Source organism: Paenibacillus sp. A3M_27_13, assembly GCF_024213315.1.
GTDB lineage: Bacteria > Bacillota > Bacilli > Paenibacillales > Paenibacillaceae > Paenibacillus > Paenibacillus polymyxa_B.
This window is the reverse complement of record NZ_JANAVE010000002.1, coordinates 461,374-576,716: the sequence shown is the minus strand read 5'-3', so window position 1 is coordinate 576,716 and position 115,343 is coordinate 461,374. Positions and strand designations below refer to the sequence as shown.

The 115,343-nt window shown below is 44.7% G+C and carries 104 protein-coding genes and 1 tRNA gene (2 of these 105 only partly in view); 27 read left to right on the top strand and 78 right to left on the bottom strand.

What is annotated here, in order from left to right; all coding sequences use genetic code 11:
* The 3 genes in view from NLX82_RS09100 to NLX82_RS09090 are tightly spaced (at most 58 nt apart) and all read right to left on the bottom strand, a layout consistent with a single transcriptional unit that may run on beyond the window.
* Window positions 1-615 carry the 5' portion of a hypothetical protein gene (locus NLX82_RS09100; RefSeq protein WP_069080471.1) on the bottom strand. It extends 93 nt beyond the left edge of the window, so 615 of the gene's 708 nt are visible here — the first part of the coding sequence; its start codon is at window positions 613-615; the stop codon falls past the left edge of the window.
* A gap of 54 nt (window positions 616-669) precedes the next feature.
* Window positions 670-1,083 (bottom strand): DUF350 domain-containing protein, encoded by a 414-nt coding sequence (locus tag NLX82_RS09095; protein WP_013309402.1) that lies wholly within the window; start codon window positions 1,081-1,083, stop codon window positions 670-672.
* Window positions 1,084-1,141: 58 nt separating this feature from the next.
* Window positions 1,142-3,511, bottom strand: a complete 2,370-nt coding sequence (locus tag NLX82_RS09090) for an endonuclease MutS2 (protein WP_254347857.1) — start codon at window positions 3,509-3,511, stop codon at window positions 1,142-1,144.
* A gap of 152 nt (window positions 3,512-3,663) precedes the next feature.
* Between NLX82_RS09090 and NLX82_RS09085 the strand changes: the two genes are divergently transcribed.
* Window positions 3,664-4,023: a phage holin family protein gene (locus NLX82_RS09085; RefSeq protein WP_023987773.1), complete on the top strand. Its 360-nt coding sequence runs from the start codon at window positions 3,664-3,666 to the stop codon at window positions 4,021-4,023.
* A gap of 152 nt (window positions 4,024-4,175) precedes the next feature.
* Here the strand turns inward: NLX82_RS09085 and zapA are convergent, their stop codons facing one another.
* The 15 genes from zapA to ilvB form a co-directional block, all read right to left on the bottom strand.
* A complete protein-coding gene (zapA, locus tag NLX82_RS09080) occupies window positions 4,176-6,200 on the bottom strand; it encodes a cell division protein ZapA (protein WP_028542962.1) in 2,025 nt (674 codons plus the stop codon).
* Between the two features lie 209 nt (window positions 6,201-6,409).
* Window positions 6,410-8,857 carry a phenylalanine--tRNA ligase subunit beta gene (pheT, locus tag NLX82_RS09075; protein WP_069080473.1) on the bottom strand — a complete coding sequence of 816 codons (2,448 nt, stop codon included), beginning with the start codon at window positions 8,855-8,857 and terminating at the stop codon, window positions 6,410-6,412.
* A 28-nt stretch (window positions 8,858-8,885) separates the two neighbouring features.
* Window positions 8,886-9,917: a phenylalanine--tRNA ligase subunit alpha gene (gene pheS, locus NLX82_RS09070; protein ID WP_269321413.1), complete on the bottom strand. Its 1,032-nt coding sequence runs from the start codon at window positions 9,915-9,917 to the stop codon at window positions 8,886-8,888.
* Between the two features lie 449 nt (window positions 9,918-10,366).
* Window positions 10,367-12,217 carry a ribosomal protection-like ABC-F family protein gene (abc-f, locus tag NLX82_RS09065; RefSeq protein ID WP_068940322.1) on the bottom strand — a complete coding sequence of 617 codons (1,851 nt, stop codon included), beginning with the start codon at window positions 12,215-12,217 and terminating at the stop codon, window positions 10,367-10,369.
* 368 nt (window positions 12,218-12,585) lie between these two features.
* On the bottom strand, window positions 12,586-13,587 hold the full coding sequence (locus NLX82_RS09060; protein ID WP_370671138.1) for a polysaccharide lyase family 1 protein: 1,002 nt from the start codon (window positions 13,585-13,587) through the stop codon (window positions 12,586-12,588).
* A 303-nt stretch (window positions 13,588-13,890) separates the two neighbouring features.
* Window positions 13,891-13,961 (bottom strand) — tRNA-Gly (locus tag NLX82_RS09055).
* A gap of 107 nt (window positions 13,962-14,068) precedes the next feature.
* The gene (locus NLX82_RS09050) at window positions 14,069-16,210 is read right to left on the bottom strand and encodes a bifunctional diguanylate cyclase/phosphodiesterase (RefSeq protein ID WP_069080475.1); all 2,142 of its coding nucleotides are present in this window, start codon (window positions 16,208-16,210) and stop codon (window positions 14,069-14,071) included.
* A gap of 341 nt (window positions 16,211-16,551) precedes the next feature.
* Window positions 16,552-17,655: an ATP-binding protein gene (locus NLX82_RS09045; protein ID WP_023987764.1), complete on the bottom strand. Its 1,104-nt coding sequence runs from the start codon at window positions 17,653-17,655 to the stop codon at window positions 16,552-16,554.
* Window positions 17,656-17,992: 337 nt separating this feature from the next.
* Window positions 17,993-18,409, bottom strand: a complete 417-nt coding sequence (locus NLX82_RS09040) for a hypothetical protein (RefSeq protein WP_013309391.1) — start codon at window positions 18,407-18,409, stop codon at window positions 17,993-17,995.
* A 260-nt stretch (window positions 18,410-18,669) separates the two neighbouring features.
* Window positions 18,670-19,209 (bottom strand): peroxiredoxin, encoded by a 540-nt coding sequence (locus tag NLX82_RS09035; protein WP_023987763.1) that lies wholly within the window; start codon window positions 19,207-19,209, stop codon window positions 18,670-18,672.
* 322 nt (window positions 19,210-19,531) lie between these two features.
* A complete protein-coding gene (gene leuB, locus NLX82_RS09030; RefSeq protein WP_028542967.1) occupies window positions 19,532-20,608 on the bottom strand; it encodes a 3-isopropylmalate dehydrogenase in 1,077 nt (358 codons plus the stop codon).
* A gap of 204 nt (window positions 20,609-20,812) precedes the next feature.
* Window positions 20,813-22,354, bottom strand: coding sequence for a 2-isopropylmalate synthase (locus NLX82_RS09025; protein WP_025724101.1), 1,542 nt, complete (start codon window positions 22,352-22,354; stop codon window positions 20,813-20,815).
* A gap of 123 nt (window positions 22,355-22,477) precedes the next feature.
* The gene (gene ilvC / locus NLX82_RS09020) at window positions 22,478-23,470 is read right to left on the bottom strand and encodes a ketol-acid reductoisomerase (protein ID WP_013309387.1); all 993 of its coding nucleotides are present in this window, start codon (window positions 23,468-23,470) and stop codon (window positions 22,478-22,480) included.
* 162 nt (window positions 23,471-23,632) lie between these two features.
* Window positions 23,633-24,118 (bottom strand): acetolactate synthase small subunit, encoded by a 486-nt coding sequence (ilvN, locus tag NLX82_RS09015; RefSeq protein WP_023987760.1) that lies wholly within the window; start codon window positions 24,116-24,118, stop codon window positions 23,633-23,635.
* Between the two features lies 1 nt (window position 24,119).
* On the bottom strand, window positions 24,120-25,865 hold the full coding sequence (gene ilvB, locus NLX82_RS09010) for a biosynthetic-type acetolactate synthase large subunit (protein WP_023987759.1): 1,746 nt from the start codon (window positions 25,863-25,865) through the stop codon (window positions 24,120-24,122).
* Between the two features lie 613 nt (window positions 25,866-26,478).
* On the opposite strand from ilvB, the gene NLX82_RS09005 reads away from it, so the two are divergent.
* On the top strand, window positions 26,479-26,919 hold the full coding sequence (locus tag NLX82_RS09005; protein WP_023987758.1) for a GNAT family N-acetyltransferase: 441 nt from the start codon (window positions 26,479-26,481) through the stop codon (window positions 26,917-26,919).
* 34 nt (window positions 26,920-26,953) lie between these two features.
* On the opposite strand, the gene NLX82_RS09000 is transcribed toward NLX82_RS09005, so the two are convergent.
* From NLX82_RS09000 to NLX82_RS08960, 9 genes are all read right to left on the bottom strand, one after another.
* Window positions 26,954-27,301 (bottom strand): hypothetical protein, encoded by a 348-nt coding sequence (locus NLX82_RS09000; protein ID WP_023987757.1) that lies wholly within the window; start codon window positions 27,299-27,301, stop codon window positions 26,954-26,956.
* Between the two features lie 382 nt (window positions 27,302-27,683).
* Complete coding sequence (locus tag NLX82_RS08995; protein WP_010349245.1) at window positions 27,684-28,643, bottom strand: ABC transporter permease; 960 nt, start codon at window positions 28,641-28,643, stop codon at window positions 27,684-27,686.
* A gap of 1 nt (window position 28,644) precedes the next feature.
* A complete protein-coding gene (locus NLX82_RS08990; protein WP_013309382.1) occupies window positions 28,645-29,724 on the bottom strand; it encodes an ABC transporter permease in 1,080 nt (359 codons plus the stop codon).
* Window positions 29,717-31,255, bottom strand: a complete 1,539-nt coding sequence (locus NLX82_RS08985) for an ABC transporter ATP-binding protein (RefSeq protein WP_023987756.1) — start codon at window positions 31,253-31,255, stop codon at window positions 29,717-29,719. Before NLX82_RS08985 ends, NLX82_RS08990 begins: the two co-directional genes overlap by 8 nt.
* 140 nt (window positions 31,256-31,395) lie before the next feature.
* Complete coding sequence (locus tag NLX82_RS08980; RefSeq protein WP_023987755.1) at window positions 31,396-32,433, bottom strand: BMP family lipoprotein; 1,038 nt, start codon at window positions 32,431-32,433, stop codon at window positions 31,396-31,398.
* Window positions 32,434-32,810: 377 nt separating this feature from the next.
* Window positions 32,811-33,170 carry a 50S ribosomal protein L20 gene (rplT, locus tag NLX82_RS08975; RefSeq protein ID WP_007429517.1) on the bottom strand — a complete coding sequence of 120 codons (360 nt, stop codon included), beginning with the start codon at window positions 33,168-33,170 and terminating at the stop codon, window positions 32,811-32,813.
* 52 nt (window positions 33,171-33,222) lie between these two features.
* Entirely contained in the window at window positions 33,223-33,423 is a 201-nt protein-coding gene (gene rpmI / locus NLX82_RS08970) for a 50S ribosomal protein L35 (RefSeq protein WP_013309379.1), read from the bottom strand.
* Window positions 33,424-33,443: 20 nt separating this feature from the next.
* Window positions 33,444-33,941 carry a translation initiation factor IF-3 gene (gene infC / locus NLX82_RS08965; RefSeq protein WP_013309378.1) on the bottom strand — a complete coding sequence of 166 codons (498 nt, stop codon included), beginning with the start codon at window positions 33,939-33,941 and terminating at the stop codon, window positions 33,444-33,446.
* 309 nt (window positions 33,942-34,250) lie between these two features.
* Window positions 34,251-35,489: a glycosyltransferase family 2 protein gene (locus NLX82_RS08960; RefSeq protein ID WP_023987754.1), complete on the bottom strand. Its 1,239-nt coding sequence runs from the start codon at window positions 35,487-35,489 to the stop codon at window positions 34,251-34,253.
* A gap of 610 nt (window positions 35,490-36,099) precedes the next feature.
* Here NLX82_RS08960 and NLX82_RS08955 point away from each other — a divergent pair.
* Window positions 36,100-36,627: a phosphatase PAP2 family protein gene (locus tag NLX82_RS08955; protein WP_013309376.1), complete on the top strand. Its 528-nt coding sequence runs from the start codon at window positions 36,100-36,102 to the stop codon at window positions 36,625-36,627.
* A gap of 51 nt (window positions 36,628-36,678) precedes the next feature.
* A complete protein-coding gene (locus tag NLX82_RS08950; protein WP_023987753.1) occupies window positions 36,679-37,812 on the top strand; it encodes an MGDG synthase family glycosyltransferase in 1,134 nt (377 codons plus the stop codon).
* 40 nt (window positions 37,813-37,852) lie between these two features.
* On the opposite strand, the gene trmB is transcribed toward NLX82_RS08950, so the two are convergent.
* A complete protein-coding gene (gene trmB, locus NLX82_RS08945) occupies window positions 37,853-38,566 on the bottom strand; it encodes a tRNA (guanosine(46)-N7)-methyltransferase TrmB (RefSeq protein ID WP_023987752.1) in 714 nt (237 codons plus the stop codon).
* A gap of 104 nt (window positions 38,567-38,670) precedes the next feature.
* Window positions 38,671-38,868, bottom strand: a complete 198-nt coding sequence (locus NLX82_RS08940) for a hypothetical protein (RefSeq protein ID WP_013309373.1) — start codon at window positions 38,866-38,868, stop codon at window positions 38,671-38,673.
* A 306-nt stretch (window positions 38,869-39,174) separates the two neighbouring features.
* Here NLX82_RS08940 and mnmL point away from each other — a divergent pair, with 306 nt between their 5' ends.
* From mnmL to NLX82_RS08920, 4 genes are all read left to right on the top strand, one after another.
* Window positions 39,175-40,128: a tRNA modification radical SAM protein MnmL/YtqA gene (gene mnmL / locus NLX82_RS08935; protein ID WP_028542970.1), complete on the top strand. Its 954-nt coding sequence runs from the start codon at window positions 39,175-39,177 to the stop codon at window positions 40,126-40,128.
* Window positions 40,129-40,710 carry a tRNA 5-(aminomethyl)-2-thiouridylate-methyltransferase MnmM gene (gene mnmM, locus NLX82_RS08930; RefSeq protein WP_023987750.1) on the top strand — a complete coding sequence of 194 codons (582 nt, stop codon included), beginning with the start codon at window positions 40,129-40,131 and terminating at the stop codon, window positions 40,708-40,710. It begins immediately after the preceding gene.
* A gap of 169 nt (window positions 40,711-40,879) precedes the next feature.
* Complete coding sequence (locus NLX82_RS08925; RefSeq protein ID WP_023987749.1) at window positions 40,880-41,854, top strand: type I phosphomannose isomerase catalytic subunit; 975 nt, start codon at window positions 40,880-40,882, stop codon at window positions 41,852-41,854.
* Between the two features lie 25 nt (window positions 41,855-41,879).
* A complete protein-coding gene (locus tag NLX82_RS08920; RefSeq protein ID WP_254347850.1) occupies window positions 41,880-42,887 on the top strand; it encodes an alpha/beta fold hydrolase in 1,008 nt (335 codons plus the stop codon).
* Window positions 42,888-42,983: 96 nt separating this feature from the next.
* Here the strand turns inward: NLX82_RS08920 and NLX82_RS08915 are convergent, their stop codons facing one another.
* The 3 genes from NLX82_RS08915 to NLX82_RS08905 all read right to left on the bottom strand — a co-directional run bounded on the left by NLX82_RS08915 (window position 42,984) and on the right by NLX82_RS08905 (window position 47,846).
* The gene (locus NLX82_RS08915; protein WP_053324956.1) at window positions 42,984-43,514 is read right to left on the bottom strand and encodes a YfiT family bacillithiol transferase; all 531 of its coding nucleotides are present in this window, start codon (window positions 43,512-43,514) and stop codon (window positions 42,984-42,986) included.
* A 136-nt stretch (window positions 43,515-43,650) separates the two neighbouring features.
* A complete protein-coding gene (gene odhB / locus NLX82_RS08910; RefSeq protein WP_254347849.1) occupies window positions 43,651-44,949 on the bottom strand; it encodes a 2-oxoglutarate dehydrogenase complex dihydrolipoyllysine-residue succinyltransferase in 1,299 nt (432 codons plus the stop codon).
* A 5-nt stretch (window positions 44,950-44,954) separates the two neighbouring features.
* On the bottom strand, window positions 44,955-47,846 hold the full coding sequence (locus NLX82_RS08905; protein WP_254347847.1) for a 2-oxoglutarate dehydrogenase E1 component: 2,892 nt from the start codon (window positions 47,844-47,846) through the stop codon (window positions 44,955-44,957).
* 704 nt (window positions 47,847-48,550) lie between these two features.
* Here NLX82_RS08905 and NLX82_RS08900 point away from each other — a divergent pair.
* Window positions 48,551-49,822: an MFS transporter gene (locus NLX82_RS08900; RefSeq protein ID WP_254347845.1), complete on the top strand. Its 1,272-nt coding sequence runs from the start codon at window positions 48,551-48,553 to the stop codon at window positions 49,820-49,822.
* A 182-nt stretch (window positions 49,823-50,004) separates the two neighbouring features.
* A complete protein-coding gene (locus NLX82_RS08895) occupies window positions 50,005-50,310 on the top strand; it encodes a hypothetical protein (RefSeq protein WP_076158061.1) in 306 nt (101 codons plus the stop codon).
* 41 nt (window positions 50,311-50,351) lie between these two features.
* On the opposite strand, the gene NLX82_RS08890 is transcribed toward NLX82_RS08895, so the two are convergent.
* Complete coding sequence (locus NLX82_RS08890; protein ID WP_076158064.1) at window positions 50,352-50,756, bottom strand: hypothetical protein; 405 nt, start codon at window positions 50,754-50,756, stop codon at window positions 50,352-50,354.
* Window positions 50,757-51,040: 284 nt separating this feature from the next.
* Between NLX82_RS08890 and NLX82_RS08885 the strand changes: the two genes are divergently transcribed.
* Window positions 51,041-51,253, top strand: coding sequence for a helix-turn-helix domain-containing protein (locus NLX82_RS08885; protein WP_023987741.1), 213 nt, complete (start codon window positions 51,041-51,043; stop codon window positions 51,251-51,253).
* A 210-nt stretch (window positions 51,254-51,463) separates the two neighbouring features.
* A complete protein-coding gene (locus tag NLX82_RS08880; protein WP_069080680.1) occupies window positions 51,464-51,685 on the top strand; it encodes a helix-turn-helix domain-containing protein in 222 nt (73 codons plus the stop codon).
* Between the two features lie 202 nt (window positions 51,686-51,887).
* Here NLX82_RS08880 and NLX82_RS08875 read toward each other — a convergent pair whose 3' ends face one another.
* The 5 genes from NLX82_RS08875 to NLX82_RS08855 all read right to left on the bottom strand — a co-directional run bounded on the left by NLX82_RS08875 (window position 51,888) and on the right by NLX82_RS08855 (window position 61,628).
* Window positions 51,888-52,067 carry a hypothetical protein gene (locus NLX82_RS08875; RefSeq protein WP_254347844.1) on the bottom strand — a complete coding sequence of 60 codons (180 nt, stop codon included), beginning with the start codon at window positions 52,065-52,067 and terminating at the stop codon, window positions 51,888-51,890.
* Between the two features lie 202 nt (window positions 52,068-52,269).
* Complete coding sequence (locus NLX82_RS08870; protein WP_069080682.1) at window positions 52,270-52,992, bottom strand: hypothetical protein; 723 nt, start codon at window positions 52,990-52,992, stop codon at window positions 52,270-52,272.
* A gap of 137 nt (window positions 52,993-53,129) precedes the next feature.
* Complete coding sequence (locus NLX82_RS08865; protein ID WP_069080683.1) at window positions 53,130-53,687, bottom strand: hypothetical protein; 558 nt, start codon at window positions 53,685-53,687, stop codon at window positions 53,130-53,132.
* A gap of 13 nt (window positions 53,688-53,700) precedes the next feature.
* Window positions 53,701-59,601 carry an RHS repeat-associated core domain-containing protein gene (locus NLX82_RS08860; protein WP_254347831.1) on the bottom strand — a complete coding sequence of 1,967 codons (5,901 nt, stop codon included), beginning with the start codon at window positions 59,599-59,601 and terminating at the stop codon, window positions 53,701-53,703.
* Window positions 59,602-60,152: 551 nt separating this feature from the next.
* Entirely contained in the window at window positions 60,153-61,628 is a 1,476-nt protein-coding gene (locus NLX82_RS08855) for a fibronectin type III domain-containing protein (RefSeq protein WP_075153952.1), read from the bottom strand.
* A 743-nt stretch (window positions 61,629-62,371) separates the two neighbouring features.
* Here NLX82_RS08855 and NLX82_RS08850 point away from each other — a divergent pair.
* Together NLX82_RS08850 and NLX82_RS08845 are read left to right on the top strand one after the other, a co-directional pair.
* Window positions 62,372-63,130 carry a DUF2087 domain-containing protein gene (locus NLX82_RS08850; protein WP_023987737.1) on the top strand — a complete coding sequence of 253 codons (759 nt, stop codon included), beginning with the start codon at window positions 62,372-62,374 and terminating at the stop codon, window positions 63,128-63,130.
* Window positions 63,131-63,285: 155 nt separating this feature from the next.
* Entirely contained in the window at window positions 63,286-63,627 is a 342-nt protein-coding gene (locus NLX82_RS08845; protein ID WP_023987736.1) for a GIY-YIG nuclease family protein, read from the top strand.
* Window positions 63,628-63,629: 2 nt separating this feature from the next.
* On the opposite strand, the gene NLX82_RS08840 is transcribed toward NLX82_RS08845, so the two are convergent.
* The 12 genes from NLX82_RS08840 to NLX82_RS08785 form a co-directional block, all read right to left on the bottom strand.
* Window positions 63,630-64,190: a GNAT family N-acetyltransferase gene (locus tag NLX82_RS08840; RefSeq protein ID WP_254347824.1), complete on the bottom strand. Its 561-nt coding sequence runs from the start codon at window positions 64,188-64,190 to the stop codon at window positions 63,630-63,632.
* A 29-nt stretch (window positions 64,191-64,219) separates the two neighbouring features.
* Window positions 64,220-64,777 (bottom strand): hypothetical protein, encoded by a 558-nt coding sequence (locus NLX82_RS08835; protein WP_023987734.1) that lies wholly within the window; start codon window positions 64,775-64,777, stop codon window positions 64,220-64,222.
* A gap of 308 nt (window positions 64,778-65,085) precedes the next feature.
* The gene (locus tag NLX82_RS08830; protein WP_254347822.1) at window positions 65,086-66,030 is read right to left on the bottom strand and encodes a class I SAM-dependent methyltransferase; all 945 of its coding nucleotides are present in this window, start codon (window positions 66,028-66,030) and stop codon (window positions 65,086-65,088) included.
* A 115-nt stretch (window positions 66,031-66,145) separates the two neighbouring features.
* Entirely contained in the window at window positions 66,146-67,357 is a 1,212-nt protein-coding gene (locus NLX82_RS08825; protein ID WP_254348193.1) for a rhamnogalacturonan acetylesterase, read from the bottom strand.
* 60 nt (window positions 67,358-67,417) lie between these two features.
* A complete protein-coding gene (locus NLX82_RS08820) occupies window positions 67,418-67,900 on the bottom strand; it encodes a ribosomal maturation YjgA family protein (RefSeq protein ID WP_254347820.1) in 483 nt (160 codons plus the stop codon).
* A gap of 223 nt (window positions 67,901-68,123) precedes the next feature.
* Window positions 68,124-68,711 carry a GNAT family N-acetyltransferase gene (locus tag NLX82_RS08815; RefSeq protein ID WP_160789227.1) on the bottom strand — a complete coding sequence of 196 codons (588 nt, stop codon included), beginning with the start codon at window positions 68,709-68,711 and terminating at the stop codon, window positions 68,124-68,126.
* Window positions 68,708-69,421, bottom strand: coding sequence for an HAD family hydrolase (locus NLX82_RS08810; RefSeq protein WP_254347819.1), 714 nt, complete (start codon window positions 69,419-69,421; stop codon window positions 68,708-68,710). The genes NLX82_RS08815 and NLX82_RS08810 overlap by 4 nt, the downstream gene beginning before the upstream one ends.
* A gap of 33 nt (window positions 69,422-69,454) precedes the next feature.
* A complete protein-coding gene (locus NLX82_RS08805; protein WP_197032099.1) occupies window positions 69,455-69,625 on the bottom strand; it encodes a hypothetical protein in 171 nt (56 codons plus the stop codon).
* A 46-nt stretch (window positions 69,626-69,671) separates the two neighbouring features.
* Window positions 69,672-70,229 carry an SMI1/KNR4 family protein gene (locus NLX82_RS08800; RefSeq protein WP_053324940.1) on the bottom strand — a complete coding sequence of 186 codons (558 nt, stop codon included), beginning with the start codon at window positions 70,227-70,229 and terminating at the stop codon, window positions 69,672-69,674.
* A 25-nt stretch (window positions 70,230-70,254) separates the two neighbouring features.
* Complete coding sequence (locus NLX82_RS08795; protein WP_071558994.1) at window positions 70,255-70,650, bottom strand: hypothetical protein; 396 nt, start codon at window positions 70,648-70,650, stop codon at window positions 70,255-70,257.
* A gap of 145 nt (window positions 70,651-70,795) precedes the next feature.
* Window positions 70,796-71,881 (bottom strand): saccharopine dehydrogenase family protein, encoded by a 1,086-nt coding sequence (locus NLX82_RS08790; protein ID WP_254347817.1) that lies wholly within the window; start codon window positions 71,879-71,881, stop codon window positions 70,796-70,798.
* Window positions 71,868-72,683: a class I SAM-dependent methyltransferase gene (locus tag NLX82_RS08785; RefSeq protein WP_034095001.1), complete on the bottom strand. Its 816-nt coding sequence runs from the start codon at window positions 72,681-72,683 to the stop codon at window positions 71,868-71,870. The genes NLX82_RS08790 and NLX82_RS08785 overlap by 14 nt, the downstream gene beginning before the upstream one ends.
* A 172-nt stretch (window positions 72,684-72,855) precedes the next feature.
* On the opposite strand from NLX82_RS08785, the gene NLX82_RS08780 reads away from it, so the two are divergent.
* Complete coding sequence (locus NLX82_RS08780; protein ID WP_069080694.1) at window positions 72,856-73,947, top strand: LuxR C-terminal-related transcriptional regulator; 1,092 nt, start codon at window positions 72,856-72,858, stop codon at window positions 73,945-73,947.
* Between the two features lie 76 nt (window positions 73,948-74,023).
* Here the strand turns inward: NLX82_RS08780 and NLX82_RS08775 are convergent, their stop codons facing one another.
* The 15 genes from NLX82_RS08775 to NLX82_RS08705 all read right to left on the bottom strand — a co-directional run bounded on the left by NLX82_RS08775 (window position 74,024) and on the right by NLX82_RS08705 (window position 85,050).
* Window positions 74,024-74,203 carry a hypothetical protein gene (locus NLX82_RS08775; protein WP_023987721.1) on the bottom strand — a complete coding sequence of 60 codons (180 nt, stop codon included), beginning with the start codon at window positions 74,201-74,203 and terminating at the stop codon, window positions 74,024-74,026.
* 77 nt (window positions 74,204-74,280) lie between these two features.
* The gene (locus NLX82_RS08770) at window positions 74,281-75,282 is read right to left on the bottom strand and encodes an NAD(+)/NADH kinase (protein WP_069080695.1); all 1,002 of its coding nucleotides are present in this window, start codon (window positions 75,280-75,282) and stop codon (window positions 74,281-74,283) included.
* A complete protein-coding gene (locus NLX82_RS08765) occupies window positions 75,279-76,340 on the bottom strand; it encodes an SPFH domain-containing protein (RefSeq protein ID WP_013309343.1) in 1,062 nt (353 codons plus the stop codon). Before NLX82_RS08765 ends, NLX82_RS08770 begins: the two co-directional genes overlap by 4 nt.
* 170 nt (window positions 76,341-76,510) lie before the next feature.
* Entirely contained in the window at window positions 76,511-77,176 is a 666-nt protein-coding gene (locus NLX82_RS08760; RefSeq protein WP_053324935.1) for an HD domain-containing protein, read from the bottom strand.
* Between the two features lie 52 nt (window positions 77,177-77,228).
* Window positions 77,229-77,948 (bottom strand): HEAT repeat domain-containing protein, encoded by a 720-nt coding sequence (locus tag NLX82_RS08755; RefSeq protein ID WP_068939959.1) that lies wholly within the window; start codon window positions 77,946-77,948, stop codon window positions 77,229-77,231.
* A gap of 224 nt (window positions 77,949-78,172) precedes the next feature.
* Window positions 78,173-79,207, bottom strand: a complete 1,035-nt coding sequence (locus tag NLX82_RS08750; protein WP_068939957.1) for an NAD(P)/FAD-dependent oxidoreductase — start codon at window positions 79,205-79,207, stop codon at window positions 78,173-78,175.
* Between the two features lie 153 nt (window positions 79,208-79,360).
* The gene (locus NLX82_RS08745) at window positions 79,361-79,864 is read right to left on the bottom strand and encodes a DinB family protein (RefSeq protein WP_254347815.1); all 504 of its coding nucleotides are present in this window, start codon (window positions 79,862-79,864) and stop codon (window positions 79,361-79,363) included.
* Between the two features lie 24 nt (window positions 79,865-79,888).
* Window positions 79,889-80,338, bottom strand: coding sequence for a hypothetical protein (locus tag NLX82_RS08740; protein WP_023987715.1), 450 nt, complete (start codon window positions 80,336-80,338; stop codon window positions 79,889-79,891).
* Window positions 80,339-80,366: 28 nt separating this feature from the next.
* Window positions 80,367-80,888, bottom strand: coding sequence for a GNAT family N-acetyltransferase (locus tag NLX82_RS08735; protein WP_254347813.1), 522 nt, complete (start codon window positions 80,886-80,888; stop codon window positions 80,367-80,369).
* A gap of 45 nt (window positions 80,889-80,933) precedes the next feature.
* Entirely contained in the window at window positions 80,934-81,932 is a 999-nt protein-coding gene (locus NLX82_RS08730) for a phosphotransferase family protein (protein WP_076294968.1), read from the bottom strand.
* 2 nt (window positions 81,933-81,934) lie between these two features.
* A complete protein-coding gene (locus tag NLX82_RS08725; protein WP_023987712.1) occupies window positions 81,935-82,426 on the bottom strand; it encodes an 8-oxo-dGTP diphosphatase in 492 nt (163 codons plus the stop codon).
* Window positions 82,427-82,580: 154 nt separating this feature from the next.
* Entirely contained in the window at window positions 82,581-83,042 is a 462-nt protein-coding gene (locus NLX82_RS08720) for a hypothetical protein (RefSeq protein ID WP_023987711.1), read from the bottom strand.
* 11 nt (window positions 83,043-83,053) lie between these two features.
* Window positions 83,054-83,482 carry a GNAT family N-acetyltransferase gene (locus NLX82_RS08715; RefSeq protein ID WP_069080699.1) on the bottom strand — a complete coding sequence of 143 codons (429 nt, stop codon included), beginning with the start codon at window positions 83,480-83,482 and terminating at the stop codon, window positions 83,054-83,056.
* 297 nt (window positions 83,483-83,779) lie between these two features.
* The gene (locus NLX82_RS08710; protein ID WP_069080700.1) at window positions 83,780-84,133 is read right to left on the bottom strand and encodes a FlxA-like family protein; all 354 of its coding nucleotides are present in this window, start codon (window positions 84,131-84,133) and stop codon (window positions 83,780-83,782) included.
* An 80-nt stretch (window positions 84,134-84,213) separates the two neighbouring features.
* The gene (locus tag NLX82_RS08705) at window positions 84,214-85,050 is read right to left on the bottom strand and encodes a hypothetical protein (RefSeq protein ID WP_069080701.1); all 837 of its coding nucleotides are present in this window, start codon (window positions 85,048-85,050) and stop codon (window positions 84,214-84,216) included.
* 288 nt (window positions 85,051-85,338) lie between these two features.
* Here NLX82_RS08705 and NLX82_RS08700 point away from each other — a divergent pair, with 288 nt between their 5' ends.
* The 3 genes from NLX82_RS08700 (at window position 85,339) to NLX82_RS27710 (ending at window position 86,778) form a co-directional block, all read left to right on the top strand.
* Window positions 85,339-85,914 (top strand): class I SAM-dependent methyltransferase, encoded by a 576-nt coding sequence (locus NLX82_RS08700; RefSeq protein ID WP_250272556.1) that lies wholly within the window; start codon window positions 85,339-85,341, stop codon window positions 85,912-85,914.
* Window positions 85,915-85,929: 15 nt separating this feature from the next.
* Window positions 85,930-86,535: a DedA family protein gene (locus NLX82_RS08695; protein ID WP_023987704.1), complete on the top strand. Its 606-nt coding sequence runs from the start codon at window positions 85,930-85,932 to the stop codon at window positions 86,533-86,535.
* Between the two features lie 153 nt (window positions 86,536-86,688).
* Complete coding sequence (locus NLX82_RS27710) at window positions 86,689-86,778, top strand: putative holin-like toxin (protein WP_007429455.1); 90 nt, start codon at window positions 86,689-86,691, stop codon at window positions 86,776-86,778.
* Between the two features lie 204 nt (window positions 86,779-86,982).
* Here the strand turns inward: NLX82_RS27710 and NLX82_RS08690 are convergent, their stop codons facing one another.
* The 3 genes from NLX82_RS08690 to recQ form a co-directional block, all read right to left on the bottom strand.
* A complete protein-coding gene (locus tag NLX82_RS08690; protein WP_023987703.1) occupies window positions 86,983-88,296 on the bottom strand; it encodes an alkaline phosphatase in 1,314 nt (437 codons plus the stop codon).
* Window positions 88,297-88,480: 184 nt separating this feature from the next.
* Window positions 88,481-90,349, bottom strand: a complete 1,869-nt coding sequence (locus NLX82_RS08685) for a B12-binding domain-containing radical SAM protein (protein ID WP_028543002.1) — start codon at window positions 90,347-90,349, stop codon at window positions 88,481-88,483.
* A gap of 54 nt (window positions 90,350-90,403) precedes the next feature.
* Complete coding sequence (recQ, locus tag NLX82_RS08680; RefSeq protein ID WP_025724305.1) at window positions 90,404-92,302, bottom strand: DNA helicase RecQ; 1,899 nt, start codon at window positions 92,300-92,302, stop codon at window positions 90,404-90,406.
* Between the two features lie 223 nt (window positions 92,303-92,525).
* On the opposite strand from recQ, the gene NLX82_RS08675 reads away from it, so the two are divergent.
* Entirely contained in the window at window positions 92,526-93,539 is a 1,014-nt protein-coding gene (locus tag NLX82_RS08675; protein ID WP_023987700.1) for an RluA family pseudouridine synthase, read from the top strand.
* Window positions 93,540-93,623: 84 nt separating this feature from the next.
* On the opposite strand, the gene NLX82_RS08670 is transcribed toward NLX82_RS08675, so the two are convergent.
* The gene (locus tag NLX82_RS08670; protein ID WP_075153940.1) at window positions 93,624-94,472 is read right to left on the bottom strand and encodes a hypothetical protein; all 849 of its coding nucleotides are present in this window, start codon (window positions 94,470-94,472) and stop codon (window positions 93,624-93,626) included.
* A 698-nt stretch (window positions 94,473-95,170) separates the two neighbouring features.
* Here NLX82_RS08670 and speD point away from each other — a divergent pair.
* Window positions 95,171-95,977 (top strand): adenosylmethionine decarboxylase, encoded by an 807-nt coding sequence (gene speD / locus NLX82_RS08665; RefSeq protein ID WP_013309324.1) that lies wholly within the window; start codon window positions 95,171-95,173, stop codon window positions 95,975-95,977.
* A 271-nt stretch (window positions 95,978-96,248) separates the two neighbouring features.
* Window positions 96,249-97,667, top strand: coding sequence for an NAD-dependent malic enzyme (locus tag NLX82_RS08660; protein ID WP_023987698.1), 1,419 nt, complete (start codon window positions 96,249-96,251; stop codon window positions 97,665-97,667).
* An 85-nt stretch (window positions 97,668-97,752) separates the two neighbouring features.
* Here the strand turns inward: NLX82_RS08660 and NLX82_RS08655 are convergent, their stop codons facing one another.
* Both NLX82_RS08655 and NLX82_RS08650 read right to left on the bottom strand, forming a co-directional pair.
* Window positions 97,753-98,433, bottom strand: a complete 681-nt coding sequence (locus tag NLX82_RS08655; protein ID WP_023987697.1) for a serine/threonine-protein kinase — start codon at window positions 98,431-98,433, stop codon at window positions 97,753-97,755.
* 136 nt (window positions 98,434-98,569) lie between these two features.
* Complete coding sequence (locus tag NLX82_RS08650) at window positions 98,570-99,301, bottom strand: HAD family hydrolase (protein WP_254347811.1); 732 nt, start codon at window positions 99,299-99,301, stop codon at window positions 98,570-98,572.
* Between the two features lie 358 nt (window positions 99,302-99,659).
* Between NLX82_RS08650 and NLX82_RS08645 the strand changes: the two genes are divergently transcribed.
* From NLX82_RS08645 to NLX82_RS08635, 3 genes are all read left to right on the top strand, one after another.
* The gene (locus NLX82_RS08645) at window positions 99,660-100,514 is read left to right on the top strand and encodes a hypothetical protein (RefSeq protein WP_028543004.1); all 855 of its coding nucleotides are present in this window, start codon (window positions 99,660-99,662) and stop codon (window positions 100,512-100,514) included.
* Between the two features lie 113 nt (window positions 100,515-100,627).
* A complete protein-coding gene (locus NLX82_RS08640) occupies window positions 100,628-101,383 on the top strand; it encodes a threonine/serine exporter family protein (protein ID WP_013309319.1) in 756 nt (251 codons plus the stop codon).
* A 20-nt stretch (window positions 101,384-101,403) separates the two neighbouring features.
* Window positions 101,404-101,838, top strand: coding sequence for a threonine/serine exporter family protein (locus tag NLX82_RS08635; RefSeq protein WP_013309318.1), 435 nt, complete (start codon window positions 101,404-101,406; stop codon window positions 101,836-101,838).
* A 121-nt stretch (window positions 101,839-101,959) separates the two neighbouring features.
* On the opposite strand, the gene NLX82_RS08630 is transcribed toward NLX82_RS08635, so the two are convergent.
* Window positions 101,960-102,472: a GNAT family N-acetyltransferase gene (locus tag NLX82_RS08630; RefSeq protein WP_023987694.1), complete on the bottom strand. Its 513-nt coding sequence runs from the start codon at window positions 102,470-102,472 to the stop codon at window positions 101,960-101,962.
* A 242-nt stretch (window positions 102,473-102,714) separates the two neighbouring features.
* On the opposite strand from NLX82_RS08630, the gene NLX82_RS08625 reads away from it, so the two are divergent.
* Complete coding sequence (locus tag NLX82_RS08625) at window positions 102,715-103,404, top strand: MBL fold metallo-hydrolase (protein ID WP_483312056.1); 690 nt, start codon at window positions 102,715-102,717, stop codon at window positions 103,402-103,404.
* A gap of 72 nt (window positions 103,405-103,476) precedes the next feature.
* Window positions 103,477-104,565, top strand: coding sequence for a M24 family metallopeptidase (locus NLX82_RS08620; RefSeq protein ID WP_069081076.1), 1,089 nt, complete (start codon window positions 103,477-103,479; stop codon window positions 104,563-104,565).
* 65 nt (window positions 104,566-104,630) lie between these two features.
* Here the strand turns inward: NLX82_RS08620 and NLX82_RS08615 are convergent, their stop codons facing one another.
* The 5 genes from NLX82_RS08615 to NLX82_RS08595 all read right to left on the bottom strand — a co-directional run bounded on the left by NLX82_RS08615 (window position 104,631) and on the right by NLX82_RS08595 (window position 111,605).
* A complete protein-coding gene (locus NLX82_RS08615) occupies window positions 104,631-105,329 on the bottom strand; it encodes a queuosine precursor transporter (protein WP_023987659.1) in 699 nt (232 codons plus the stop codon).
* Between the two features lie 250 nt (window positions 105,330-105,579).
* Window positions 105,580-106,977 carry an L-cystine transporter gene (locus NLX82_RS08610; RefSeq protein WP_025724316.1) on the bottom strand — a complete coding sequence of 466 codons (1,398 nt, stop codon included), beginning with the start codon at window positions 106,975-106,977 and terminating at the stop codon, window positions 105,580-105,582.
* Between the two features lie 242 nt (window positions 106,978-107,219).
* On the bottom strand, window positions 107,220-109,124 hold the full coding sequence (locus NLX82_RS08605; RefSeq protein ID WP_053324917.1) for a beta-glucoside-specific PTS transporter subunit IIABC: 1,905 nt from the start codon (window positions 109,122-109,124) through the stop codon (window positions 107,220-107,222).
* Window positions 109,125-109,294: 170 nt separating this feature from the next.
* Window positions 109,295-110,128, bottom strand: coding sequence for a BglG family transcription antiterminator LicT (gene licT, locus NLX82_RS08600; protein WP_068939930.1), 834 nt, complete (start codon window positions 110,126-110,128; stop codon window positions 109,295-109,297).
* Window positions 110,129-110,333: 205 nt separating this feature from the next.
* Window positions 110,334-111,605, bottom strand: coding sequence for a PTS transporter subunit EIIC (locus NLX82_RS08595; protein WP_254347809.1), 1,272 nt, complete (start codon window positions 111,603-111,605; stop codon window positions 110,334-110,336).
* A 502-nt stretch (window positions 111,606-112,107) separates the two neighbouring features.
* On the opposite strand from NLX82_RS08595, the gene NLX82_RS08590 reads away from it, so the two are divergent.
* The gene (locus NLX82_RS08590; RefSeq protein ID WP_023987654.1) at window positions 112,108-113,808 is read left to right on the top strand and encodes a methyl-accepting chemotaxis protein; all 1,701 of its coding nucleotides are present in this window, start codon (window positions 112,108-112,110) and stop codon (window positions 113,806-113,808) included.
* A 219-nt stretch (window positions 113,809-114,027) separates the two neighbouring features.
* Here NLX82_RS08590 and NLX82_RS08585 read toward each other — a convergent pair whose 3' ends face one another.
* On the bottom strand, window positions 114,028-115,343 hold the 3' portion of the coding sequence (locus NLX82_RS08585; RefSeq protein WP_254347808.1) for a cobyric acid synthase. 298 nt of this gene lie beyond the right edge of the window; only the last 1,316 of its 1,614 coding nucleotides appear in the window; its start codon lies beyond the right edge, outside the window — the gene reads right to left on this strand; its stop codon occupies window positions 114,028-114,030.

The following is a 115,343-nucleotide window of genomic DNA, read 5'->3' as shown; positions in this document are numbered from 1 at the left end:
ATAAACATTCAAGACGAACGGCAAATCCAGAACGGGCTTGCCAAGCGCTGGAGACATCGACGGTTCAAAACCTTCTCTGGTTACGGTTTGCGAACCTGCATGCAGCATGTACTCCCCACATTGAGAACATTCAAGAACCTCATCTTGTCTGTCGAGTATTTGTTCAGCGCCTTGTTCATAAGCCATCAGATCCGCACCGCTTTCTTCAAATTTTTGCAAAGTATGCAGCACAGGCAACTTATGAAGCTCATTATCCTGCAACAACGGTGCATCAACCGGTTTTTCAACTACGATTTCATCCTCTGCCTCATATAAAATATCCTGCTCCTCATCATCACCGAGCTGAATACTCAGTGTCCGATAACCCTTCAGGTCTTCTTTTTCATGAGAGTGGGGCGCCAGGGTTACAGAAGCCACATGATCATGTTTCGTCTCTTCATGTCCATGCTCACCGGCATGTCTATGAACAGGTGGAGAAACAGACTCATCTTCATCATCGGTGATGTCAGAGTACCCTTTTAGATCATTATGGCAATAAGGACACTCTTCCTCAGGTCCTAATTCTTCATCCCAAATAATTTCCATGTTACACCATGGACAAATAGTCATTTCCAAGCTTTATCATCCTTCCGTTCCAAGCGTATACCAAGCTCTAGTATACAAGATGTGTCAAGTTACACTGGCACCGATCACATAAGATAAAGATATGGAAATAATCATGGAGAACAAGCCGACAGCACGATTATCCTCTTTAATCTGTTGATCGATAGAAAATACTGGTGTCAGAAACTCAAAAAGAAAGTACGCCGCAAGAAGCAGTAAAAAGCCAACGAACGACCAAATCATCGTATCATACACACTGGATTTGGCTTCCATTGCAAAGCGGAGTACGTTGCAAATACCGAACATTTTCCCTCCCGTAGCCATGGCTACCGAAACATTACCGCGCTTGATCTCTTCCCAGCATTTATAGCGGGTTACCAGCTCAAAACACGACAAAAATACAATTAGCTCCAGCACCGCCACCGAGAAATAACCCAGCATCATCCCCAACGGATGTGACAGCAATTCATCAATCGCCATCTTAACTTCGTCCCTCCCGTTCTACCAAGCGTTCCCGGGCAAAGCCGGCAACCCCTAGCTATTCCAATTCAGCAACTGTTACGCCTGTGCCGCCTTCATTGTAATTACCGATACGGTAGCTTTTCACATGCTTATGCTTGCGGAGGTACTCCTGAATACCGGTTCTCAGGACACCCGTACCTTTACCATGAATAATGTGTACCTGACCCAGATTGGCCAGAAACGCTTCATCCATGAAGCGGTCCACTTCCATCAAGGCTTCCTCCACGTTCGCCCCCCGAAGATCAAGTTCACTTCGTACGTTATCATCCCGTGTCCGCTTAACGCCAGTCACTGGTTTTTGAACTCTTGGAGTCGTTGTTTGTGCAGGTTGCAGTAGTTCCAGATCATCCAGACTGACCTTCATCTTCATGATTCCCAGTTGAATCACAGCTTCCTTGGTACCGGACAGTTCAACCACGTGTCCTTTTTTATTCAGACTGTGGACGGATACTTCATCGCCAGCCATGATAGAACGAGTACGCGTAGCAGCCGGGCGTTTGACGGTACTTTTTTTGCGTTGTTTCGGTTCAGCCTCATCCAGTTCTCTGCGAGCTGCAATCAGCTTATGCTCCTTAACCGAGGCCCCTTCTTCCTGAGCCAATTTACGCAAATCAGTAATGATTTTCTCTGCTTCACTACGAGCCTTATCCACGAGAACCCTTGCTTCGTCCTCAGCTTTTTCCAGCATACGGTCCCGTTGGGACTCCAGCTTATCCAGCTCCATCTGATGACGGCTACGCAATGCTTCCATTTCCTTACGTAGCTGCTCCGCTTTTTCCCGTTCTTGCTCAGCTGTCAAACGGTTCTGCTCCAGTGACGCGATCATGTGCTCAACGCGCTGGTCTTCTTCCGTTACCTCACCACGGGCATAGTCTAAAATACGCCCTGGCAATCCCAATCGCTCGGCAATGGCAAATGCATTACTTCGTCCGGGTACACCGACCAGAAGGCGGTAAGTCGGGCTTAATGTAGCGACATCAAACTCCATGCTTGCATTAATAATTCCTTTGCGCTCATAGGCATACGCCTTCAATTCACTATAGTGAGTCGTCGCAACCATGCGGCAACCCATTGCATGTATATGCTCCAAAATGGATACAGCCAGAGCCGAACCTTCCGCGGGGTCCGTTCCTGCCCCCACTTCGTCAAGCAATACAAGACTTTTTGGCGTCATATTTTTCAGGATGCTAATGATATTGGTCATGTGACTGGAAAATGTACTCAAGTTTTGCTCAATGCTCTGCTCGTCACCAATATCGGCATAGATTGCATCAAATACACACAGCTGACTTTCATCCTCAACAGGTACAAACAGTCCAGACATCGCCATCAAGCTAAGTAGGCCAATGGTTTTCAGGGTAACGGTTTTCCCCCCTGTGTTCGGTCCGGTAACGATAATAGAGGTGTATGAATTGCCTAACTCCACATCAATGGGAACAACCTGCTCCAACGGAATTAGAGGATGTCTGCCCTTTTTCAGCTTCAAATATCCGCGGTCATTCATTAAAGGTAAGGTTGCCTTCATTTCACGGGCGAGACGCGCTTTTGCAAAAATAAAATCAAGATTGCCCAAAATGTCCACATCATACAGCAACATATCTGCTTGTTCTGCGACGAGTGCGGTCAGCTTTTGTAAAATGACTTCAATTTCACGCTCTTCTCTCAGCCTTGTTTCCCTCAGCTTATTGTTCATGGCTACGATGGATTCAGGCTCGATAAACAATGTTGCACCAGACCCGGATTGATCATGAACAATTCCGCCAAAATAAGAACGGTATTCGGCCTTAACCGGGATCACAAACCGATCTCCGCGAATCGTAATCAACTGATCTTGAAGCATTTTGGAGACAGTTGAGGAACGAATCATGGAATCCAGCTTTTCACGAATACGCACTTCTCCCGAGCGCAGCTCCCGACGGATTTGAGTAAGCTCTGTGCTGGCAGAATCCAGCACCTCTGCATTCTCGTCAATACAGCCTTTAATGGAGTTTTCCAAACCTCTCTGCTCCGAAAGCTGCTCACTCCAATACAGCAATGTTTCGACAGGATTTTCCTCATGCAAACTTGTCACGTATACCTGTATACGGCGTGCGGCCTGAACTGTTGTCCGAATGCCAAGCAACTCCTGCGGGCTTAACGTTCCACCAATACGGGCACGCTTCACCGCCGGAGTGATATCTACTACTCCGTTAAATGAAGGCACTCCTTTGAGGCGATCAGCATCATAAGCCTCATCCGTGCCTTTCAGCATTTTCTTGATATGCTCCAAATCATCGCTGGGCTGTAGTCGAAGGGCTGTCTGTTGTCCCGTTGCCGTTTGGGCATAGTGACTTAGTTTATTTAGAATTTTTTGATATTCAAGGGTTTTGAAAATTTTAGAGTCCAACTTCACTACTCCTTTCACTTATATCTATATTATACCGAAAGCAGCAAACTTACGCTATTTGCCAACTCTGTTTTACACATAAGAAAGCTCTTCATGCCACACACTAACCTTTGTCTAACCCTGTAAATTCAAAAAACAAAGGAGGTTATTCCGTGAGCATTCTCGGGCACATTGTACGTTTCATCGTTGCCGCTCTGGTGCTGATGGTCGTAAGCTGGATCGTTCCCGGATTTAGTGTAGGCGGCTTTTGGAGCGCGCTGATTCTTGCCATTGTCATTGCCTTGGTTGGTTACATCATCGAGGCAGTGTTCGGCCGACGCGTTTCTCCATTTGGACGCGGTATCGTAGGTTTTCTAGTGAGCGCTCTGGTTATCTGGATCGCTCAGTATGTGGTGACCAATGTCAGTGTTTCCGTTCTGGGCGCATTGCTCGCTGCATTGGTTATCGGGATTATCGACCTGTTCATTCCGGTATCGACACCGTTTGAAGCCGGTCGCAAAGACGGGAAATAATTTCAGTAGACCCTCCCGGCAAAGCTGTCCCGAAGCAGAATTTCGTCTGCCAAAGGACAGCTTTTTGTCATCAACACTTCTGAGTGGATACAATAAGCAAACAATCCCCGGCGATGAGCAGCCGGGGATTGCCATACATTTATAATCCGTATCTACTGATCCTGTTCGATAAGTTCAATCCATTCATTGTACTCCGTTTGAAGCTTAGTGTATTCTTCCTGTAATTGACGTAATTCTGTAGAAATCTTCTCCGTATTTTCCCGATCTACGTCCTGTTGTACTTGTAACAAACGAAGCTGATGCGCCGCCATTTCATATTTTTGACCCACTTCGTCCAATTCAGACTGCAAGGCCATTCGTTCCTGCTCTATGGACTGCTGTTCAGCTTTCGCCGTTTTGGCAGCTTCAACCGCCAAACGAGTCTCCTCCTGAAGCTGTTCCTTTTGTTCAACTGTTACCGCTATTTCACGTTCCCAAGATGCAAATTCTTCCTTACGGGCAGCATCTTCAGCTTCCAGACGTTCCGCTTCTGCCTTCAACTGATCGTATTTAAGTTGCCACTCCAGAGATTCTTCCTCAGCACGTTCCAGTTTACTCCGCCGTTCGTGATCTTCCTGTTGAAGCTGCTTGATGTTTTGCTCCAGCTGTCCAGCTCGGCTCTTCATGCTTCCATATTGCTCCTGAAGCGATTGATACGCCTTCGCTCCCTCTTGCTCTCGGACTTTGGCTTTCTCAAGCTCATCCTGAACACGAATCAGCTCAGGTGAAAGCTCCTTGATTCTCGCTTCGAGTTGAACTAGCCGTTGCTGTTGTGAAGCAAATTTATCATTAATAGCTTCGAGCTCAGCCGCTGCGTGCTGTAATTGCTCCTGTATCGCTTCCTTCTGTTCACGTGCTTCCAGCAGGGAGAGCTCCAGCTCATCAACTGCCAACTGGCGTTCTTCTGCAAGTTTCTTCCATGACTTCTCGCTTTCAGCTAGCGTAGCCAGCTCACTTTGCAGCTTGCGAGAAGATACGTGAGCTTGCTCCAGCAGCTTCTGCATCCGCCGCTGTTCTTCCTCCAGCTTAGCCGTCTGCTGCTGCGTAGCCTTGGCTTCAGCTTCTAATTGATCATATCGGCTTTGCAGTTCTTCACGCGCAAGCGTATCTGCCTGCTCTCGCTCTATCGCAACCTGTCGCTGTGTTTCCAGCACAGACTCCAGCTCGGACTGTTGTTGCTTCAGTACTCTTGCTTGCTCTTGAGCCTCTCCCAGACGAGAAGAAAGCTCTCTACTGCCTGCCTGTACTTGTTCTAATTGTTCCTGAAGCTCCTCGACCCGAATCTCCTGCTCCAGTGCAGCTTCATCAGCTCGTTTCTGCGCTTCCTGATGCTGGAGCTTTTCTTCATTCAACGCCAATTCAGCCTGTTTACGTTCCTGCTCCAGCTGCTCATTCAGCCCGGAGCACTTGGTCTGCCATTCGCTTACCTTCTTACTATGCTCTTGCTGCAAAGCAGATCGCAGCTTGTCCAGTTCTGTACGCTTTTGCTCCTGATGAGTCTTCTCTGCAGCTGACAGCTTGGCTTCAGCCTGTTTAGCTGCTTCAGCCACTTCCTTCTTCATCTGCTCTTCTATCTGCCGGATACGAGCATTGGCCGCCTCCTGCTGCTCTTTCAGCTTGCGAGAAGCTTCTTGACGAGACTCCTCCAATTCACGTTTAGCTTGTTTTTGTCCATTTTCAAGTTCAGCTGCTTTTTTCTCCTGCTGTTCCAGCTTTGCCTTCAATTGGGCAATCTCCTTGGCTGATACAGATTCGGTTTCCATCAGCTTCTTCTGCGTTGCTTCCTTTTCTTCCTTTAGTTGAATAAGAGATTGATGCATATCTGTATTTTTTTGCTGCTGTTCCCCTAGAGCCGTCTGGAGTTGCGCCAGATCTCCCCGGAGCTCTGCTCGTTCCGCTGCTAAGCGGTTCATATGACTCTGAATTTCCTGGATTTGTACAGCTTCTTCTGCCATATGAACCGCAGCCAGCACGGCAATTCGGGGCATATCCAGACGCGAATGAGCTTGAGAAATGCTGTGCATACGCTCATCCACGTAATTGGCAACCTGCTTCATATAATCGGTATTGCTGCCGACGAGTTTATAAGAAGTACCGTAGATCTCTACAGTGACGCGAGTACGATCTGGTGTAGTCACAATTATGCCCTCCTTCAATACTACTGTATGTTGATTCTAAGGTGTGTCCGGTACTATGGTAACCCGCCTTCCGTGAAGCGTTCAACCTTATTAGTCCGGCTTCCCCGCAGCGGGTAAATATCAGAGTAAGAGAGCTCCTATGATGATAGGCCAAAAAGCCGTATCGAACCTCTGTCACTAAGATTCGATACAGCTTCCCGCATTTCCTGCTACTTTCTCAATTCCGCTCCAAAAGTTTGTTCCAGAGACGTAACGACAGGAGTATGCGCCGCATTGATCTCTTCATCCGTCAACGTATGCTCCCAATGACGATAGGTCAGAGAGATAGCTACGCTCTTCTTATCTTCACCAAGCTTACTGCCTGTAAATACATCAAACACTCGCGCATCCTGCAATAGCTCTCCGCCTGCAGCGTGAATAACACGAAGCAGTTCACCTGCCTCAACGTCTTTATTTACCACGAGGGCAATGTCACGTTCCACGGATGGGAAGCGAGCCAGCTCTCTGAACTGAATATGAGAGTTTGCGTGTTCAACGACCTGTTGCAACGCAATTTCCGCTACATACGTATCATTCAGCCCATAAGATTGTTGAAGCTCCGGATGAATCTGCCCAATGGTACCGATCCGTTGAGAGTTCCCATTCACATCCAGCCATACCGAAGCGGAACGGCCCGGATGGTAGCTTTGCGGTTGGTCAGCCACATAACGAATGCTGGCACTCAACCCGAAATAGTCAAACACCGTTTCAAGCGCGCCTTTAATATCAAAGAAATCAACCTTTTCAGCACCAATATTCCATTGTTTTTCACGGCGTACCCCAGTCAGCAGTAGACTAAGCACTTGAATTTCCTGCGGCTGACGGGTTAATGTTTGTTCCTCTGTATAAAATACTGTTCCCATCTCAAAAATCGCCAGATTGTCTTGCTTGCGATTCATGTTGTACACCGCTGTATCCAGCATCTGTGGGATGATACTCGTACGCAAAACACTACGGTCTTCGCTCATAGGCATAGCCAAACGTACCGGATGGCTACCTTCTGTCAGGGCATTAAATAACCTCGTACTCTGCGGATGTACAAAAGAGTAGCTGATCGTCTCCTGCCAACCACCATGAGCCAGCAATCTGCGCAGGGAGCGGCGCAATGATTGCGATGCTGTCAAAGCTCCCGGAGTTGTCGGACCTTCAATCGGCGTGGTCGGGATATTGTCGTAACCATACAGACGAGCTACCTCTTCGATTAAGTCCACGTCAATGGTAATATCTCCACGGCGTGTAGGTACTTCAACTTCCAGTACCCCTTGCTCTGCGTCGCCACATCCGAAATGAAGTCTACCGAAAATCGTTTTCACCTCAAGCAGCGACAGTTCGGTTCCCAAATATCGGTTTATTTTATCTAGCGACAGCTTGATAATGCGGTTTTCAGCTTTTGCAGACGCAGATTCTACGATGCCCTGGTGTACAGTGCCTCCCGCATAACGCTGAATCAGCGCAGCTGCACGATTCACAGCAGGCACAACAGCGCCCGGATCAACCTCTTTTTCAAAACGCAGACTTGCTTCTGAACGCAGTCCAAGTTGACGAGACGTTTTGCGAACTGTACCGCCGTCAAACTTCGCAGATTCCAGCGCAATGCTGACCGTCGCATCCGTAACCTCGGAGTTGGCTCCACCCATCACGCCTGCCAATGCAATTGGTTTCACACCGTCTGTAATCAGCAGCATATGCGGCTCCAACTTACGCTCCTGATCGTCAAGTGTAATCAATGTTTCGCCGGCACGAGCGAGTCGAACTTCAATATTTCCATTTTCCAGCTTATCCGCATCAAAAGCATGCAGCGGCTGACCGTATTCCAGCATGACGTAGTTCGTAATATCTACGATGTTGTTGATCGGACGAACACCTGCCGCCATCAGACGGTTTTGAATCCATAATGGGGAAGCCGCCACTTTTACACCTGTGATATAACGGGCCGCATAGTGCGTACACAGTTCAGGAGTATCTACCTTCACGGACAGATGATCTGCTGCTGCATCGCTAATTTCCACCAGATCCTTAGCCGGATCAGCTAGCGAAATGTCACGTCCCAGAATCGCACTCACTTCATATGCTGCTCCGTGCATGCTCAGGCAATCCGAACGGTTGGGTGTCAGATCAAAATCCAGTACCTGATCATCCAGCGCCAGCAGCTTCGTAATTGGCATACCAATTTCAGCATCCTCAGGCAGCACCAAAATTCCTTCTTGCAATTCCTTTGGAAGCAGCTTGTCATTCATGCCCAGTTCTTTGGCCGAGCAGATCATGCCCATAGATACAACACCGCGTAGCTTGGCTTTTTTAATGTGGAAATCTCCCGGCAACTTTGCCCCTACAACTGCAACAGGAACCTTTTGACCTGCATCCACGTTTTTGGCACCACACACGATTTGCAGATCTTCCTCTTGACCTGCATCGACAATACATACATTCAGCTTATCAGCATCTGGATGCTTTTCCTTGCTTTTAACATAGCCGACAACGACGCCAGTAATCCCTTGATTGCGCTGCTCGACCTCATCAATTTCTATACCCGAACGGGTGATTTTCTCTGCTAGATCCTCCGCGCTTACCTGGTCCAGCGATACATACTCGGACAACCACTCGAATGATACTTTCATATGGGTTCACTTCCCTTGATATAGTTGTTTATTGACGCGCAAACTGTTTCAGGAACGACAGGTCACTGTTATAAAAATGACGAATATCGTCGATACCGTATTTCAATATAGCAATCCGCTCTACACCCATACCGAATGCAAAGCCGCTGTACACCTCGGGATCAAAACCGCCCATCTCCAGCACTTTCGGATGGACCATGCCACAGCCCAAAATTTCGATCCATACACGTTCGCCATTTTTCTTCACAAAAGTCACGTCTACTTCAGCACTCGGCTCTGTGAACGGAAAGAAGCTTGGTCGCAAACGGATTTCGGTCGATTCTCCGAACATTTCGCGTGCAAATTGAAGTAAGGTTCCTTTCAAATCACTCATACGAATGTCTTTTCCAATGACAAGCCCTTCAATTTGGTGGAATTGAAAAGAATGCGTTGCATCGTCATCATCACGTCGGAAAACTGTACCCGGACAGATAACCTTAATAGGCGTTTCGCCCTTCATCGCTTCCATCGCACGAATCTGAACCGGTGACGTATGGGTACGCATCAACAGATCCTCGGTCAGGTAAAATGAATCCTGCATATCCCGTGCTGGGTGATTTTTAGGCAGGTTCAATGCTTCGAAGTTATAATAATCCGTCTCTGCCTGTGGGCCTTCAGCCACTCGATAGCCCATACCTGTAAAAATATCCTCGATTTGCTCAATCACTTTGTTGAGCGGGTGCAGTCCACCTTGCGGCAACGCGCGTCCAGGCAGCGTAACGTCGATCTTTTCCGCTTGCAGACGCTCATTCGTTTCTGCTTTCGTGAACTCGTCCTGCTTACGGTTAACGACTTCTTCAATCGCCTCGCGCACCTCATTGGCTACCTGTCCAACAACCGGACGCTCTTCCGCGCTCAGCTTGCCCATACCGCGCAAGATTTCAGTCAGTGCGCCCTTTTTCCCCGAATATTTGACCCGTAAATCAGCCAGCTCCTTGGGTGTTGCCACCTTCTCCAATACTTCCAGTGCTTCTTCCTTCAAGGCCAGCAAATGTTCCTTCATTTGGATGGTTTCGCTCATCGCCTGTTCAGTCCCCTTTCTTCATATCCAGCTTTTCAGACAACAAAAAAAGGTCTTTTCTCCCGGTAAGGGACGAAAAGACCGTGGTACCACCCTCGTTAGACAATAAGCTCAGCTCACCCGGCGTTCTGCCTTACGGCAACTAGTTACAGGTGATTGTTCATGCTATGCATCATCGTCTCGCTCTGCACGTTGTAACGGTCGTGAACCGGTATCCCCTACTTGCACATTCGCCATTCACATGGCGCCTGAGGTTCAAGGAACTGCTCCGGAGCGAACTTCAACAGCCCAGTATTTGCAGAAACGCTCTCAATCCTACGGCGCTTCCTCCCTGTTCAATCGGACACTGTCTACTCTTCTCCATCAAGACATTTTCAAAAATTCGAACTATCGTTCATTATTATATGCAAACTACCGCGCTTTGGCAAGCAGGGCATACGTTCATTTCTTTAGATATCGAGATCATCCAACCGCTCCAGATTTGCACGAATGCGCCTGATTTCGCTCAACAACTTCTCATTTTCGTCATTCGTGCCCGTCATTCCCATCAACTCTGTAAGACGCAATTGTAATCGAAGACGTTCCTCACGCCGCTCCTGGTCTTCTGGCTCCCGTTGACGGCTTAGCTCATCTTCTTGCTTTTCGTCGGCTGTCCCCTCATAGATTTCATATCCGCCCCCTGGCTTCATATCGAGTAACCGAGTTGCCGTGCACCTCACCAGCTCCCGATCATGTGAGACGAGCACCAGTGCTCCATCATAGTTACGCAAAGAATCCTCTACAATTTCACGGGTTTCAATGTCAAAATAATTCGTCGGTTCATCCAGCACCAGCAAATTGGCTCCACTAAAGTACAGACGAAGAAAAGCTACCCTGCATTTTTCTCCCATACTAAGTGTCCCGATCCTTTTAAACACGTCCTCTTTCGCAAAAAGAAAGCAGCCTAACACCGTTCTCGCTTCTGTTTGGGTCATCGTCGGGAGCGCAAGCAGACTGTCCAGCAACGTTTGATCCTCCGGAAGCTGCTCCAACTCCTGTGAAAAATATCCGATGTTCAACTGTGGGTTGGCTGTGATTTTTCCTGTCTGCAGCTCCAGTTGACCTGTTAATAACCGAAGCAGCGTGGTTTTACCAATTCCATTGGGCCCCCGAACAGCCAGACGGTCTCCACGTGCAACGATCAGATTTAGATTTTTCACAATGATACGGTCGTCGTAGCTAAAGTCAACCTGCTCAGCACGCAGCAAATATTTTGCCTGAAACCCGCTGTCACTTAATTTCATGTGCAAAGACGCAGCCTCACGCGGTTGCTCTACTCTATTGGCCTCCAGTCGCTCCAGTTCCTTCTCCTTCGCATGATAACGGGAAATATTTTTTTTAGCCTTGGCCTTATAAAAGCTCTGCGTAACGGCCATCTCAACCTTGGATGCGCCACGATGCGCCTGATGAAACCATTCCCTGTAATTTCGAATCGTTTCCTCCAGCGCCTGTTTCGCCAACTCCTGCTTTCGATAGCTAGCTTCCTGCTCTCGCAGTTCCCGCTCCTTTTGCGCTTTATATTCCTTATAGCCGCCTTTATAGCGCCCAATACCTGTCGATGTGAGCTCAACTATACTCGTAGCCACCCGATCCAAAAAGGCTCTGTCATGCGATACAAACAGCAGCGTTCCCGGATACGTAGACAGCCACTGCTCCAGCCAAAGCAAGCTTTCGGCATCCAAATGGTTGGTCGGCTCATCCAACACCAGCAGCTTCGGCTGCCTGACCATGAGTCCGGCCAATCGCACTCTCGTCTTCTGGCCGCCACTCAGGTCACCATAAGCAATGGACCACGTCTGGACAGGCATTCCCATTCGAGTGAGCGCCTTTTCCACCTCAGACTCCCAGGCAAAGCCTTGCAGGCGTTCGTATTCATCCATTAGCTCGCCGTAACGCTCTAAATGATGCTCCATATCCTTCCCAGCATCGGCTAGGTCAGCTTCCAGCTGCCCCAACGCTTGCTTGAGACGCCAATGCCGAGGGCTGGCCTGCTGTGCGGCCTCCAGTGCGGTTCGAGACCAAGCCACCGTATCCTGCTGCTTCAGCCAGCCCCGCTCTTCCAGTGGCAAATCATGCTCTACTTGACCAGAGGTTGGCGCTTCATCTCCCAGCAATATTCGCAATAGCGTCGTTTTACCTGCTCCATTTCTTCCAAACAGTGCGAGCCGTTCTCCTTCCATCACATCCAGCGACACATTCTCAAATAAAGATGTCCCGTTCCAATCCTTTACTACATTGCGAATACGCAAAATTGTTCTCATACCACGATCATCCTTTCCCAGTCCGGTTTTTTGATCCCGGAAGCAATAAAAAAAAGCCGCAGAAGGCTGCGGCTTGCATACAAGGAATATAGAATGACTGTTATGAATCGTTTCAGAACATACGCTTATGAAAAATAACACCGCAAACGAATAAGCCAAATCCCGTTCCGGAATAAACGCATACGTCCCTACATTCATTTTCAGACACACTTCTCCCGTTGCAGCTTACAGCCGCCTGCCAGTAACTGTGCAGTTAAGTGGGAAAATCAGTGTGCTTACTTCATCGGACGTATGGTTACCTTCCTTTTCATGGGATACTTACTTGCAGTCAGTATAGCAGATCACAACACATTTGCAAATAACCCGCGTTATTTTCCGAATACCAAAGTTGTATTGGACGAACCTGCATATTTCGTTACAAACTCTTTAGTATATTCAGGAGTCTGTACCTGATAGCTATAGTTTTTGCTTGGGTTCCAGTTGGTTACACGCGATTTTTGGTTGTTGATGGCGGGTAAACTCCCCACATCTTTAAACTCGCCATTGGCTTTATCATCAAGAATACCGCCCTTTTCACTACCTTTTCCAAAGTAGTTGTACTCCGAATAGATTCTTGCATTCATAGCAATGGTGTAAGCAAGCTGGAAATTATTGATATAATTATTTTTAACATGGAAATATCCATATCTCATAAGTCCTGGGCCACGTACAAGCAAGTTTTCAAAGTAATTATTGGCGATCGTGATATGGGGCATGCCATCATAATTTTTATTGCCATCATCAGGGTATCCCAAAATGAGACCATATTTGTGATTGGCAAATTTGGAGTTACTAATGGTTACATAATCAGCCGATTGACCTATGTACAAAAGTTTGTCCAAATCCGAGCCATTCGCATTATAATTGTGACCTGCAAATGTAACATGATCAATCCAATAATTTGTACCTGCCGTGAGATAAAGTTGGATGTCATCGTTACCGTTAATGTTGGCACTGTGCTCAAAAGTTAAATTTTGAAAGATCACATTTCCCGAATTATTTGTTGTTTTCAAATGAATGTTAACCAGCTTGTTTTGCGCGTAAGAACCAATGAGTGATTTGTTGGAACCAATGTTGACCACGGTTTTAGAGGAGGCAGAAATATTTTTTTCGATTACCAGAATTTTAGGGGTTGAATCCCCTAACTGGTTTTTCAAATCGTTTAGATTATTGATATAGATGACCTGACCACCTTTTCCCCCCGTTGTGGCAGACTTCGTAGCTCCATTTTCACTTTTAGCCTGTCCGGCAAAACCAGTCATTCCATTCGTCGACGTATTTGGAAAATCAGCAGCGGCGAACGTAGAACTAGCTGGAAAAGTAAACAGCATCAAAGTTAATGCTAAAAACAGAAAAGAAAATTTCCTCATTGCAGCTACACCATCCTTTTTTTAGTTAAATCCCAACAATGCGACTATACTTATTTTTTAGTAATTGGTAAATAGTTCTTTTTATCTGTTTATTTATAGCATATAAGATAAATATTTTATTTTGTGCAGCAATGTAAAAATAGTTCGTAAGAACGCAAAAAAGCCGTGATACCCCGTTGGCATCCCGGCTATAATGTATTTATCTAGCTCCAAATAAAACAAAAACCCTTGCGTCACAAGGGTTCCGAACTTCTTAAAACAGTAAGCGGGTGATGGGAATCGAACCCACGCTATCAGCTTGGAAGGCTGAAGTTCTACCATTGAACTACACCCGCATTTTATAACATCGCGATTCTTATGTATGACACGCTTAACCTATCGTCAACCAGCTGAATCAGGATGTTATTTAGTATAACTTACCTTTCAGCAAAATGCAAGCATACTACATACTATCCTGAGCCAGCCAATTCATAGGTTTACGTAAAAACAATTTTTCAAAGACTTCTGCCGGAATGGGGCGACTAAAGTAATATCCCTGACCCTCATGACAATCCTGTGCCTGCAAAAAATGAAGTTGCTCCTCATTTTCCACCCCTTCAGCCGTAACCTTCAGCTTCAAATGGTGAGCCATGGAGGCAATAGTAGATACAATTGCCGCATTTTTGCTGTCGACCAGTACCTCATTTACAAAGGAACGGTCAATTTTTAGACGATCAATCGGGAGATTTTTCAAATAATGCAATGAGCTATAGCCAGTTCCAAAATCATCAATACTGATTGCAACACCAATAGCCTTTATTTTTTTCAACTGTTCAAAGGCCCGATCCTTATCAAAGGTCATACTTTCGGTAATCTCCAGCTCTAGATAGCGTGCTTCAAGTTCCGTATAGGTCAAAATGCCCCGAATTACATCCACCAGCTTTTTTTGCTGAAATTGGCGCATGGATAAATTGACCGAAATCGGGATTGGTGGGTACCCGAGCTCCTGCCACTGCTTATTTTGCAGACAAGCCTCCCGTAACACCCATTCCCCCAAGGGCACAATTAAACCACTTTCTTCAGCCACCGGAATAAAATCGCCCGGCATCACCATCCCACGATGAGGATGATTCCAGCGCACCAGCGCCTCCAAACTCGTGAGCTCGCCACTTTGCAGGTGGACACGTGGTTGATACACCAATGAAAATTCCTCATTTTCAAGCGCTCGCCGCAGATCATTTTCCAGCTGGAGTCTTTCATGCGCTCGCATCTGCATCGCGCTGGCATACCGCTGAAAATTCACTCCCTGCTCTTTGGCACTATGGACAGCCGTATCCGCCTGCTGAATAAGCTGTTCACTCTGATTCGCATCCAACGGGTATAAAGCTATACCAACGCTCACCGTCACATGATAAGACTCACCATCAATATCGAAAGGCTGATCGAACAGCTTCACCATTTCATCAATACGATTTCTCATAGCATCTGTATCGTCGTATCCCGTTAGAAGAAAGGCAAATTCATCTCCGCCCATGCTAAAGACAGCTTCCCCTTCATGGCTAAAATGCCCCAAGCGTTCGCCTACTGCATACAGCAAATAATTCCCTGCCATATGTCCAAGCGAATCATTAATCGCCTTGAAACGATCAATATTTAGCACTAAAAGCGCTACTGTCTCATCCGATTTTAATGATTTGCGCAATATTTTATCTAAGCGTTGGGAAAGGCGACGACGATTGGGGAGTCCTGTTATATCATCATTATAAGCAATGTGATTAAACTCAGATTCTGCTGCCTGCTTTTCACGATAAGGAACCAGAACCATTAACCGAACCAGCCCGCTCAACATATTATAAAATGCTATCGCGTTGGTCAAAAGTCCCAGAAGGTGATTAATATCGCTCATTTGCTCAGCAAATAAATAGAACAACTGACTCACAACACACAGCCCAATCCCACGAATAATAAGCAACATGCCCAACTCTGCCGGGCGGGCTTTCCGATATTTTCTCACCCCGAAAATAAAAGTGAGTACAAGCAGTAACATCACAGCCAGATTTAACGTCCAGCCCAGGTTGCCTATTTCGTATCGTATACGTAGATCCGGTAAGCCTGCACCAAATGTCTTAATAACTCCTAGAATCAGCAAAGTGCAGCCTATCCCCGCCCACAAAGCCACTGTTTTGTATTCAGACTTCGTCTTGCTAAACGGGAGGAAACAAATACATAAGAGCAAGACAGCGGTAAAGGCACGATTTACAAATAGCAGCCATAACGAAATGCCCGGAGACAAAGCTAAGTCCGTCAGGCATACGAAACTAAACGAAACAACATGAACAAGGTAAAGCAGACCAGCCACCAAAAACGTCGGAGCAATAAAAAGCCTCTGCAAAGATAACTGTTCCAGTAAAACGGACCAGGATTGATAAAAAATAGAAAAACAAATCGCAGCACAGGCAAATCCTACAATCGGATATAACAAGAAAAAAACATTATGGGAGTATATCTTATTCAAAGTTACGTGAAATAACTGAACCAAGACAAACAAAACTATCGAAGCAATGCCGATACCTATCGTTTTTTTTATTTCCAGCCGTATACTCATTCAGCCTCTTCAGCCCCCTGCATATCGGAGATTCCGATCATCTAAGACGTTTGACAGCTTTGGAAGCCGTTGTTTAAGTCTATAGTATCAAAAATAATGTTGTATTCTGGTATATAATAGCATTTAATCTGTGAAAGGTGAATCATTTTTTTGTCTTAAATTCGTGAATTCATTTTCGCATTTACGCAAATAACCGAGCTTACAGCACCAAAAAAGCGCATCATCTTGTCAGATTATGCGCTTCAGACAACCTTTTCCAAAAAGGTGATACCTATACCCCAACGCTGCACAACATAAAAGAAATAGTATGTACAGGACCCCTCTGCGAAAACCTCCCCATATTAAACTACAGGAAGCGTGATTTTAAATTGTGTGCCACTTCCATGTTTACTGTCTACATGTATGAAGCCTCCGTGATTTTTGATAATGCGATAGCTCACAGCCAGTCCCAATCCGGTTCCACTTTCTTTTGTTGTAAAAAAAGGATCAAATAAACGCGCCAATGTATTATGATCCATACCTAATCCGTTATCTTCAATACAAATGTGAACATAATTGCCCTCAAGCACTGTATGGATATCGATGCAGCCCTCTCGTTCCCCACCGATGCTTTCGATGGCATCCATCGCATTTTTAATCATATTGAGGATAACCTGCTTAATCTGCTTGACGTCAATGGAAACCTTCATGAGCTCATCATTTTCGTCCAATGCAATCTGGCAACCCTTCATCAATGCTTCGCTTTCTGTCAGCATCACTACCTCTTTCAGCAGCCCCATCACAGATACAGCCGTTTTTTGCGGAGCCGAAGGCTTGGACGAATTTAAGAACTCATAAATAATGTCGTTCGCACGATCAATTTCTGTTAATATAATCCGAGCATACTCATCCCTGCCCAGCTCCACCAAATGCGGCCGAAGCAATTGAATAAAGCCCCGGATTGCGGTAAGCGGGTTACGGATTTCATGGGCGATAGAGGCAGAGATCCGTCCCAGCATCGCCAGCTTATCGTTTTGATACGCCGTCTGCTCAATCTGCTTATAATCCGACACATCCTTGACGCTAAACAAAAAATCGCCATCCATCTGATCACCGTAGGTCACTGTTATCAACCAATGCCGACCATACTCATCAATCAACTCATGATAGCGCTTTCTATGAAAGATAGTTTCTTTATAAATCCGCATGATTTTCTTCTTCTTAAACCGACTTAACTCAGGATGATGCAAAATTTGCATCAAATTGCGACCTGCTAGCGAACTCCGTGGTAGCTCCAGCAATTTCGCCATTTGCACGTTAATAAAGGTCAGTACCCCGTCACTGTCAAACAGCATGATACCACTATCCAGGTTCTCCAGCACATTTTCATACTTGTTATTGGCGATCTGTGTGGAAGGACAAGCTCCCACGGTATCAAGCAAGGCTTCTTGGAATTCACTGATCATGCCAGGCTTCCCCCTTGTTTCGGAATGACAAACTGGCCGTATCGGACGCGTAATAATCTTGAAGAAGAGAAAGGCATCTATCGACTACCCTTCAATGGTGTAGAAAACAGTTTCACAGAAATCCGACCATCTCTTTCCAATTCGAGTCTTATTTTATGATAGACAAGATTAAGGATCGCAGTCAATCGGAAAAAGTGTCGAATCCACATTTTTATCCTGTTTTCTTTCGTCATAATATCTGCGCAACATTACCAAAATGAAAGATTACGTTAGGAACAAGCGCCCTACACACCAAAGAAGCTCTCCAGAATTGAGAGCTTCTTTGGTGTGTAGGATGTCAACTGCCGCTCTTATTATGTTGAAGCCGGGATCGTCTTTGGCTCATAACGGCCAGTCTTCTCTTAAGCTCTCCCTGCCATTTTTCATCATTCATCTGTTTGGCTACCATCAATAAATCCAGGGATATGTCAATTTGACGCTTCACAATTTCAAACGCATCTTCACTTTCACGATTCACACAATTTTCAAATATCGTATCATCGTCTTCCATGACATAATCCTGAAAATCAATCTCGGTTGCCCCATCTCCATGTGCATATTCAGCCAGAATTTCATACTCATTTTCGACTTTATAATGAACTTCAATGCGACGACATACCGGGCAAAACAGCAAAGGAACATTATGAACTTGGGTGCGGTAATGCTTCAGCGTTCCCTTGGTTCCTACCATGCTTGCTCCACAGCAATAACTCATCCGGGCTCAGCCTCCTCTGAACAAAACCTGTTCTGCCTTGTTTATCTTCTACAATACCTTATTCGCTTTCATCAGGCAAAATTCCTCCAGAACACAACAACATTTCCATAATTATTTGTTACTTCACTCTGTATTGTCTCATTCAAACAGGCTATCCTCACATCTTCCGCTGCACAGAGCAGGCAAGCAAGCCCCCAATAACGGAAGAGTAACCGCTAGTTGGGGGCTTGCTTGTTTAATTTCAACTTGTGAAGCTTATATTACAGATTTTGATCGCCTGGTTTCCAGTTCATTGGGCACAAGCCACCGGATTGCAAAGCTTGCAGTACACGCAAAGTTTCTTCCACACTGCGGCCTACGTCGTTGTGGTTAACCACTTGATATTTCAATTCGCCTTCTGGATCAATGATGAACAAACCGCGCAATGCAACGCCTTCTTCTTCGATCAGAACACCATAATCGCTTGCTGTTTTTTTCGTGATGTCAGAAGCCAATGGGAAGTTCAGTTTGCCCAGACCGTTGTTTTCTTTAGCTGTGTTAATCCATGCTTTGTGGCTGTGCACGGAGTCTACACTGATACCCAGAATTTCAGTATCCAGCTCTTTGAATTGGTCAGCAGCATCGCTCAATGCTGTAATTTCCGTAGGGCACACAAAAGTGAAATCCAGTGGATAGAAGAAAAATACGAGCCACTTGCCACGGTAATCGGAAAGCTTCACCGAACCAAATTCTTGACCGTCTCCAGTTACTGTTTCCAATGCAAAATCAGGGGCGGGTCTTCCTACCAATCTTTCTGCCATAATATGAAATCCTCCTTTAAAATATGTAAGAAAAACACCGAATGTGCTTTCCTCAATCATCTGTATTGTAATGAACAACTTACTTGATAAATGTTATCATTCGCTGAAATCAAAGTCAATATTGTAACCATTACTTTTTTGTAATTATTTTAAACTAGCTTAAAAATTCACAACTTATTCACATTTTGAACTTTTTGAATATACAAGTAGCTCCTGATTGCTCAGGAGCTACTGTGCCAAACATCTGCCGAAAAGGCTGTACTGTATAACCTTACTATATAATAGGAAGCTTTTTTTCAGAACGGGTACATTAACAAAGCTTTTAGCGAATAGCTGCTGCGATCAGATCGCCCATTTGAGTTGTCGAGATCGCTTGAGATTTATCCACCGCAATATCTGCCGTACGGTGCCCTGCATCCAGTACCTCAGCTACCGCTTTCTCAATGGCATCAGCTGCCTTCTCGTACCCGAAGGTGAGACGGAACATCAAAGCAACGGACAAAATCGTTGCAATGGGATTCGCCAGTCCTTGACCTGCAATGTCAGGCGCCGAGCCATGTACCGGCTCGTATAGGCCGAAGCTGCCTTGTCCAAGTGATGCGGAGGAGAGCATGCCGATGGATCCGGTCAGCATAGCCGCTTCATCACTGAGAATGTCACCAAACATATTTTCCGTCACGATGACGTCAAAGCTAGATGGACGACGCAGCAATTGCATGGCACAGTTATCGACCAATACATGCTCCAGCTCGACATCCGGGTAGTCTACAGCAACCCGGTTAACTACTTCACGCCATAAACGGGAGGTTTCCAGTACATTAGCCTTATCCACCGATGCAAGTTTTTTGCGACGTTTTTGTGCAATTTCGAAAGATTGGCGCACAATACGCTCTACTTCCGTTACATTATATGCACAAGTATCAACTGCTTCCTCACCTTGAGGACTTTCTCGTCTGAACTTCTCGCCGAAATAAATGCCGCCCGTCAGTTCGCGCACCACGATCAGGTCCGTTCCTTCCAACACTTCCGGTTTCAATGTAGATGCGTCCTTGAGGCAGTCGAAGACGACAGCAGGACGAAGATTCGAAAACAGACCGAGCTCTTTACGAATGCCCAGCAGTCCAGTTTCAGGACGAAGTTCCTTTGGATTGTTGTCCCATTGTGGTCCTCCTACCGCTCCCAGCAGAACAGCATCTGCAGATTGACATACTGCCAGTGTTTCTTCTGGCAATGGTGTGCCCTTCTTATCAATCGCAATCCCGCCGAACAGCGCATGCTCCGTTTCAAATGAAAGGCCGAACACTTCTTCCGTACGTTTCAAAATTTTTTCTGCCTCTGCGACCACTTCCGGTCCAATTCCATCTCCCGCTATTACCGCAATCTTTTTAACGTCTGCCATCACGTACACTCCTCTTGTTATACAGCTATACAACTGTATTTTTCATACCTTCTTTGTAACATACATGGCAGGGCTTTGACCAAGATATAGAATCTATCAATTCAATAGGCACAGCCTATAAGCTTGTTTTTTCATCAGAGAAAAAGAAAACAGGACCGGAAACACCCGATCCTGTATATATCCAACTCTTAAGTCTACATAAAATTAAGATTTATAATCTACGCGGTTACTGTAGTTTTTACGCTTGTCGATCAAACCATTCAGCGCATCCACGTAAGCCCGAGCACTTGCTTCCAGAATATCGGTGCTTACCCCGCGTCCCTGTACAGACAGTCCGTTTTGCGTCAGTACTACATGGACTTCACCCAGAGCGTCCTTACCATGGGTAACAGACTTGATGGAGTAATCTGAAAGTACAACGCTCTCGCTGCTGGCTTGGTCAATCGCATTATAGATCGCATCGACTGAACCATTTCCTTCAGCTTCTGTCTCGATAACCTGACCTTCATCGTTAACCAGACGCACTTGTGCGGAAGGCGTAGCCTTGTTCCCATAGGTAACAAAGATGGTTTCCAGCTTGAAAACTTCAGGTGCATCGGCCAATTTTTCTTCCAGCAATGCCAAAATATCATCGTCCGAAACTTCCTTCTTCTTATCAGCCAAATCCTTGAACTGCCCAAAAGCGCGATTCAGATCTTCTTCGTTCAATTCGTAGCCCAACTCGATCAAACGCTCACGGAAAGCATGACGACCTGAGTGCTTACCGAGTACCAGTTTGCTTTCTTTCAGACCGATACTTTCTGGTGTCATGATTTCATAGGTCGTTTTCTCTTTCAGCATACCGTCTTGATGAATACCTGATTCGTGCGCAAAAGCATTGGCTCCAACAATCGCCTTGTTGCCCGGCACTACCATCCCCGTCAAACGGCTAACCAAACGGCTCGTGCGCGCAATTTCAGACAATTGCAGAGACGTTTTGGCCTGAAAAAATTCCTGTCTCGTCTCCAGTGCCATAGCGATTTCCTCAATAGCCGTGTTCCCAGCGCGTTCACCAATACCGTTAATGGTTCCCTCAATCTGATCCGCACCGTTCAGAATGGCAGCAAGTGTATTAGCGGTAGCCATTCCCAGGTCATTGTGGCAATGTGCACTCAATTGAATCTTCTCCACATCGACCACATTTTCCTTAATGTGTTTGAATATATTTCCATACTCGTAGGGTGTCAAGTAACCTACCGTATCTGGAATATTGACGACAGAAGCCCCTTCTTGTACAGCCATAGTGACCATTTCAACCACAAAATCAAGCTCTGTACGACCTGCATCCTCCAAAGAAAACTCCACTTTAGGCAAATATTTCAACCCATAGCGTATGGCAGCACGAGCGGTTTCCAATACCTGTGCCTTCTCCATCCGCAGCTTGTGCTGACGGTGAATAGGAGAAGTTGCCAAAAAGATATGGATACACGGGTCCTGAGCTCCCTTGAGTGCCTCGCGAACCGCATCAATATCCTGTTCCCTTGCACGTGAAAGGCCAATAACCGTCGAATTTTTTACAGCTTTTGCTACTGCATTAACAGCCGCCAGATCACCCGGAGAAGCAGCCGGGAATCCAGCCTCCATACGATCGATTCCCAGCTTCTCCAACTGATGAGCGATCTCCACTTTCTCACGAGTATTCAAGTTCACGCCAGGTGACTGTTCTCCGTCTCTCAACGTTGTGTCAAATATATATATTTTGCGCAACCTAACGCACCTCCTCAGGATAGGACCCTTAAATTACAATGCGGCTCACGCAATAAGCAGGGCCGCATTGTAATTAATATTTATAAATAATTCATGTTGTCGAGTTCATAGTACAAAAGATTATTACTTTTTGATCCAATGCATCATTTCACGCAATTGTCCGCCCACCACTTCAATCGGATGGTTAGCTTCATTACGACGAGTAGCCGTCAGGAATGCACGTCCAGATTGATTTTCAAGGATGAAGTCACGAGCAAATTTACCTTGTTGAATGTCAGTCAATACATCCTTCATGGCTTTCTTCGTATCTTCCGTTACCACGCGTGGTCCAGTTACATAATCGCCATATTCCGCTGTATTACTGATGGAATCACGCATCGTTGCCAATCCACCTTCATACATCAGGTCAACGATCAGCTTAAGCTCATGCAAGCATTCAAAGTATGCCATCTCAGGAGCATACCCCGCTTCAGTCAATGTTTCAAAGCCCGCTTTTACAAGTGCGCTCACGCCGCCACACAATACCGCCTGCTCACCGAACAGATCCGTCTCCGTTTCTTCACGGAAGGAGGTTTCAATTACGCCCGCACGTGTACAGCCAATGCCTTTTGCGTAAGCAAGACCGATTTCTTTGGCTTGACCCGTTGCGTCCTGCTCAATTGCGATCAACCCCGGTACCCCAAACCCTTCTACATAGGTACGACGTACCATATGTCCTGGGGATTTTGGAGCAACCAGCAATACATCGCTATCTTTAGGAGCTACGATTTGTCCAAAATGAACGTTGAAACCATGGGAGAACAAAAGAGCTGCGCCTTTTTTCAGGTTAGGTTCAATTTCATTTTTGTACACAGAAGCTTGAGTTTCATCAGGTAACAAAATTTGAACCACATCTGCACGGCTTGTTGCATCAGCTACGTTCAGAACTTCGAAACCGTCGTTTCTTGCGACATCAGCTGATTTGCCTTCACGCAAACCAATAACAACATTCACACCACTGTCACGCAAGTTTTGTGCCTGAGCATGTCCTTGGCTACCGTAACCGATAACGGCCACTGTCTTTCCTTTCAATACGCTGAGTTCTGCATCTTTTTCGTAGTACGTTGTAACTGCCATGGTTAATTTCCTCCTTTTAATTGGACCCTTCATAATGAGCGGGTACTCCAAGAGACTTCCCTCGTGATTAGTATCTAAAAATCTCTTCGAGCCCCCGCTCTTATGCGGGCGGTTCTTTATTGATGTAATGCGCTATAAGCGGTAATTCGTTAAAGCTCCATATTAAGCATTGCCACGTATCATAGCTGTAACCCCGGTTCGAGTCAACTCCCGAATACCGTAAGGCTTCAACAACTCGATCATGGCATCAATTTTTTCTGTATCGCCAATGACCTGTACGATCAAGCTCGTCGTTCCAACATCAATTACAGCTGCTCTGAATGTTTCTACCACGCCCATGATCTCTGGCCGCTGAGGCGGTTCTGCCTTTACCTTTATCATCGCCAATTCCCGAGCTACCATCGGCTTGGAACTGAGATCAATGACCTTGATCACATCAACCAGCTTGTAAAGCTGCTTTTCAATCTGCTCCAGGTTGTTCTCATCCCCTACAGTCACAATGACCATACGGGATAATCCAACTTCTTCCGATTGTCCCACAGTTATGCTCTCAATGTTAAAGCCTCGGCGACCGAACAGGCCGGACACACGTTGCAAAACGCCGGGTTGATCATTTACCAGTACAGCAATGGTATTTTTTGTTGTCATTTTACTCGTCCCCCATCAGCATTTGATCAATTGTCGAACCTTGCGTCACCATCGGATATACATTCTCTTCCTTGCTGACTACAAACTCGACAACGACCGGTCCGGGTGTATCAAGCGCCTCCTGCCAAGCCCGACGTGCCTCTTCCTTATTCGTAGCACGCAGCCCTTTGACACCGTATGCTTCGGCAAGTTTCACAAAATCCGGACTTCCAGCCAGGTCAATGTGACTGTACCGATTGTCATAGATCAATTCCTGCCATTGGCGAACCATTCCAAGCACCTGGTTGTTGATAATAACGATTTTAACCGGAATGTTATTGATTGCACAGATGGCTAATTCCTGCGAACACATCTGCATACCGCCGTCCCCGTTAATCGATATTACTAATCTGTCGGGATTGGCCATCTGAGCACCGATTGCAGAAGGGAAACCAAATCCCATCGTACCGAGTCCACCAGAGGTGACCCATGAGCGTGGCTGATTGAATTTGTAATACTGCGCTGCCCACATTTGATGCTGTCCCACGTCCGTCGTTACGATTGCGCCGCCCTTGGTCGTTTCATCCAACAACTCAACAACCCATTGTGGTTTAAGCACCGTTTCAGAATCCTTATAAGAATAAGGTTTCTCATTCTTCCAATGCTGAATTTGTGCTCTCCATGCATCAGCTCGATCCGCGCGTTTCACATCCTGATTCAGCAATTCCAGCACTGCCTTCACGTCACCCACGATAGGAATATCTGCTGCAACATTTTTTCCAATTTCAGCAGGATCGATATCAATGTGGACGATTTTAGCTTGAGGAGCAAACCCATCCAACTTGCCTGTTACCCGATCATCGAAGCGGGCTCCGATACAGATCAACAGATCTGACTGTTGAATCGCCTGATTGGAGGTGTATGTTCCATGCATCCCCGGCATCCCCGTCCACAGTTCATGTCCACTTGGGAAACCACCCAATCCGAGCAATGTTGTCGTAATAGGAATTTCCGTTTTACGAACAAACTCGTAAAGTGCTTCATGTCCACCGGAGTATACAACTCCTCCACCTGCCAGAATGAATGGACGTTCTGCTTCGGAAATAGCTTGAGTTAGCTTGTCTAGTTGAATTTTGTTGGGCAGCACTTTCGGGTTATAACCCCGCATGGTCACTGGTCCCGTTTGTGGAACGAACAACGTCTGGGCTGCGGAAATATCCTTCGGAATATCAATCAGCACCGGTCCCTTCCGCCCTGTGTTGGCAATATGAAATGCCTCATGGATGATTCGCGGCAGATCCTCTACATCTCTTACCAGATAGCTGTGCTTCGTAATCGGCATTGTAATTCCCGTGATATCGGCTTCCTGGAAAGCATCCGTACCGATCAGGGAAGATATAACGTTACCCGTGATGACCACCAACGGCACCGAATCCATAAAAGCCGTCGCAATACCAGTTACCAGGTTTGTCGCTCCAGGTCCGGAAGTCGCGATACATACGCCCACTTTACCGCTCGCCCGTGCATAACCATCTGCCGCATGAATAGCTCCTTGCTCGTGACGAGTGAGGACATGCTTGAAATCCTTAAAGCCATACATGGCATCATAGATATAAAGCACTGCACCACCTGGATATCCGAAGACACAATCTACTCCCTCCAGCAACAGGCTACGGAGTAAAATTTCCGAACCTGTAATCACTTCAGGCTTCATCCACTTTTCACGTAATTCATTGGTTGACCTAACTTCAGGAATTTGTGCACTCATTGGTCATCCTCCTTTACAAAATTTACATACATCTGACATTTGTAAAAACAAAAAAACCTTTCATCCCTAGAACAGACTTGCTGTTACTGAGGGACGAAAGGCTGTAGCTTCCGTGGTACCACCCGTGTTTGCCCGATATTTCGCAATATCGAACCTTGGCAGGTACAGAAATCGCAAAGGATCTCCATATCTGGCGTCTGTAACGTAGACCGTACGATTTTCCCTAATAGGTGATTCAGCGCACCGTTAATATCATCGGGCCCAAATACTTTTCAGGAAAACAGCTCCAAGGTGAGCTCGTTAAAAAGGGATTTTGGTGAAGCTTGCAGCTAATGCCTCACTCTCTGAACAAAAGAGCCCTAATCACTTCGTCCTCTTCATTGCCGTTGAGTTCATGTCATTCTTTCAAATGTTTAGACACATTATATGTCTCTCATCTGGGATAGTCAATACCCATATTTCATAAAAATTTATGTTTCTTTTCTGAAGCACCTCAGAGTCGCACGCTTGTAAGAGGTACCCGCATATTATAAAAAAGACCACACGGTGAGACAGTGCACTCCTCCAAAGCCACGTCTTATCTTGTTAAAAGGGTAGAAAAGGAGGCCCGTTTATGATTCGAAAACGCAGCTCTCAAGATGACACCATCATCTTTCGTCTAATCGAGCAAGAGCTTGTCCCCCTATCGCATTTAAGTGCCCAAGAAATGAAACAAATACGCAAAGAATTACCCCGGCGCTTAAACCGGGGCATCACTTTTGTAGCTTGCAGACCGGATAATGCACAGGTTGTTGGCTTCATTCATGTTATGCTGCATGGCGAACTATTATACATTGATTTGATTGCAATCTCTTCGGCTCATCAAGGTATGCGATACGGAAAAAAACTGCTGGAGCATGCCGAACACTACGGACGACTACGTCGCTGCAAGCGGGCTAAAGTTATGGTGGACGAAGACAATATCAGGGGGATCCATTTTTATCTGCGTCATCAATATCAAATACTGCGATACGTAGCTCTGAGCCGATGCCATGAACTCGAAAAGTCACTGTAAAAAGTATCTTTTTCGGGCTCAAGATTTTGTATGACTAAAATAAATTAGGGTAATACGGATATCCTACTCCGGGGTATCCCCCGTCTGTATACGGGCCTGGCTGCGGACCATATCCTGGTCCTCCATAACCTGGACCGTAGCCTCCATATCCCCCACCATAGGCACCAATGTATGGAGCTGTGCCGATGGCAAGCAAGTCAAACAGCACCAGAGGAATAATCGCCTTCGTGTTTACCTTTTTCTTGCGGTTTGGTTGAAGAACCAGTCGGTTACCCGAAATGCGAATCAGCTTGCCGCTGACCTGGGAACCATCCTTACGAGTAGCAAAGATGACTTTGCCGACAAGCTTCTCCACCTGCTTTCTGGTTACTGCCTGTTTCATCGTATTTCCTCCTTCTTTCTCAACGGATGGACAGATTGAACGGCTCCTTGATAGCTCATCACCACCACAAAATAGACCGGAGCTGACAGGGGCCGAGCGTCCCGTCCAATCTGCATAGCACAGTCTATTCCATTCATGCCAGTAGCGTATGTTTAAATGCCTGCACAATATAAAAAAATCTGGTACCTGCACATGCAGATACCAGATTTTTTATACACCAGGATTTTGCGAAATTCGATTCCAGTCGCTCCGAAGCAAGATATAGACAAACTAAACCATTTCGATCTATATCTTGTTCACTGGAAGTCGCTTATGGGATTTTTGCAAAATCCTCACACCAATGTACATTTTTCAAAACATGCACATTAGCTGTCTATAAGTTTTAACGCTTGCTTGGATCATAAAGTTGACCTAAAGCGGCCGGAGCGCGTGAACGTCCGACAGCCGCTACCAGTACAATAATCGTCAGGAGATACGGCAACATAAAAATAATTTCCTGGGGAATACTTTGCGACCATGCGAACAGCTGCACATAGTTGCGAATGGCTTGTGAAAAACCAAAAAACACTGCTGCGCCAAAAGCGCCGAGCGGATTCCATTTACCGAAAATCATAGCGGCAATAGCAATATATCCCTGCCCCGAAACTGTATTGTGCGAGAACATGTTGGTTGTAGTCAGAGTGATTGTAGCTCCACCAATCCCAGCCAACGCCCCACTGATCATAACACCAATATAACGAAGACGATTTACTTTAATACCCACTGTATCAGCCGCTCCTGGATGCTCCCCAACGGAACGCAAACGCAAGCCAAACGGTGTTTTATACAAAGTAAAATAGCCAATAATAACTAATAGAATGGCTAGATATGTCGTTGGGTAAGCTTGGAAAAAGGCTTTTCCTGCAATCGGGATATCCACAAGGTAAGGGATGGATATTTCGTTGAAACCCTGAATCCGACCGGTGTCACCATCTCCCTCAAATAAAAGCTTAACCATGTACAGTGTACTACCTGCTGCCAGAAAGTTAATAACTATACCGCTTATAACCTGATCGGCTTTAAACGTAATAGAGGCTACAGCATGAATTAGCGAAACCAAAATACCGAACACGGCAGCTGACAGCACACCTACCCAAGCCGCAGAGGTGCCTCCTAGTCCAGCTTGCTCGGCATAAAATCCGCCAACACCCGCTGCAAACGCTCCAAATACCATAAGTCCTTCCAACCCGAGGTTCGTTACACCGGATTTTTCTGAAAAAACTCCGCCGAGAGACGCAAAAATAATCGCCGTCGCAAAAACGAGCGTTGTATGGATTAATTCACCAAGTGTTAACCAACTCATTTTACAACACCTTCTCTTTCTTACGCTTGGAGTAGAGCGGCTTCACAACCCAACGTACAATACCTTGGGCCGCAATGAAGAAAATAATCGAGCCAATGACAACCCGGATAATCTCGGGCGGTACATCTGCGCTAAAGCTCATCCCCGCAGAACCATACGTAAGCGTTCCGAACAAAACAGAACCGAGCAGCACACCGAATGGGTTATTCATCCCAATCAGAGCTACAGCGATACCATCAAAACCCGTTCCCGGTGATCCTGCCATGACAGATTGATAATGGAATACTCCCAGCACTTCAAAGGCGCCTGCCAATCCGGCAAAAACCCCACTAATAAACATCGCTTTTATGATATTACGATTTACATTCATACCTGCATAACGGGATGCATCCTGATTAAATCCGACAGCCCGAAGCTCATAGCCCTGCTTTGTTTTCCACATGAAAATGTAGAAAAAGACTGCTGCCAGCACAGCAATAACTGTGCCCCAATGTACCCGAGCATTCCCCATCATCTGGGACAGCCATTCGATGGAAATTGAAGCAGAAGGCTGAATATCCACAGAACGATTTTCACCATCCATAAGTGCGAACTGATTGATCACCAAATTAGCCAAATACAAACCAATCCAGTTCATCATAATACATGTAATAACTTCATTCACACCTCTTTTGGCCTTCAAATAGCCAGCAATCGCAGCCCACAGACCTCCAAAAACGGCCCCTGCAATTACAGCTAGCGGTGCATGAATGATAGCTGGCAACCCATGGAGTTTAATGCCCACAATCGAAGCAGCTGTCATACCTACCAGAAACTGACCTTCGCCGCCGATATTAAACAAACCGGCGCGGGCCGCAAAAGCAAATGCCAACCCCGTTAAAATCAGCGGAGTCATCTCACGGATAGCCTCTCCAAAGTTGTAGGAATCTCCGTATACACGGCTAAACAAAGCAGAATAGGCCACAATAGGGTCATACCCGCCAATCAGCATCACAATAGCACCCAGAAGGAGACCCAAAATAATAGAGACCAGCGCCAGTACAAAGGAGTCTTTTGTGAATATTTTCAATAGATTAGCCATTCTCTACTCCTTTCTTCACTGCACTTCCTGCCATCATCAGTCCCAGTTCCTGGTCATTCGTTTCTTCTGGCAGCACTTCCCCGACAATCTTGCCCTCATAGATGACAGCAATTCGGTCGGATACATTCATAATCTCGTCCAGTTCAAAAGATATGAGCAATACAGCTTTACCTTGGTCCCGTTGGGCAATCAGTTGTTTCTGGACAAATTCAATAGCTCCGACATCCAGACCGCGTGTAGGCTGTGCTGCAATGAGAAGGTCTGGATTTTTATCAATTTCACGCGCAATGATAGCCTTCTGCTGGTTCCCACCAGATAATGCTCTTGCCTTCGTGTGAATATCCGGTGTTCTTACATCAAACTTTTCGATAAGACTTTTGGCCTGTTTCTCTATAGCATCTTTGTTCAAGAAGCCATTTTTACTGTAAGGCGCCTGGTAATACGTCTCCAGCACCATATTTTCACTCATAGAAAAATCGAGCACCAACCCATGCTTATGACGGTCCTCCGGTATATGTGAAACGCCTGCCTCTGAAATTTTGCGTGGTGGCTGATTGGCCACCTCTTGTCCGAGCAAACGAATGCTCCCACCATCCACCTTGCGTAAGCCTGTCAAAGCTTCGATCAGCTCACTCTGTCCATTGCCATCTACTCCGGCAATCCCCAAAATCTCGCCCGCCTTGACCTGCAGGTTCAACTCATTTAGAACATTAATGCCATCCTTGTTTTTAGAAATTACATTGTTCATTTCCAGTACCGTCTGTCCTGGTTGCGCAAGCTGCTTGTCCACTTTAAAGGACACACGACGGCCCACCATTTTCTCAGCCAGCTCATTTGGGGTTGTTTCAGACGTCTTGACCGTATCAATAACCTGACCTCTGCGAATGATCGTAACCGTATCTGCAATTTGCATAATTTCTTTAAGTTTATGAGTAATAAGAATTATTGATTTGCCTTCAGCGACCAAGCGCTTCATAATGTCCAGCAACTCAGTGATCTCTTGTGGTGTCAGTACAGCTGTAGGCTCATCGAAAATCAGAATATCTGCACCGCGATAGAGCGTTTTGATAATTTCTACACGTTGCTGCATACCAACAGATATATCCTCAATTTTGGCATTCGGATTTACCTGAAGGCCGTACTGCTCAGACAACCGCTGTACTTCTGCGGCAGCCTTTTTATAATTGATTTTCAGACCCTTACGTGGCTCCGAGCCCAGGACAATATTTTCGGTCACGGTAAACGGCTGTACGAGTTTAAAATGCTGATGCACCATGCCAATCCCCAGATCAATTGCCTTATTTGGACTATCAATCTGTACGGGTTTACCTCCGATTTCAATTGTCCCTTCATCCGGCTGATACAGTCCGAAAAGAATATTCATAAGCGTAGATTTACCCGCGCCATTCTCACCCAAAAGGGCATGAATTTCTCCCTTATGCAGCTTGATGCTGATGGAGTCGTTGGCAACGATGCCGGGGAATCGTTTTGTAATTTGCTTTAACTCAACGACGGGGGTCGCTGCATCCATGAGATCACCCTTATACACTTTATAGTATGTGCTCCAATGAGCTGATTTTGCCCGTTATAATCCATATAACTCCAGACGTAAGAACAAGGCTAGTCTTATGAACCAGCCTTGTCGCCACCTATATGTTCTTCAAGCCAAACTTATTTCGAAGGAACTGTAATTTCACCCTTAATAATTTTTTGCTTGTATTGTTCTACAAGATCAAGCACGTCTTTAGGTACGTTTTTCGTTGATGTGTCTGCCAAACCAATACCATTATCCTTCAGAGCCAGTGTCTCGACACCGCCCTTAAATTTACCGTCAATCACTTCTTTAGATACGCGTTTTACAGCTTCATCTACACGTTTTACCATCGAAGTCAATGTTACGTCGTCACCAAACTCAAGCGATTGGTCTTTATCTACGCCAATAACCCATACTTGCTGCCCTTGTTGCTTACGTGCGAGTGCTTCGTTAAATACACCTGTACCAGATCCGCCAGCTGCATGGAAAATAATATCCGCACCGCTGTTATAGATCGTCGCAGCTGCTGCTTTACCCAGGTCCGGCTTATCAAATGCACCTGTGTAGTTAACTTCCAATTTTGCATTTGGATTTACAGCTTTAATTCCTGCTTCGAATCCTTTTTCAAAACGTTTGATCAACGGGCTGTCTTGTCCACCCACAAAACCAATTTTGTTTGTTTTGGTAAGTTTACCAGCTACAACCCCCACCAAGAAGGAACCTTCATTTTCAGCAAAAACAACCGATTTCACGTTAGGCGCATCCACGACACTGTCAATGATCGCCAAGTTTTTGCTTGGGTTGTCTTTCGCTACTTGTCCAATCGCATTCGCCAGATTAAAACCGATTCCCCAAGTCAAGTTAAAATCACCCTTAACAAATTGGTTCAGGTTAGGAATATAATCTTGATCGGATTTACTTTGCAGGTATTTAACTTTAGCGCCTGATTCTTTCTCAGTGGCTTGTAGTGCCTCCCAAGCAGATTGGTTAAACGATTTGTCGTTTACTCCACCCACATCTGTAACCATGCCAATTTGGACATTCGATGTTTTGGCAGAACCACCTGTGTCTCCACCATTTGCGTTGGACGCACCTTGATTTTTGTTACCGCAGCCTGCGAGAATGACCGAGATCGCCAGCAGCATAACCAAAGACATACTGAACATTTTCTTCATGCTGATACTGTTCCCCCTTAGTGTTAGATCCCTGGACTGTCTCTTTTCTTTGAACATGTACATGCTCATGCATGTCATTTACTGACGAGACAGATCGTACAGAAGACTTACTTTAGAGATTATACAATTATGATCGGCTAAAATCTAGACAATTAATAACCTTGGGTCAATTTTTTTTAAAGTTCCATCAATGTAAGCGCTACAAAGTTAAAAAAAACATACATTCTTCCATCTCACGTCATATTTATTCGTATTTTGGAGAAAACGAAGTCTTTACCGTAACATTGAGTATGTACAAAAAAAGGCATCCCTACACAGCGTACTGCTTGGGATACCTTTTTACCACTTTCGCGGTTTCCACGCTTCATTATTAATAATTAAGCGTTGATTTTGCCTTTAGCAACAGTTGCCAAAGAGTTGAATGCATTAATATCATTGACTGCAAGATCAGCCAAGATTTTGCGGTTAATGTCCACACCAGCCAATTTCAGGCCGTGCATCAATTTGCTGTAAGACAAACCGTTCAAACGAGCTGCTGCGTTGATACGCACGATCCACAGTCTGCGGAAGTTACGTTTCGTCTGACGACGGTCACGGTATGCGTAAACAAGCGATTTCATTACCTGCTCGTTAGCTGTTTTAAAAATGCGGTGTTTGGAACCAAAATAACCTTTAGCAAGCTTCAATACTTTTTTATGACGACGACGAACGACGAATCCGCCCTTTACTCTTGCCATATCAATAGACCTCCCAAATAATGTTTATACTTCATTCATTGCAGTGCTAGTGCTATTTCAGGTTAGCAAGACCTTGTTTCAGACGTTTAACGTCCCCAGGTGCCATCTCAGGGTTAGTACCCAGAACGCGTTTTGCACGTTTGGATTTGTGGGAAAGCAAATGGTTTTTGTAAGCTTTGTAACGCATTACTTTACCAGTACCGGTAATTTTGAAGCGGCCTTTAAGGCTGCTATGTGTTTTCATTTTAGGCATTGAACTTCCTCCTTAATTTGTCATTGACTCTTTGGAGCCAATATCATAATCATGCTGCGTCCTTCGAGCTTGGGTTGGCGCTCCACGGTACAAAGATCAGCAACTTCCAATTTCACACGTTCGAGAATTTTTTGACCCACATTAGCATGAGTAATTTCACGACCGCGGAAACGAACGGAGCATTTCACCTTGTCCCCTTCATTCAGGAACTTCACCACATTGCGAAACTTGGTTTGGTAGTCATGTTCCTCGATGTTGGAACGGAACCATACCTCTTTGATGTCAACGATCTTCTGGTTTTTACGGGCTTCCTTTTCTTTCTTCTGTTGCTCATAGCGGAATTTTCCGTAATCCATAATCCGACATACGGGCGGCTTCGCTTGAGGCGCCACGTTCACGAGATCCAAGTTTGCGTCAATCGCCATTTGCAAAGCTTCACGCGTCGGTGTAATCCCGATTTGTTCCCCATTCGCACCAACTAGACGTACTTCTCTCACCCGAATCTCATCATTGATCATATGTTCCTTACTAATAACCCTCCACCTCCAGAACCTGTTATTGTTGTATTGTGTTTAAGCACAAAAAAGGGATGACGACTACACAGCCGACATCCCTGTCTGATACTCAATTCATCATGAAAGTTCAATTCACAAATCATTGGATCATGACCAGCCGGCAATACCGGGCAGGTGAGAAGTCGGACCTTCTACTTGTTAATCCATCTTTTCAATTAACATACTCGAATATCTTATCACGGTGCAATCGAGGTGTCAACCCTTTAATGAAAAATGAATGACACCGATCTTCAGTCCTATTTCACCGTCCAATTAACCTTGCTTACTTTGAACCTCTTCCAAGCGAACGACACGCGTATGCTGGGTATGGCTCCATTGCTTATTGTTCTGTGTAAAGAACGCATAGACCGTAATCGGATACCACGAAATCGCATAGATCGGGAACAGCAATAAGTACAGATATACTTTTTTGAATGTGACCTTTTCCAAAATCATTGCGATCACAAAAGTAGCAACATTCAGACCAATAGCTATAACACCAGTCCAAGCTGGTAACTGTACATAGATGTTCTCGATATTAGGTCCACCAAAGAAGGCGATATCTATCCACATCGCTACTGTCATCAAGAAGGTGAGCAGTACGATATACACGTTCAGACCATAAAGAGCCATATCGAATTTAATCAGGCTTCTATGCTTGATACTTTGCCACAGCAACGGGAAGAAATAACGACGAGCAACAGTGAAGTGACCTTGCATCCAGCGCAGACGCTGTCTTGACGAGGCCTTGAATGTCAACGGCTTTTCATCATATACCTTGGCATCGTAATTAAATCTTGGATATACGTTGCACTGTGTGCAGCGCATGGTGAATTCCAAATCCTCTACCAGACTTGTCGCACCCCAGCCCATTTCCTTAAGCAGATTTGTTTCAAAGCACATGCCTGTACCACCGAGGAAATTAGCCATGTTCAGATTGTGACGTGACAGCTGCCACAAACGGTTGATGTACCAATAAGATACCCCGTATGCCGCTGTAATCCAAGAATCCTCAGGATTCTTAGTATCAATGTACCCCTGAATAACACGGGCACCTGTACACAGATCATTGTTCATTTCACTCAAGAAATTGGTATGCGCCAAATTGTCAGCATCAAACATGACAATAGCATCATATTGGCGCGGCATAGCCCATAATTCCTTGAGCATCCACTCAATAGCGTAGCCTTTACCACGCAGATTCGGATTCGTACGTTCACAAGCATTCATGCCGTGAGCGCGAACGATGTCCGCAGTCTTATCTGTACAGTTATCACAGATTACGAACACATCGTAAAGTTCCTTCGGATAATCAAGTTGCTTCAAATTTTCCATCAATGCTCCGACAACCTGTTCTTCATTGTGGGCAGCGACTAAAATGGCAAATGATTTTTCTGGAGCCGCGTGCTCTTTCCTTTTCTTGCGAACCAATCCGAACAAGGAGAATGCAAACTGATAGACTGCGATCACCGCCAGTATGATCTGGAGCGTCACGAAAATAGCGTCTAACATGATCTCTTGTTACCCCCTTTTTATACCCCTTAAAATCTTGCGTTTGTTTGTTTTCTATCTGTGTAGCGCAAGTTGCGGCGCTTTGCGCGCCTTTTCTGTAGTTTTTGACCCGACCCTTGCTTTCTTCATTGGCTGTGCGCAGCCCCCTTTTGGCTGACACAGGAATGCCATTACGATTTTCGTTGGTTTTCAATCTTTTGTCAAAGCCCTTAAACTGGTCTCAGCAGCAAAAAAACACAACAAACTCCCGTTTGAACCGGGAATGCGGCGCTGGGCTTCTCATTCATGACGCTTAGGTCTTATTTTCATCCATTTGCTAACTTTTTATTTCTTTGGTCCCTCCTTTTTGTGGGCCAATTAGCAACCACTTCTAAACACTCTATCTTATTAGACGGATGAACGCAAAGAAAGTTATACAATTCGGCTTATATTCCATTAACATTTTTGTGTAGAATTGAACCAAGTAATTTATGAATCTTTAGTGATTCTTGAAATGAACAGCGTTTAAAAATATGATGAGAGCAAGAGAATAATTACTTATGGTCTGATTATGTCAAAATGACTCAAAATATTTGCCGACTGACCTGAACCGGCAACCGGAGGAAACCAAATGCAACGTCTAGTCGTAAAACTTGTAAATCTGGAGCAGCAGTTGTTCAAATGGATCAACGGACGCTTACACAACCGTTTTTTGAACTTCTGGCTTTATTATCTCACACATTTAGGTGGGGCTACCTTTACTATAGCCTCCACACTCCTTATTTGGTGGCTCGCTCCGAATCCGTGGAAAGATTCCGGTATGAAGGGAGCCATCGCTCTCGGGGTCAGTCACATCCCCGTAGCTATCGTTAAAAGGCTGTATCCGCGGATTCGCCCGTATTTGGCGCTACCAGGTACAAATACATTCCGCAACCCCTTGTCGGACCATTCTTTTCCCTCAGGGCACACGACCGCTATTTTTTCAGCTACCGTGCCTTTTATGCTACAGTCACCGATGCTAACACTGTTGCTGTTGCCTGTAGCGACAATTGTAGGTTTTTCTCGGATTTATCTGGGTCTCCACTACCCAACGGATGTACTCGCAGGAGCGGTCATCGGAACGTCTGCAGCAATAGGAACGGTTGCATTCTGGCCTTAAAGCCGATATGGTATGATTGAGAACATCCCAGCAGGAACAGGTGAAATGAGAGTGGCTAAAAAACGAGTGTTATTATTATCGGAAGGTTTCGGTGCCGGACATACTCAAGCTGCCTACGCGCTCTCAAGCAGTTTGCGGAAGCTTTCTCCGAATGTGCAGACAAGAGTGCTGGAGCTGGGGAGTTTTTTGAATCCAAGAATGGCCCCGCTTATTATTACAGCATACAAGAAGACTGTTGTATCGCAGCCTCGCCTAGTCGGATTGGTTTACCGTCATCAGTACAAAAAATCATTAAACCGTCTTACAACGCTCGCTTTGCACCGTCTGTTCTACACGCAGACCCGAAACATTCTCCGGCAGCTTCGTCCCGATTTGGTGGTATGTACTCACCCCATCCCAAGCGCGGTAATTTCACGTTTGAAGCGCTTAGGTTTACATGTTCCGCTTTGTACTGTCATTACAGACTACGATGCACATGGAACATGGATTAGTCCCGAGGTTGACCGGTACTTTGTATCTACGCCTGAAGTCATGCGTAAGCTGCGCGCGCGCGGAGTACCCGTCTCGAAAATCCAGGTGACCGGCATTCCCGTTCATCCAAATTTTTGGGAACATCCTGGGCACGATGAAATTAGAGAACAATTTGGACTTAAACCCATCCCGACCGTACTCGTTATGGGTGGCGGCTGGGGCCTTATGAATGACGAAGTCATACATCGTTCGCTTACTCAGTGGAGAGAAAACATTCAATTTATTTTTTGTTTGGGGCATAATGATAAAATTCGTCGTAAAATGCAATTGGATCCTAGGTTTAATCATCCAAATATTCATATCTTCGGATTTACACGGGAAATCGACAAATTAATGGAGGTATCGAATCTGCTCATCACCAAACCCGGCGGAATGACATGCACCGAGGGATTGGCCAAAGGGATTCCGATGCTGTTTCACAAACCTCTCCCTGGACAGGAGGAGGAAAATTGTCAATACTTTACGGCTCAAGGCTTCGGAGAACCGATTACTTCGCTGGATGTTGTCGTTAAATGGATGAACCGACTGCTACACGATTTTCCAGAAATCGTCCGCAAGCGACAGGAGCACGTCCATAATGTAGCGCGATATTATCCTCTTCAGAGCGCACAGAGTATTCTGGATATACTGGAACCGAACAGGGTGCTTTCCTAAAAGGAAGCACCCTGTCTTATTTTATCCGTTTGATCTGTTTTTATTTCCCATACTTTTCGAGACGTGTTTTTCCGTACTCTTCCAAAGCATCTTTGCCGATCAGCACCTCGACTCGATGAATATTCATACCTTTGCCCATGAACTTTTGTTCATATTCCGTCATGACATGCTCTTCGTTGATCCCCTCACGATGAAGGTTTAACGAAATATTCGTCATCTGCAAACCGCTATCGGCAAACGAATTCAGAGAAAACTCAAACAGTGTCTCCGAATCGGTCTTAAAATGAATTTGTCCTTTGCTGTTCAAAAGCTGACGGTACTTGTCCAAAAAACGCGGATGCGTCAAACGACGACGTGCATGCTTGGCTTTAGGCCAGGGATCACTAAAATTCAGATAAATGCGTTCAATCTCTCCTGGTTCAAAAACATTCTCGATCTGTTCAATGTTTGCCAGTGCCAATTTGATATTAGGCGGCGTATCAACCTCTGAATTACTCCAGGCCAGACGAGACTTTTCTGTTGCACGGCGAACCAGCTCATCATACATATCAAAGCCAATATAGTTAACCTCCGGATTCCGGAAGCTCATTTGGCTTATAAATTGCCCTTTACCCATACCGAATTCCACATGAATGGGACGATCATTACCAAAAACCTGCTGCCATTTCCCCTTATACTGTGCCGGCTCCAAGATGACTAGATCCTGCTGTTCTTCCAGACTTTCCCGTATTCCTTTTCTTCCGCGTAAACGCATGTTACTCCTCCATATACTCTGTTATCAAGGAAAAAGGAATTTCACCCCCGCTTGAAGATACGGAAATGAAATTCCTTTTTCAATATATTTGGATTGGGGTCCAACTAATTTAATTGTTCATAGTCTACCCCATCAGCAGGTGAAAAATCAATTGTCTTTTGGCAAGCCGCTCTGATTTTTTGACGTGCGGTCGTTCCAATCTGACGATCCTGCCCAAAACGGACACCAGTCAATGCCAACGCCTCATCAAAGGTTAACTCAACAGTAACTTTATCCATACGCGTCTTATCCTGCGCATTCATAAAAGATCACCTCACGGGTTATTTGTGATGGAACCGACGTGCACTTACCCTAAAACAGGCGATAGAAACAGCATAGCTGCCTCCCTGAAGAATAATCATTAGCAACGGATAACTTTTATCTTCAGGATCGAAAACAGTCCTTTTATTGTATGTCTGGTACCGCTTACAATATAACACATTGTGTAACCTTTTTCAATCCGCAACGCCATAAAATCCGCACATTTTATTGACTTGTTCGGTCAAATGATTCCCAATGAAGACTGATTTTTGTTACAATAGGGTGATCGTAAAAAAAGGAGTACACCCATGAAAACAGATTTATTGCCTGCTCCTCTCCTGTGGGGAGATAAACGGTTCCATACTTGGAATTACGAAATGCGTGAGCAATTTCAAAATAAAGTGTTCAAAGTCATGCTGGATGCGGGTTTTACCTGTCCGAATCGCGATGGTTCCATCGCTAAAGGGGGTTGCACCTTTTGTAGCGCACGCGGATCGGGTGATTTTGCTGGGCGTCGTCGTGATGATCTGGTCACCCAGTTCAATACGATTCGGGATCGGCAGCATCTAAAATGGCCAAACGCCAAATATATTGGCTATTTCCAAGCCTACACTAATACGTATGCTCCCGTTGAGGAACTGCGAGAATACTTTGAGGTTATTCTGGAGCAGCCAGGCGTTGTCGGTCTGTCCATCGCTACACGTCCTGATTGCCTGCCTGACGATGTAGTGGATTACCTTGCCGAGCTAAACGAACGCACGTACCTGTGGGTTGAAATGGGTCTGCAAACTGTCCATGAATCGACCTCAGAGCTGATTAACCGTGCTCATGATACTCAATGCTATCTGGATGCGGTGGAAAAGCTGCGCAAGCGGAATATCCGCGTGTGCGCCCACATTATTTATGGTCTGCCCCAAGAGACGCATGAAATGATGCTCGATACGGGACGTGCAGTAGCGGCTATGGATGTGCAGGGCATCAAAATCCACCTGCTGCATCTCATGCGCAAAACGCCCATGGTCAAGCAGTATGAAGCGGGATTGCTACGCTTTCTGGAAAAGGACGAATACGTTAAGCTGATAGTTGATACGCTGGAGATTTTACCTCCCGAAATGATCGTTCATCGGTTAACCGGAGATGCCCCACGCGATTTGCTAGTGGGACCCATGTGGTCGCTTAAAAAATGGGAAGTGCTTAATGCCATCGATCATGAACTGAAGTCACGTGAAACGTGGCAGGGAAAATACTGGAGGCAACCTTAAATGGGGTTCCTATCCGTCCTGAGCTACGCTCATCAATTGGTGGCTGCGCGGGTGCAGCCAGGTGATACTGCTATAGATGCCACCGTCGGCACAGGAGCAGATACGTTGTTTCTGGCAAAAGCTGCTGGCAAACGGGGCCGTGTCTATGGCTTCGACATCCAGCAAGAAGCACTGCATTGCGCCCGTCGTCGACTGGAAGAAAACGCTTCGCCTTCATTAGCAGAAGTATCGCTACTGCTACAAGGTCACGAGCAAATGCGGGAGGCCGTTCCAGACATGCTGCATGGCAAAGTCGCTGCGGTCATGTTTAACCTCGGCTACTTGCCTTCCGAAGGCGCCGATCCTACTGTCATCACCCATACAGACAGTACGCTCGTCGCACTTGATGCTGCCTTACAATTGCTGCGACCACGCGGCATTCTGACTGCCGTACTCTATCCAGGGCATGCTGGAGGCAGCGAAGAAGCAGAAGCCGTCCTTCAATGGGCTTCAGCTCTCCCGGTCTCCAGCAGTCAAAGCATTATTTATCGTCAATTACAACGAGCCGCTTCGCCTTACGTAGTGGCGGTTGAGAAGAAATAATGTCGGATTTTAAACTCAGGTTATGAGCGGCTTTTTTAGCCGCCTTACATATATCATTTTTCAAACTCGTTTGGGCTCTATTCATCCCAGTTTATTGCCCCAGCGGCACGTTATTGATTTCCCTATTCTGTTAGGTCGCACTCATTACTCATTATGGAGGAGAGAAATTATGCTAAAGCCATACCCGCTGCAATTTCAACCTGAGTTCAAAGAGAGAGTTTGGGGAGGACGGGCCTTAGAGCAATTTGGTCTAACCCCACCAGAAGGACATATCGGTGAAGGATGGATGATTGCCGATCATCCAAACGGAACAACAACGGTCATCAATGGTGAGCTGGCAGGCAAAGGACTGGATGAAATCCGCGAGACCTACGGGCAGGATTGGCTCGGGGCCAAGGGTGTATCGGAAAAAGGCGGACGATTTCCACTTTTGATTAAACTACTGGATTGTAATGATGACTTATCCGTTCAGGTGCATCCGACAGATGATTACGCAGGACTTCCAGCCGGAGAATTAGGGAAAACTGAAATGTGGTACGTGCTTGATGCCAAGCCAGATGCCAAGATTATTTATGGTCTGACCGAAGGTGTAACTCGCGAGAGTCTGCGCACAGCTCTTGAAAGTGGGGACATCCTCGGCAGTTTGCGCCAGGTTCCAGTCGAAGCAGGCGATACGTTCTTCATTCCCGCCGGAACCGTACATGCACTGTGTGCAGGCGTTGTCGTTGCTGAAATCCAGCAAAATTCGGATACTACCTATCGCTTATATGACTACAATCGCCCCGGACTAGACGGCAAGCCTCGTGAGTTGCATATCGAGGATTCCCTCAATGTAACCTCCTACGAGGGTGCAGGTGCAACAACGATGAAAACGGACGGCTTACAGCCTGGAAAATGGCTCCAGCTGGCTGCCTGTGAGTATTTTGTTGTAGAAAAGGGTATCGTAGATGGAAGTTGGGCACTTTCTACAACGGAAGACAGCTTCACCATTCTCGTGATTTGTGAAGGCAGTGGGACCATAACATGGAACAATAATACCGAGTCTCTTTCCTGTAAAGCTGGAGATTGCTTCCTGTTGCCTGCTAACCTGAGCGGTTACACGCTGAATGACGGAATGACCGTACTTAGATCTTATCTTCCTTAAAGCTTAAAGGATGTGATGTCTAATTATGCGGGAATACACCTTCACCATCGCTGAAAATGACGGAACAGAGCTTTTTGCCTACCGCTGGCTGCCTGATCAGAATTTGCCCATTAAGGGGATTGTTCAAATTTCGCATGGTATGTGCGAGACATCCTATCGCTACATTCGACTGGCCGAAAAGCTTACTGGTTGCGGTTATGGTGTGTATGCCAACGATCATATCGGTCACGGGCGCACGGCTGGTGATCCTGATAAGCTGGGTATGCCGGGAGCTAATGCGTTTAATCGAATGGCAAACGGCATGCTGGAGCTAGGCGAAATTGCGGCTAAGGAATTCCCTGATCAGTCTCGTTTTTTGCTGGGTCACAGCATGGGGTCCTTTTTAACCCAGAAAATTATGTATGATGATAGGCAAACGTATCACGGGTTTATTTTATCGGGAACCAACGGACGACGTGGTCTCCTAAAGCTCGGAGAGCAAGTTGCTCTACTGCAAGCCAAGCTGCAAGGAATGGATCATCGCAGCATGCTGCTCAACGCTATGGTCTTTGGCGGCTTTAACCGCGCCTTTCGTCCAGTGCGTACGGCGTTTGACTGGCTGTCCCGTGATCCTGAGGAAGTAGATCAGTTCGTACATGACCCATTATGTGGAGCTATTTGCACGACAGGCTTTTTTCTGGATTTTTTCAGGCTATTGCAAGAAATCCACTGGCCTTCCTCGCTGAAACACATCAATCCCAAGCTACCAGTTTATATTTTTGCTGGGGATCGTGATCCAGTGGGTTTATTCGGTAAGGGTGTGTTGTCACTAGTGGAAATGTATCGAAGCCTAGAGCTTCAGGACATCGAATATCGCCTCTATCCTGACGGTCGCCATGAGATGCTTCATGAAACAAACCGCGACGAGGTGATGAGTGACATCGTGGACTGGCTCGACCGTCATGTTAACACAGAGGTGACCTCTGTTTCCGCATTGTCTGGAGACTCCGAGGCACCCGGACAATCAACTTCGCCCAAGTCATCAGCCTTGTGAGGAAATAAGAAAAGAAACCTTTAAAACCACGATTAAAGTGGGATTGAAGGTTTCTTTTTAATTCCTTTATATTTCATTCGGGTATAATTTTAAAAATCACCATGCATTTCGTTCTCTCAAGGAAGTAATATGAGCTGTATGATGTTTGCCATGCCAGGCATAGATGCCGATGTTTCGTTCCAGGCGGATCGTCTGGCCCGATTCAGGATGAATAAACGATCGGTGTAGCTGATCTTCTCCCAACGATCGCAACACGGTCACCCACCGTTCATGCAGTCCTTCTAGCAATTGCAACGAGGGTTCCAGTGGAAGCTCCCTGGCGTCTGGTATTTCGGCCCAACGCCCCTCATCATATGGCTTGATCGTAGGTGTATCCTCCGTCAGTGCCAGCTTAAAACGGATATAGCTGTTCATATGGCTGTCTGCCACATGATGAACTACCTGCCGAATCGTCCAGCCCCCTTCGCGATAAGGCGTATTTAGCTGCTGCTCATTCAGTCCTTCGACCGCCTGACGTAGTTGTGCAGGCAATTCAGCAATATCGTGAATCCATGCGATAAGCTGTTCTTCTGTAATGGTATCTGGAACAACGAATGATCCTATCGGATAGCGCAAGTCTTTATCCAAAACAGTTCCCGCCCTTCTCTACATCTACTCCCTGTCATATCAGTTGCCTTATGTTATAACTATGCAGGAAAAAAAGCAGACTCGCAAGAGTCTGCTTTTGTCATACACGTAAAGAGAAGATCCACTTACCTTTATTTTATCCTTCCAGTAACAATGATTCTGGATCTTCCAGCAATTCTTTAACCGTTACCAGGAAACGAACCGCCTCACTACCATCAATAATCCGGTGATCGTAGGACAACGCGATATACATCATCGGACGATTTTCCATGCGTTCCTCGTCGATGGCAATCGGGCGAAGTTGGATTTTATGCATTCCCAAAATACCCACTTGCGGCGTATTGAGAATTGGCGTAGACAGCAGGGAGCCGAAAATACCTCCATTGGTTATAGTAAACGTTCCTCCTTGCAAGTCGGCCAGAGAAAGCAAATTGGAGCGAGCTTTGCCAGCCAAATCTGCAATGCTCTTCTCGATCTCAGCAAAGCCGAGACGATCAGCATCCCTTACAACTGGCACGACCAAACCTTCCTTGGCAGATACAGCGATCCCGATATCATAGTATTTTTTCAGTACGATATCATCGCCATTAATTTCTGCATTCACGGTAGGGAAGCGCTTGAGTGCACCAACCACTGCCTTTGTAAAGAAGGACATAAAACCCAAGCCTACATCATGTTTTTCCTTAAACTTATCTTTACGGCGTTTACGCACATCGAGAATGGCAGTCATATCCACTTCATTAAAAGTGGTGAGCATGGCAGCTGTTTGCTGTGCTTCAACAAGACGCTTAGCGATCGTCGCTCTGCGTCGAGACATCCGCTGGCGTTCCACAGGCTTGCTGTACTCCGTTTGTGCTGGAGACGGAGGCGCAGGCTTGCTAGTAGCGGGAGACGTAGGTACAGATGCTGCACGTGACACTTCAGCGCTGTTATGCGTTTTTACGTCCTCCTGGAAAACACGTCCGAGCGGGTCCTTTCCCTGTACCTGTTCAAGATCAATCCCGCGCTCACGCGCCAACTTCCGGGCGGATGGTGATGCCGTCTGGCCATTCCCGTCGCCATTCGATGAAATAGGCGGTGCAGACTTTTCTTCTGCTTTAACGCCGCCTCCTACGGAAGACGGTGAAGTCGCTACGGACGGTGCTTCAGGCGCTTGAGTCGCTGCAACTTCTCCAGCACCGGTTGATTCCGCATCACCACTGCCGCTTCCGATCAAGCCAACAGCTTCACCGATGACCACAGTATCTCCCTCCTGACGAAGGATTTTCTGGACCACACCTGCTTCTTCCGCACTAATTTCCAGATTGACCTTATCGGTTTCCAGCTCCAGTAGAACATCTCCCTGTCCTACGGAATCCCCTTCCTTCACAAGCCATTTGGAGATTGTTCCTTCCGTGATGGATTCTCCCATTGCTGGCACTATAATATCGCTCACAGCCGCTACCTCCCAAGTGTAATATTGTTTTTGGAATCCTGCTTCAACGCCGATTGAATAATTCGCTGTTGTTCTAGGCTGTGTACTTGCTGATAACCGCTGGCCGGGCTTGAACGATCTGGTCTGCCTGCGTAACGAATTTCCGCTCCCTGTGGCACTACATTCCGCAGACGAGGTTCAATGTAACTCCAAGCCCCCATATTTTTAGGTTCTTCCTGAGCCCATACGAACTCCTTAACATGCGGGAAGCGGCCGAAAATATTCCGAATTTCCTCTTCCGGGAAAGGGTATAGCTGCTCCACACGAATAATATGCAGACGCTCTTCTGCCTCATTCTTATCCTTTTCCAATGCTTCTTCGAGATCAATGGCAATCTTGCCACTGCACAGTACAATGCGCTCTACACGATCCGGACGTGCCCCCAGACCAGGCTGTTCCAACACAGGACGGAACGCTCCTTCGCTGAATTCAGAAGCAGGCGAAGCGACACGATTATTACGAATCAGGCTCTTCGGCGACATCATCACAAGTGGACGGGCTTCCTCACTTTCGCTTAATGCAGCCTGACGGCGCAGCAGATGGAAATACTGAGAGGCACTGCTCAAATTAGCGACAGTCCAGTTATTTTGTGCGGACAACTGGAGAAAACGCTCCAGACGTGCGCTCGTGTGCTCTGGTCCTTGTCCTTCGCTACCATGCGGTAACAGCATCACCAGACTCGATTTCTGTCTCCATTTAGCACGGCCCGCAGAAATGAATTGGTCAAAAATAACCTGTGCACAGTTGGCAAAATCGCCGAATTGCGCTTCCCAAATCACTAACGTTTCAGGAGAATACACGTTATAGCCGTATTCAAAGCCGAGGACAGATGCCTCAGACAATGGACTGTTATGAATACTGAACGAAGCACGTGCTTCCGGCAAAGTATGCAACGGGCAATGTGTACGGCCTGTTTCAGGCTCATGCAGCACGAGGTTACGGTGAGCAAATGTAGCTCGCTCCGCATCCTGACCTGTCATACGAATAGGCTTGCCGTCTGCGAGAATGGTGGCCAAAGCCAGCGTCTCCGCCAAGCTCCAATCTACCTTTTCTCCCTCGTTCAGAGCGGTTTTTCTACGCTGTAAAATTCGATCCAGCTTCGGATATACATGAAAAGCCTGTGGCCATTTGAGCAAGTTTTCATTGATTTGGCGCAGCTTTTTCAATTCCACTGCAGTACGTACCATAGAACTCTGATTCTTTTTCGCCTTCACAGGAGTCATTTCCGGCTCTTGTTCCGGTTGATTCTTCACATGCTCATGCGCTTCCTTCAGTCTGGTTTGGACCTTTTCAATAAGGCCAGCACTAAACGCTTCATCCACAATTCCCTGCTTCATCAGTTTTTGAGCATACAATTTGCTCACCGTCGGATGATTCTTCACCTTACGATATACCAGCGGTTGTGTTGTTTCCGGGTCATCGGATTCATTGTGACCATAACGACGGTAACCAATCAGATCAATCAGAAAATCCTTCTTGAAACGATTGCGGTATTCGCCAGCCATACGAGCTGCTGCAATACAAGCTTCGGGATTATCCGCGTTCACATGCACAATTGGAATTTCATAGCCTTTAGCCAGATCACTGGCATAACGGGTCGAACGGGAATCGACACTTTCCGTCGTAAAACCCAGACGATTATTCACAATAATATGGACCGTGCCGCCATTACGGAAGCCACGCAAATTGGTGAAATTAAGTGATTCTGCCACGATACCTTCACCTGGGAAAGCCGCATCACCGTGCATAATAATTGTAGCTGCCTTGCTCACATCCAGCTTCGGATAACCAGCCTCACTGCGGTCTTCCTGTGCAGCTCGTGAAAATCCTTGTACCACTGGATTCACATATTCCAGGTGACTTGGGTTATTCGCCAATGTCAGACGGGCCTGCACCGCTCCCCCATCTTTTACAAAACGATCAGCACCCAGATGATATTTCACATCGCCAGTCCAGCCGTAGTTAATTCCTGTGGAACCTTCCGACGGGATCAAATCTTTATTCGGCGAATGATGAAATTCAGAGAAAATTTTACTGTAAGGTTTGCCCAGCACATGAGCCAGTACATTCAAACGGCCGCGATGCGCCATACCCATCAGAACATGACTTGCTCCTGCATTTGTGGTTAGACGAATAATCTCGTCGAGTACAGGGACAAGCACATCATTACCCTCAATGGAAAAACGTTTCTGTCCGACGAATGTTCTATGCAAAAACTCTTCGAACTGTTCTACTTCTACCAATCTGCCCAGCAACGACTTGCGTTCCTGTGTTGTGAGTGGCTTGGAGGACCAGCCGGATTCTGCATAGCTGTTCAGCCAGCGGCGTTCCTCCTCGTTATGAATATGACTAAATTCATAGGCAATCGGACCCGTGTATGCTACACGTAACCGTTGAATGGCTTCCCATCCGTTAAGTGTTCCCGCAGGAGCGTTATCCCATATTAAAGAGGCTGGAAAAGCCTTTAAGTCTTGTTCAGTTAAACCGTAAGATGCTGGATTAAGCAGGCGTGTATCCTGCTCTGCATCCAGTTCCAGCGGATCGATTTGGGCGGCTAAATGTCCGTATTCACGGATATTCCACACCATTTTCCCCGCTGTAACCGCTTTCTGCAATGTGTTCGAATCAAGGTGCCCCAAAGCACTTGTGGGGGGGCCTTGCAATTTGTTGTCTATCATGGAAGCAGCCGAGTATTCGGATTGTGGCGGCTCACCCCATTGATCAAACAGCTCGCGGTAAGCCGGATCAACTGTTCCGGGGTCCGCTACATACTTTTCATACTGGTCCTGCACATAACCTAGATTAGGTCCGTAATACGCCTGCCAAGGTACCTGTCTGCTGCTCTCTTCCATTGTCATCTCGTTCCCTCCGTCAAATTTTGAAATTCATAGCTGGACGGAAATCATTTTCATTTTTTTATTAAGTCTTCAATTTAAGTTGTTCACAATATGCTCACATTATATGAAATCCTTCATCAAAAGTCGAATTTCACAATTCTTATTCCTCTTCCATTGTATAAAGTTTTCTAGCTATGAGCATTTCCTTTTTCTCAACATATCCATGCGTAAATGAGATGAATCGGGCTATTCTGTAATTCTCCCTCCCATTATAGACAATTACCGTATGGATTATTTCAGACAACATATCGGACAATTAAAAGAGGCCATTCCACAAAAAGAAGAAAAGCTTTGACTGGTATAAAAAAGTAATCACTACAAATGGCGAGGATTTAGCTTCATTAAGATTGAAGACTGACACCCATTTGTGAGTCAGACTCAAACACCTGGCAACTTAAATAACCAGCCGTCAGATATCAACCGACGGCTGGTTATTTAAGTTTATGTTGCTCCTCATACTACGCCAAACCATTTTGAAAACAACTTCCCAGTCCACCCCAATATGATTACGTTAACAGCAGAATTTAAAAGGTAGAGGGTCCGATACGATGCAAATTCAAACTTAAAGTGACATTAAAGTCACTTTTCTGTACAATATTCCTACTTTTCACTATTATTTTACTTAGGCATCTAAAAACCGCTTTGAAAGCGAAAGGGATGGAACTGTGACTGGATTAAAACAAGTACTCAGAAACAAGAATTATGTCAGGTTTTTTCTGGCAACCTTCGCCTCACAAATGGGAGGAATTATCGGGGTTACTGCATTCATGTTTTATTTGTTGAAACGGTTTACAAATCAGCCATACTATGCAACGCTTGCCGAGTTAATGTATTCGCTTCCGATGCTGGTAGTATTTCTCGTGGTTGGAGTGCTAGCAGATCGGATGGACCGACAAAAAATTGCTGTTAATTGTGACTGGATCAGCGCTTTTTTATCCTTATGTTTGCTTATTTTTATTTGGGTCGATTCGATTCCTTTGATATTTGCCCTCCTCTTCATCCGTAGTGCTGCCTCCAAATTTTTCTTCCCAGCCGAAAGTGCCATTATACAGGGGATATTAAACGAAGATGATTACACCATTGCCGCAGGCCTCAATCAAATGATGGGGAGTCTTTTCATGTTATTTGGAGGAACTCTAGGGGCCGTCGTCTACTGGCACTTTGGAATTACTGGAGCCATCCTAATTGATGCTATTTCTTTTATTGTGTCTGCACTGCTTATTCGTTCCTGCAAAATTCCAAAGGAAGTACGCCTTCCGAACGGGGCACATCAATTCAAACAATTAAAATTCAAACTTGTCATGATCGATTTTAAACAAGGGTTTCTTTACATATTACGCAACAGACTATTGCTTTGGTTGGTTTCAGGCTTTTTTATGTTCGGTATTTTAAATGGTGGTTTTAGCGTTTTACCGATGTTTATTCTTAAATATAAGCTAGCTCCAGACAACTATGAGCAGTATATGGTTTGGACAGGTATTATTTTTGGAGCTGGTGTGTTGCTTGGTACCCTAATCGCTTCTCTCATCTCCGCCAAGCTAAAGCTACACCAAATGATTGCAGCGGGAGTTCTGGTAGCCGGAATAGGTATGTGCACACTTGGATTTGTCAACCACCTCTATGCTTTTCTGATTATCAATTTTGTCATTGCACTGATACTTCCGTTCATTAACATTGGCATAGGAGGATGGCTTCCTCGTATTGTAGATCCTCAAATGATGGGACGTGTGCAAGGTTTAATTAATCCGTTAATGATGCTGTCCCAGTCTCTTACATTAGGTTTCATTGCTTTAAGCTTCCCTTCATTTATTCCAATTGAGCTCTTGTTTTTATTAGTTGGGGTCTGTACCGTTATTGTAGGAATATACTACACTATTGTGCTTCCCCGTTATGCTGATTACAGCACTTCTTCCAAGACCCTTCAGGAATCTTTATAGTCAAATTAAAAAAGTCAAACAGCAGACCATTCCGCCAGGGATTGTTGAGTTGCCACTTCTGCCTCCGAATCCAATGCAGAGGTGGCTTTATCCATATCTCCCCTCAGATGCTCGACAAGTACATACAATTATGGTAGATACAAAAGTTAAGAGGTCAAAAACAGAGATCATAGGAGCTAACCATGCAAAGCAAAAAAGTGCTTATACCCGTTGCATTACTTCTTTTAATACAGTTAAGTGTTCCTATCTTCTATACCTTTGCACAGGATAACCTTGTCATAGATCATGAAACGAAAGAGAGAATCAAAGAACAATATGGCTTGGATGAACCGGAATTTCCTTCATCAAAGCAGCAGCAAAACATATTATTGGGAGGTGATTTTGGATTTACTCCCTCTGGTGATGCTGTTGTGGTGGAATTGACCATATTGATTCGGTATCCGCTCATTTTTATCAGTCAACAACTGGTACATTCACTGAAATCATAATTTTTTTCTACAAGTTCCATGATATAGAGCATAAAAATCATTTATTTCGTAGCAAGTTGTCTGCCACTTGGGGTCACTTCATCCTTCTTATTGAAAAGGTTTAATTCAATGGGTCCCCTACCATGTAGCCACAGCAGTTCATCGAATAAAAATGTCAGTCCATCCTTAGCGCGTAAGCGTTCGATGATCTCCGTGACAACTTGCATAACTTCCCCTTGTACACCCTCTGCCAGTTGCAATCCTCCGCTCTCTCCATCTAGGTAAAGATGCGTATGATATGATTGCTCCACCTTCTTCACATGACGCAAACACAGTATGCCATTTTCGAGGTAAAAGAAGTATTGATGGTCATACAGAATTCCTTCGCATATTTCATACATATGAGGTAAATCATATGGCCCCTGAACCATGGATACCCGTTCCAATCCCATTACCCATTCTGTCATATATCCTCGCTCCATTCCTTTGTTCAAAGTTTCTTATTTGCCAATATACTTTCTTCTACAGGTAGTTTTTCAAACTAGGTGGTTGAACGATAATTAATTGCTAATTGTAAAACGTTTTGGTACGATAAGCATATTACTACGACGTTCACAAATAACATTTCAATAAACCAAATGCACATTACAGTGTTATTTTTGTTGTTTTCAGAATACATCGAACAGTGTTTATTGTCAATACTTTGATGTTGCTTTTTAACACTATAGAATGCATTTAGCTGGAGGAAAATATGATAAAGATTCATCTTTCCCGTATTATGGGCGAAAAACGAATAAATATTGCTGAGCTTTCCCGCATGACTGGATTACATAGAAACGGAATCACCAAACTTTACAACGAAGAAACAGACGGTGTGAAATTTGATACGCTAGATAAAATCTGTAAAGCTCTAGACTGCCATGTTCAAGATGTTATCGAGTATGTAGAGGATGATACAGACTAGATCCCTTCCGTTTATTTCCCCCTCCTCACGCATTTATTTGTTTAGAATTATCAAAATAGTAACTGTTGCTAATTTTAAATCATTTTGATACTATGAAGGCATTAAATTAGTTTACTTATAATCTTGTTAACTAGATTACTTATTTACAAATATATATCCCTAACCTACACTTGTCAACTAGTTTACTTGATTACTTTTGGAGGAATTGTTGTGATTAGATTTTCTCTTGATAAAATTATGAAAGACCGTGGACTAGAACAGAAAGATATTGTTTCTATTACGGGAATTAATAGGAACACGGTTAAAGCTTTGGCCTCCAACGCAAACGCCCGAATTGACTTTCCAACCTTGAATACACTTTGTAGAACCCTTGGCGTACTCCCTGGTGAACTGATCGAATACTTGCCAGAAGACGAAGAAGAGAGCCGTTAACTTGCTTACGGCTCTCAGTTCTTTATATAATATTTAAAATGCTTTTTTACCGATCTTCCCACTCAATTAGATTCGAACATCGTAATCCCTTCCTATCCGTGATTTCAAATAAACTCTTCCCATGTATGATAAATGTCAAATAAAGCATTAGGGTTACGTTTTCCCTTTAATACTGCAAACATTTTATTCGATGCAATCCTGCTCACATCCATTTCTTGTTCCTGAATCCAATAATAACTGGGCGATTAACGCTAATATAAGAGCTTTGGTTTAAAAATAACTCCCCAATCCAACCCACTGTGATTAATTTTTTACAGTCTCTCCTACTCATTTCAGAGTATTCTTTCATGACAAAAGGTGGTTGCATTAATTTATAGTTCACTTATATATTTCCCTCCTTTCACTCCTTTTTTATCCTGTATAAACTTGTACAGTCGATACAGTATCACAACTCCTCTTAAACCCATAGAAAAGAAAAACCACACAGAATTATTCCATGTGGTTGGAGTGCAAACTCACTATTAAAGAATCATCTTAGACCGAATAATAAAATCGGAACATGTTTTTGCTCTCAATTAACATTATTATTTCCTATTACCTTGAAGATTCTTTACAGTTCCAGCAAGGGCCTGATAGTGATTAATAATTGAGTTATTTTGAGGATTAGAAGCAAAACTGTTAGAGATTTGATAAGGTTCTCTATTAAAATTACTAATTCCACCTATATTTTTAATAGAAGGACCATAATTTTGATCGTAATACCACTCACCGTCTAACGTATGGATAAAAAATTCTCCTAAGAAATAGCTTGATAACAGAACGTTTTCCTCCGTCGGTTCTGAACTTAGCAAAGCTTCGATGGTTTTTAATGAATTTTCATCTTTAAAGTTCAGATTATTTACCTCGACAAATTTCTGTAGCTTCTCAAACCATCCTTTATCTAAAAAGTTAGCAGGAGGAAGCGTATCTTTAGGCACATTCTCTTCAAACCATTTTAGAGCACACTGATCAATAATCTTTTCTAGGGTGATAAATATATCTCGTAATGACTCTTCATCCTCATAATAATGAAATTTCTCCATCTCTGATCCATCAATGAAAAAAAAACTATTAACTGATTCGGACTCAGTCATAAAAGTAATGCGTATTGCATTCTCTGTCCAATAACTTTTATCGATTTGGATTGTTTCCTTAAATCCATTGACTACTCTTGTAAAAAACCAAGTATTATTTAAATGCTCATAAGCAAAGTTTAAAGCAGCCAATTTCTTCCCGATGGTTTGTTTAATAATCTTTGATATTTTCATACAACATTCTCCTTAGAAAATCATTAGTACTTGTTGGACTAAGCTTCAAAAAAGAAACCACATGTAAGAGGTTTTTACATGTGGTTAATATAATTTTTGCAATTTTCGTTATATTATTTATAAAAAATCTTACTATTTTAAATATATTTCTCCCACGTCTGATAAATGTCGAATAGAGCATTAGGATTACGCTCACCGTCTAAAACCAGATACATTTCATTCGTTACGATCATGATCACATCCATATCTTTTTGCCTAGTCAAACCAGTGATAACAGGGCGATTTACGCTAATATAAGACTTTGGTTTAAAAATAATACCCCAGTCCAACCCACTATGATTACTTTTTACAACTTCCCCTAAATAAATTCCGATGTCTAGTGTAAAAGCTTTGGATTGGGTACTAACCTTTTTGTCATTAATATATTCTTTCATCCATTTAGAAGATTTTGAATACTCCTCTTTTAATTCTGATGTACTTTTATTCTGAATCTGTACATTTGCTAGATACCAATCCCAAATATCTATAAGCGAACGATCACTATAATCCAGATGTATCTGTGAAAATGCACCAAGTTGCTCTAAACGCGAAGGTATTTGTTGTTTAAACCAATCAAAATGTTCTTTCGCTTCTTTTTTATTCATTTCTGAGTATTCTTTCATCTCAAAAGGTGGTTGCATTAATTTATAGTCCATTTTACTTGGCCTCCTATTTATATACCTTCTCAATTATATATTTAATACCGTTTGCATCGAGCATGTCTAACAAAGGTTTAGTTGCTCCTACTTTCCCCGTAATGCCACTCTTATAAAAATGCCAAACTGCTCCCTTAATTTTTCTCGTCTGAATAAGCTCTATATCTTTTTGAATCTGTTTTTTTGCAAATGAAGTCAGTGATGTGTATCCGACTTTACTTTCATGAGCTATCCCATCCTTCATGACATCGATATATCGTCTTCCTAGTGACGTGCTAAAAAATACTTGCGTTTGATTGGAGGCAAGTGATTTTGCTAAATACTGTTCACCAGCCTTTCCTCCTTCAAAGCCTAGTTCAATTGCTGTTTGTTTAGTAAATAAACGTGAGACTCTTGATACAAGCGATTTACCTATGGAGGTTCCACCTTTAATAATGAAACCATCTACACCGGCACTAATTATGGTATCCATAATAAACTCAGAAGTATAATCTTCTCTTGCATTTGCATCAGCACGAATTAATTCATTATACGACACTATATCTTTGGAGTTATTCGGATCGACATAATATCTTTCTTCATCTAATCGAGCATTCGCCCATTGAGAGTTACCTTTTGATCCGTGTTCCATAACATGCATAAGATAATTGTAATAATTTTGACTAAATACATGGTCTTGTCCACTTGGATCAGTAAATATTAGCGGGTTATTTGTTACATAGGTATACAAATTTAAACTTAATGGTTTTTCTGTTTCTCCTTCATATAGATCCTCATTAATAAACCTTCCACTATCAGGATCATACCATCTAGCGCGCAGGTATTGTAATTCCGTTGTATCATCCCATAATTCGCCAGAGTAACGGAATGGATTGTGAACTTTCTCTTCCTTGACCTCTTCATTGCCCCAGATATCATATTGATATTGATTCAGCAAGGCTCCAGATGAATCTCTGATTTCAATAATATCTCCGTGACCATTATAGACGGGATAGGCTTCTGTTTGATCCGCATAGGCTATAGCCTCTAATTTCAGACCGCGAATATAATTGGCTTTTAAAACAGGTTTTCCATTTTCAATCGTAGCCTCTGCTATGATTTGGGCACTGTTTCCATCGTAGTAGTATCGGGTATGAGCGCCATCCTGTATACGGTCTGTCAGCAATCCATCCCCGTTGTATCGGTACTCTACGAGTTTTCCGTCAACCTTGACTTGAGTCAAACGGTTCTGATCGTCAAAGCTGTTCTCACGTTGCTTAGTGTGAGGAGGTCTCTCCGTTTCCATCGTAAGACGATTCCCTCTGGCATCATACGAATAAGCATCTTGATTTTCGGTGGAGGTAGCAATCCGATTCAGCTTATCGTACGTAAAGGCATCCTCTACACCATTTTGAGTGCGTTTCGTGATATTTTTACCTGGATCGTAGCTATATTGAAAGCTATTCGTTTCCGCATCAGAGCGCGTGTGCTTTAATTCAACCAACTCAATGCCATTATATTGATTTTGCTGACGATAACCATTTGCAGATACTGTTGAATCCAGCAATCCATTTTTGGTATAGGTATATTCCGAAACAGGCTTATCTTTTGTGCTGCCTACGGTCTTCAGTCTGTTCAATTGATCATACGTGTAGTTTACTTGCTCGCCAAATGGTCCTGTCATTTCAGCTCGATTCCCATTAGCATCATACTGATTGGAGAGCTTTAGACCATCCGGGTAAGACAAGGTATCTAATTGCTCCGTATACGGATCATACGCATAGGATGTTGTACCCGTCTGATCTGTCATACTTAGGCGTTTGCCCGCAGCATCATATACGTAGCTGACCGTCTCATCTTTTCCTACACGCGACTTCAAGCGATTACGGCTGTCATATTCAAATGAAGTGACGTTCCCGTTGCGGTCTATTTTCTTGGATAAGTTCCCGTTGGTATCAAAATAACGCTTCTCAACCTGGTTTTTCTCATCCTTGGTTTGAATCACTCTGCCCAATTCATCATACGCCTTTAATTTGGCATGACCATCCGGATACGTGATCTGAGTGAGATTCCCCAGCATATCATATGTGTACTTCGTCGTTTCACCGTTTGGCTCCGTCACAGATGTTTGGTCACCCAAGGCATTATATGAAAATTGAGTCTCATTACCATTGGCATCGGTTTGTTTTAAAATCTGATCGTTTACAGCATCATACTCTACTTTGGAAGTTATTTTCTCAATACCGTCCATTGCTGATTTTTCTTTGTTTTGCACCAGACGATTCCATTTATCGTAGATTTGAATTTGTTCATTAAGCTCGCCATCTCGTTGAGTTACTTGACGAAGAGCATCATTATACTCGACTACTGCTTGTGATCCGTCCGCGTAGGCTGTTGACGTTGTACGGCTCCAAGCGTCATAGCCATAACGTGTCAGGTGCCCAAGCGCATCTTCACTGGATACTAATCTGCCATTAGCGTCATAAGCTGATTTGGACTTAATCACGTAATCGTTACCTTCATACAGCCCTGACTCGATATTCCAACCCAAAGCATTGTAACGTGTTTTTGTTCGTATCCCCAGCTCATTCGTAACCGTTACGGTGTTCTCAAGATCATCGTAGGCAACACGGATACTTTTACCGTCCGGATAGGTTACAGCCTTTACGCGATCAAGAGCATCGTATTGATACCCAGTTTTCTGACCTTTCCCATCCAGCGAGGAAGTTATTAAACCAGTTGACTTATCATACTCTGACTGAATGGTTACAATAGATTTTTCTCCATCAATATTTGTAACCCCTACAGTTTGTTGCGTAGGAAAAGCATAATCGTAGGCTGGGCTGTAATCCGTTGTTGTGGTCACGGACTTGTTACCATTTGCAATCGTCTGAATCTTTGTATTTCCGTAAGCATCGTAAACTGCGTAATTTACTTTTTGTAGTAATTCTCCCCCGGAATGATCTTTGTAGACGCTGACCTGCGATACTTTCCCCTGTGGGTTTCGAATGTACTCTGTAACTCCAGTGCTGTTGGAATCAATCGGTTCCGTAACTGTTTTAATCCTATGCTTGTCGTCATACGTGTACGTAGTTTGTGAACCTTTTTCATCCACTGAGCTTGTCATATTACCGTAATCATCATATTCAGCAGTCGTTGTCAAAACGTCTCCGTTTTGATTATTGCTGGACGAAGTACGGGTTGGAACAGGTACGATATAGGGTTTGCCTGTCACCTGCTTGCCGTATTGATAAGCTGTGCTCTTTTCAGAATCTCCTGCTTTAACCACAGATTGATCTAGGTAATACTGTGGTGGCGTGTCTGCACTAATAAACTTTTTAGTGTAATTGAAGGTCGAACGAACTGATCCATTGTCTGTTACAGTAGAGAACGAAGTATCTTTCACATAGCTCTCAGCCATATCAGAATTATAATGAATCGTTTCCTGATTATAGTTTTCTGTTTGATTATTTTGATATGTGATTTGATCTACACGTGAGACTGCTCTATATGCCTCGTTTACCGAATTGGAGCCAATATAGCGTTTTACTGGCTGGTCTTCATAAGTATACAAAGTAGAGGCTCCAGTAGGATGAAATACTTTGGTTAACAAAGCGTACGGATTAGAGATTTGTCTTTCTGGATGTGACGCGCTCAAATTAAACTTGGCAGGTGCCAATGTATAGGAATATGTCGTTTTTCTGCCTTCGGCATCTGTCACTGAATCCAGCAATTCAACACCTTGTTCTGTATGTTTATGATAGACAACTGTGCGGTTTCCTTTAGACAAAGTAACGTCTGTAGCCGTATATTGAATATCAATCGAGTTGCCGATCGCGTCTTCTACCTTACTAAGCAATTTGCGTTTATAAGTAGCATTGAGTTCATAATTGAACTTTATCGTGTTATGATATGCATCTTCAATTTGCAGCAACTGCCCATCTTTGGAGAAATATTGTTTTTTCGTTCCATCCACAGAAGTTAATACATAGGATGAATTTTCTCCATTAACTGTTACTGAAGTATCAGGAGTAAAGGTGAGTCCTTTCCAGTCGTAACCTTTGAGCTGGTAACCCTCAATTTCATAGCTGCCACCATCCCCCAAGTGTATGTACTGCTTGCCCTCTTTGGTTTCTACATAAGGTAAATTCCAGGACCACCCCTTGCCAAGAGGATTCAATTGATCTTCTAAGGCAGGATAGGTACGGTTTTGAAAGATAAATGAAGGTTGATAGGCTACAATCTCGGCAAAAACGGTAGCATCCGCATCTGCTGCAATATAATATTTATTCCCATCGTCACTCGGAATTTCAGTCTGAGGATTGCTGTTAATTAAATCCCTGTAATGTTCAGCCTCAGCAATAGTTGTAAATAGTGCTGTCTGTCGGCGAACAGCCGTTTCGAGACCCTCTGAGACAATCGTTTCAATTTGCGGCGATCCTTCCATGGTAAAAGCTGTTCTTGTCCTTCCACCTTTTCCATTACTTGTCCACTCGCTATAACCAATATCGCTTGTATAACCGGGCTTAGTAACGGTTCCGCTATAATCTTGTCTCCATTCTCGGGTATCAGATCCTGGTTTCGAAACAGCACCTTTGTAATATTTAGTTCCTGATACATAGCATATAGAATTCGCTCTAGAACTATCATAACTTGGACAAGTCGAAGAATAATAAGTGTTGTAAGCATAAAGTGTTCCACTAAATCCATTGGCTGAAGAGTAATATTTTGAATTACCACAAGTTGTGATGCTATTACCAGAATAATATCCTTGGGAGTTGTAAGATCCCATACTAAAAAAACTACACGAGTCAAGGGCCCCCATAGAAACAGGCTGAGAATCACTCCCAGAAATAACATAAGGTGAACCACTTGGCACTAGAGTCCCTTTAAACCCATGATGATCATATTTAATGGAACTAACAAAATCATTTCTAGATGTACTTCTTCTATAATCTTTCTCTGTTCTGGATTCTGAGGGTGTAGTATAAGTTACTTTTTGTCCCGCCGCTTGACTAGCAGCTTCATAAGTCGTATATGTGCCTATAACTTTTGTTTCTGGCTGAAGATTATAGGTATTAACATCAACATTCCCATCACCGTCTGTATCCTCTTGTACCCATCTTTTTTGCTGATAGGCTACCATGTACGACTTGGTAATAGGTTTCATCATCGCCTTAAAGTAGACATAATAGTTTTGCACAGCAGCACTGTTGTCGACAATTTCAGCGCCTTTGTCAAAAAATTGAGCACGATTTGTATCATATTGACGCGTCAATGAAAAGCCCAGTCCGTTTCGTCCAGGCAGAGTTAAATCTGTGTTTTGCAGCGATAAACTACCTGATAAAGTGGATATCGATTCTTTATCATCGCCAACAGAATAAGGTGCTTCATTAAAAGAAGATTTATTGTAAACGGGCGCTTCCTCTCTAATAGGTGGAAGCTGTGGCACATTCGCCATGAGATTTAGTTTCAGGAAATCCGTCTTATATACATCTTCAGTGACTTTGTTCGTAGGAACAGGATCATCATTTGGATAAACATCATCTGTAACACTATGAGAAATCAGGTTATCTAGTGGAGCATCCGATAGCTTATTATATACGTCACTTGTTACAGTCTGTGATTGGTTTTCCTCTGAAGGAAATAACGAAGCTACTGCCTGCTCGTAGCTTATATGATCCTGTTCAGCGATATATAACGCTGTATAAATTTGATTTAATGAATATCCTTTTCTTAATTGTTCCGAAAGAAAAGATGATGTGACTCCAAATCGGGCAGCCATTTGATCCGCCGAATATTGCGAACTGTCATTTCCTGCACCGAACACATTTGGAGGAACAATACCGCTAATCGTACTGAAAATAAATGTGATAATCATGATCATTGCTATATGACGTCTTATTGTTCTAAATCGCAAGTTTTTTCTCTCCATTTCCGACTTGAAATTGAGTTACATACATCCATTTTTAACATTATTGCTAAACTCCGAATAGTTACCAGCCGCATCCTTGGCTTTAACTGTAAACATATATATTTTCTGAGGTCTAACTGGTCTACTTGAAATGTCAATTCCTCGGTATTGCCTATCATTTGACTATTACGATAAACACCATAGCTAAAGACTCCAACATCATCGGTAGATGCTCCCCAAGTTAGAAAATGCTGTTCGGCGTAGTCTGAAGTCTGTTAATTTCTTAGGTTTAGAAGGCTTGTTATATCCTTGGGGAAATCATCAATAGCAGGTATACGATCCAATCGTCTGTTAAGCTGTGCTTTGTTACAACGATTAGGTTTCCGTAATTATCTGTGCAGTAAGCAAAAATAGTCGTATTTTCGCATACTTATAATGGGTTGTTATACGGAACGGTACTTGTTTTACTTCATCACGAGCATAGGTTCCAGTGCTTGAGATGAATCCACTGGCTATTAGTGCCCCGATCGGTTTATAAATCTTATCTTCAATTTTCACTCAATGCGTATATCTTATGGGTTAACAATTGTTGTTTTAGTCAAATTCCCATTTTTATCATATGTGTATACTATTTTCTTACCGGACTCATACATAATACTGATCAGGCGACCAGCTGTATTGTAAACATATGTGTACTGCTTAGAAGCCTTTTTCTTAACTAAGTTGCTCGAGCCAGATTCATTGCCTGCACTATCCCGTGCACGAACCATAAACGTATATTCGGTTTTAGAGTTTAATGCATCAATAACATAGTTGGTTTCGGTTGTGGTTCCTACAAGAACATCATTTTGGTAGATGTTATAACCAGCTGAATTCTCGTTGGCTGTTAAAGGAGAACTCCAAGATAGTTTTGCTGAAGTGTTGCTTAGCATTTTGATCTGTAAACTCTTAGGTGCCTCCAAAGGTTTTACCTGCTTTGGCAAGTCGTCAATAGTAACTTCAACTGGTACAGCTGCTGTTCCACCTTTTGAACCCATTAATCTTCCCCATGTGTAGATATGTGACGAATTACTTACTGCCATACTTGTTGATCCTCCAGCAGCTATCGAACTAATACCAGACAAACTTTCAATTTGCTTTGGTATAATTCCATAAATACTTCCACCCCATGCAACAACTGTCCCATTTTCTTTTAATGCCAAACCAAAAGAATTTCCCAATGCTAGTTGTTTAACAGACTTTAATGTATCAATTTTTGTAGGTACGGATTTACTAACCTTAGTCCCGTCCCCTAACTGACCAACTGAGTTAGCTCCCCATGTCCAAACATTTGACTGGTCATCTATGACAGCTGCATAGGAAGCCCCAATATAGATGTGTTTCACTTTGACAGGAATATTAAGTTGTGTCGGAACATCGCTGTCACCCTCACCAATTCGATAAAAAGGGTTACTCCCCCAACCCCATACAGTACCATCCTTTTTTAAAGCAACAGTTGTGTCGCCCTTAACCGCTACTTCAACTACATCCTTTAGATTCGGCACTTGAATAGGTTCAGTTCTTGACTTTGTATCTCCGGTACCAAGTTGTCCCCTATCATTTACTCCCCATGTCCAAACAAAGCCATCTTTAGTTAGCGCTACGTTGAAATCTCTCCCAGCCTGAATAGCAATAACATCCGTTAAGGATGTAATTTTAGTAGGTAGATTACTGGCTTCGGGCCACTGCAATATGACTCCGTCTGCTGTTAAAACTAAACTATGAAATTCACCCACAGCTATATCCACAGCATTGGTTACAGATGGAATAGCACCCAAGTCAGACATAACTCCAATATTAGTTCGACCCGTTTGTCCTCGATCGTTCAAACCCGCAGACCATACAGAATGATCGCGACCTAAAATTAAAAAGTGTTGGGTTCCAACAGAAACCTTATTTAATCCTAATTCAAGATTCTCCTCGGCAAAAACGCTTGTGTTACTCGATATTAATGAGGAAGATACAAAAATAATAAAACATAACATGAAATTACAAATCCGTTTTTTCATCGGCTACTCCCATTCTGCTATCCATGATTCTTTGCAATATTGCCTTTAGTCTCCTTTGTTCTAAGATTAACCTTCCATTTATTACATGTAAATTTTAGAATAGCCTAATTATTATCAATGATTTCCCTTTATAAAGATAGCCGCTTTTTTTGTGTTATTTTGTCTTTTTCTGTCGAATAAATTCCTTTTTTATATAAAAAAAAGATGAATATATATAAATAGACTTCAGAATGTTTATTGGTGAGTTGTGCTTTTATGTTTCCTTTTCTTTTTTTTTCTATTATTTACTTTACAAACTGTCTCTGAAAAAATAGCAATTTTACGATAGAAGCAGCGACACCCCTTTGCGACAGTTACAACAATTTACCAACAATTCAGCCTGTCGTAATAGAACAGTAACTGTTGGAAATCACCAAATATTTCTTCTTTTAATCTAAATCCGCACCGATTATATACTCTTTTTTTATAATTAATAGGTATACCATCCATTGGATAAAGACATTTTCATTTATCACCCCTGTGATGCTGGGACTAATATGCAGGCTGACTGGAGTGGTTAGAACATTTCCCAGCATGTAAAATGACCTGAGGATTTAGCCTCGTTACATGAACAATGTCGTATTAAATTTGTATATAGCGAACATTGTCGAGACCCTAAAGAGATATCCACTCATTGATTTAAAATAAACAAAATGTTATATTGTCTATAAAATAATCATCATTTAATTGAGGTGTTTGCTAAAATGGATCATTCCGAACTGTTCTGGAATGCTGGTATCGAAGAACTGAAGCGAGGATATATTCGCCAAGAAGAGCAGGTCATTTGCCTGCTGGACGGACAGCGATTTGAGCAAGGCATTATATATCAGGATCAAGGGGTATTTTATGATGCCGAGAGGTACATGCGCCTTCATATTGAGCGGACGTATGGTTCAGTCTTTGACTATTTGATCGGCTTGGACAAAAAGTTAACCGGACTGACAGATCATCAGAATCGGTTGCTTCAGTTATTCTATCAAGGCATGGGCGATGCGGATATTCAAAAGGAAACTGGAATCGGTAGCGCATCCACCATACGTAATCATCGCTTTGGTCTCAAAGAAAAAGAACGGCAGGCCAAGGTATTTCTCACATTAATGGAGCTGCTAAAGGAGAAGGACCGCCACGCTCCCGCCATTGTAGAAGTACCCATAGGAGCACGGATGGTGGACGAACGCTACAACATTACGGAAAACGAGCGGCAAAAGGTACTCACGAAGTATTTTCCGAATGGGACAGACGGACGCCTAAAGACCTTTAAAATGCAAGAAAAGCACAAGCTGATTGTGCTGCGTGAAATTGCGGACCGTTTTGTAAAGGGACAAATATATCATGAGAAGGATATCAATGCGATTTTACAGGAAGTATATGACGATTATGTCACGGTGCGAAGATATATGATTGAATACAATCTATTGGATCGTAAGCCGGATGGCAGTGAATATTGGTTGAAGGAATCTTGAATCTCAACGTTTATGAAATCAGCAATTTGCATAATTCGATTCCCAACGCTCGTAGGTACAATATATAGACGAACTAAATCGTTTCGATCTATACATTGCTGATTTGAAAATGCTCTTGGGATTTATGCAAAATGCTCAAATAGGAGGATTCGACAATGAATCGAAGAAAAGAATTGGTGCAGCAGTACATGGAGATGAAGACAGAGGCAGGAATCTATTGCATTCGCAATACACGTAATGGGAAAATTTTCGTCTCTTCCACGCCGAATTTAAAGTCGCTGAATGGACGGCGTTTTGAGCTGAACATGGGTGGATTTAAGAATAAACAACTACAACAGGAATGGAATGAGTATGGCGAAGTTTCGTTTGAATTTGAAGTGCTGGACGTTTTGAAGAAAAAGGACTCAGAGTTCTTTGATGTCAAAGATGCACTAGCAAAGCTGGAGCAGACCTGGCTTGATCGACTCCAGCCTTACGGGGACAAAGGGTATTTGTAAACTTACCGATCCACGGGATGCTCTTCCCGAAGGTATCCAAAAATGACAGCGTCGACAAATTGACCTTTTTCATAAAAATAGTCTCTCAGGTGACCCTCTTTAGTAAAGCCACTTTTGAGTAGCAGCCGTTTGGAGCCTTCGTTATCTGGATCAATGAAGGCTTCTATACGGTGAACATGCGGCAAATGAAAGCCATAATCCACGACCACCTTCATCGCCTCCGTCATCAGACCTTGCCGCCAATATTCCGGTGCCAGCTCATACCCAATTTCAATACGGGAGTGCTCCTTCTGCCAGTTATGGAATCCAATTGTACCCACGATCCGCTCAGGAGCCTCTTTTAACGTAATCCCCCAACGAAAGCCCTCTTGCTTCTCATATCTGGTTAGCATCGAACGAATAAATTTTTCGGCTTGCTCTACCTCTGTAAAGCTTTCCAAGTCATAATATTGTGTGACCTCATCCTTGGAAAAATAGCCGAACACATCCTCCGCATCCCCTACTGTAAGCTGTCTTAAACGAAGCCTATCGGTTTCTAAAATCGGAAACGTTTCCATTGACATTATCCATCTCCTCCTTTACATCGAAGAACCTACCTTATCAGCCACCAGCCAATCCCAACCATCACTCCATTTATGAAGAATAATACAATACATGCTCTCCACTTGTTGCTTTCACTTGTTTGAAAAAAAACAGTCACTTTACTACGACACATGAACAACGTAAACAACAAATTCCAAATAATACGCATACCATATTTTACGTAGTATAGAGCAGGGTTTAGCTGTACACCGCCCAACGTTGGAGGGACATCCGGAATAAACAGAATTGCACACGTATAACGCATGGTCTCATATGTAAAATAAAATACTGCCAGCCACCAAGCCCACTTCTTACCAAATAACATGCCGACACCAGCAGTGGTCCCTGCCAAACCGAGTAACGCGATAAACCCTTGAAACATCCCCCTACAAATACCTACTAACGTAGAAGCCTCATTTAATGCATTAAGCGTCAATAGCTGGGTCACCAACAGAAGTGCTCCATTAAAGATCAATAAAATGGCTGAAATGCTTACACCTAAAGGTCGTTCGAAAACCACGTTCGTTACATAATCTTCTACTTCTTTTTTCGTATACAGATCTGACACTTCTTCTACTCTCCTAACCCAAATTATATACTTCCATTTCGGGCGGGTATAATAACAGTATGTTCTCGCCTCATTCCCATATATCGGCTTTTAGGAAAATATGATTTAATCTTTCCTGAAAATTCCGTTATCCGTAAGCTAATCATTATTATTCAGTGCAGCCATACTGCTAATGATCATCCGATAATGGTGTCAAATTAGCGTCATGAGAATCTCTATCATTAACAGAATCCCAAATAGAGTAATATCTATCCTTATACTACCATTCCAAGAATGAATCTGACAAATGAATGAACTACTACTTGCGCTTATGAATGTATACGCGTTATTTTCGTGGCCCTGTAACCTTCTGATGACTGGATATACTCTACTTGATAACCCATTCGAGCATCCAAAAGCCCTTCCATAAACGGAAGGCACGGACTGTAAATAAAACTCCCTCCTGGCCGAATGGCTCTAAGCAATTCCATATATTTGCGAGCGTACTCATGAATATTACCATCTGCCTTCAGATGATGATGTATAAAATGATTGGAGAATGCCATATGTGAAACGATCGTTCCCCATGTACGTTCTCCAAAGGTGATCTCTAACCAATCTCCTTGAGTGACACAACCTTCTGTTTCAGCCAACCGATCTGTTCCGTAAGCTTCAATTCCACAGGCACGTAAATAAGTAACTAACCGTGCCTCAGATCCGCAACCAACGTCTAGAACAGGCTCTTGCAAACGAGCAATGTCCAATCCCAGTAGATTGGCTTGCAACTCCGGCGTATACTCCTCACAAGGTATCCAAAAGGTATACTCACACTCTGCATACTTAGCAAACATTTCACGTCCATTGGTACGAGTTAAAAAATCTCTCAAATGCCCGTAATGCTGCTGAAGCAGCAAGTCCAGGGTTGCTCTATCTATAAATTTCTTCTGAAACAGTTTTTCAATCCGGGTGAAAAGTCGATCATACAGCTCCGTAAGCTCCCTCGCATGATCTGTGTGAAAATGTAGATACTGATTGGTATTTACAAACTGGGACAGTATTTTAGCCGCTACATCCTTCACAAAAGCGTTATACATATGCTGGCGCTTCAAGCTTTGAAGCATGAGGATCAGTTCCGAGCTTCTCTGCGTCAGCCAGTACGTCATTTCTGTTGAAGGTCCTAACAGAACAGAACCCTCGCGCATATAAAATAAACTCCGATGCTGATTGTACAGGAGTTGACCGTTAATAAGATTATGAAGTTGAGCGACTGTCATTCTCGCTTCCTCCTTAAGATCCAGAACATTAAAGCCCTACCCAAGCCTCAGCAATGCTATCTTTGGGTAGGGCCAGCTTATTTTCTAAGTATACCATGACTATGGAAATAATGTTTTATTGCGAATCTTCCGCCTGTACATAAGAGGATAAAGGAATATTCAACTCACGTATTCCCTGAGCTACCAGCCGAGCTATTTGCTCCGCACCGTATTCCTGAAAATGTGTATCATCCTTCACTCCATCAGGAAATGCAGGATACACCCCTGGCTCCACATGTAAAAATAACGGGAGTGTTCCTTCCAGGCCAAGTGTATCATAGTACGCTACACTCAAGCGGCTAAGATCGACCAGTGCAACATTTGTCTCCGATGCTGTTTCCTTCATGGCCTGCACATATTCCGGGAAACTAATCCGAAACGAGACACTTGCCGCATCATAATCCCGGCGGCCAACAGGAGTAATTAGCACAGGTGTTGCACCGCGTTGGATGGCTCCTTGGATGTAGGTTTTTAAGTAAACTTTGTAATCCGCGGGTGAAACATAACGCTCTTGGTTGTTGATCGCGGCATCATTATGCCCAAACTGTATGAGCAGATAATCTCCTGGACGGATATTGCGTAAAATATCATCTAACCGCCCTTGTACCAGAAAGGTTTTCGTGCTTCGTCCACCAATAGAACGGTTCACAAATATAGGCTCATCTGTGAAGAACGGAGCAATCATTTGCCCCCAGCCCGCCTGAGGCTTCATCGCGGATTTATAGGTTTGAACCGTAGAATCTCCCGCAAGGTATACCGAAGGGTGTTCTCCAGCCGTTCGAGCATCCTTTGGAGTAATAACCAAAGCGTTAATCTTCGCTTCATTACCTGAGAAATACAATTCAAGCTGCCCATCGATGAGTGCAAGTTCAAATCCAGCCTCGACAAATTGTCCTGCTGTTTTGGCAGTAGGTTCTACCTTGACGATGGACTCGGCTTTAACCGTAATGTCTGTGTTTCCGGCAGTATCTCCGGCAATTAGGGAAAGCGTGTAATCCGCAGGTGGTAAATTGACGACAAATGATGATCCTTGAACACGAACAAAATCTGAGCGTATAGCATCACTTCCACCACGATCCTCTTCATTCACTTTGGAAAGATCGGTAAATCCATAGCCTCGCTCAGGCGTGTAAACATCCTTGGCAGTGACTTGGGTGTAGCCGTCAGCTACGTTCCCAGGGCCAAAGTCAAATCGAAGAGGCGCCGCAAGCTGTCTTTCGGCCAATGCCTGCCCTGGGATAAGTATGGTTGCAAACAACAAGCTGAACCCTGCGCATAATCCAATCATCTTACCGAACAACCTGTGACGTTTTCCCTTTTGTTTCAAGCGCAACCCTCGCTTTTCAGGTTATTTGAGTGGTTTGTCATTGTCTCTACGTGTATTGCTCCCCGCCAGCTTTTGACAACCTTGATCCAGCGCCCAGGATACCACAATGCCAACCGTGTACCTGATCAGATCCGCGGTCAGGAACCCTTTCCCAAGCACCAAGCCGCCCAGCGTCGTTGCCCGAATGTGGTTAATCCAGGGAGCCTGGTACATCTGGCTGAACTCAATGGCGAAGCAAAACAGCAAGCTGCCCCACAGGGCTACAGACAATTGACGATTCACCCACAACATTCTCAGCCCCAAATAAATCATGCACGCCCACAAGGCATCCCCAAAGTGATCAGCAACGAATTCAGGCAACCGGGAGGAGTAAACCCGGCTTCCCAAACCCAACAAGATCGTGACCAGCACAGCAATTAGGTACGCAGCGCGAGCCTTCCAGCGGAATTTCCCCTTTATTTCCCGATTGGCCTTCCTGATGACGCTCTTACGAACGCTCCTCATGCTAAATCACCCGTCCTAATGCTGGGACATCTCCGCCAAGCTGCTGGAAATTCGTAAAGCATCCTCTCTTGGATAGCGCTTGCAAGATTGCTGAACCTTTTGCTGATGTCATATTGTATGCACACCAACTTGTCTGTATTTTTCATAATATAATTAATCATAACGAGCCTCCGTAATATCGTACAAACGTATCAGCAACTTCCAAACTGTTCGTGTGAGGATACTAAAATTCAATACCACGCACCTTGGCAAAAACCATTTGGTGTACCATGCTTCCCTCTTCATCATACTCGACGTTTCTTAAAATCCCCTCCAGTGTAAAACCTGCACGTTCCGCTACCTTGGCGCTGCGCGTGTTTCTGGAATCACAACGAATCTCCACCCGATTGGCATGCAAATGCTGTATGGCAAAATCCGTAATACCGTGCACGGCCTCTGTTATAATGCCTTTTCCGGTCCATGATGTTCTGAGCCAATACCCAATTTCAAATCTTCGTGCATCCCAATCAATACGATGCAGACCGCTGCTGGCTACAAATTCTCCCGAAACCGTATCAAATATATACAACATCATATCAGACCGATCCAAAAATTTAAGTCTGGCTTGGCGCGAACGGATTTCAGATTCCTCTGCCGTAGGAAGATTTCTTGCAAACGGAAGCCAAGGCCGCAGTTCATTCGCACTCTCTCGTATCGCCTCATTGACTGCCGCCCCATCCCCCCATTGCGGAGCGCGTATGGTCAATCGCTCCGTCTGGAATTGGTCAGGGAACGATAAGAGAATGGGATTCGGTTGCTGCTCCATACTCATGATGCACCCTCCTCCTTATTCGTTGAATAACTGCGACGATCCAGCCAACCTGTGATTTCACGCAAACTCCCAATCTGATAGTCCGGTACAATGCCTGTTTCCTGCCACGTCATAAAGCCTTCCAGCCAGATGGTATGCAATCCTGCACTTTGTGCACCACGAATATCATTTGTCGGGTGATCGCCTACATAACAGGCATGGCCGGGATCGACAATGTCCAGCTCATTCAGAGCCAACTCGAAAATTCGAGGATTAGGCTTCTGGATGTTGACGCCGCCCGATACGATAATAGAATCCACATAATCCCTCAGCATAACTCGGTCGATTTTCGCTTGCTGCGTGCGGAGTGAGCCGTTGGTAATAATACCAAGCTTCAAGCCACGCGACCGCAGTTCGGACAACACTTCCTTGGCCCCGTCCATCAACACCGTAAACTTATGAAATTCACCATACCAAAAGCCCAGCATCTCTTGTACTGACGTATCGGGATTTTTCAGTTCCAAGTCTGCATGCAGCTCGGTATACAGTTCCCTCTTATCCCGGTACCCGTCCTGATCCGCCAAACGTATCTGTTCAACAACAGCCGCGCGGCTCGCCGGTTCTTCTGCCACAATAAATCGTTCAATAAAGCGCTCTGTATATGCCTCAAACGCCTGTTTACGATGAATAAGAGTATTATCCAGATCAAAAATAATCGCTTCTATGGACATAAATAGCTCCCTTCCTTCATCTTCTTGCACCGATTAGGCTGAAACAAATTGAATAATTCCTATTAGAAATAAAAGAAAAAAAACAGACAAGAAAACGATGATCATGTACTTCAAGATTCTCTTGGAGGTCGACTTTTGTTCCAGTTTGATCTCGATCTGGGTCAACCTTTCTTTGATTTCTTCCAAATCCTGCTCCACCTTCACATCATGCTCCCCTTCCTTCGTTTCGACTTATTCATCTTCCTGACACTCACTCACACAAGTTGCTCCAAAAACGCACTTTTTTTACGGCATTAAAATCAATTTGTTCATAAGGCTTCTCCCCAAATTCCAGCTTGAAATACTCCTGCAAACATTCCCCATACACGATAATATCCGTTTGATACACTGAAAATACCGGATTTCCTTCTTCAGATGGCTGCTCGGGGATATATCGATGTCCGTTGATCGGGATTAGCTTGGGCACACGTAAAAACTCACGTTTACATATATCAACGGCTTCCGCCGAATCTGTCGGTTTTTCGCCCCATTCGGGAGGCCAGAATATATGCTGCTCTACATCAAAAATCATACCTTCCAGCGGCCAATTCAACCTTTGCCGAATTACCCCCATCCGCTGTGGTGACGTATCTCTCCAAGGAATAAAGCTTTTACCGATGGGAAGAACACTCATCAGAAGCTCCCGCAAATCGGGCGGGAAGTGAATATCATACCTGCCTTCGACGTCGGTAACCTCCTGCATGGATAAGCCTGGAGCTAAGGTCACATCGTGTTTACGTAATAAATCTATGATATAAGCGATATCCATCTCTTATCGACTCCTCAGCAGCTAGCTAGTTGACCGGATTGGTCAAGAGGCCTACCAGGCTTGTAACTTCAACTTCACCAACACGGCGCGGGCCTTCCATAAAATATCCCCTTGTTCCTACCTGTATCCGGTGTCGGTGTACCTTTTCCCTCATTTCTCCAAACAAAACCCACATTCTCGCCTGTCCTTCCCGGTGAACCGGACGCTCGGTATCCATGATCAATTGACCATCTCCATCTTCAAACTCAGGATGTATGGCGTAAATCCCCGTCGTCGTGATATCATCGCTCTCATAGGCAAAATCGCAGCGGTACCCCTGAAAAGGCAGCTGTTTCCTGCCTCCTTCTTCCGGCGTGTAAAATCGATACTTTATTGTAAAATCGTGCGTATGCTGTCTGCTATTTTCATAGGGGTTCCACATTTCATATCATCCCCTTAGGTCTTTTCCAAAAATATGTACTTCTTTCTAGTGTAATTCAATAGGAAAAGAAATCCAAGACCTATCCGCAATACATTGCTGAATAAGCTTGGATTATATGAGAGTCCTTTATTATAATATATGACTTCTATACTTGCTGTCCGTTCACCTGAACATCTACGGCTACTTGCTGCCCCAACCAAGCCTGCATGCGATTCCACGAAAAAACCTGCTCCATGTGAAATACACCATATGGAAGTTCTGAACGGTACAGGGCGAGCGCTGCAAAGACGGTTGCCTTAGCGGTTAAATCAGATTGATGGTGCCCCCTCAGCCGACATTCGACCTTCGTCTCCTTGCCATTGAGCGTTCCTCGGGCATCTACCTTGACCGCTACAGCATTCCCTCCTAGATGTATCTTGCCAAAGCTGCGAACTACAGCATCACGCACAGTTTTCTGTCGGAGTAAACCTGATACTCCTATCGTTCGAAGCCCTGCCAGAAGCCGGGTGGTCAAGCGCGAATCGAAGCAAAGGCGTGTGCTAACCGTAGGAACTTTGAGCGTACGAGGAAGTGTCTGCTGATCCGAAAAAGGAAATCGATACGCCCGATGACGACCCACTCCTGCACCAAAGTCTGCTACTATGCCGTCGGTAAAGCTTTTTCGAGTCACAGGGCGTCCCTGTTCTATAACCTCCAAATCGGCATGAATCTGATCTACTGTCCACTCAATGGCAGCCTGACCGTGTCGATCCCCCAAGCCCAGCATCAAAGATATATTCAACTCATCCGTCTGATCCATGAACTGTGTCGCTTGCAGTGCTAACAAATTGGTCAGCCCCGGAGCTAATCCTACACTTAACAGGGCTGTGGCCTGATAAGCTCGAGCCTCTTGATGACACTGCTCCACTTGACTCAAAAAGGCCGCATTCGCGGTAATATCCATGTAATGCACCCCATGTCGAAGACAGGCACGTACCAAGGCCGTATTGTCCTGATCCAGACACATGATAACCAATTTAGCTTGCTCTAATATCGACGGGTCCATCGGCTCATGAATATTTAGCTGCAAGGGCCGTATCTTACCATTCGATTGTCTACTAAATTCAGTGGCCCGCTCCAGACTACGACCTGCGGCAAATACCTTGCCGGGAAACATTTCACTTAACTCCGTGCATATAATTTTTCCAACATGGCCATACCCGCCAATGATGATGATGTTATCCTTTGTCATAAGTCGTCTCTCCCTCTTTAACCGCAAACCATGCATTTACTAAAAAAGCGCCATAATACCGGGTGATGTGGGTAAAGCCTGCCTCTATCAACAGTTCCTGTATTGCCGCATTGGACACCGGGTTTGACTCACGACCGATGGAAGCAGCGAATCGTTCCCAATCCTCGAGTGAAATGCCCTGACTCAGCATATGACCTTTCCATGCCTGCATTTGGATGGAAAAAGAAGGCTCCTGCGGATTCCCATTAATAGAAGCTAGACAAAAAGGTGCACCCGGCTTGAGTCGAGCGGATATCTGGCGTAGCAATGCCTGTTTACTTTCCAAGCTCCGAAGAAAATGAAGCACCAGCAGGCAGGTAGCAGCGTCATAGACCGGTTCTCTGCATGACTCTTCGCCGTGCTTTTCGTGCTGTTCTTCAGGCTGTTCTCCAGACAACTCTTCCAACGTACCTGCAACAAACGATACTTTTGAACTGATGCCCGCATGTGTCACACGCTTACGTGCCAAATCCAGCATGTGCTCAGAGGGATCGACTGCCGTAAAGGACCATGCTTCATGGCGCCCTCCGAGTGTTATCAATTCCTGACCGCCTCCAGCACCGACAATTAGCACATTTGGATCTATATTTCTAGTATGAGCTTGTGCCTCAAGCTGTGCGGTTATCAGACAGTCTGTCATCTCATACAAATGAGCATATCCAGGTATTTTTAAAGCAATCGTATCCGCGTACTTATGCACATTCGGATGATTCCAGCTCATAGGTTGGTTTGAGTCCGTATTTCCAATAGGGGTATGTCTCATATGTGCTTTCCTCCAAACATTTAGCCTTGATCTTCTCAGACCATTCGTTTATTGTAGATTTTATTAAGAATCATTCTCAATTATAAATACAATACGAATATCCACCATCCCATAAATGTGGGATTTAATAAGCGCGCTTGAGAATCTCCAGCTTTCACGATAGGAGTAAATGATGAACGCACACTACACGCAATTTGCACAGCTTAAGGACGCCCGACAGCAAATCATTGATCTGGGGGAAAAAGCACCCTCATCCCTAACGTACAAGCACACCCTAATCGATCGCTTGCGTACTCAGATTGCTTTCGATGCGGCGTGCTGCACCTCAGTAGATCCGCGTACGCTGCTTTCCACGGGGGCATTTACAGAGTCGGGTGTGGAGGACATTCATAACAAACTGCTGGAATACGAATATCTGCACGACGATATGATGAAATATGATCAGTTGGTGCGAGAAGGACAGTCTGTAGCGACGCTACATGGGTCTACACAAGGCCAACCGGATCGGAGCACACGATATAGAGATGTTTTGCAACCCGCCGGATTCGGGGATGAGCTGCGTGTTCCGTTTATGTACAAAGGGAGCTGTTGGGGATTTCTTACGTTGTTCCGTCATCATGGAAAGCCTGTATTCAGCGAGGAAGAGCAACAACTGCTTGAAGCATTAGCGCCGTCCATAGCCTACCATCTGCGTCAGGCCAGTGTCGGTTTATCTCCAGCCCCTGCCATGATCACGGAAAATGAACTTGAGCCAGGGATTCTAATGCTTTCCGATAAGCTAGAACCGATCTCGTCCAATACAGTAGCAGAGCAGTGGCTACATCTGCTTCGGCAGCAGGAGGGAATCCATGAAGACAGCCTTCCGGCTCCTGTCCGGGCGGTATGCCTGCGAGCGCTATCCACTGCCACTGCACCAGCCCGACTATGTATCCCTTCCGCAGACGCAGGCACCCCATGGGTAACCATCAGAGCCACCCTTCTGCAAGGCGGACAGGAGCATACGGGTCAGAAGCAGCTAGCCGTATGGTTTGAGGCTGCTAAAGCAACTGACATGCTACCGCTTATGACCGAGGTGTACTCATGGTCCGAACGAGAGAGACAAATTGTCCAACTCATTGTTCAGGGCTTTTCGACCAAGGAGCTGGCTAGCGCACTTCATATTACTGCCTACACGGTGCAGGATCATCTGAAAGCGATTTTCTTGAAAACAGATGTAAGCAGCCGTCGTGAGCTAGTATGGAAGGTATATTCTAGATTCAATTAACCTATGTAAAGAAGACAGATGACCCGATTAGGGATCATCTGTCTTTGCATCACTGCTCTATTTGGACGCAAGAGCCTTATTTCTTCGAAGAGGAGTTCGTATCATCGTATGACACTGGTGAGGGCTTCGCAATCCATTCATCAGCCTCAGGCTCGATATCCACGCCATTTTCCAGCTTCGTTTTCTCCATCAAGGAATCTCCGTCCTCGTCCTTCTTGTTGCGGATTTTCGCTTCGTCTTGAGTGTAGTCGCTCATGTTGATTCCTCCTTTTTTAATTTCATCTGATGGTTGTACTTTACTCATAATTACCCATTGCCGTCCTGTACAAACCTCTACACGACCAGATGCCCTTTTTTCTCCGCCGGTCCAATGACCGCCTCAATGCCAGCATTAAACTCCAGAAAGTCGCTTTCTATTCCATCACTGAAAATAACTCCATTTTCCGGCATCTGCGATGCAATCCGTAGCGGTTTTTCGGCTGCTACCTGACCAAACACGAGATCCGCAGCAGTCGTTCGACTGGGGAATGGTTCTCTCACCGTAAAATAAAGCGATGGCGAACTCCAAGTTGCACGATGATCATGACTCATTCCGTCTGCTGCCTCTTCCTGAGTGAAGGCTACACCGGGCATCAGCTGGCCTGGAGTCAGCGAGATTGGATGCCGTGTAGCACTGCCGACAATTCCGGCCGCTCCAGCCAGCACACTGGTCAGCCAGCCTGTCGCTCCCAATCCGGTTGAAACGATAATGCCGCTGGATGATTGTTGTTCTACCTGATCCTCCAGCCTTAGCTCATATCTCGCGGAGACATGAGTTTTGCGCCCAATGAACAAATCATTTACAGCATACAAGGATTGGCCATCATTTAATTGGGCTTTAGCCAGCGTAACCTCCTTAATTGGCCGTCTGTGCACGAACACATCCGGCACCACCCAGCGCAGGTCGGATACAGTAAACGGCAGCAATACCCCGTCCCAGCGCAATGGATCTGGATTCACACCGATAAGTGGCTGCTCGGTCAAATATTTTAACGTGTTGGCTACCAGCCCATCCTGACCCAACACCACCACTGTATCCTGCTCACCAAAAATAAAGTTCGGCACATGCTCCCGCTCCACAATCTGAACACGACCCAAGGCTGTTAACTCCGACGTTGCCGTTGCCACCGCCCTGCGGTAATTTTCGTCCTCCAGCACATAATCACTGAAATCCGCACCCAACCGTTCCATAAAGAAGCGAGCCTGCTGCACCGTATTGTATCGGACAATCAGTTCCTCCAGTCGCGTTTTACGCTTCACCAAAATGATCTTCTGCTCTGTCATTCGGCTGCTCATCGTGTTCTTCCTCCAGACCCTCTCGATCCTGCTGATCCGCTAGCTCCCGTATCTGACATGAGACCTTGCAGCAGATCCGGCGTAATATTCAGCTGACCGATTTTGCCTGCATTTTCTGCAAGCTCCTGGAATGCGATCGCAATTAGCTTATCCGGGCTCATATCCATGTTGGCCATAGCTTGAAGTACGTTCGGCTCAACATCCTGCAACGATTTCATGACTGCTGTCAGCTCATAGGCCTTGGCATCGGCTTCTGCCTTTTTATTCGTTACGGTCAGCTCAATCAGCTCGCGTTTTTTCTCCTCCAAGGCTGTGTCAAATCGTAGCTGCTCCTCTTTCATCTCGCTTTGCTTTTGCTTCACAGAACGCTCGGCATCGAGTTGAGTTTCGCGGATTTGTTTCTTTTTCGTCTCTACTGCAATCTCAGTGTTCAGCTCGTTTTCCTTCACACGCCGCTCTTGCTCAATAGATGCATTACGACGCTCATACAAAGCATGATCCGCGTTGCGAAGAATCTCTTCTCTCGCTTGAGCCTCCAGCGCTCTCATCGTCTCCTTATTGGGTAGAATCGCCAAAATCGACAGTCCCATAACCTCAATGCCGAGCTTTTCCATTTCCGTATGCTGCGCAATATCCTTCGTCATGTTTTGGGCCAGACGTTCACTGGACTGAACAGCTTCTTTGAGCGGGACACGCTCCAAATACTTTTTGGTAAGCACCTTGGCGATGTTAATCACCCGTTGGGCCAGCTTGCTCGGGTCATCCGAAATGTAGCGTCGTTCCTTCAAGTCATACGTATAGTTTAAAATCTGCGTCGTTCTCCGATAATCCACAATTCGATAAGTCAGTTGCCCCTGCACCGTCACCGCCTGAAAATCATTCGTCATGTCCTCAAACATGAACGGCGCATCAATGGAAGAGACGGGCACGACAACAACCGAGGTGGTCGGGGCGTAGTAATAAAAAGATAATCCAACACCCTCCCGAACCACCTTCCCGTTTTTCACCTTCATCACATATTCACTGGGCTGAAATTTAACAAAATTAAATCCAAACATAGCCACTTCCTCACTTTCTTTGTAGTTTATAATATTTTGTTATTATCATTTTGTTATTAACAATAAAATAACACACATTTTCAATAATATCAATATGACATTTTTAAAAAAATAAAGGCCATTTCCCCTCCGATATGCTCGGTTAGAGGAAACAGCCTTATTGAAACACTTTATTTATCATCCACATTCCATTCTCTATAAAATTGCTCCAAGTACATCTCCATCCATTGATGCCGAACTTCCGCCAGCTCTCGGGCATAAGCGGTATTCATTAAATCCTTGAGTTTGAGCAGCTTTTCGTAAAAATGGTATATGGCACTTTTACCTGCGGCACGATAATCATGCTGTGAAAAGTCTTTATCCGGGTGATGCATCATACTGCCTTTTGAGCCAGCATACATAAAGGTTCTTGCAATCCCAATCGCTCCAAGAGCATCCAACCGATCCGCATCCTGCACAACTTGACCTTCCAGCGTTTCCATAGGCGGGTTTTGTCCACCATTGTAGGACATCGTAGCTATAATAGTCATCACGTGCGTGATCACATCTGGATCACTTACATGCAGAAGCAGCCACTGCTCTACTTTATCCAGGCCCGCTTGCTTGGAATCATTTAATTTTTCATCCGCTACATCATGCAGCAGTGCTGCCAGTTCACAAATAAACGAATCTGCGCCCTCTTTGGCAGCAATTTTAAGGGACAGCTTTCTCACCCGGTCTATATGCCACCAATCGTGACCACTATGATCATGCTCCAACTGCTGCTGTACAAAGGGCTCCGCCTTTTGAATAATATCTGCCAAAATCGCTTCCTGTTGCTCCGTTCGTCTCTCCATATGTCACCTTTCAATCCCGTCCATACTTTCTATGGTAGGTTCGTTTAATTTTTTAATGCTTGGCCATCTGCTTACTGCGAATCATTGAGAGCGCCTTACGGGCTGCCAGTTTCCCATTCGGGCTTCCGTGCTTCACCACTTCTTTTAATAATTCGGTCGCTGGTTCATATCCATGATGTCCTAAAAGGACACATGCTCGTTCCTGTACATACATATCCTCATCGTCCAAATAGGGAAGCAATGAGTCTAGTTCGCAGGTAGGCGTGATCGCCATTAAGCTATAAAGATGCTGACATCTCACATCATCATCCACAGGTGAATCCTTTTCTAGCAAGGCTCTTAGTTCATTCATGCAACGAATATCTTCCGCTAATTGTTCTGTGCTAATGTCCTCGCCGGACGGATAATCCTTACGTAGCTGTTCCCACTCCAGTGCTGGATTTTGCTCCAACTCTGCAATCAGAGAAAACGCACTTCTGTACGCCGGTGACAAATCCGTTTCCTCGTGACTTATATAACACAACTTATATGCTAACGGCCCCTCCACATATATGCCAACATAATTAGAATGGTCATCCGTCCATAGAGGGACGATATGTTTAAATACCTCGATCTGCCCCATCCACTTGATGCCCTCGGCAAGCTCTTGCTCATTCATGAGTTGAAGCTGAACGTTCCGTCCCTCTCGTTCCTTGCTATGTACATGCAAAGCTTCCATCATGTCGTCTGGCAGATGAATTGCTAGCCGTTCAAGTACCTCTTGTAAGCTCATTTTTCACGCTCCTTATCTTCTCTACTCAAAATCTACTATATAAGACCGAAAAGGACAGGCTTTCTTCATTTTATTCTATATGGTGTATGCTATCCAACCTTTAGAACGAGAAGTCAGTAACCTGACAAAAAAAGAACCTCCAAAACCACACAAATCGCAGTCGCGGAAGTTCTTTTACATTTTCCCTACCCTATTGCTAATCCTATATAACTTATTCCGTATTCTTACTCCACGATACCAAGCTCGCGGTTTTTTTCCTTGAATCGGCTGTTATGAGAAGATACATATGCCGCTTTGTCAGCTGCTGGATCAATGTACAGCTTGGCGCTGTTCAGTGCAAGGGCGGCATCTGTGAACGTACCGGCAATTAGATACAGTTTGCTTCCGTATTCGACAAAATCGCCTGCCGCGAAAATACCTGGCAGATTCGTTTCCAGCTTTTCGCTCACTCGGGCATGCCACTCACCCATATCCAGCCCCCAATCCCGAAGCGGGCCGAAGTCGGATTTAAGTCCATGATTTACGATGACAGCATCGACATTCAACACCTGTATTTCGCCCGTATCTACATGACTGATCGTCACCTGTTCAATCGTCTCTCCATTGTTGCTATGTAGCTGACTCACCGCGTATGGTGTGAGGACACGGACCGAGGATGATTTCATACGAGCTACATTTTTCTCATGTCCGCCAAAGTGATCCCGACGATGTACGACAGTCACACTCGCCGCAATAGACTCCAGCTCATTCGCCCAATCCACTGCCGAGTCGCCTCCACCAGAAATCAGGACGTGCTTGCCCCGGAATGGCTCCAGCTCTTGTACAGTATAATGCAGGTTCGTAACCTCATAGCGGTCCGCCCCCTCAATCTCCAGCTTAGCCATTTTGAGAATACCATAGCCTACTGCCAGAACGATCGTGCGTGTCCAATGCTGTTCCCCTGTGGCAGAAGTTAGCAGGAACGTGCCATCCTCTTGCCGATCCAAACCAGTGATCTGCTGTCCCAGCACAATGGTAGGCTCGAACGTCCGCGCCTGCTGCTCCAGCTGATCAATCAGCTTTTCACATAAAACCGGGGTAACCCCCCCGACATCCCAAATCATCTTCTCTGGGTATATGCGCATTCGTCCGCCCAGCTCATGCTTGGCTTCGATCAGCTTGGTTTTCATATCTCTCATTCCACTGTAAAATGCGGTATACATACCGGCAGGACCACCGCCGATGATCGTTACATCATATAATTCCAAGGACACTGTCACTCTGCAACTCTCCCTATCATAACGTAATATGTCTGCTCCTATTATAAGTGATAATAATTATCAATATCAATTAAGAAATAAAAACATGACCATTACAGAGGTTTTTGTGACCTTAGAACTACATTTTATAGGTTTATATAGCTACTGCTTCCATTATTCTCGTAGATTATGCAAGGATTGCTGCACTATCGCATGCAATGCTTTTTCATTAAGTCCTGTCTGTACAAATTGAAAACGGTGATCTGCCAATTTCTGAACTCGGTCTATGATCTGCCCCAGATGATAAGCCGTATGCTCCACCACATGGTATACGTCATACATATTTATCGCCCCCGTATGGTCCAATGCTGCACAGAAGGATGAAAAAGCTTCTTCTACCTCATCCATCAGTTGTTCCTTGTTTTGCATGGAAGGTATAAAGCTATCCTCTATTCCTTGCTTGTATGTAATCGTCGGATCTATGAGCTTGGCTGCGTTTCTGCGCACATGCACCATGATATGGTTGATGATCCCACCAATGCTATTCGTTTCCGTCTCACCTACGCGCCATAGCACCTGTTCATCCAAAAGCACAATGCATGCCCGCAACTTTACCAAATATTGATCGTACATTCTGTGCTTGGATATGATTTTAAACTCATGCATGGAAGAATCCATATATTTATTTCCTCCTTCGTCCTATCAAGTGAATTTCTCAAAAAAATTACTTCCCTCGATCATCCAATACTGTTCAGGTGAAGGTACCTCGTTCAAAAAGTTTTGATATTCCCCTTTCCACCCCGCTGGGACATAGTGTTCAAACGAGGCTGGCTCAGGAAATAGCGAATAGAGAACTTTTTCATCAAAGTTAACATACAGAGCAGGACAGAACTCCAACACTTCATCCTGATGCTGAATAGCACCATCAAGCAACTGGAGCATTGAAGTTAGTTCCCCAGTAGCCACCTTATATTCACAGATGTGATCCAAAAATGCTCCCACTGTGGTTTCATCCAAAATAGGGATACCAAACCGTTCCTCCATCTCGGTATTCAAAAACCAATACTCTCTTTCCGTCACATACCAATTCCATTCCCCTTCAAAGATAACACCAACAATGATGTTTTGCGCATATTCAGGCCATAATTTCATGAGCTTCTCGCGTTCCCTTCTTTCTCACTCACAGTTCGATCCAAAACCGGTTTACACGGTTTCCGTCTTCCTCTATGTAATCCTTGTCCGGCGTTCCGCCATTTTGTATGATTGTTTTTTTGGAGGCAATATTATCGGAGTCGCATACGACCAGGGCTCGGGAAATCCCCAGCTCTTTTGCTTTTTCTAACGCCAAGGCCAGCATTGTAACAGCGTACCTGTTCCCTCGTGCAGAAGGACGGATACCGTAACCGATATGACCTCCGGCATTCATTAGGTGTTCGTTAAGGTCATGCCTGATATTCACTGCTCCCACGACCTGTTCATTCGCATTCACAAGCCAGTATGTTGAGCTTTTGACCCAGCCTTCAGACAGGTTGATTCCATTTTCCTGATTACTTAAAACCGTCAGCATACCTTCAAAATCGTACGGTTCTAAAGAAATCACCCAAGGCACCATATGCTCCTGGCTCTGTTTCCATTCCTCATAAAATGAAAGATAAGCTTCATTCCAGTCCTGATCCGGCTGTACCAATCTGACGGTCTGCATCCACTCACGGCCTCCTCTTTAAACGTTCAATTCATCTGCTATTGCTTATATTTCAATATCCATGAATTTTTGCGCCCAATCTGCAAAAGAGAGCTTATTATCCCAAGTGACTCGCTTCATCGCTTTGGCACATCCCCAGTTTAGAATCTGCTGATGCAGCATATGCACCCGGAAACGCTCAGTAAATCCTTCTTTGGCTTCCATCCCTTGTGCGTAAGCAGTAAGAAAACCCTTTGCCAACTCTTCTTCGCTGTTCTCCAGATACATGGTGGTTATTTTCGGAAGATCTGCAACCCCATCCCCAAAATAGGCTGTCGTAAAATCAAAAAGACCACTGACTCTCCAGCCCTTATCCCCATTCTGCACAAGGAAATTTTGCGGTTTAAAATCCCCCATCACAAAGGTCGCAGCTTCCAGCTGATCGAATGCTTGACGGGAGCCTTCCAATATTTCCTCTACCCATTCCATATCCTGTACAGAAATGTTCGAGTATTTTTTGGCATCCTCTAGCCAATATCGAATTCGTCCATACAACCATCCTCGATAAGAGACTTCAAAAGGGCGAATGGCTAGAGTTGTTGTATCCAGCTCTCCACTGTTCTTAACCTTCCAGCTATGAAGCTCCAACAGAACAGTAGCAAGCATTTCAGCCATTTGCTGTTTATCCAGCGAGGTCAGCTTTGCTTGCAACTCAGGTGTATGTATATGCTGACCGTATAGACGGGGCATAACTGCATAGCTCCAGCCGAAAATGTCCTCCGTATGATCCACAAGATACGGTGTTGGCACGGGTATTGGAGTCCGTGTCTGTATTTGCTCCACCATAAACTTTTCTTCTATCCATTGCCCTAGAAAAAGCGGGTTCCCCTTCAGCACAAACTGCCCAGCCGTTGAGGAAACATAGAGAGTTTGCCCTAGGACACCTTCTGCCGTTTTTTCGTAAGACAGCAAACGTCCCAAATCAAAACGATTCAGCATCCTTTGCATTTGATCATTTGTTACCTCGCCTAGCCGATTAGACGAAAAATAAATGGTCGTCGTCATCTCTACACACCATAGCTCTTAATCGTTGCTTCCAGGGTTTCATCCGTATCTGCTAGCCAAACGAAACTAACCTCAAACGTTCCCGGCTCGAAAAACAATGGAAATCTCCGCTTAAACCAATCCTGCATCGGCAGATTTAGCGCCTCCTTCATATCCACCCACAGCAGTTCTCCCTCAGGGGGATTTTTTAATAGGTCACCTTCAGTGGCTGTAGCCAAATAGTTAAAGACCATATATCTCAGTCCTTGACTTGGGTCACAATATTCGTCGATTCCTTTAAATACAATTTCCGTAACGGTTAAGCCTGTTTCTTCCTTTACTTCACGAATGGCTCCATTCACAATGCTTTCTGGAAACTCTACTTTTCCTCCTGGAGCAATATAACCCGGAAACCCCTTTCGATTTGGTCTATTCATAAGCAATACCTTGCTTCCGTCTTGAATCATACACATGGTATATATTTTGTGTGTCACTTCTGTTGTCAATCCGATCATACCTTTCTTTATTCACGATTCACTATAATCTAGCTTTTAACTTTCACACCGACATACTGTGGTTAAATATGGAATTCACCATACTTTAACTCGTTATTTTGTAGAGCGCAATAACTCTAACCATAGACTAGATTAGCGGGGTAACCTGGAGCGATCACAGTCCCTCGTCAAACAACTGTAGGCCTATGATTTCAAAGGCGACAACATCGCCCGCTTTAACGTTGACATCACCATTCATTTCTTCAGAATCCAAAATAAACGTAGTGTCTCCTATTACAATCTCCAGACATTCTATCCCACCTGCTTCGCCCTGCATCACTTGATGTATCGTTCCTTGAATCCAGTAGTCGCCTAGCTTGGGTTGAGGTCGAAAAATCCCTGTCTCTTCAGTAGACTTCAGCCTTCTGAACCCTTCTATACTGGATTGAGAAGTCTCGACCGAAATGACACAGCCGGGAATCATCTTATTCAAGCTTTGTTCATACGGAACAACATACGCATATCCAGAAGTCAGTTCATGCCAAAAATATGTCCAGTAGCCGTATACTTTTTCCTTGCCAATACTACGAATGATGATATGATGATCTTTATTTATTTCCTTGATCTGTACGCGCATATATAGAGTCCTCAGTAGATACTTTTCTTATAATAATAGTGTTTAAAGCCTCTTGGAGCATCGTCAATGACACCAACGACTTCATAGCCATGCTTTTCATAGAATTCGGGCGCTTGAAAAGTAAAGGTATTAAGTTGTATAAAATTACACCCTTTATCTTTAGCAATTTGTTCGATTTCACCAAGCAGTTGTGAACCGTAGCCCTTTCCTCTGTAGCGCTGATCTACCCACAAAATATCAACCTCCACCCAGTTCCAACATAGTACACTTAGGAGACCGCCGATCACCTGACCATCTTCATCTTTGAGCGTAAGATTAATCTCTTCGTATCGGGTTCGAATATCTGCTGGGACGTGTTTCGCATTAAACTCAATCAACTTGTTTCTGACTAAACGCGCTTCATCTCTACTACTTCGATTCATCTGAGGTTCCAGCGTCATGGCATAAATCCTCCAATTTGAAATGATTACTAGCACTTACTGATTTAAATATAGAAAATAATAGGGTTAAAATACTTTCATCTTCCTACTGTTATATATTGTATATACTTTTCTATGTTTAGTCACATGATTCAATTTAGATGGACAGAATTATTCTAATCTAAATATCGCTGATTAAAGTCGCTCCCTGGATTCATGCAAAATATTTAGTAAACGAAAAAAGCAGGCCCCTATGAAACGGAGAGCCTGCTATCGTTTGTATCCATCGTCTGTCCTACAGGAAAAAAGATGGGATGATTAAATTGAAATATCCAGTGATTTCCCCACTCCCGTAATATCACTGCTGTTAGCGCTGTTGATACGAGTTGTTTCCGTGTTACTTGGAGCGGGCTTTTCCATTTTTGGAGTTGACGTGCTGCTGGATTGCGAACTTTGCTGTGCAATTTGAGCTTCAATCTGTTTAATTTGCTGCTGAAGCTGCTTCATTGTTGTTTCTTTTGTATCTTTATTATCTTTACTTTGCTGTACCTTGTTGTACTCCGCTTCAAGTTGAGCTTTTTGCTTTTCCAGACTAGCTGTTTCGTTGGTACTGGATGAAGACGAAGTGCTTGCAACAGATATAGAACTGCTGGAAGTGGATGAAATGTTCATACGAGATTTCCCCTTTATAAAAGTATGAGTTTACACGTGTGGGCTAACCGGTTCTAAGCTATGGTATTGCACTCTAATGACTAATACGACGATGATATAGATTGTTCAAAAGTCTTAGCGATTTTATCGAATAAAGCCGATATTTCTTCATCTGTGGCATTTGATTCGTCTGTATTTCCCCACGCGTCTTTTAATGTAGAAAGCAGATCTGTTTCCTGATCTTTGTCCGAAGCTGTTGACCCGGATATAAGACTGGAACTCAGAACGCTTTGCAAATCACTCAGCAAGGATCTTTTTTCATCTACTGTAAGCTCTTTCTCAGATGTAGTGCTGTTATCCTCTTGATTGGAAGTCTCTTGGATATTCCATGCGAATGGAGGCATAATTCCACCCATTGCCTGCATCATAGGAGGCAGACCACTGCTATCCATTTCAGGATGGGACGGGTCTCCTTCAGGCGGCGGTGCAGGACGATTATTTTGGATCGTTTCTGCTATCTTATCGAATAGCTCCAATACTTCCTCATCTGTTGCCGTCGAAAGATCCCCACCGGCTAATAAATCGTTAACCGAAGCCAATGGATTCTTCGTGCTATTGGTGAGTTCATCTGTATCAGAGGAAGCACTTGAAGACATCAGATAACTTTGCAGATCAGACAACAGCATTTTCTGTTGGTCTGTAGTTAGTGCAATGGTATCCTGGTCGTCGTACTTGTAATCATTACTGTAGTTTTCCGTAGGAAGCGGAGCCTGCATTCCTCCCGTGTATTCCATAAATTCCTTGCTCAATTCGAGTGAATCGTTAGATTTCTTGTGTGTGGTATGACCCGTGGTATTTAGTCCATTCTCATTTGACTTCACCGTATTCGATTGATCATAGGAAGTCGTGATGAGATGCCTGTTAATGGATAGTGACAAAGTAGATCCCCTCTCAGTGTACATAATGTTTTTAGCTGCCCACCTACCTTTCATCGGCAGCAAATCTGAATGCAACCTGAGGGTATGCTGAATGATAACTGAATAAATACAGACTCACTAATACCGTAATCCTTTTTTTTATTTCCTAGACCATAGTCAAGGAAAATCCCCTCCGCAGGACGGGGGGATTAACCCTACTCGAGACAGGAGTAAGTAAAGGGATAATTTGTTACTCTTAGCAAAGAATAAATAAACGTATTCTAAAAATTGAAAGTAGGAGAATGATGTATGATCCGTATTAGCCATTTGGTTCACGAGAGACTTATGTTCCTATTCAAATTTTTGTACTCGCCTGCATATGTGGGTAGTGTAACACCAAGTTCCAGATTTTTAGCTAAAAATATGATAGAATCCATTCCATGGAGTGAAGTTCATGCTGTCGCCGAGCTTGGTGCTGGCACGGGGGCAATTACTCAATACATCCCGTCTGCTGCTAAATTTCAACCAAAGGTCTTACTCTTTGAAAAGGACCAGGCCATGCAGCAGAATTTAAAAAGAAGATTCCCGAATTATCTGTGCTATTCCGACTCGCGTGAGCTTCAGCTTGCTATGAAAAATGCCCAAATAGAACAGCTTGACTGCATAATTAGCGGGCTGCCATTTTTCAATTTTCCACAAGAGATGCGAAATCAAATTGTAGAACAAATTCATCTATCACTCAGGGATGGAGGAATGTTTGTCGCCTTTCAATACTCTAAACAGATGAAGCAACAGTTAGGTGAATGGTTTGATATTGAAGAAATCAAGTTTGTGCCTATGAACGTTCCACCCGCATTCGTGTATGTATGCCGAAAGAAAGCATAAGAAAGGAGTATGCGTATGGACGTGGAATATTTAATTTCCATCATCGAACAATACGGCTATGCAGCATTATTCTTTTCTCTATGGCTCGGAATTGTAGGTCTGCCCATCCCGGATGAAGTCATTGTGATGACTGGCGGGGCTGTAACAAGCATGGGCATACTTCACCCGTTACCCGCCTTTTTAATTGTATATCTTGGGGTTATATCAGGCTTGTCCTTAGGTTATGTATTGGGGAGAACCGTGGGTACACCGATTCTAGAACGTTTGCGCCGGAAGAAAAAAATGGACAAGTACATTACGTTTTCGGAAAAATTAGTACATAAGTATGGAAACTTCACTATTTGCATCAGTTATTTGCTACCGATCGTCCGTCACATTATTCCATATATTGTCGGAATCAATAAAATGAGCTTCAAGCGCTATGCTTTGTTCTCTTATTCAACGGGCTTGATCTGGACGCTGATCTTCTTTCTGCTCGGACGTATCTTTGGCGATCATGTACAAGCAGCAGGAGAACTGATCCATCGTTATGGCCTGCAGATGGCATTGCTTCTCATCATGCTGACAATTATATTTTTTATAATGAAATTTGTGTGGGGGAAGAAAACAACGGAGGAGTAAAGGTTGAGGATATTCGGCATGTTCATAATATAAGCGAATTTAAAAGTTACCTTTGGTTTTGTCCTTTTTAGCAATACTATCCATATGATATACTATAAACTAACAACAGAATGGCTTAGATGGGCGGTCGGCTAGTCTCCTGCAAAGGAGGTGATGCCTGTGGAGGTTAAAGATACATTAATGTTGATGATTCAATTTGCAACGTTGGTGATCTTGATTATTTCCTTCAACAAAAAGAAATAGACCGCCCTCCGGAAAAGGTTAGCGGTCTATTTTACTAATCCAACCCTACAGCCACCGCCCTTATAAGCGGCTGTTGTAAAAGAGTGAGGATGTTGGTAGCATCCTTACTCTTTTTTAGTATATACTTATTAGCTTTAGTTTATCACAGGAAAAACCATATTGCCAATATGGAAAATCTTTTTAAGAGGCAGCTTTCACCCTACGTTACTTCTTTAATTGAAGCAGCTTAACCAGCTTGTCATGAATGGCAGTATTCGGGTAATTCCCGCTAAACTGAGAAGATCCGGGGCCCATCGCGGTTAACGCCACATCAACAGATGTATGTCCTCCTGTGGTCCAGTCGATATAAAACTTTTCATTAGAGCCTTTTACAGTAAAAGGACCATCCTCTTTGGAGACGCCTTCACCGGATTCATCCTCCGCATCTTCGCCTTCAATCGCCAAACCGCCCGTTTCATGATCTGCCGTCACCAACACTAATGTATCTGGATGCGCTTTGGCATACTCTTTAGCTACTTTAACGGCCTTATCGAGCTGTTGCCCAGCCTTAATCGTTAACTCACCTTCATTGTCATGCGCCATCTCATCCGTTCCTTCTTCCTCTACCATCAGGAAAAAACCTTTTTGGTTTTTGGAAAGAACATCAATCGCTTTAGCCGTCATATCCGGTAAAGAAACCGTTGGGTTGTAAGAGTTACCCAGCTTGTTGTGAGCTTGAAACATCTCTTCATTGGCGAACAGCCCTAACAACTTAGAACCTTTAGCTGCTTTCATTTCTGTCTGATCCGTCACATAGCTATAACCCAGCTTCTTCGCTTGTTCCACCAAATTCCCTTGAGTTCCCTTACTAGCTTCCTCAGGATCTTCTGCCGGAGCATCTGGATGTTTGCCTACTGTTCCTGCAGGGTACCAGAAATCCTCACCACCGCCCAGAATAACATCCACCTTGCTTTTCTCCAGATACTGCTTGGCAATCTCGCTTTGAGCGGAGCGTTTTTCGACATGCGCACCAAAGGCGGCCCCCGTTGCGTCTGTCACTTGGCTTGTCGTCACGACACCTGTAGACATGCCTGCTTTTTTGGCTAGCTCCATAATCGTTGTCACTGGTTTTTTATTCAAGTCCATTCCGATCGCACCGTTATACGTTTTCACACCTGTTGCAATTGCAGTCGCAGCGGCGGCAGAATCCGTAACAAGATTATCCCCTGAACTTGTGCTAACCAAGCCAGTTACAGGCATGTTGTCCATTTCAAGTAATCCCGATTTCCCTACCGTCGCCAAGCGAATCGCGTTGCGACTTGCTTCTCCCATACCATCGCCGATAAAGAGAATGACATTCTTAGGAGCATCGACTTTCGCTGACGAGGTTTTCAGTCCTTTGGATACCTGTGCGGTAGTAGACTTGGTACTAGATGAGGCTGCAAAAGCGTTAGGGATATTAGCAGATAACAATGGCGCACTCAAAACGGTAATGGCACCGAAAGCAAGGATACTCTTTTTCATCGAACGCTTTTTCACAAGGTCACACTCCAATAAATTTAATATTCATATATGATAAAGTAATCATATATCTGCTTTGTAAAGCATCGTAAAGCAAAAGATTACACGAATGTAAAATTTGGAGTGACCACCTGTTTTTTATAAAACAAAAGAAGACACCGACTCTTGGTTTATCAAAGTCGATGCCCTCTGGCGTCTATATTTAAATGGCGGCGATATTTTTGCCGATCGGCATGGTGTAGTAGAGCGGTTTTTGCTGTCCATTTTGCTGATAGACTACAAGCAGAAGCGTGCGGCCTTCGGCTGTCAATGGACTTCCCCCACTCAGGATATGATCCAGACTAAATGGCAGTACATCCAGCACCGCGTGCTTTTGCAGTTCCTTTTCACTCAGCTTCAATGAAGCAAAGGCTGGAATAATCTCGCGGTATGGCTGAGGCTGTTGATTGCCTACATTCGCCTCACCTGTACTCTCCTTGCTCGCATCTGCCACTAAATCTGCAACCGCAGGTGACAACAGCGCGTCCGGGTGCTGGAGAATCATTTTCATGTAGCTGGACCAATCGTCCTTCTCCAAGGTATGCTCCCACCAGATTTTACGCGGCTTGTATTTATGGTTCAGGAAATAATCAAGCTTCATCAGTCCAAGCACCATATCCATTCGCTTTGTTCCACGCGATTCCAGAAAGGACTGGAGACGCGTGAACAAGTCTTCGAGCTGATGTCCGATTTTTTGCCAGCCCTGTCCTTCCCAGTAGTCTCCGAATTCCTGAAAGAAATCAAAAGCGGACGAGAATTCACGCTCAATCAGATAGTTGACTGTATGATCCATACGATGAGAGTTCCAGTATTTCTCCAATACATCTTCCAAGCGCTTGAGCCGGACGATATCGGCAAAGGAAAGGACGTCATTGCTCAGCATTTCATACGGCGCAACATCCATATACGTATAGTTATACTTGTCTGCGTCGATACGCAGTCCGGTGCCACGCAGCATTTTGAGGAAGCCAAGTTGAAGCTCTTCCGGGCCGAGCGCAAAAACGTCATTAAACGTTTTACGGAATGTGTTGTAGTCCTCCAAGGGCAATCCGGCGATCAAATCCAAATGCTGGTCGATTTTACCGCTTTGTTTGACCTTGGTAACAGTACGGGAAAGTTTGGTAAAGTTCTGGCGACGCTTAACCAGCTCATTGGTGGGATCATTCGTTGATTGGACGCCGATTTCAAATCGAAATACGCCCGGTGGCGCGTTTTCCGCCAAATAATCCAACACCTCAGGACGCATAATATCTGCCGTAATCTCAAACTGGAAGACACAGCCACGGTGATTTTCAATCAAAAATTTGAACATTTCCAGTGCATAATCGCGTTTAATATTAAACGTCCGATCCACGAACTTGATTAGGTTGGCCCCATTGTCGATCAGATACAAAATATCTGACTTTGTGCGCTCGATATCGTAATAACGTACCCCAACCTCAATGCTGGACAGACAAAACTGGCAGCTGAACGGACAACCCCGGCTCGTCTCAAAATAAACAACCCGTTTCCCGAGTTCCGGTATATCCTCTGCAAAACGATAGGGCGACGGCAGCTCGTTCAAGTCCGCTTTCGGGCGGCCGGGCATCTGAATAACCTCTTCTCCCTTACGGTAAGCCAGTCCATATACAAAATGGAACTTGCGATCCCCTTCCAGCTCCTGCAGCAGTTGATGGAATGTTTCTTCTCCTTCACCAACCACGATAAAATCCACATTCGCCAAACGCTTCATCCAGTGATCCGTATCGTAGGATACCTCCGGACCACCCAGAACAATTTTGACCTCGGGCATAATTTTTTTCAACACATCAATGACTTTAATCGTCTCTTCAATGTTCCAAATATAACAGGAAAAGCCGATAACATCTGCCCCCCGTTGAAACAAATCGGATACGATGTTCATCACCGGGTCCTTAATTGTGTACTCCGCCAGCTCGATATCAAAGTCCTTTTCACTGTAGGCTTTGAGGCATCGAATTGCCAGCGAGGTATGAATATATTTTGCATTTAACGTTGATAAAATGACTTTCATAGGTCACAACCTTTTATAGTTTGCATGAACTGTTCTATCCTTACCTTAGTATAGCTATTCAAAATCCTCGTACACATCGTCTGCATAAATCTCGTCCTCGCTTACCGTTCCCCCGATATTCCCCTGATTTTGAAAAAAATCAAGAAACGGCTTGCCGTACTTGCGGAACTTCACTTCGCCGACACCCTTGATCCGCAACATGTCTGCCTCGGATTGCGGGCTCGCTACGCTCATCTCACGCAGCGTCGCATCATTGAAAATGATATAAGACGGTACATGCTCCTGAGCGGCCAGATCGCGACGAATCAGGCGCAATTGCTCGAACACGGTTTCGTTGACTGCAGCCGGGTATGCATCGCGTCCCTGTCGTCCGCGTGAACCTGCTCCACCTGCAAAAGCCGTGGCATGTCGCACCACACGCTGCATGACTTCTCGCTGGCCTTTTAGCACTTCAGCCGCAAGCTGCTGCAAGCGTACGACCGGATATTGCCCCTCGGACAACATCAGATAGCCTTCCGAAACAAGAACATTGATAATTTCAGCAATTTCTTTTTCCGTCCGGTTGCCCATCACGCCATAGGTTGGCAGGCTGTCAAAACCATACTGCAGCACTTTTTTGTTACGCGAGCCTTTCAAGACCGAGGCGACCATCGAGACCCCATAACGCTCCCGCATGCGATGAATGCACGAAAAAATCTTTTGCGCATCTATGGTCATATCAACCAGTTCCCGCTCATCTGTACATGAACTACATATACCGCAAGCTTCATGCTCTTCCGCTTCTCCGAAATACTCAAGCTGTGCCGTACGTAGGCAACGAGTCGTGTAGCAATAATCAACCATCTGCTGGAGCTTGCGGTAGTCGTTGCGCTTGCGGTCTTCATCCTGTGGATTTTGCTCAATCAGAAACTTCTGCGTCACAATATCTTGCGGTCCGAACAGCAAAATACATTGACTCGGGTCGCCATCACGTCCTGCGCGTCCCGCCTCTTGCACGTAAGCCTCCATATTTTTAGGCATGTTGTAGTGAATGACATAGCGTACGTTCGATTTATCTATCCCCATGCCGAAGGCATTGGTTGCTACAATGACACGGATATCGTCGTACAAAAACCCTTCCTGGCTATCTGCACGTTCCTGATCTGTCATCCCGGCATGATAGCGCCCGGCTGCCATGCCTGCATCACGCAGCCGTTGGTATAAATCGTCCACGTCCTTACGTGTCGCCGCATAAATAATGCCCGATTCCCCCTCATGCTCACGGGCATAATTCAGTAAAAAGCTGCGTTTGTCTTCCCCGCGCAGCACACTGAACGCCAAATTGGGCCGTCCAAGGCCTGTAACGAACGTCTCCGGTGAGCGCAGACGAAGCAGGCGCACGATGTCATCCATGACCTGCGGTGTCGCCGTTGCCGTAAACGCAGCCACGATTGGGCGTTCATACAGCCCGTCCACGAATGGAGCCACAGCCAGATAGCTGGTACGGAAATCATGGCCCCACTGGGAAACGCAGTGAGCCTCATCTACCGCAACGCAGGAAATTGGCAACTGAGCCATTTCATCGCGAAACCAGTCCAGTTCCAGTCGTTCCGGTGCGACATACAGCAACTTCAAGTCACCATTTCGTGCAGCTCGTATGCGGTCATTCACTTCTCGACCACTCAACGTACTATTGATGTAGGCAGCAGCAATCCCCATTGTGGTCAGCGCATCCACCTGGTCCTTCATCAGCGAGATGAGCGGTGACACGACAATGGTCAGCCCCTCATGCAACAACGCGGGGATCTGGTAGCATATCGATTTTCCGCCCCCTGTCGGCATGATGCCCAACGTATCGTTGCCCTCCAGCATACTGGCCACAATTTTCTTTTGTCCCTCCCGGAAATCGGGATAGCCATAAAATTTTTGCAGCAAGTCCTGCGCCCGTTCCAATGTTGGTGCTTGTACACTCATAGTTTCAAAACTCCTCATATTTCTAGCGTCCTTGACGCATATCGGCTTTTCTTTCGTTACCTTTAGTTTACCGGGGTTCTGGGTAATGTTCAACCGCTAGAAGACTGCCAATCTGGTTTAGTCCCTTATGGCGTTCGCTGTTTTCTCATGATATAGTGAACACGGTGCCGCAAATTTGTCCATAACTATGAAGAGACACGGTTCCAAGAAGGAGAAAGAATCCATGAACAATCGGAAACCCCAACGGAAAAATCATACAAAATCTACGTCAAACGCAAGCCATTCCAAACGCAGTCATAAACCTGCCGGAAGATCTGGCTCCCATAAACCGGAAGCTCAACGGAGAACGAATGCTTTAGATAAAGCCCCTGCCAAAACATACATCGTCCAGGAGCCTGCCGAGCTATTGAGCTTTTTAGTAGAACATGTGACTGGCATGGGTCGTAACTCCATTAAATCAGCACTGGCTCGTGGGCAGGTGTCCGTCAACGGCATTCCGCGTACCGTGCATAATTTTCCACTGGAGCAAGGTCAGACTGTCGCTCTTTCCAAGGAAAAAATAACTCCCGTCGTACCACTGACTGGGCTACGTATTTTGCATGAGGATGAAGCCATTATCGTTATCCATAAGGATGCCGGGTTGCTGTCCGTGGCTTCAGCGCAGGAGCAGGAAGTAACAGCATATCGCCAGCTTACGGCCCATGTGAGGCGCGAACATCCGTACAATCGTATTTTTGTACTGCATCGTTTGGATCGTGATACATCAGGAGTGATGATGTTTGCGAAAAGCGAAGCCATACAGCAGGAAATGCAAAAAGCGTGGAAGGAAGTTGTGTATGAACGAACATACATTGCTCTTGTCGAAGGACAAGTTAAAAAAGCTGAGGGTACGATCACTTCATGGCTGAAAGAAAGCAAGACGCTAAAAATGTATTCCAGTCCTTATCCGAATGACGGACAGCACGCAGTCACTCATTACAAGCTGCTTCAAGCCAATCGGCATTTTTCTTTGCTGGAAGTACGTTTGGAAACCGGACGCAAAAATCAAATCCGCGTACATATGGAGGATATCGGCCATCCAATTGTTGGAGATAAAAAATACGGTTCCAAATCCAAGTCGATTGGGCGTCTTGGCCTACATGCGAGGGTATTGTCATTTATTCATCCCGTCACCGGAGTATTGCTGCGTTTTGAATCCGACATTCCTAAAACCTTTTTGAATCCGTTTCGGGAGTAGAATTGGCAAAGCATACGGAGATTAGATGGAAAAATATAAGAGGAAATGAGGGGGCTGTAGAAGACAGCACCCTTTTTTGATTGATTAAGCGGTATACCTCCGAACACCATCAGCCATTTTCATCAACTCATCCCATATATATATGGGCGTATTACACACTGGACAATCTACCCAACCGTTTAAATAGGGTAATTGGGCAAGCAGCTTGTTCTCTTCAATTTTTTGGGCATATTCGTGTAACCACTGCATATTAGCACCTCTACGGTCCAATGAACGGGGGCGGATCGGATGGGGAACCAGATTGTCTGAATTTACAGGGTCTTTATCATAGACAACCAGGGTGTCATTCTGTTCATCAGGCCAAATATAGAGCGGGGTACCGCAATGCGGACAATCCAGCGTATATTCGTCACCTGTATCGAAGCTTTGTAGCATATAAGCTACGCAGCGATAACCCTGAAAAGCAGCACCCGCAGCCAGAACATAGCGTTTACCGATATCTCCTTCGTGTTCCTTCGCATAGAGCACCATTTCTTCAGTCAATTCTGCAAGTCGGACAATGGCACTCCGATATTGCGCATAAATATATTCAGCCAGACTAGAATCCACTTTCACCTGATCCCTTGTAAATTCCAATGGAACTTTGGTATGTAGAGGATTGTTATTCTTCGCTTCGAATATTCCGCAAATGTTATATATATCTGCACGAATCCCTATATCAGAACTTTTTAACGCAATGTCTACAAGGTAAGGTACAGCCGCAAATGTACAAGTATACAACGTATTTTGGTGATACAGTTCCTCCCAATACAAGGTGTCAGCCATTTCGCCGTCATATCCGGCTTGGAGCTGCTTCAACATTTCTGGGACGTATTGAGAAGAACCGTAGGGGCCTTGGAGCAGAGTCCAGGCCGGATCGGACAAAGCCAGCATCTTGATACTCCTTTCACCGTTTTTCTTACAGTAGAGGATTTTGCAAAAATCTCATAAGCGACTTCCAATGAACTTTCCAATGAACAAGATATAGATCGAAATGGTTTAGTTCGTCTATATCTTGCACTTCGGAGCGACTGGAATCGAATTTTTCAAAATCCTGACAGTAACATGGGATCGGTTTGTAAATTAAATTTTGCTATCAAAATTCATTTTAACTTCATAATTCTCAGCTTCTTACGTTTATTTCATTATACGCACATTATTAGCTGAAGTTGCTTTTCTCGATTTACGCAATATACAAAATCACTATTTTTTCGGGTCTATAATCATATTCGGTTAAGCTTTCAGCATTGTGAAGGTGACACACATTAAATTAATGAATTACTAACCCGGTTCTTATGTTTTACTACGAGTCCTCTGTCCATTCAGTTCCTTCGCCCTATGCATAGTCTACATTATAAGTCCTGTTACTTTAAAATCGCTGAGTAAGAAATAAAGTATATATACGTTAAAATTTCCATACATGTAAAAACAAAGACGCTCCCCTGCCTGTTTTTAATTATGCCAAACGGGTAAGACATACTTGTTCAAGGCTTTAATCTAACAGCTACAGAACTGATTTTATGAATCGGTATATGAAAAGGAGTGTTGGGAATATTATGTATGAATACTGCGACTATAAGGGGAAATAGCCTATGACCATAACACCGGAACAGCGGATTACCCTGCACGGATTTAACAATTTGACCAAATCATTGAGCTTCAACATGTACGATATTTGTTACACCAAAACCAAAGAAGAACGCGAGGCGTATATTGAATATATTGATGAACAATACAACTCAGATCGGCTGACAGCTATTTTAAAAAATGTATCTGACATTATCGGCGCCCACGTACTCAACGTAGCCCAGCAGGATTATGTACCTCAAGGAGCCAGCGTAACAGTACTTATATCAGAAGGACCCATTGTGGAGGTACCGACTGAATCTTATGCCGAGTCACCAGGCCCCCTACCTGAATCTGTCGTGATACAGCTGGATAAAAGCCACATTACGGTTCACACCTACCCGGAATATCATCCAGACGAGGGGATCAGTACGTTTCGAGCTGATATTGATGTCTCTACCTGTGGGGAAATCTCCCCGCTCAAGGCACTCCACTATTTGACTCATTCTTTCGACACCGACATTATGACGATTGATTACCGGGTACGCGGCTTCACACGTGATACGAATGGACATAAGCTTTTCATCGACCATGATATCGCCTCCATTCAAAACTATATTCCAGACGAAGTGCGCAGTCAGTATGACATGATCGACGTGAATGTGTATCAGGAAAATATTTTCCATACCAAATGTAAGCTAAAACAATTCGATCTGGACAATTACCTGTTCGGCTACACCAAGGAAAGTCTGAGTGAAAAAGAGCAACAAAATATATCAACACGTCTCAAAATCGAAATGGACGAAATTTACTACGGTAAAAATATGACGTAACAGATCGAATGCGTGAAAATAAAATAGATCATTTTATAAAAAAAAGGATGATCGCTTGGACTGGAATACAGCCGGGCTTTCGTCCTTTTTTAAATACAAAATAATAGATATTACTCAACTTGATCTGTACAAGCGAGAGATTGTTCACTATGATAGGGGAAGAAACCACTAATTTAAAATATCAGCATAGATTTACATCCGTTTCCTATTGTAAGCGCAATCAATTGATCCTAAGTATGATTTTGTTATGGAAGACAAAGGAGGAATTTGTATGCAAGGCGGTATTGGCGGTAAAAACATCATTTTGCGATTGGAAATTTCCACCGGACACATCCAATTTGGTCAATTGATTACGCTGGTAAACGAACATGGCGGAGATGTGATTGCCATTGACGTCATTAGCACCTCTGAGAAGGTCACTGTGAGGGATATTACAGTTACCATTGCCGATCCAGCAGAAATCGACCGAATGATTGCTCGGATTAAAAAAGCACAAGGTGTTAAGGTATTATCCATCTCTGATCGTACCTTCCTATTACACCTCGGGGGCAAAATTGAAATGCAGCCCAAAGTCCCAATTCAAAACCGCGATGACTTATCCCGGGTATATACCCCCGATGTGGCACGCGTATGCATGGCGATTCACGAGGAACCGGACAAAGCTTTCCGCTTGACGATCAAGCGCAACACGGTCGCTGTCGTCTCTGACGGAAGCGCTGTTCTCGGGCTAGGGAACATCGGTCCCTATGCAGCCATGCCGGTTATGGAAGGCAAAGCCATGCTGTTCAAGCAGCTCGGCTCCGTCGATGCCTTTCCAATCTGTCTGGATACGCAGGACACCGAAGAGATCATTAAGGCCATTAAACAAATGGCCCCAGCTTTTGGCGGGATTAATCTGGAGGATATTTCGTCGCCACGATGCTTTGAGATTGAACAGCGGTTACGTAAAGAGCTGGACATACCTGTTTTTCATGACGATCAGCACGGCACAGCTGTCGTTTTATACGCAGGGCTGATCAATGCGCTCAAGGTTGTCGGCAAAGCCCTGTCTGACGTCAAAATTGTCGTCTGTGGTATCGGGGCTGCGGGTGTGGCCTGTACGAAAATTTTGCTATCTGCAGGAGCAGTCAACATCATTGGCGTAGATCGTCACGGAGCGCTTACAGCTGATGAAACATACGAGCATCCGATGTGGAACTGGTATGCGCAGCATACCAACCCTGAACGGCTGTCGGGCACGCTGTCCGAGGTTCTGAAGGATGCTGACGTGTTTATCGGGCTGTCGGCAGGTGGACTACTGCAACGAGAAGACGTGAAACGTATGAAAGAAGCCCCGGTGCTGTTCACTATGGCTAACCCGGTTCCCGAAATTGCGCCAGAGGACGTCGAGGACATTGCGGGTGTCATCGCCACCGGACGTTCGGACTATCCTAACCAAATTAACAATGTGCTTTGTTTCCCTGGCATCTTTCGAGCGGCGCTCGACTGCCGTGCCCGTGAAATCAACGAAGAGATGAAGCTGGCGGCCGCAGAGGCCATCGCAGGCACGATCCGTCCTGAAGAACTAAACAAGCTGTATATTATTCCTGGTGTATTTAACGAGAGTGCAGTTCAACGGGTGCGTGAAAAGGTGATTCAAGCCGCGATTGCGAGCGGTACAGCCAGAAGAGTGCCTCGGGATTTCAGATAAAAGAAAAGGATTGCTCCCCTAAATACGGGTGCAATCCTTTTTGCTATGGAAAGGTCAGTCTGCATATCCGTTTTCTTTACAGCGGTTATGACCTCCATTTAGAGAACAATTGACTGGCACGCTGGGCAAACTCCTCCAGATTAAAGTTGGAGTTGTCCAGCTTGTAGTACCATTTTTTAATCGTATCCAAAATCCATGAGGGAACCTTAACCTCCGAGATACCGGAATAAAACGTATGATACGCCCACACCAAATGCTCCCAGCGCTTGTCATCGCCTTCCTTCACGTATTCAGATACATCCAATACCTTGGCACGTCCGTCTTGCATAAGTACATTCTTGAGGTGAATATCACGGGGATTCAGCCCCTTGGATCGGACAAATTCCCTCGCCTTTTCCACATCTAGAATGACCTGCTCTGGCACAGGAATTCCTTGCAGCAGACAATCCAGCAGCGTAATACCGGATTCATAACTTATGACAATATACTTGTCGCCTTTTCCGTAATAATGAGGAAAAAAGTCAGACCCTCGCAAACGCTCATATACGTCGGCCTCCGCATCTTTCTTCTCGATCGCCATGTCTGAGTATACCTTGAACGCGTAGCCTGGCAACGTATCGAGCGTAAATACGGCCGCATCTGTCCCGATGCCAATACAGCGGACGTCTTGAGTGCCTGTTTTAATGGTAACCGGATCATTATCTTCCGTACTGTATACGGTCACTTGACTTATGATGTCTTCTGCCTGCCTCCATTGTTCTACCATGCGCGATCCCCTCCTTCTCTGTTCTAAACCAATACCAATAAAGTTAGTTCTATAACAGATAAATAGTATTACGGGTTATCTTTTGGAATGGCTTCAAAATAGGTTGATTCTTATATAAATACGGTATATACCGTGTCTATCGAGCGTCCGGCAGAAGCAACCTTCTTAACTCTGCATAGCTTGCTGCTGTTTTATAGATCCCCAGCACGTCAGTCTCCGGGGGAGCGTTCCTGTGATTGAGCCAGATCACCTGCCAATTCGCAGCTATAGCTCCCGCCACGTCATTACGCCAGGAATCCCCAATGTAGCAGCAGTGCTCTGCTAACGTTCCTGTCCGTTCGTTCACTACTTCAAAAATGCGCGGATCAGGCTTGGCATAGCCAACGGTCCCAGATACAAAGATATGCTCTGCTGCAACATGATTTTCCAGTGCCATGGCCTTGATCTTGCTCATCTGGTGTTCTTCAAGACCGTTTGTAATTAATCCAACTAAAAAGCCAGCCGAGCTCAAATCATTTATTAACGAGGTCGCCCCCTCAAAAGGCTCAATTCGGTACTGACGATCCAAGTATTCTTGTTGAACATGTACTGCCTGCTCACGGGTAATTTCTACCCCGAATTCTTGTAAAGCCAGAATGAAACGGCCTTCCCTCATCTCATCCAGTTCATCCGGCCCTGCCTTCCCCTCCAATAGTCCTCCTTTAGCCGATAGTACATCGCTGTAATAGCGAATACGATGGTAGGCTTTCTCATAAGGAAAACGCTCACTCAATCCTAATACTGTACGCAATGCATCGCGTGTAGGGTGCAAATGATCGTACATCGTATCATCTACATCAAAAAAAACAGCCTTCTTTTGCAAGTTCATATGCCCACTTCTTTCTGTTAAATCTTCGGATGACGCTCCTTTTCACCTTGTCCTGATATTATACCCGTTGGCCTGTTACGTTGCACCTTGTCCTTCAACTGCGCATCCTGCAATCACACTTCACGTTTGCTAACATACACTGAAAAGACCGCATTTTCACAAACTCACTTTACTTCTCTAACGAGCTAACATAGGTATCTTGTCCTGCTTTGCCCGAAAGCGTTTTATTTGACAACACACGGGTAAAAGGTCACATTTTTGAAAATATTCGTCATACAGGTTTACATTTCGTGTAAAATCACGTACCTTTTAGGGATGAACGCTTTACGGATGTACTTGGATAAGGGAGGCATACACGATGGATTCCGGTTCTAACCTAGCCTATGGATCAGCTACACCTTTGATTGAGGCACTTATAGAATTTGAAAAAGAGCTCGAAGCGAACCGGCATTCTCTGAGTTTTGATTTGGGATTGATTATGGAGCAGGGCCGCGCGCCACGATATATGGCTACACCACCAGATGTTGTTCCTTTTGCCCACGCAGGGGTGGACGGAATACATTATGGCTTTTTAACGGATTTTGGGCTTGAAAAGGACCTTTCCCGGGCCCCTATAGTATGTGTATCTCCCGTCGATTGGACGGGTGTGTGGGTGGTTGCCCGTCATTTGCAGGATTTTTTAAGCGTTGTTTATACAGAGAACAGTTCATTAAAACGATACTACGCCAGTGGAGATGACTATTCTGGACATGCAGGTCAGCGACTGCCTCAGATTGTAGATGAACGCACCGCGTTTGTACGCGAATGCTTTCGCGAACGCTTTGGTATCGAACCGATTCAGGATATGGCTGCGTATATCGACAGCTTGCGAACAGAACGGAAGCACAATGAAGCAGCTCCTACGCTAAACGGGTTGGGCATTCAGTTATCTTCTTCTGCGAAGCATAGCTCTTCTATGGAGAGTGCCCTCTTGACCGTAACGGAGCCTTTCCTTTGGGAACAACAAGGCGAAGCTGTGCGTGAGTTGTTCCACAACGGTTCGCGAGAAGCCAGACTGGCTTTTATTCGGGATGCCCAGACACGGCATTTGTTCACCCATTCTGCCCTTCGTGCTTTTGTAGCTGGACAGCTTAAGGTGATGGGTCTGTCTGAGGCCGCAACATATCTGGAAGAGTCCTACTATACCGTTATTCCCGATATGATAGAATCTTGACGAAATCCTTGGCTTCCGCCTAACATGACCGCCTCTGAAAAGGCGGCTTTTTGTGCTACAATAAATGAAAATAATAGGGTCAAACGGCCCGGTACGAATGAAAGAGAGCGAGTATGAATAATCATTCCTATCCTACTCCTGAAATCATTGAAGTTTGTCTGTTGGCGGGCAAACTGATGATGCAAAATGGAGCCGAAACCTATCGTGTTGAAGACACGATGTCCCGCATTGCTTCAGCCTATGGCATATCCCAGTCCCATAGCTATGTAACACCAACTGGGATTTTTTTTGCCATTAATGACTCGGAGCCTGCCAAGCTCATCCGCATCGTAGAGCGGACCACCGATTTGCACAAGGTGACAGAGGTCAATTCCATTTCACGTAAAATCAGCACAGGTGATTTGTCTCCTCGCGCTGCCGTCAAGGAGCTTTCGGAGATTGAACGTGGCCCCCTCCGCTATTCCAACCGTGTACAGCTGATGGCTGCTGCGTTGGCCAGCGGTTGCTTTATGATCATGTTTGGTGGAGTCTGGCGAGATTTCCCCGCAGCTGTGTTATGCGGAGGTATCGGATTTGCAGCTGTACAGTATTTTCACAGGCTCGTTAAGGTTAAGTTTTTCTCAGAGTTTTCTGCATCTTTTCTAATCGGCTTGCTGGCGGCTCTATTAACGATAGTAGGCTGGGGACAGATGATGGATAAAATTATTATTGGCTCTGTCATGCCACTGGTTCCAGGCTTGTTAATTACAAATGCCATCCGTGATTTAATGTCCGGGCACCTTGTTTCGGGTCTTTCCAAGGGAGCCGATGCTTGCCTGACGTCTTTCGGCATTGGAGCTGGCGTTGCGGTTATCATTTCTTATATGTGATTCGGAGGAGATTCAAGTCTATGCTTGCACAATTATTCACAAGCTTTATTGCCACCGCTGCTTTCGGCATACTTTTCCATGCCCCCCGGCGTTCACTACTGCAATGCGGTTTTGTTGGTATGCTAGGCTGGCTTGTCTATTATTCAACCACGGACAGCATGGGACCTGTGAGCGCCAGCCTTTTGGCAACGATTCTCATCGGCATCGTCAGTCAAGGCTTTGCGCGGCTGTACAAAATGCCTGTGATTATTTTCAGTGTGGCAGGCATGATTCCGCTCGTTCCAGGGGGAATGGCCTATAATGCCATGCGCCAGTTCGTACAACAACATTATCCTCAGGCACTGGAGCTGGCCATGAGCACGCTGATGATCGCAGGTGCTATTGCTGTCGGTTTGGTGCTGTCTGAGGTGCTTAATCAAATTTTTCACAGCATACGTTTTAAACCACAGCGCTAAAAGCGATGAAAATAGCAAAGTAAAAGAGGCTGCTCCTAAAATCATCCGCAGTGTTTGAGAAGATTTTGGAAACAGCCTTTTTCTGTACACATTACAAAGAATATTTAACTGTCATAAGCTATTATTCATCCACTCGCTTACCCAATATCGCTAAATCTCGCTCTATGCTGTCGAGCACAGCTACACGCGGATAGTATCCCCATTGCTCAAAACCAAACTTCTGCAGCAGCCCAATACTTGGCTCATTATGACCAAAAACAAATCCCAACAACGTTGTAATCCCCAGTCTCGGACATTCATTTAGCAAGTGCTGTACCAGTCGACTTCCTGTTCCTGTTCCACGAGAATCCTCATGGACGTATATGCTAATTTCTGCTGTACCGTTATAAGCTGGACGCCCATAAAAGGACTGAAGGCTGGCCCATCCGGCAATTGCACCCTTTTGTTTTAATACCCACAAAGGGCGGTGGTTCTCCTGATGAGCCTCAAACCATGGAATGCGACTCTCCACTGTCACCGGTTCCAGATCTGCCGTGACCATTCGTCCTGCAATCGTAGAATTATAAATGTCCACAATATCGGGAAGATCCTCTTTGCACGCAAATTCAATGGAAAAAGATTGGTCCTTATTCATTATTCGTATCCGCCTCCTATTGTGTGATTTATTTATTGTACAAGACAAGCGCCCGATCAGCCATATCGAGTTGTTTTGCGGATTAGTCCCAAAGGGTTTTATAATAGAGCTTGAAGATAAGGAAAAATAAAAACGGGGAAAGCGATTTAACACGATGAGACGGGAGGTATGTTTCGGAGTCAAGGATTCTGAAGCAGCTTAATATGAATATTGGAACTCAACTCTTGATTTTGGAAATACCTATGGAATCTTTTTTTGGAAAAACGACTATTTATCCTGTACTGCTCAAGGACGAGGATGGACTTACACTGATTGACACGGGAATGCTCGGCCAATTGGAGCCATTACGCAAGGCTATCTCAGATGTGGGTGAGGATATCAGCCGCGTGAAAAGAATTATTTTAACACATCAGGATATTGACCATATCGGAAATGTTCATGCACTGCTGGATCTGCTGCCGAATACTGCCCTGTTAGCCCATAAGGATGACGTTCCTTACATGACAGGAGAGCGACCGTTTGTGAAGCTGACGCCCGAACGGATTAAACAAATGGATACTGTGCTTAAGCAGCAAGCAGAGGATATGATTCGCCGCCTGCCAGATTTGCGCTTTGCTCATATTCTTGAGGACGGTGAGCATCTGCCTTATGGTGGGGGCATACAGATTATTCATACACCCGGTCACACGCCCGGGCATATCAGCTTGTATGTGCCCGCACAAAAGCTACTATTGGCAGCAGATGAACTGCTGGTAGTCGAAGGTGAACTGGTCGGTCCTGCAGAGTCGGCTACGCCGGATATGCCGCTGGCCCTGAAGAGCCTCGATAAACTAACTGTATTGGATGTCGAGAAGGTACTCTGCTACCATGGTGGTTACTATGATCAGAATGTACAGGCACGACTGCAAACATTATGTCAGGAAAGAGAATAAGTCATTCAATGCTATAAATAATTATGTATGAAGAGCTATAATGAATAAATAGACAGAAAGGAATGAGACTTTATGAATGAGAAAATAACCCGACTGTATGATGAACTGAAGTCACAGTCTTGGGACGGCCTGCTTGTGACCGATCCTAAACATATTTACTATCTGACGGGCTTTGCCAGTGATCCGCATGAGCGTTTTCTTGGTCTGGTGTTGCTTCGGGACCAAGAACCAGAACTGATCGTACCCGCCCTGGATGCAGAAGCCGCCCAAGCTGCTTCTTCTGTGACTCGTATATCCACCCACACCGATACGGACAATCCATATGATCTGCTGCGTCAACGTACAGGCACCGGTGTGAAAGCATTCGCGCTGGAAAAGGAGCACGTCTCCGTCCTCCGTTACGAACAGCTACATACTGCCATTGGCGCGGCTCAATATGTGGATCTAGGTCCAGTGCTTCAAGAAATGCGTGTGAGAAAAACTCCTGAGGAAGTACAACGTCTGAAACATGCAGCTCGTTTGGTAGAAGATGCTCTTCGTCACGGTCTCACCCATGTGCGCGAAGGGGTGACGGAAGTTGAGCTGGTGGCAGAAATCGAATACCAGATGAAAAAGATTGGCGCAGATGGCCCGTCCTTTGACACAACAGTGCTGTCTGGACCCAAAACAGCCTTGCCTCATGGTGTTCCAGGCACCCGCAAGCTACAGCATGGCGATCTGCTCATGTTTGATATGGGCGTATACTCCGATGGCTATGCTTCGGATATTACACGTACTTTTGCTTTTGGAAAGCTATCGGCTGAGCTGGAAACGATTTATAATACGGTTCTTCGCTCGAACGAAGCGGGAATTGCCGCCATTCGCCCAGGAGTTTCCTGCGCATCCGTAGATCAGGCAGCACGGGCTGTTGTTGAAGCCGCTGGATATGGCCCTGCCTTTAACCATCGAGTTGGACACGGCCTTGGCATGAGTGTTCACGAATATCCATCTGTACACGGAGGCAATAGTGATCTGCTTCATGAAGGCTTCGTGTTCACAATCGAACCCGGCATCTATGTGCCAGGCCTCGGCGGTGTGCGGATTGAAGATGACGTTCTGGTCACCTCTGATGGTGTTGAAGTGCTTACCTCTTTTCCAAAAGAACTGACAGTGCTGGGATAAAAACATCGCTATTCATTATATCGGTATGTAAAAAGTATGAAAAAAGGAGGGGCAACCCCAAGCCATCATGGCTTGAGGGTTTGCTCCTCCTCTTCTATAAAGCGGAAATTGCGTGCGATGTACAAAATGGGTGTACCCGCCGCGGTCAGTACAAATTTTAAGATGTAGGTGGTGAATAATATCTCGAGCCATATCCCCCACGCATAACCGTAAAAGGCAATAGTACAGAAAATGAGCGTATCTATAAACGAGCTGATCATCGTGCTGCCATTGCCGCGAATCCAGAGCTGATGACGTTCCGGAAAAAACTTGCGAATCCAGGCATACAGACGCACGTCCAGCAATTGACTGACCGCATAGGCTGTCAAGCTGGCAAGCGCAAGCCTTGGCAACAATCCAAACAGCTGTTGCATCGGTGTCTGGGCAAAATCCGTTGCAGTAGGCTGGAACTGCAGCACCATTTGCATCGTTATCGTCGTCATAATCAGAGTAAAAAAGCCGAACCACACAGCTTTACGCGCCTCTTTAGGCCCATATTTTTCATTCAGTAAGTCACTGGCCATATACATAGAAACATACATCGTATTTCCCAATGTCGTGGTAATACCGACCAGATCAATCGTTTTGGTTACCTGAATGTTGGCTAGTACAGTAGCAACACCAATCCAGGCGTACAGCCCTTTTTTACCGAACAACCGAAAACATAACAAAAAGAACATAAAATTGACGAGGACAAAAGCTGCCCCCCATAACAGATTAAACATGAAATCCTCCTAGTTTTGATAGCGCGGGATGGTTGCGAACCGCGGTTCATCCGAAGCAAGCCGGAAAAACATTATTTTAATGTATCATAGATTAGGATTCGTGAACAGCTATAATTTACACTGTCCTAAACTCAATACAAAGAGCCGACCTTATGGCCGGCTCTTTGTATTGAGTACATTCTGTACGTGTGTTATATAGGCTACAGATGCGATAGGGGAATGCATCGTACACCTTTCGTTTATCATTTACTTAGGAGTGTGCCGTTGCATCCAAATCCATGCCATGATTGTTGAACACGTCTTGATCGTTCTCCTTGAGCACCTTGCCTGAAATGAGACCTGCGGTAATAGAATCATTGACATTTAACGCTGTGCGTCCCATATCAATCAACGGTTCGACTGAGATGAGCAATCCTGCCAATGCCACTGGAAGATTCATGGTGGAAAGCACGATCAGGGAAGCGAAAGTGGCACCACCGCCTACACCCGCCACGCCAAACGAGCTGACCGTAACTACCAGAATAAGCGTGAGGATAAAATCCCAGCTCGTTGGATCAATACCCACGGTTGGAGCAATCATGACCGCCAGCATTGCCGGATAAATACCAGCACAGCCGTTTTGCCCAATAGTCGCTCCCAAGGTCGCAGACAGATTCGCGATGCCGTCGGACACACCAAGCTTTTTCGTTTGTGTTTCAACATTTAACGGAATGGTCGCCGCACTGGAACGAGAAGTAAAAGCAAAAACCAGTGTAGGCAATACCTTTTTCACATACGTCACCGGATTGTAGCCGAACAAGGCCAACAAAATAAGATGAATGATAAACATGACCAACAGAGCCACATAAGAAGCGAGCACAAACTTGATTAGCTTCAAAATTTCATCTGGATTGGTCGTAGCTACTACTTTAGTGATCAGTGCTAAAATGCCGTAAGGAGTCAATCTCAGCACCAGAGTTACAATCCGCATCACTACAGCGTACACTGCATCGATCACTTTACGGAAGGTTTGCGCCTGTTCTGGTTTTTTACGATCCAATCCAAGCACAGCCACACCGATAAAGGCCGAGAAAATGACCACCGCCAGCGTCGACGTACGACGTGCTCCCGTCATATCCTCAAAAGGATTTGAAGGAATAAATTCCAGCACCTGCTGTGGAATGGTCATGTCCTGAACTGTTCCAAGGCGCTCTTCCATCTTCAACCCCTGTGCTTGTTCCTTCTCCCCACCTTGAATCTCAATTGCCTTTAGATCAAACGACAAGCTGGTTACAATACTAACTGAAGCAGCAATTGCCGTTGTAATCAGTAGTACTGCAATAATGGACACGCTGATTTTGCCAAGGTTCTGTCTTCCCTTCAAATTCATAATAGCCGAAATAATCGACACCATGATAAGCGGAATAACTACCATTTGCAGCAAACGGACATAACCATTACCTGCGAGGTTGAACCAATCAACTGATTTTGTAATGACCTCTGAGCCTGCCCCATAGGCATATTGTAGAACAGCCCCGTAGATCAGTCCGAAGCCAAGTCCGGCAAATACCCTTTTTGTAAAGGAGATGTGCTTTTTCTGCATCCAGACCAATACGCCTAGCAGCAAAAGCAGCACGATTACATTTAAAATAATAAAGAAGGTATCCATTATTATTTCCTCCAAACTTATACTTAATATGTTTTATAAGGTGATCCTTCAATCCGAAGATTACTATATCACAAAACCAACTATTTTTGTAGGTTTTCTAACAATAAAATAGTTAAGCAACTTCCACTTTGGGTTTTATTAAAAATGCCAAACAGCAAGCCTTCATCTTTCGAAGACTTGCTGTTTTTTGTCCTGAACACAACGACATGTATTCAACTTAGGCGTAAAATTTTTATCAGCCGTTAGACGATCACTGTGTATAGCAGTTCCTGTTCCTTAACCACTTTATGCTGATTATCAGCGGACTCCAACTCGCTAAACTGAGCTACATTCGTAACAATAACAGGCGTTATCGTTTCGTAACCAGCCTTGCGGATTTCCACCAGATCAAACTCCAGCACGAGGTCTCCTACCTTCACGCGATCTCCTGCTTTAAGATGAGGCGTAAAATGAAGTCCTTTTAGTTTAACCGTATCCATCCCAACGTGAATGAGCATTTCAAGTCCTGAATCACTCACCAATCCAACAGCATGCCCACTTTTGGAAATGGAGAACACTGTGCCATCCACTGGGGAAACAACCCGGCCTTCGGATGGTTCAATAGCCCAACCTCTACCCATGATTTCTTGAGAAAATGCAGGGTCATTGACTTCACTGAGCGGCTTAACTTCACCCATAATCGGGCTGTATACCGGGATTTTCTCACCTTTCGGCAGTGAGGACACAGCAGATTGTGCTATTTCATCAGTGGAGATGTCTCCGCCAGCGTCTGTTGTTGCTTGTGGTGCTTCTTCGTTCTTTTCATCTGTAAAGCCGATCAAATAGGTAACAATCGTAGCAACCACAAATGCAATAATAAGACCCAGGATTGCGTATAAGAAAGTCGGTCCAATAAACATCGCCAGACCAGGCACACCAACCAATCCACCCATGACATACGCTTTTGTACCAAACAAGCTCATGAAGCCCCCGCCGACGGCTCCGCCGATCAACGCAGCAGTAAATGGTTTTTTAAACCGCATATTTACACCATACATTGCAGGCTCGGTTACACCCATAATAGCTGTCAAGCTCGTAGAGAAAGCCACTGTTTTGACTTTGGCATTTTTTGATTTTAAGAATACACCCAGTGCAGCACCAGCCTGTGCCAAGTTGGCTGCTCCCATAATTGGAATCATGTAGTCAAAGCCCAACGTTGCAATCGATCCAATCATAATAGGAACCAACGCATAGTGCATACCTGTCATAATGATCAGGGAGAAGGTACCGCCTAGCAGCAGACCTGCAAGTGCACCTGTATTTTCAAACAACCAAGAGATACCGCCTGACAGGCCATTACCAATAATGGAGCCGAGCGGCCCTACAGCAACCAAAGTCAAAGGTACAATAATCAATAAAGTCAATGTCGGAACAACGAGCAACTTCAGTGATGCATGTGTATACTTATCAATGAATTTTTCAACATAAGATGCCAGCCAGACCGCAATAACGATTGGAATCACGGTCGAAGAATATGTGGCCGCTGTCACTGGAAGACCAATAAAGCTAACCTTCACGTTAGATGCCAGTAAAGCTGTAATCGTCGGGTGCAAAATGGAAGCACCAATCGCCGCACCAATAAACATATTACTGCCGAGTTTTCTAGCAGCACTGACAGCCAGAATAATAGGCAGGAAGTAGAACGCACCGTCACCTATTGCCGCTAAAATCGTATAGGTTTGACTCTTATCGGACATCCAGTTCATTGCCACTAAAAGAGCAATGATCCCTTTGATCATACCTGCGCCGGTGATCGCTGGCAAAATCGGTGTAAACATACCCGCAATAAAGTCGAACAGTTTGCTGATCGGGTTTTGTTTTTTCTTAGATGCAGTACTTGCTCCTGAGTCACTTTGCGGAGCCTTGGACATGTTGCTCACCAACGATTTGTACACGTTAGCTACATCATTACCGATAATAACCTGAAACTGGCCGCCACTCTCCATGACTCCCATGACGCCATCCGTTTTCTGCAACTGCTCTTTCTGAGCTTTCTTATCATCATGAAGGTTGAAGCGCAAGCGGGTCATGCAGTGAATGACCTGCTCTACGTTTTCTTCACCACCAACCAGTGTAAGTATCTCTTTGGATAATTGATTTCGATCCATGAGGTGTTCCTCTTTTCTTTTAAGGTATAAAATAAAATGCGCAAATGGGCAATAAAAAAACCTGAATACAGAAAGCAGACAGCTTTATAAAAAGCCAATCTTCTTTCAGCATTCAGGTTTTGCCTTCTGGTTTAGAAGTAGCAATCCTAAATCCCTGATCATACATGAAATCATTGATTTTTAATGATACGCTCGATATGAATGGTGAGATACAACATCTCATCCTGGGACAAGCTTCGACCATAGATTTTAGTGGTATAATCTCTTATTTTTTCCGCGCAGGCGTAAGCATTCTTATACTGAACCTTAACCATATCATGAAGGGAATTATCTGTATTTTGTACAGGGGTCCCATTCATTACCCGTTGAGCAAAAAATTTGAGATGTGTAATAAAGCGGTAATAGCTTAAAGACTCTTCATCCAGATCCATTACAAAAAAGCGACTTACAATATTTATGATATCCTTGACAATGTTAGTCAGGGTTATCGTTTCGCGCATTTCGCTATTAAGCTGTGCATTCACCAAATGTAAGGCGATAAATGCTCCTTCATCATCTGGAAGTGTAACTCCCAGCTTGTCCTGAATCATGTGCAGTGCTTTGGTCCCAATCGTGAATTCCTTGCGGTACATTCGCTTGATTTCCCAGTAAAGTGCATTTTTGATATCCATACCCAAGCGATAACGCTCTATGGCAAAATGGATATGATCCGTCAGCGAAATATAGATGCTGTCATGCAACTCTACACCAAGTATCGTTTTGGCATATTGGATGATTTCATCAGAAATTTCAACATATTCAATAGGGATATCAGACATCAGGGTCATGAGTTTGCGGGAAACCTCGGTACTTTCAAGTTTGAAAATTTTCTCGATTTTCTCTTCTTCAATCTCATCGCCTGTGTTTTTTTTAAAAGCAATTCCTCTTCCCATAATGACTAATTCTTTCTGCTGTTCATCAGTGACCGTTACGACGTTATTATTCAGCACCTTTGCTATCTTCATTCCATCACCTTAAGCCGCTTGGAGTAGTAAAAAAAGGCAATACCAAAACTGACACATAGTGCCTGCTTATGGTTTTGCCCGATACGCTCAGTAACAATCCACGATTGTGCAGTTTTGAATAACTGACACCATAATATCATATAAAGACTGAGGTGACAAGTTTTTTTGTAAACACTTTCATGAGGCTTTTGGGCGTTGGCACGCCTTAGCTGCCAGGGCTCTTTTCCACAACCGAGTTCGGAGAAGGAGAAGCATTCATGCCAGATGTGGACACTACTTGCGAATGCTCATCTTTTTCATCCACAAAGCCCATAAAATACGTAATTACGCCAGCTGTAACTAGTGAGATTAACATTCCCAAAATAGCATATATAAATGTAGGACCGACGAATAATCCCAAGCTGGGCAGACCTGATATACCACCAATAGCCGTTGCTTCAGTTTCAAATAAACTCATAAATGCACCACCGAGAGCCCCTCCGATCAACGCCGCAACAAAAGGCTTCTTAAAGCGCATTGTGACTCCATACATCGCCGGCTCAACCACCCCCATCATGGCAAGCAAGCCTGTCCAAAAGGCCAGCGTTTTCACTTTGACATTTTTGGATTTAAAAAACACGCCAAATGCTGCACCTGTCTGAGCAAGTACCGCTGCCACTACCACAGGAAAGACATGATCGTAGCCCAGTGTTGCAAGCGAGCTGATCATAATCGGTACCATTATATATTGCATACCTGCCATAATAAGCAATGACATCGCGCCCCCGAGCAGCAGCCCTGCAAACACTCCTGCATTATCAAATAACCATGCGAGTCCATCCGATAAATGTTGACCGAGATACCCCCACAACGGGCCAAGAACGAACATCATCAAAGGTATAAAAATCATCAGAGTCAAAGTCGGGACAGCCACTACTTTAAGCCAATAGGGGGTATGCTTGTCTAACCATTTTTCCACATACGACGCCATCCAAACGACAACAAGCATTAGTATTATGGAAGAAGCAGACTGCCCGTCTATGACTGACAAGTCGCCAAAGCGAACCTCCTCACCAGACTGGAACAACTCTGTCAGGCGGGGATGCAATACTGATGCTCCGATGGCAGCCGCAACAAACATATTGCTGTTCAGCTTTCTTGCCGCACTTGCCGCAAATAGAATGGGCAAAAAATAGAATACCCCATCGCTGATAACCAATAAAATGGTATACGCCTGTTGATCAGATAACAAACTAGTAAATACCTGTTGGTCTGAAAACAAAAAACCTAAGGACATGAAAATAGATATTAATACCTTGATCATTCCCGCCCCAATCATTGCCGGCAAGATCGGAGTGAATACGCCTGATACATAATCTAATAGACGACTTATCGGATTTCTCCCTGTGGCAGCTCTGTAACTTCCGAAAGTCTGCTCCTGTTCATCTTCTCCCCTGACCTGCGAAATCATTTCTTTGGAAAGTAAATCCCGATTCATAACTACCTTTTCCCCTTTTTATATGTATATTGAAGACCACTTTCGAACTTACCAAACCAAGCTTAGAAGAATATTGTAATAAAAGCGGTATTCCTTATGCTACTTATATTACTTCTTTTTTACAATAGTTTTAAAGAAGGAGTAATCTATTCGTTTTTATGCACCTGATAATTTACATCTAACTTACATCTAAACACCTAAGACCATAGTTATATATTTTTTGTTTGTTTTTGGGCAAATATGACTATTCAACCGCCTGTTAATTATGTAAAATAGGTCTAACCTACTTTTTAGTAAATCATGGATTACTTCCCTTTCACATTCTTGTCCCTTGAATACAGCTGAAATATACATAGAATCCGAACATTTTCAGTCTTTTCTTCAAGCAAGGAGAGGAAAACAAGTAGATCATGGCGTGTCTAGTATCTTATTGGACAAGCGGCCTACATCAAGCAGGGGAATTCGTCTGATTTTATTACCATCATGTGAGAGGAGAATTTTCATGAAGAGTTTTAATCGTTCCATTGGCGCGAAATTACGAATTATGTTTTTGCTGATTCAGCTCTTTGCATCCCTTTTGTTCAGCATCAGTTTCTATGCAATATCCATGAGTATCATTAATAACAGTGTCATGCCTCAAGTAGACCAATTGCTAGAAACTGGAGCTAAAAATGTGTATCAGGATCTCAATATTTCCTTAGCGGTTCAGGCCCAACAAGGAAGCGGTTCTGATTCCGGCTCCGCTATACAGATGGAATCCTATCTTCAGGACAAGGTCGATACTCTCAAATTAGAATCGGCATATATCGCAGTAGTAAAGGATGGTAAAGCCGAAGTCGTCGCAAGGAATGTAAAATCAGTATACAAGGTCAAGGATGCACTCATTCCTGTAGAGGATATTAAAAAAGCAAAACAAGGCGAGATGAATATCAGTGAAATTTACAGCGATTCGTACGGAGTACACAAAACCGCCTTCTTTGCTATATCGGGTAGTAATCTAGTTCTGGGTGTGAACGAAGATGTCGGATTCGTACAGGAAAAATCCCAACAAATTTTATGGATTTGCATAGGTATTACAGTGGCAACGCTCCTGCTGGGCGGAATTATTTCTACCCTCGTGATACGTAAAGTTGTAGAACCCATTGCTGAATTGGTTCGTCATAGCGAAAAAATCGCTCAAGGTGATCTTTCACAAGAAGCGAAAGTTCATGGAGTCAATGAAATTGCCCAACTTGCCCGCAGCTTCCAATCAATGTCTCATAACTTGAAAGAAATGATCGGCCATGTGCTTTCTACATCCGGTGCGGTTGTTGAAGGATCGGACGAGCTGCTTCGTCGGACTGAGGCTATGAGTGTAAAAGTGCAGGACTCTACAGTTGCCGCAGAGGAAGTAGCAAAGGGCAGTACCAGCATAGCTACAACTGCTGCTGAAAATGCACAGGCTATGGAGGAAATCGCTCAAGGTGTTCAGCACATCGCCTCCTCTGCCAATGATGTATCCGATCAAATCAGTGAAGCAACGAAAGAAACGGTTAACGGTAATACGCTCGCTCAAAAAGCTGTAGCTCAAATGTCACAGGTAGGACATGCTGCCGATGAATCGCTTCGATACATCCATAGTATGAATGAGCGTTCAGAAGCCATTGGCAGTATCGTTTCGGCTATTTTCGATATTACGAAGCAAATTCAAATGTTGTCCCTGAATGCCTCCATTGAAGCTGCCCGTGCGGGCGAACATGGACGGGGCTTCGCCGTAGTAGCTGGAGAAGTACGCAAGCTTGCCGAGCAATCTAAAGAAGCCACACAAGAAATTTCTGACTATTTGGTTACCATTCAAGAAGTATCGCAACAATCTGTGGACTCTGTGACCCAGGTTAGCCGTGAAATTCATTCGGGAACGGAAATGGTTCAACAAGCGAGCTCAGCCTTTAACCAGCTAAGTGAGCTTATGCAAAAGATCAATGCCACGATTCAAACGGTATCTGCAGCAACGGAGCAAGTATCCGCCAGCTCGGAGGAAGTATCTGCTTCCGTGGAAGAGACAGCTCTCATCGCTGCCAATGCACAGCATATGATTCAAGAAATCGGTTTTAACGCCGATGAGCAACTAAATGAAATGGAAAGCCACAGCGAGGTTGTTCGCCAATTAAGCAAACAAGCAACCGAGCTGCAAAAGGCAGTTCAAAAATTTAAAATTACGTAAGCCGATACAATAGAGGATTTTGCAAAAATCCCATAAGCGACTTCCAATGGACAAGATGTAGATCGAAATGGTTTAGTTCGTCTATATCTTGCACTTCAGAGCGACTGGAATCGAATTTTGCAAAATCCTGAATAAAAAGAGGTATCTCACAGTCTTGAAAATGGCTGTAGAGATACCTCTTTATTTTTTAAAAGCGATTTTAATAATCATCCATGAAGTTTATGAATTCATTCCCATAATACGATAAATTTGCTCCATATCTAAATGAGCCCGTACCACCTCTGCGACACGGTCAAACTCTCGTTCCTTGGCTTCACGTACAGTAAAAGTGCTTTTTAAAGGTGCCAAGCCCTTAGCTTGTCGCAATCCATCCAGCCAGCACCGGCGAAAACGGTCATTATCAAACACACCGTGCAAATAGGTTCCCCATACTTTACCGTCTGTCGTACCCCAGCCTTCCTCAAAAGCTGTTCCTTCGCCACGCCGGATATGGAATAGCCTTTTCATTTCGCTTAGGCTTAAAGTTTTATCTATAGGTGCGTATGGTTCCGTAACATACTCCGTAACGCCCATATGTATTTCATAGCCTTCAATGCTTGGCTTAGAGGCAGAACCCGAATCAGGCGCAAGCAAAAGCGGGCAATGATTAGACAGGGTTCCCTGTACGCGTACGGTTTGCTTTTCCTTTAAAAAGGTCGTGGATAGAGCCAGCCAACCTAACCCTTCTGCCTGCTGCGGCAACCCAGATTCGACGGCTTCGGGATCAAATAGCGCTGTACCCAGCATCTGATAACCTCCACAAATGCCAACTAGCTGTGTGCGTCCAGTATTCATAGCCTGCCGAATGTCTTTCTCCAGACCTCTCTCACGCAATTCCAGCAGGTCTCCAATAGTGTCTTTGGTCCCCGGTAAGATAATGGCGTCCGGTACGCCCAACTGTCCGGCTTCTGTGACATAACGAACACTCACATCCGGCTCTGCGGCCAGAGCATCCGTGTCCGTAAAATTGGAAATCCGCGGATATCGTATCACCGCAATATCCAGTTCTTTATCTTTTGCAGATTGCTTGGGCTTCTTGTCCAGTACTACCGAATCCTCTGCTTCAATGCGAATGTCTGGTAGATAGGGCAATACACCGAGTACAGGAATGCCCGTCCGTTCTTCCAGCCAGTCTAATCCCGGTTGAAGCAGAGACAGATCACCTCTGAATTTGTTAATGATAAATCCGCGGATGCGCTGTACTTCATGGGGTTCCAGTAACTCGATGGTTCCTACGAGAGAGGCAAAAACACCGCCCCGGTCGATATCTGAAATAAGCAACACTGGTGCATCCGCCCAACCTGCCAAATTCATATTTACGATATCTCGGTCCTTCAAATTAATCTCTGCCGGGCTGCCTGCCCCTTCCATAAGGACAATATCATAGGTATCACGCAACCGATTCAGAGCATCCATAACGGTCTGTTTGGCTTTTGGCAAAAAATCCTTCCGGTAATCTGAGGCGCTCATATAGGCATAAGGTACACCGTGTACAA

Coding starts and splice junctions, on each gene's coding strand:
- NLX82_RS08995 (WP_010349245.1), bottom strand. CDS start 28,643: ATGAGTTGGTTAACACTTGGTGAATTAATCCATACAACGCTCGTTTTT.
- infC (WP_013309378.1), bottom strand. CDS start 33,941: ATGATCAATGATGAGATTCGGGTGAGAGAAGTACGTCTAGTTGGTGCG.
- NLX82_RS08710 (WP_069080700.1), bottom strand. CDS start 84,133: ATGAACATTTCATCCACTTCCAGCAGTTCTATATCTGTTGCAAGCACT.
- NLX82_RS08780 (WP_069080694.1), top strand. CDS start 72,856: ATGAACGCACACTACACGCAATTTGCACAGCTTAAGGACGCCCGACAG.
- NLX82_RS08785 (WP_034095001.1), bottom strand. CDS start 72,683: ATGAGACATACCCCTATTGGAAATACGGACTCAAACCAACCTATGAGC.
- licT (WP_068939930.1), bottom strand. CDS start 110,128: ATGAAGATAGCAAAGGTGCTGAATAATAACGTCGTAACGGTCACTGAT.
- NLX82_RS08615 (WP_023987659.1), bottom strand. CDS start 105,329: ATGTTTAATCTGTTATGGGGGGCAGCTTTTGTCCTCGTCAATTTTATG.
- NLX82_RS09040 (WP_013309391.1), bottom strand. CDS start 18,409: ATGAGTTATTGCTGTGGAGCAAGCATGGTAGGAACCAAGGGAACGCTG.
- NLX82_RS08985 (WP_023987756.1), bottom strand. CDS start 31,255: ATGGATGCAGCGACCCCCGTCGTTGAGTTAAAGCAAATTACAAAACGA.
- NLX82_RS08895 (WP_076158061.1), top strand. CDS start 50,005: ATGCAAAGCAAAAAAGTGCTTATACCCGTTGCATTACTTCTTTTAATA.
- NLX82_RS08870 (WP_069080682.1), bottom strand. CDS start 52,992: ATGAAAATATCAAAGATTATTAAACAAACCATCGGGAAGAAATTGGCT.
- NLX82_RS08855 (WP_075153952.1), bottom strand. CDS start 61,628: ATGAAAAAACGGATTTGTAATTTCATGTTATGTTTTATTATTTTTGTA.
- NLX82_RS08605 (WP_053324917.1), bottom strand. CDS start 109,124: ATGGATCGAAATCAATTATCCAAAGAGATACTTACACTGGTTGGTGGT.
- NLX82_RS08695 (WP_023987704.1), top strand. CDS start 85,930: ATGGACGTGGAATATTTAATTTCCATCATCGAACAATACGGCTATGCA.
- NLX82_RS08610 (WP_025724316.1), bottom strand. CDS start 106,977: ATGGATACCTTCTTTATTATTTTAAATGTAATCGTGCTGCTTTTGCTG.
- NLX82_RS08730 (WP_076294968.1), bottom strand. CDS start 81,932: ATGACGACGACCATTTATTTTTCGTCTAATCGGCTAGGCGAGGTAACA.
- pheS (WP_269321413.1), bottom strand. CDS start 9,917: ATGAGCGAAACCATCCAAATGAAGGAACATTTGCTGGCCTTGAAGGAA.
- NLX82_RS09095 (WP_013309402.1), bottom strand. CDS start 1,083: ATGGCGATTGATGAATTGCTGTCACATCCGTTGGGGATGATGCTGGGT.
- NLX82_RS08860 (WP_254347831.1), bottom strand. CDS start 59,601: ATGGAGAGAAAAAACTTGCGATTTAGAACAATAAGACGTCATATAGCA.
- NLX82_RS08905 (WP_254347847.1), bottom strand. CDS start 47,846: ATGACAATGGAAGAGAGCAGCAGACAGGTACCTTGGCAGGCGTATTAC.
- NLX82_RS09000 (WP_023987757.1), bottom strand. CDS start 27,301: ATGAAACAGGCAGTAACCAGAAAGCAGGTGGAGAAGCTTGTCGGCAAA.
- NLX82_RS08850 (WP_023987737.1), top strand. CDS start 62,372: ATGGATCATTCCGAACTGTTCTGGAATGCTGGTATCGAAGAACTGAAG.
- NLX82_RS08770 (WP_069080695.1), bottom strand. CDS start 75,282: ATGAGCAGCCGAATGACAGAGCAGAAGATCATTTTGGTGAAGCGTAAA.
- NLX82_RS08640 (WP_013309319.1), top strand. CDS start 100,628: ATGAATAATCATTCCTATCCTACTCCTGAAATCATTGAAGTTTGTCTG.
- NLX82_RS08625 (WP_483312056.1), top strand. CDS start 102,715: ATGGAATCTTTTTTTGGAAAAACGACTATTTATCCTGTACTGCTCAAG.
- NLX82_RS08755 (WP_068939959.1), bottom strand. CDS start 77,948: ATGAGCTTACAAGAGGTACTTGAACGGCTAGCAATTCATCTGCCAGAC.
- NLX82_RS08795 (WP_071558994.1), bottom strand. CDS start 70,650: ATGTGGAACCCCTATGAAAATAGCAGACAGCATACGCACGATTTTACA.
- ilvN (WP_023987760.1), bottom strand. CDS start 24,118: ATGACAACAAAAAATACCATTGCTGTACTGGTAAATGATCAACCCGGC.
- NLX82_RS09045 (WP_023987764.1), bottom strand. CDS start 17,655: ATGATCAGTGAATTCCAAGAAGCCTTGCTTGATACCGTGGGAGCTTGT.
- NLX82_RS08960 (WP_023987754.1), bottom strand. CDS start 35,489: ATGTTAGACGCTATTTTCGTGACGCTCCAGATCATACTGGCGGTGATC.
- NLX82_RS08765 (WP_013309343.1), bottom strand. CDS start 76,340: ATGTTTGGATTTAATTTTGTTAAATTTCAGCCCAGTGAATATGTGATG.
- NLX82_RS08655 (WP_023987697.1), bottom strand. CDS start 98,433: ATGGTAGAACAATGGAGGCAGGCAGAAGACATCATAAGTCAAGTGACC.
- NLX82_RS08980 (WP_023987755.1), bottom strand. CDS start 32,433: ATGAAGAAAATGTTCAGTATGTCTTTGGTTATGCTGCTGGCGATCTCG.
- trmB (WP_023987752.1), bottom strand. CDS start 38,566: ATGCGTTTACGCGGAAGAAAAGGAATACGGGAAAGTCTGGAAGAACAG.
- NLX82_RS08815 (WP_160789227.1), bottom strand. CDS start 68,711: ATGAGTATGGAGCAGCAACCGAATCCCATTCTCTTATCGTTCCCTGAC.
- NLX82_RS08720 (WP_023987711.1), bottom strand. CDS start 83,042: ATGCGCGTACAGATCAAGGAAATAAATAAAGATCATCATATCATCATT.
- pheT (WP_069080473.1), bottom strand. CDS start 8,857: ATGAAAGTATCATTCGAGTGGTTGTCCGAGTATGTATCGCTGGACCAG.
- NLX82_RS08590 (WP_023987654.1), top strand. CDS start 112,108: ATGAAGAGTTTTAATCGTTCCATTGGCGCGAAATTACGAATTATGTTT.
- NLX82_RS08745 (WP_254347815.1), bottom strand. CDS start 79,864: ATGGATTCTTCCATGCATGAGTTTAAAATCATATCCAAGCACAGAATG.
- NLX82_RS08845 (WP_023987736.1), top strand. CDS start 63,286: ATGAATCGAAGAAAAGAATTGGTGCAGCAGTACATGGAGATGAAGACA.
- NLX82_RS08865 (WP_069080683.1), bottom strand. CDS start 53,687: ATGGACTATAAATTAATGCAACCACCTTTTGAGATGAAAGAATACTCA.
- NLX82_RS08990 (WP_013309382.1), bottom strand. CDS start 29,724: ATGGCTAATCTATTGAAAATATTCACAAAAGACTCCTTTGTACTGGCG.
- NLX82_RS08735 (WP_254347813.1), bottom strand. CDS start 80,888: ATGCAGACCGTCAGATTGGTACAGCCGGATCAGGACTGGAATGAAGCT.
- NLX82_RS08595 (WP_254347809.1), bottom strand. CDS start 111,605: ATGAATCGGGATTTACTTTCCAAAGAAATGATTTCGCAGGTCAGGGGA.
- rpmI (WP_013309379.1), bottom strand. CDS start 33,423: ATGCCTAAAATGAAAACACATAGCAGCCTTAAAGGCCGCTTCAAAATT.
- recQ (WP_025724305.1), bottom strand. CDS start 92,302: ATGAGTGTACAAGCACCAACATTGGAACGGGCGCAGGACTTGCTGCAA.
- ilvC (WP_013309387.1), bottom strand. CDS start 23,470: ATGGCAGTTACAACGTACTACGAAAAAGATGCAGAACTCAGCGTATTG.
- NLX82_RS08885 (WP_023987741.1), top strand. CDS start 51,041: ATGATAAAGATTCATCTTTCCCGTATTATGGGCGAAAAACGAATAAAT.
- NLX82_RS08820 (WP_254347820.1), bottom strand. CDS start 67,900: ATGAGGAGCGTTCGTAAGAGCGTCATCAGGAAGGCCAATCGGGAAATA.
- NLX82_RS09005 (WP_023987758.1), top strand. CDS start 26,479: ATGATTCGAAAACGCAGCTCTCAAGATGACACCATCATCTTTCGTCTA.
- ilvB (WP_023987759.1), bottom strand. CDS start 25,865: ATGAGTGCACAAATTCCTGAAGTTAGGTCAACCAATGAATTACGTGAA.
- NLX82_RS08890 (WP_076158064.1), bottom strand. CDS start 50,756: ATGACAGAATGGGTAATGGGATTGGAACGGGTATCCATGGTTCAGGGG.
- NLX82_RS08685 (WP_028543002.1), bottom strand. CDS start 90,349: ATGAAAGTCATTTTATCAACGTTAAATGCAAAATATATTCATACCTCG.
- NLX82_RS08760 (WP_053324935.1), bottom strand. CDS start 77,176: ATGGAGAGACGAACGGAGCAACAGGAAGCGATTTTGGCAGATATTATT.
- NLX82_RS08630 (WP_023987694.1), bottom strand. CDS start 102,472: ATGAATAAGGACCAATCTTTTTCCATTGAATTTGCGTGCAAAGAGGAT.
- NLX82_RS08825 (WP_254348193.1), bottom strand. CDS start 67,357: ATGATTGGATTATGCGCAGGGTTCAGCTTGTTGTTTGCAACCATACTT.
- NLX82_RS08620 (WP_069081076.1), top strand. CDS start 103,477: ATGAATGAGAAAATAACCCGACTGTATGATGAACTGAAGTCACAGTCT.
- NLX82_RS08700 (WP_250272556.1), top strand. CDS start 85,339: ATGATCCGTATTAGCCATTTGGTTCACGAGAGACTTATGTTCCTATTC.
- NLX82_RS08715 (WP_069080699.1), bottom strand. CDS start 83,482: ATGACGCTGGAACCTCAGATGAATCGAAGTAGTAGAGATGAAGCGCGT.
- NLX82_RS08645 (WP_028543004.1), top strand. CDS start 99,660: ATGGATTCCGGTTCTAACCTAGCCTATGGATCAGCTACACCTTTGATT.
- NLX82_RS27710 (WP_007429455.1), top strand. CDS start 86,689: ATGCCTGTGGAGGTTAAAGATACATTAATGTTGATGATTCAATTTGCA.
- NLX82_RS08810 (WP_254347819.1), bottom strand. CDS start 69,421: ATGTCCATAGAAGCGATTATTTTTGATCTGGATAATACTCTTATTCAT.
- NLX82_RS08725 (WP_023987712.1), bottom strand. CDS start 82,426: ATGATCGGATTGACAACAGAAGTGACACACAAAATATATACCATGTGT.
- NLX82_RS08925 (WP_023987749.1), top strand. CDS start 40,880: ATGCTAAAGCCATACCCGCTGCAATTTCAACCTGAGTTCAAAGAGAGA.
- NLX82_RS08660 (WP_023987698.1), top strand. CDS start 96,249: ATGCAAGGCGGTATTGGCGGTAAAAACATCATTTTGCGATTGGAAATT.
- NLX82_RS09035 (WP_023987763.1), bottom strand. CDS start 19,209: ATGGCAGAAAGATTGGTAGGAAGACCCGCCCCTGATTTTGCATTGGAA.
- NLX82_RS08955 (WP_013309376.1), top strand. CDS start 36,100: ATGCAACGTCTAGTCGTAAAACTTGTAAATCTGGAGCAGCAGTTGTTC.
- NLX82_RS08775 (WP_023987721.1), bottom strand. CDS start 74,203: ATGAGCGACTACACTCAAGACGAAGCGAAAATCCGCAACAAGAAGGAC.
- NLX82_RS08675 (WP_023987700.1), top strand. CDS start 92,526: ATGAACAATCGGAAACCCCAACGGAAAAATCATACAAAATCTACGTCA.
- NLX82_RS08830 (WP_254347822.1), bottom strand. CDS start 66,030: ATGACAGTCGCTCAACTTCATAATCTTATTAACGGTCAACTCCTGTAC.
- mnmM (WP_023987750.1), top strand. CDS start 40,129: ATGGGGTTCCTATCCGTCCTGAGCTACGCTCATCAATTGGTGGCTGCG.
- NLX82_RS09060 (WP_370671138.1), bottom strand. CDS start 13,587: ATGCTGTTTACTTTTCCAGCTAGTTCTACGTTCGCCGCTGCTGATTTT.
- NLX82_RS08670 (WP_075153940.1), bottom strand. CDS start 94,472: ATGCTGGCTTTGTCCGATCCGGCCTGGACTCTGCTCCAAGGCCCCTAC.
- NLX82_RS08920 (WP_254347850.1), top strand. CDS start 41,880: ATGCGGGAATACACCTTCACCATCGCTGAAAATGACGGAACAGAGCTT.
- NLX82_RS08650 (WP_254347811.1), bottom strand. CDS start 99,301: ATGAACTTGCAAAAGAAGGCTGTTTTTTTTGATGTAGATGATACGATG.
- NLX82_RS08940 (WP_013309373.1), bottom strand. CDS start 38,868: ATGAATGCGCAGGATAAGACGCGTATGGATAAAGTTACTGTTGAGTTA.
- NLX82_RS09050 (WP_069080475.1), bottom strand. CDS start 16,210: ATGAGTATACGGCTGGAAATAAAAAAAACGATAGGTATCGGCATTGCT.
- NLX82_RS08840 (WP_254347824.1), bottom strand. CDS start 64,190: ATGTCAATGGAAACGTTTCCGATTTTAGAAACCGATAGGCTTCGTTTA.
- mnmL (WP_028542970.1), top strand. CDS start 39,175: ATGAAAACAGATTTATTGCCTGCTCCTCTCCTGTGGGGAGATAAACGG.
- NLX82_RS08740 (WP_023987715.1), bottom strand. CDS start 80,338: ATGAAATTATGGCCTGAATATGCGCAAAACATCATTGTTGGTGTTATC.
- abc-f (WP_068940322.1), bottom strand. CDS start 12,217: ATGAGAACAATTTTGCGTATTCGCAATGTAGTAAAGGATTGGAACGGG.
- leuB (WP_028542967.1), bottom strand. CDS start 20,608: ATGGCAGACGTTAAAAAGATTGCGGTAATAGCGGGAGATGGAATTGGA.
- NLX82_RS08635 (WP_013309318.1), top strand. CDS start 101,404: ATGCTTGCACAATTATTCACAAGCTTTATTGCCACCGCTGCTTTCGGC.
- rplT (WP_007429517.1), bottom strand. CDS start 33,170: ATGGCAAGAGTAAAGGGCGGATTCGTCGTTCGTCGTCGTCATAAAAAA.
- speD (WP_013309324.1), top strand. CDS start 95,171: ATGACCATAACACCGGAACAGCGGATTACCCTGCACGGATTTAACAAT.
- NLX82_RS08790 (WP_254347817.1), bottom strand. CDS start 71,881: ATGACAAAGGATAACATCATCATCATTGGCGGGTATGGCCATGTTGGA.
- NLX82_RS08800 (WP_053324940.1), bottom strand. CDS start 70,229: ATGGATATCGCTTATATCATAGATTTATTACGTAAACACGATGTGACC.